105 protein-coding genes, 6 tRNA genes and 2 pseudogenes (2 of these 113 cut by a window edge) are annotated in these 113702 nt (G+C 66.1%); 45 read left to right on the top strand and 68 right to left on the bottom strand.

Annotation, left to right across the window (positions count from 1 at the left end):
- From E3227_RS06665 to E3227_RS06565, 22 genes are all read right to left on the bottom strand, one after another.
- A protein-coding gene (locus tag E3227_RS06665; RefSeq protein ID WP_170228643.1) for a cellulase family glycosylhydrolase crosses the window boundary here: on the bottom strand, positions 1–571 show its 5' portion. It extends 566 nt beyond the left edge of the window; the window shows 571 of its 1137 coding nt (coding positions 1–571); it begins with the start codon at positions 569–571; its stop codon lies beyond the left edge, outside the window.
- A complete protein-coding gene (locus E3227_RS06660; protein WP_170228642.1) occupies positions 555–1649 on the bottom strand; it encodes a glycosyltransferase family 4 protein in 1095 nt (364 codons plus the stop codon). The genes E3227_RS06665 and E3227_RS06660 overlap by 17 nt, the downstream gene beginning before the upstream one ends.
- A gap of 194 nt (positions 1650–1843) precedes the next feature.
- Positions 1844–2239 carry an ankyrin repeat domain-containing protein gene (locus tag E3227_RS06655; RefSeq protein ID WP_144317965.1) on the bottom strand — a complete coding sequence of 132 codons (396 nt, stop codon included), beginning with the start codon at positions 2237–2239 and terminating at the stop codon, positions 1844–1846.
- Positions 2240–2249: 10 nt separating this feature from the next.
- Positions 2250–3194 carry a DNA polymerase III subunit delta gene (holA, locus tag E3227_RS06650; protein WP_006839790.1) on the bottom strand — a complete coding sequence of 315 codons (945 nt, stop codon included), beginning with the start codon at positions 3192–3194 and terminating at the stop codon, positions 2250–2252.
- Position 3195: 1 nt separating this feature from the next.
- Positions 3196–4830 carry a ComEC/Rec2 family competence protein gene (locus E3227_RS06645; RefSeq protein ID WP_144317964.1) on the bottom strand — a complete coding sequence of 545 codons (1635 nt, stop codon included), beginning with the start codon at positions 4828–4830 and terminating at the stop codon, positions 3196–3198.
- Positions 4831–5475 (bottom strand): ComEA family DNA-binding protein, encoded by a 645-nt coding sequence (locus tag E3227_RS06640; protein WP_144317963.1) that lies wholly within the window; start codon positions 5473–5475, stop codon positions 4831–4833.
- A gap of 79 nt (positions 5476–5554) precedes the next feature.
- A complete protein-coding gene (locus E3227_RS06635; protein WP_136652823.1) occupies positions 5555–6364 on the bottom strand; it encodes a DegV family protein in 810 nt (269 codons plus the stop codon).
- Complete coding sequence (locus tag E3227_RS06630; RefSeq protein WP_144317962.1) at positions 6364–7032, bottom strand: histidine phosphatase family protein; 669 nt, start codon at positions 7030–7032, stop codon at positions 6364–6366. The genes E3227_RS06635 and E3227_RS06630 overlap by 1 nt, the downstream gene beginning before the upstream one ends.
- Before the next feature lie 12 nt (positions 7033–7044).
- On the bottom strand, positions 7045–7536 hold the full coding sequence (gene rsfS, locus E3227_RS06625; protein ID WP_144317961.1) for a ribosome silencing factor: 492 nt from the start codon (positions 7534–7536) through the stop codon (positions 7045–7047).
- Between the two features lie 78 nt (positions 7537–7614).
- Positions 7615–8199 carry a nicotinate-nucleotide adenylyltransferase gene (gene nadD / locus E3227_RS06620; protein ID WP_246062903.1) on the bottom strand — a complete coding sequence of 195 codons (585 nt, stop codon included), beginning with the start codon at positions 8197–8199 and terminating at the stop codon, positions 7615–7617.
- A 63-nt stretch (positions 8200–8262) separates the two neighbouring features.
- Positions 8263–9219 carry a PE-PPE domain-containing protein gene (locus E3227_RS06615; protein ID WP_144317959.1) on the bottom strand — a complete coding sequence of 319 codons (957 nt, stop codon included), beginning with the start codon at positions 9217–9219 and terminating at the stop codon, positions 8263–8265.
- Between the two features lie 115 nt (positions 9220–9334).
- On the bottom strand, positions 9335–10639 hold the full coding sequence (locus E3227_RS06610) for a glutamate-5-semialdehyde dehydrogenase (protein WP_186366473.1): 1305 nt from the start codon (positions 10637–10639) through the stop codon (positions 9335–9337).
- Between the two features lie 12 nt (positions 10640–10651).
- The gene (gene proB / locus E3227_RS06605; protein ID WP_246062635.1) at positions 10652–11827 is read right to left on the bottom strand and encodes a glutamate 5-kinase; all 1176 of its coding nucleotides are present in this window, start codon (positions 11825–11827) and stop codon (positions 10652–10654) included.
- A 23-nt stretch (positions 11828–11850) separates the two neighbouring features.
- Positions 11851–13353 (bottom strand): GTPase ObgE, encoded by a 1503-nt coding sequence (gene obgE / locus E3227_RS06600; protein ID WP_136652829.1) that lies wholly within the window; start codon positions 13351–13353, stop codon positions 11851–11853.
- Positions 13354–13452: 99 nt separating this feature from the next.
- Positions 13453–13629 (bottom strand): hypothetical protein, encoded by a 177-nt coding sequence (locus tag E3227_RS11465; RefSeq protein ID WP_153257538.1) that lies wholly within the window; start codon positions 13627–13629, stop codon positions 13453–13455.
- The gene (locus tag E3227_RS06595) at positions 13629–14126 is read right to left on the bottom strand and encodes a hypothetical protein (RefSeq protein ID WP_144317957.1); all 498 of its coding nucleotides are present in this window, start codon (positions 14124–14126) and stop codon (positions 13629–13631) included. The genes E3227_RS11465 and E3227_RS06595 overlap by 1 nt, the downstream gene beginning before the upstream one ends.
- A 200-nt stretch (positions 14127–14326) precedes the next feature.
- A complete protein-coding gene (gene rpmA, locus E3227_RS06590; RefSeq protein ID WP_144317956.1) occupies positions 14327–14671 on the bottom strand; it encodes a 50S ribosomal protein L27 in 345 nt (114 codons plus the stop codon).
- A gap of 25 nt (positions 14672–14696) precedes the next feature.
- A complete protein-coding gene (gene rplU, locus E3227_RS06585) occupies positions 14697–15002 on the bottom strand; it encodes a 50S ribosomal protein L21 (RefSeq protein ID WP_136652832.1) in 306 nt (101 codons plus the stop codon).
- A gap of 213 nt (positions 15003–15215) precedes the next feature.
- On the bottom strand, positions 15216–17966 hold the full coding sequence (locus tag E3227_RS06580) for a translation initiation factor IF-2 N-terminal domain-containing protein (protein WP_144317955.1): 2751 nt from the start codon (positions 17964–17966) through the stop codon (positions 15216–15218).
- Positions 17967–18151: 185 nt separating this feature from the next.
- Complete coding sequence (locus E3227_RS06575; protein ID WP_144317954.1) at positions 18152–19855, bottom strand: alkaline phosphatase D family protein; 1704 nt, start codon at positions 19853–19855, stop codon at positions 18152–18154.
- Positions 19856–20026: 171 nt separating this feature from the next.
- Positions 20027–20437 carry a nucleoside-diphosphate kinase gene (gene ndk, locus E3227_RS06570; protein ID WP_144317953.1) on the bottom strand — a complete coding sequence of 137 codons (411 nt, stop codon included), beginning with the start codon at positions 20435–20437 and terminating at the stop codon, positions 20027–20029.
- Positions 20438–20461: 24 nt separating this feature from the next.
- Positions 20462–20767: a hypothetical protein gene (locus E3227_RS06565; protein ID WP_144317952.1), complete on the bottom strand. Its 306-nt coding sequence runs from the start codon at positions 20765–20767 to the stop codon at positions 20462–20464.
- Positions 20768–20925: 158 nt separating this feature from the next.
- Between E3227_RS06565 and E3227_RS06560 the strand changes: the two genes are divergently transcribed.
- From E3227_RS06560 to E3227_RS06545, 4 genes are all read left to right on the top strand, one after another.
- The gene (locus E3227_RS06560) at positions 20926–22131 is read left to right on the top strand and encodes an acyl-CoA dehydrogenase family protein (protein WP_152035103.1); all 1206 of its coding nucleotides are present in this window, start codon (positions 20926–20928) and stop codon (positions 22129–22131) included.
- 76 nt (positions 22132–22207) lie between these two features.
- Positions 22208–23398 carry an acyl-CoA dehydrogenase family protein gene (locus E3227_RS06555; protein WP_144317950.1) on the top strand — a complete coding sequence of 397 codons (1191 nt, stop codon included), beginning with the start codon at positions 22208–22210 and terminating at the stop codon, positions 23396–23398.
- Positions 23399–23762: 364 nt separating this feature from the next.
- A complete protein-coding gene (locus tag E3227_RS06550) occupies positions 23763–25292 on the top strand; it encodes an AMP-binding protein (protein WP_144317949.1) in 1530 nt (509 codons plus the stop codon).
- Positions 25293–25305: 13 nt separating this feature from the next.
- The gene (locus tag E3227_RS06545) at positions 25306–26490 is read left to right on the top strand and encodes an acyl-CoA dehydrogenase family protein (protein ID WP_144317948.1); all 1185 of its coding nucleotides are present in this window, start codon (positions 25306–25308) and stop codon (positions 26488–26490) included.
- A 266-nt stretch (positions 26491–26756) separates the two neighbouring features.
- On the opposite strand, the gene E3227_RS06540 is transcribed toward E3227_RS06545, so the two are convergent.
- From E3227_RS06540 to E3227_RS06515, 6 genes are all read right to left on the bottom strand, one after another.
- A complete protein-coding gene (locus E3227_RS06540) occupies positions 26757–28946 on the bottom strand; it encodes a 3-hydroxyacyl-CoA dehydrogenase/enoyl-CoA hydratase family protein (protein WP_144317947.1) in 2190 nt (729 codons plus the stop codon).
- A 6-nt stretch (positions 28947–28952) separates the two neighbouring features.
- Positions 28953–30104, bottom strand: coding sequence for a thiolase family protein (locus E3227_RS06535; RefSeq protein WP_144317946.1), 1152 nt, complete (start codon positions 30102–30104; stop codon positions 28953–28955).
- Between the two features lie 98 nt (positions 30105–30202).
- Entirely contained in the window at positions 30203–30649 is a 447-nt protein-coding gene (locus tag E3227_RS06530; RefSeq protein WP_144317945.1) for a DUF4233 domain-containing protein, read from the bottom strand.
- Positions 30650–32152 (bottom strand): bifunctional tetrahydrofolate synthase/dihydrofolate synthase, encoded by a 1503-nt coding sequence (gene folC / locus E3227_RS06525; RefSeq protein ID WP_144317944.1) that lies wholly within the window; start codon positions 32150–32152, stop codon positions 30650–30652. It abuts the gene before it with no gap.
- The gene (locus E3227_RS06520) at positions 32153–34876 is read right to left on the bottom strand and encodes a valine--tRNA ligase (protein ID WP_144317943.1); all 2724 of its coding nucleotides are present in this window, start codon (positions 34874–34876) and stop codon (positions 32153–32155) included. It abuts the gene before it with no gap.
- Between the two features lie 10 nt (positions 34877–34886).
- Positions 34887–35897: a malate dehydrogenase gene (locus tag E3227_RS06515; RefSeq protein WP_144317942.1), complete on the bottom strand. Its 1011-nt coding sequence runs from the start codon at positions 35895–35897 to the stop codon at positions 34887–34889.
- 206 nt (positions 35898–36103) lie between these two features.
- Between E3227_RS06515 and E3227_RS06510 the strand changes: the two genes are divergently transcribed.
- Positions 36104–36895, top strand: a complete 792-nt coding sequence (locus tag E3227_RS06510) for a TetR/AcrR family transcriptional regulator (protein WP_144317941.1) — start codon at positions 36104–36106, stop codon at positions 36893–36895.
- 3 nt (positions 36896–36898) lie between these two features.
- Here the strand turns inward: E3227_RS06510 and clpX are convergent, their stop codons facing one another.
- The 6 genes from clpX to E3227_RS06480 all read right to left on the bottom strand — a co-directional run bounded on the left by clpX (position 36899) and on the right by E3227_RS06480 (position 42387).
- Entirely contained in the window at positions 36899–38185 is a 1287-nt protein-coding gene (gene clpX, locus E3227_RS06505) for an ATP-dependent Clp protease ATP-binding subunit ClpX (RefSeq protein WP_144317940.1), read from the bottom strand.
- Positions 38186–38281: 96 nt separating this feature from the next.
- Positions 38282–39394, bottom strand: coding sequence for a ribonuclease HI (locus E3227_RS06500; protein WP_144317939.1), 1113 nt, complete (start codon positions 39392–39394; stop codon positions 38282–38284).
- A gap of 29 nt (positions 39395–39423) precedes the next feature.
- Complete coding sequence (locus E3227_RS06495) at positions 39424–40044, bottom strand: ATP-dependent Clp protease proteolytic subunit (RefSeq protein WP_144317938.1); 621 nt, start codon at positions 40042–40044, stop codon at positions 39424–39426.
- A 22-nt stretch (positions 40045–40066) separates the two neighbouring features.
- The gene (locus E3227_RS06490) at positions 40067–40660 is read right to left on the bottom strand and encodes an ATP-dependent Clp protease proteolytic subunit (protein ID WP_040422464.1); all 594 of its coding nucleotides are present in this window, start codon (positions 40658–40660) and stop codon (positions 40067–40069) included.
- Positions 40661–40835: 175 nt separating this feature from the next.
- Positions 40836–42224: a trigger factor gene (tig, locus tag E3227_RS06485; RefSeq protein WP_144317937.1), complete on the bottom strand. Its 1389-nt coding sequence runs from the start codon at positions 42222–42224 to the stop codon at positions 40836–40838.
- An 89-nt stretch (positions 42225–42313) separates the two neighbouring features.
- Positions 42314–42387 (bottom strand) — tRNA-Pro (locus E3227_RS06480).
- A gap of 441 nt (positions 42388–42828) precedes the next feature.
- Here E3227_RS06480 and E3227_RS06475 point away from each other — a divergent pair.
- Positions 42829–44895, top strand: coding sequence for a neutral/alkaline non-lysosomal ceramidase N-terminal domain-containing protein (locus E3227_RS06475; protein ID WP_144317936.1), 2067 nt, complete (start codon positions 42829–42831; stop codon positions 44893–44895).
- Positions 44896–44935: 40 nt separating this feature from the next.
- Here E3227_RS06475 and E3227_RS06470 read toward each other — a convergent pair.
- Positions 44936–45010 (bottom strand) — tRNA-Gly (locus E3227_RS06470).
- A gap of 119 nt (positions 45011–45129) precedes the next feature.
- On the opposite strand from E3227_RS06470, the gene E3227_RS06465 reads away from it, so the two are divergent.
- The 4 genes from E3227_RS06465 to E3227_RS06450 all read left to right on the top strand — a co-directional run bounded on the left by E3227_RS06465 (position 45130) and on the right by E3227_RS06450 (position 49053).
- Complete coding sequence (locus tag E3227_RS06465; protein ID WP_144317935.1) at positions 45130–45939, top strand: DUF1542 domain-containing protein; 810 nt, start codon at positions 45130–45132, stop codon at positions 45937–45939.
- Positions 45940–46066: 127 nt separating this feature from the next.
- On the top strand, positions 46067–46858 hold the full coding sequence (locus tag E3227_RS06460; RefSeq protein WP_006839748.1) for an electron transfer flavoprotein subunit beta/FixA family protein: 792 nt from the start codon (positions 46067–46069) through the stop codon (positions 46856–46858).
- A complete protein-coding gene (locus E3227_RS06455; protein ID WP_144317934.1) occupies positions 46855–47787 on the top strand; it encodes an electron transfer flavoprotein subunit alpha/FixB family protein in 933 nt (310 codons plus the stop codon). Before E3227_RS06460 ends, E3227_RS06455 begins: the two co-directional genes overlap by 4 nt.
- Before the next feature lie 6 nt (positions 47788–47793).
- Complete coding sequence (locus E3227_RS06450; protein ID WP_144317933.1) at positions 47794–49053, top strand: cytochrome b/b6 domain-containing protein; 1260 nt, start codon at positions 47794–47796, stop codon at positions 49051–49053.
- Here E3227_RS06450 and E3227_RS06445 read toward each other — a convergent pair.
- From E3227_RS06445 to E3227_RS06435, 3 genes are read right to left on the bottom strand one after another with little or no spacing between them, the layout of a single operon-like run.
- A complete protein-coding gene (locus tag E3227_RS06445) occupies positions 49050–50807 on the bottom strand; it encodes a glycosyltransferase (RefSeq protein WP_144317932.1) in 1758 nt (585 codons plus the stop codon). The two genes, E3227_RS06450 and E3227_RS06445, sit on opposite strands and share 4 nt — an antisense overlap.
- A complete protein-coding gene (locus E3227_RS06440; RefSeq protein ID WP_144317931.1) occupies positions 50804–51907 on the bottom strand; it encodes a glycosyltransferase in 1104 nt (367 codons plus the stop codon). The genes E3227_RS06445 and E3227_RS06440 overlap by 4 nt, the downstream gene beginning before the upstream one ends.
- Positions 51904–52911 carry a glycosyltransferase family protein gene (locus tag E3227_RS06435; protein ID WP_144317930.1) on the bottom strand — a complete coding sequence of 336 codons (1008 nt, stop codon included), beginning with the start codon at positions 52909–52911 and terminating at the stop codon, positions 51904–51906. The genes E3227_RS06440 and E3227_RS06435 overlap by 4 nt, the downstream gene beginning before the upstream one ends.
- A gap of 88 nt (positions 52912–52999) precedes the next feature.
- Between E3227_RS06435 and E3227_RS06430 the strand changes: the two genes are divergently transcribed.
- From E3227_RS06430 to E3227_RS06420, 3 genes are read left to right on the top strand one after another with little or no spacing between them, the layout of a single operon-like run.
- Positions 53000–53845, top strand: coding sequence for a WcbI family polysaccharide biosynthesis putative acetyltransferase (locus E3227_RS06430; protein ID WP_144317929.1), 846 nt, complete (start codon positions 53000–53002; stop codon positions 53843–53845).
- Positions 53842–54753 carry a glycosyltransferase family protein gene (locus E3227_RS06425; RefSeq protein WP_144317928.1) on the top strand — a complete coding sequence of 304 codons (912 nt, stop codon included), beginning with the start codon at positions 53842–53844 and terminating at the stop codon, positions 54751–54753. Before E3227_RS06430 ends, E3227_RS06425 begins: the two co-directional genes overlap by 4 nt.
- Positions 54738–55871 carry a glycosyltransferase family 2 protein gene (locus E3227_RS06420; protein WP_144317927.1) on the top strand — a complete coding sequence of 378 codons (1134 nt, stop codon included), beginning with the start codon at positions 54738–54740 and terminating at the stop codon, positions 55869–55871. The genes E3227_RS06425 and E3227_RS06420 overlap by 16 nt, the downstream gene beginning before the upstream one ends.
- 3 nt (positions 55872–55874) lie before the next feature.
- On the opposite strand, the gene E3227_RS06415 is transcribed toward E3227_RS06420, so the two are convergent.
- The 3 genes and pseudogenes from E3227_RS06415 to E3227_RS06405 form a co-directional block, all read right to left on the bottom strand.
- Positions 55875–56348, bottom strand: a complete 474-nt coding sequence (locus E3227_RS06415; protein ID WP_144317926.1) for a ribose-5-phosphate isomerase — start codon at positions 56346–56348, stop codon at positions 55875–55877.
- A gap of 10 nt (positions 56349–56358) precedes the next feature.
- Positions 56359–57201: pseudogene (locus E3227_RS06410) on the bottom strand (oxidoreductase).
- A 23-nt stretch (positions 57202–57224) separates the two neighbouring features.
- A complete protein-coding gene (locus tag E3227_RS06405) occupies positions 57225–57839 on the bottom strand; it encodes a DsbA family protein (protein WP_144317925.1) in 615 nt (204 codons plus the stop codon).
- Positions 57840–57885: 46 nt separating this feature from the next.
- Here E3227_RS06405 and pepN point away from each other — a divergent pair, with 46 nt between their 5' ends.
- Complete coding sequence (gene pepN / locus E3227_RS06400; RefSeq protein ID WP_144317924.1) at positions 57886–60282, top strand: aminopeptidase N; 2397 nt, start codon at positions 57886–57888, stop codon at positions 60280–60282.
- Here the strand turns inward: pepN and E3227_RS06395 are convergent.
- Together E3227_RS06395 and E3227_RS06390 are read right to left on the bottom strand one after the other, a co-directional pair.
- Positions 60279–60974: a GntR family transcriptional regulator gene (locus E3227_RS06395; protein ID WP_136652856.1), complete on the bottom strand. Its 696-nt coding sequence runs from the start codon at positions 60972–60974 to the stop codon at positions 60279–60281. The two genes, pepN and E3227_RS06395, sit on opposite strands and share 4 nt — an antisense overlap.
- Before the next feature lie 76 nt (positions 60975–61050).
- Entirely contained in the window at positions 61051–62187 is a 1137-nt protein-coding gene (locus tag E3227_RS06390; protein ID WP_144317923.1) for a cystathionine gamma-synthase, read from the bottom strand.
- A 108-nt stretch (positions 62188–62295) separates the two neighbouring features.
- On the opposite strand from E3227_RS06390, the gene E3227_RS06385 reads away from it, so the two are divergent.
- Genes E3227_RS06385 through E3227_RS06370 form a run of 4 tightly spaced genes read left to right on the top strand, consistent with a single transcriptional unit; the run spans position 62296 to position 66330 of the window.
- Positions 62296–63363: a mechanosensitive ion channel family protein gene (locus E3227_RS06385; protein ID WP_144317922.1), complete on the top strand. Its 1068-nt coding sequence runs from the start codon at positions 62296–62298 to the stop codon at positions 63361–63363.
- The gene (locus E3227_RS06380; RefSeq protein WP_136652859.1) at positions 63329–63733 is read left to right on the top strand and encodes a globin; all 405 of its coding nucleotides are present in this window, start codon (positions 63329–63331) and stop codon (positions 63731–63733) included. The genes E3227_RS06385 and E3227_RS06380 overlap by 35 nt, the downstream gene beginning before the upstream one ends.
- 57 nt (positions 63734–63790) lie before the next feature.
- On the top strand, positions 63791–65005 hold the full coding sequence (locus tag E3227_RS06375; RefSeq protein ID WP_144317921.1) for an alanine racemase: 1215 nt from the start codon (positions 63791–63793) through the stop codon (positions 65003–65005).
- The gene (locus tag E3227_RS06370; protein ID WP_246062634.1) at positions 65002–66330 is read left to right on the top strand and encodes a D-arabinono-1,4-lactone oxidase; all 1329 of its coding nucleotides are present in this window, start codon (positions 65002–65004) and stop codon (positions 66328–66330) included. The genes E3227_RS06375 and E3227_RS06370 overlap by 4 nt, the downstream gene beginning before the upstream one ends.
- Here the strand turns inward: E3227_RS06370 and E3227_RS06365 are convergent.
- The 5 genes from E3227_RS06365 to E3227_RS06345 all read right to left on the bottom strand — a co-directional run bounded on the left by E3227_RS06365 (position 66327) and on the right by E3227_RS06345 (position 71937).
- Complete coding sequence (locus E3227_RS06365; RefSeq protein ID WP_136652862.1) at positions 66327–66959, bottom strand: DUF8185 domain-containing protein; 633 nt, start codon at positions 66957–66959, stop codon at positions 66327–66329. The two genes, E3227_RS06370 and E3227_RS06365, sit on opposite strands and share 4 nt — an antisense overlap.
- The gene (locus E3227_RS06360; protein ID WP_144317919.1) at positions 66956–67384 is read right to left on the bottom strand and encodes an acyl-CoA thioesterase; all 429 of its coding nucleotides are present in this window, start codon (positions 67382–67384) and stop codon (positions 66956–66958) included. The genes E3227_RS06365 and E3227_RS06360 overlap by 4 nt, the downstream gene beginning before the upstream one ends.
- A gap of 45 nt (positions 67385–67429) precedes the next feature.
- Positions 67430–69100, bottom strand: a complete 1671-nt coding sequence (ettA, locus tag E3227_RS06355; protein WP_144317918.1) for an energy-dependent translational throttle protein EttA — start codon at positions 69098–69100, stop codon at positions 67430–67432.
- 78 nt (positions 69101–69178) lie between these two features.
- Positions 69179–69751, bottom strand: coding sequence for a single-stranded DNA-binding protein (locus E3227_RS06350; protein WP_246062895.1), 573 nt, complete (start codon positions 69749–69751; stop codon positions 69179–69181).
- 173 nt (positions 69752–69924) lie between these two features.
- Positions 69925–71937: a bifunctional copper resistance protein CopD/cytochrome c oxidase assembly protein gene (locus E3227_RS06345; RefSeq protein ID WP_144317917.1), complete on the bottom strand. Its 2013-nt coding sequence runs from the start codon at positions 71935–71937 to the stop codon at positions 69925–69927.
- Positions 71938–72050: 113 nt separating this feature from the next.
- On the opposite strand from E3227_RS06345, the gene E3227_RS06340 reads away from it, so the two are divergent.
- The 4 genes from E3227_RS06340 (at position 72051) to E3227_RS06325 (ending at position 74447) form a co-directional block, all read left to right on the top strand.
- Positions 72051–72124 (top strand) — tRNA-Arg (locus E3227_RS06340).
- A 186-nt stretch (positions 72125–72310) separates the two neighbouring features.
- Entirely contained in the window at positions 72311–73681 is a 1371-nt protein-coding gene (locus tag E3227_RS06335) for an MFS transporter (RefSeq protein WP_375543043.1), read from the top strand.
- 39 nt (positions 73682–73720) lie between these two features.
- Positions 73721–74149 (top strand): hypothetical protein, encoded by a 429-nt coding sequence (locus tag E3227_RS06330; RefSeq protein WP_136652867.1) that lies wholly within the window; start codon positions 73721–73723, stop codon positions 74147–74149.
- On the top strand, positions 74139–74447 hold the full coding sequence (locus E3227_RS06325) for a transcriptional regulator (protein ID WP_375543044.1): 309 nt from the start codon (positions 74139–74141) through the stop codon (positions 74445–74447). The genes E3227_RS06330 and E3227_RS06325 overlap by 11 nt, the downstream gene beginning before the upstream one ends.
- A gap of 8 nt (positions 74448–74455) precedes the next feature.
- On the opposite strand, the gene E3227_RS06320 is transcribed toward E3227_RS06325, so the two are convergent.
- Entirely contained in the window at positions 74456–75211 is a 756-nt protein-coding gene (locus E3227_RS06320) for an enoyl-CoA hydratase/isomerase family protein (RefSeq protein WP_136652869.1), read from the bottom strand.
- A 240-nt stretch (positions 75212–75451) separates the two neighbouring features.
- Between E3227_RS06320 and E3227_RS06315 the strand changes: the two are divergent.
- The 11 genes and pseudogenes from E3227_RS06315 to E3227_RS06265 all read left to right on the top strand — a co-directional run.
- Positions 75452–76573: pseudogene (locus tag E3227_RS06315) on the top strand (IS256 family transposase); the annotation flags it as partial.
- A gap of 237 nt (positions 76574–76810) precedes the next feature.
- Complete coding sequence (locus E3227_RS06310; protein ID WP_136652870.1) at positions 76811–78844, top strand: NADPH-dependent 2,4-dienoyl-CoA reductase; 2034 nt, start codon at positions 76811–76813, stop codon at positions 78842–78844.
- 170 nt (positions 78845–79014) lie between these two features.
- Complete coding sequence (locus E3227_RS06305; RefSeq protein WP_136652871.1) at positions 79015–79251, top strand: hypothetical protein; 237 nt, start codon at positions 79015–79017, stop codon at positions 79249–79251.
- 135 nt (positions 79252–79386) lie between these two features.
- Positions 79387–79674 carry a hypothetical protein gene (locus E3227_RS06300; RefSeq protein WP_144317915.1) on the top strand — a complete coding sequence of 96 codons (288 nt, stop codon included), beginning with the start codon at positions 79387–79389 and terminating at the stop codon, positions 79672–79674.
- Positions 79675–79737: 63 nt separating this feature from the next.
- Entirely contained in the window at positions 79738–80292 is a 555-nt protein-coding gene (locus E3227_RS06295; RefSeq protein WP_144317914.1) for a hypothetical protein, read from the top strand.
- Positions 80276–80503, top strand: a complete 228-nt coding sequence (locus E3227_RS06290; RefSeq protein ID WP_144317913.1) for a helix-turn-helix domain-containing protein — start codon at positions 80276–80278, stop codon at positions 80501–80503. Before E3227_RS06295 ends, E3227_RS06290 begins: the two co-directional genes overlap by 17 nt.
- 13 nt (positions 80504–80516) lie before the next feature.
- The gene (gene cmrA, locus E3227_RS06285; RefSeq protein WP_136652874.1) at positions 80517–81323 is read left to right on the top strand and encodes a mycolate reductase; all 807 of its coding nucleotides are present in this window, start codon (positions 80517–80519) and stop codon (positions 81321–81323) included.
- Positions 81324–81959 carry an oligoribonuclease gene (gene orn, locus E3227_RS06280; protein WP_136652875.1) on the top strand — a complete coding sequence of 212 codons (636 nt, stop codon included), beginning with the start codon at positions 81324–81326 and terminating at the stop codon, positions 81957–81959.
- Between the two features lie 47 nt (positions 81960–82006).
- A tRNA-His gene (locus E3227_RS06275) sits at positions 82007–82082 on the top strand.
- Between the two features lie 19 nt (positions 82083–82101).
- Positions 82102–82497 (top strand): hypothetical protein, encoded by a 396-nt coding sequence (locus tag E3227_RS06270; protein ID WP_144317912.1) that lies wholly within the window; start codon positions 82102–82104, stop codon positions 82495–82497.
- A gap of 310 nt (positions 82498–82807) precedes the next feature.
- On the top strand, positions 82808–84280 hold the full coding sequence (locus E3227_RS06265; protein WP_186366029.1) for a hypothetical protein: 1473 nt from the start codon (positions 82808–82810) through the stop codon (positions 84278–84280).
- Here E3227_RS06265 and E3227_RS06260 read toward each other — a convergent pair.
- A complete protein-coding gene (locus E3227_RS06260) occupies positions 84238–85416 on the bottom strand; it encodes a L,D-transpeptidase (RefSeq protein ID WP_311197000.1) in 1179 nt (392 codons plus the stop codon). The two genes, E3227_RS06265 and E3227_RS06260, sit on opposite strands and share 43 nt — an antisense overlap.
- A gap of 229 nt (positions 85417–85645) precedes the next feature.
- On the opposite strand from E3227_RS06260, the gene E3227_RS06255 reads away from it, so the two are divergent.
- Positions 85646–85718, top strand: a tRNA-Lys gene (locus E3227_RS06255).
- Between the two features lie 65 nt (positions 85719–85783).
- On the top strand, positions 85784–86344 hold the full coding sequence (locus E3227_RS06250; protein WP_136652877.1) for a nicotinamidase: 561 nt from the start codon (positions 85784–85786) through the stop codon (positions 86342–86344).
- Positions 86345–86346: 2 nt separating this feature from the next.
- Here E3227_RS06250 and E3227_RS06245 read toward each other — a convergent pair whose 3' ends face one another.
- Complete coding sequence (locus tag E3227_RS06245) at positions 86347–86622, bottom strand: DUF3618 domain-containing protein (RefSeq protein ID WP_006839710.1); 276 nt, start codon at positions 86620–86622, stop codon at positions 86347–86349.
- Positions 86623–86695: 73 nt separating this feature from the next.
- Between E3227_RS06245 and bcp the strand changes: the two genes are divergently transcribed.
- Positions 86696–87169: a thioredoxin-dependent thiol peroxidase gene (bcp, locus tag E3227_RS06240; RefSeq protein WP_136652878.1), complete on the top strand. Its 474-nt coding sequence runs from the start codon at positions 86696–86698 to the stop codon at positions 87167–87169.
- 96 nt (positions 87170–87265) lie between these two features.
- On the opposite strand, the gene E3227_RS11460 is transcribed toward bcp, so the two are convergent.
- Positions 87266–87406, bottom strand: coding sequence for a hypothetical protein (locus E3227_RS11460; protein WP_153257537.1), 141 nt, complete (start codon positions 87404–87406; stop codon positions 87266–87268).
- A 98-nt stretch (positions 87407–87504) separates the two neighbouring features.
- On the opposite strand from E3227_RS11460, the gene E3227_RS06235 reads away from it, so the two are divergent.
- Genes E3227_RS06235 through E3227_RS06225 form a run of 3 tightly spaced genes read left to right on the top strand, consistent with a single transcriptional unit; the run spans position 87505 to position 89919 of the window.
- Positions 87505–88668 (top strand): alpha/beta hydrolase, encoded by a 1164-nt coding sequence (locus E3227_RS06235; RefSeq protein WP_136652879.1) that lies wholly within the window; start codon positions 87505–87507, stop codon positions 88666–88668.
- A 39-nt stretch (positions 88669–88707) separates the two neighbouring features.
- On the top strand, positions 88708–89064 hold the full coding sequence (locus E3227_RS06230) for a hypothetical protein (RefSeq protein ID WP_136652880.1): 357 nt from the start codon (positions 88708–88710) through the stop codon (positions 89062–89064).
- Between the two features lie 3 nt (positions 89065–89067).
- Positions 89068–89919: a hypothetical protein gene (locus E3227_RS06225; protein ID WP_144317911.1), complete on the top strand. Its 852-nt coding sequence runs from the start codon at positions 89068–89070 to the stop codon at positions 89917–89919.
- Here the strand turns inward: E3227_RS06225 and E3227_RS06220 are convergent.
- The 3 genes from E3227_RS06220 to E3227_RS06210 form a co-directional block, all read right to left on the bottom strand.
- Positions 89901–89982, bottom strand: a tRNA-Leu gene (locus tag E3227_RS06220). The two genes, E3227_RS06225 and E3227_RS06220, sit on opposite strands and share 19 nt — an antisense overlap.
- A gap of 28 nt (positions 89983–90010) precedes the next feature.
- Positions 90011–91804: a S9 family peptidase gene (locus E3227_RS06215; RefSeq protein ID WP_144317910.1), complete on the bottom strand. Its 1794-nt coding sequence runs from the start codon at positions 91802–91804 to the stop codon at positions 90011–90013.
- A complete protein-coding gene (locus E3227_RS06210) occupies positions 91804–94383 on the bottom strand; it encodes a carboxylate--amine ligase/circularly permuted type 2 ATP-grasp protein (protein ID WP_144317909.1) in 2580 nt (859 codons plus the stop codon). The genes E3227_RS06215 and E3227_RS06210 overlap by 1 nt, the downstream gene beginning before the upstream one ends.
- 40 nt (positions 94384–94423) lie before the next feature.
- Here E3227_RS06210 and E3227_RS06205 point away from each other — a divergent pair, with 40 nt between their 5' ends.
- Together E3227_RS06205 and E3227_RS06200 are read left to right on the top strand one after the other, a co-directional pair.
- Positions 94424–94867, top strand: coding sequence for a hypothetical protein (locus tag E3227_RS06205; protein ID WP_136652884.1), 444 nt, complete (start codon positions 94424–94426; stop codon positions 94865–94867).
- Between the two features lie 3 nt (positions 94868–94870).
- Positions 94871–95236 (top strand): DUF3817 domain-containing protein, encoded by a 366-nt coding sequence (locus E3227_RS06200; protein WP_136652885.1) that lies wholly within the window; start codon positions 94871–94873, stop codon positions 95234–95236.
- 15 nt (positions 95237–95251) lie between these two features.
- On the opposite strand, the gene E3227_RS06195 is transcribed toward E3227_RS06200, so the two are convergent.
- Genes E3227_RS06195 through E3227_RS06160 form a run of 8 tightly spaced genes read right to left on the bottom strand, consistent with a single transcriptional unit; the run spans position 95252 to position 101394 of the window.
- Positions 95252–95632, bottom strand: a complete 381-nt coding sequence (locus E3227_RS06195; RefSeq protein ID WP_246062633.1) for a hypothetical protein — start codon at positions 95630–95632, stop codon at positions 95252–95254.
- Positions 95629–96246 (bottom strand): RdgB/HAM1 family non-canonical purine NTP pyrophosphatase, encoded by a 618-nt coding sequence (gene rdgB, locus E3227_RS06190; protein ID WP_144317908.1) that lies wholly within the window; start codon positions 96244–96246, stop codon positions 95629–95631. The genes E3227_RS06195 and rdgB overlap by 4 nt, the downstream gene beginning before the upstream one ends.
- Complete coding sequence (gene rph, locus E3227_RS06185; RefSeq protein ID WP_006839698.1) at positions 96240–96980, bottom strand: ribonuclease PH; 741 nt, start codon at positions 96978–96980, stop codon at positions 96240–96242. The genes rdgB and rph overlap by 7 nt, the downstream gene beginning before the upstream one ends.
- A gap of 13 nt (positions 96981–96993) precedes the next feature.
- The gene (locus tag E3227_RS06180) at positions 96994–97764 is read right to left on the bottom strand and encodes an MBL fold metallo-hydrolase (RefSeq protein WP_144317907.1); all 771 of its coding nucleotides are present in this window, start codon (positions 97762–97764) and stop codon (positions 96994–96996) included.
- 52 nt (positions 97765–97816) lie between these two features.
- Positions 97817–98617: a glutamate racemase gene (gene murI, locus E3227_RS06175; RefSeq protein WP_144317906.1), complete on the bottom strand. Its 801-nt coding sequence runs from the start codon at positions 98615–98617 to the stop codon at positions 97817–97819.
- The gene (locus E3227_RS06170; protein ID WP_144317905.1) at positions 98610–99347 is read right to left on the bottom strand and encodes a rhomboid family intramembrane serine protease; all 738 of its coding nucleotides are present in this window, start codon (positions 99345–99347) and stop codon (positions 98610–98612) included. Before E3227_RS06170 ends, murI begins: the two co-directional genes overlap by 8 nt.
- 21 nt (positions 99348–99368) lie before the next feature.
- A complete protein-coding gene (locus E3227_RS06165; RefSeq protein ID WP_144317904.1) occupies positions 99369–100346 on the bottom strand; it encodes a P1 family peptidase in 978 nt (325 codons plus the stop codon).
- Between the two features lie 40 nt (positions 100347–100386).
- Positions 100387–101394: an NAD(P)H-dependent flavin oxidoreductase gene (locus tag E3227_RS06160; RefSeq protein ID WP_246062891.1), complete on the bottom strand. Its 1008-nt coding sequence runs from the start codon at positions 101392–101394 to the stop codon at positions 100387–100389.
- 114 nt (positions 101395–101508) lie between these two features.
- Between E3227_RS06160 and E3227_RS06155 the strand changes: the two genes are divergently transcribed.
- Positions 101509–104004 carry an excinuclease ABC subunit UvrA gene (locus E3227_RS06155; RefSeq protein WP_144317903.1) on the top strand — a complete coding sequence of 832 codons (2496 nt, stop codon included), beginning with the start codon at positions 101509–101511 and terminating at the stop codon, positions 104002–104004.
- A gap of 3 nt (positions 104005–104007) precedes the next feature.
- Here the strand turns inward: E3227_RS06155 and E3227_RS06150 are convergent, their stop codons facing one another.
- Positions 104008–104547, bottom strand: coding sequence for a DUF2017 domain-containing protein (locus tag E3227_RS06150; protein WP_144317902.1), 540 nt, complete (start codon positions 104545–104547; stop codon positions 104008–104010).
- Between the two features lie 20 nt (positions 104548–104567).
- On the bottom strand, positions 104568–104867 hold the full coding sequence (gene clpS, locus E3227_RS06145) for an ATP-dependent Clp protease adapter ClpS (RefSeq protein ID WP_246062632.1): 300 nt from the start codon (positions 104865–104867) through the stop codon (positions 104568–104570).
- Between the two features lie 93 nt (positions 104868–104960).
- Between clpS and E3227_RS06140 the strand changes: the two genes are divergently transcribed.
- Positions 104961–106298: a nicotinate phosphoribosyltransferase gene (locus E3227_RS06140; RefSeq protein ID WP_144317901.1), complete on the top strand. Its 1338-nt coding sequence runs from the start codon at positions 104961–104963 to the stop codon at positions 106296–106298.
- A 33-nt stretch (positions 106299–106331) separates the two neighbouring features.
- Positions 106332–108296 carry an ATP-dependent DNA helicase gene (locus E3227_RS06135; protein ID WP_144317900.1) on the top strand — a complete coding sequence of 655 codons (1965 nt, stop codon included), beginning with the start codon at positions 106332–106334 and terminating at the stop codon, positions 108294–108296.
- 77 nt (positions 108297–108373) lie between these two features.
- Here the strand turns inward: E3227_RS06135 and serB are convergent, their stop codons facing one another.
- The 3 genes from serB to nrdF form a co-directional block, all read right to left on the bottom strand.
- The gene (gene serB / locus E3227_RS06130) at positions 108374–109627 is read right to left on the bottom strand and encodes a phosphoserine phosphatase SerB (protein ID WP_136652896.1); all 1254 of its coding nucleotides are present in this window, start codon (positions 109625–109627) and stop codon (positions 108374–108376) included.
- Between the two features lie 132 nt (positions 109628–109759).
- On the bottom strand, positions 109760–111553 hold the full coding sequence (gene ctaD, locus E3227_RS06125; RefSeq protein ID WP_144317899.1) for an aa3-type cytochrome oxidase subunit I: 1794 nt from the start codon (positions 111551–111553) through the stop codon (positions 109760–109762).
- A 304-nt stretch (positions 111554–111857) separates the two neighbouring features.
- Positions 111858–112856 carry a class 1b ribonucleoside-diphosphate reductase subunit beta gene (nrdF, locus tag E3227_RS06120; RefSeq protein ID WP_220184738.1) on the bottom strand — a complete coding sequence of 333 codons (999 nt, stop codon included), beginning with the start codon at positions 112854–112856 and terminating at the stop codon, positions 111858–111860.
- 145 nt (positions 112857–113001) lie between these two features.
- Here nrdF and E3227_RS06115 point away from each other — a divergent pair, with 145 nt between their 5' ends.
- Positions 113002–113702, top strand: partial view of a FadR/GntR family transcriptional regulator gene (locus E3227_RS06115; RefSeq protein ID WP_136652899.1) — the 5' portion only. It continues 1 nt past the right edge of the window; only the first 701 of its 702 coding nucleotides appear in the window; it begins with the start codon at positions 113002–113004; only part of the stop codon is in view: it crosses the right edge, with 2 bases visible at positions 113701–113702.

Raw genomic sequence — 113702 nt, 5'->3', positions numbered from 1 at the left:
CGTTCCACACCTCGTACGCGTAGACGGAGTCCTTGTAGCGCGCGGCCACCGCGGCAGCGAACTCGCTGTACATCCGCCCAATCTCGTGCCTGTCGCTTTCCGACGCCGCTAGCGTCACCGCGCCCGAGGACGACAGCGACGACGCGCCCTGTTGGGTTATCGCCTGCTGAACCCCGGCCTCCTGCACCCAACCGGGAATTGCGTAAAGGACCAGCATCGGTTCAATCCCCGCGGCCGTCGCGCCGTGGACCATCATGTCCAGCTCGGACCAGTCGTAGTAGCCCGGGGCCGTTTCCACGTCACCCCAGGGCACGCTGATCCGGATCTGGCACGCGCCGACGTTGCGCGCCATAGCGTAGGATGCCTGGAGCTCCTCGGGGCTCTTCCACCCCCAATCCGCGGAAACGGCGACCCCGTAGTCCCCGCACGGCACGTCCGCCGCGTGCGCGGCGCTAGTGGCGATTCGAGGCGTAAGCCCCGCCGTGATCGCAACCGTGGCGGCGACACCTGCCACAGCGAAAACGGCGGTGACCCACCATGACGCAGCGCGCCCCTCAGCGCGCGGCGCCACGGAGCACCTCCAGCATGTTCGGAATCGTGCGGGAGAGATCGTGCTCGCGCATGACGGCCTCGTACCCGGTCTCGCTCATCCGTTGAGCCGTCGACGGGTCCGCGAAGAACTGCTGCAGCGCCTGGGCAAGAGCCTCGGCGTCATCCGGCGGGATGAGAAGCCCGCGCCCGTCGCGCAGGTAATCCGCGCTGCCTCCGAGGTTGGTCGCGATCACGGGTACTTTGTGAGCCATCGCCTCCAAGACCCCGAGCGGGCCCGCTTCTGGCAGCCGAGACGGCGAGACGAGCAGGTCCCAGCGGGCGAACACATCGTCCGGATTGACGTGCCCGAGGAACCGCACCCGGTTGGCAACCCCGCGGGCGTCGACACGGTCGTGCAGCGAGTCGGCGTAGACCTGCGAGCCGGGGAAGACGGCGCCCGCGAGCTCGACCTCGATGTCGAGCACCGCCGGATCGATGAGGCTGACGGCATCGATGAGCACGTCCTGGGCCTTCCAATCCGTGATGGCGGCGAGCATGCCCACCACGGGGCGGCCCTGGTCATGGCCCTGCGCGGCTCCGCGGCGCGCGAAAAACTCCGCATCGGGGAGGACGACACCGTTGGGCCGAACCACCACGTTGCGGTAGTAAGGCCGGATCCGCTCGGCGGTCGGCTCGGACACCGCGATAGCGACGTCGACGGCGCGGGCCCCGAGGCACGCGGCGATCTCTTGCTTGCGCTTGGCGATGGTGTCGTGAACCAGCCACACGACCGGCACCTTGGCGCGCTGCTTCGCCAGTGCGACCGCGGGGAGCCCGAATGTGGAGTTGAGCAAAACCACGTCCGCGGCGCGCATCGCGGGCGCGAGAACGCGCGCGGTGCGCAGCCACGTTAGCGGTACTGCTGCGTTGGACCCGGGCTTGCGGGCACGGGTGCTTCCAGGGTTTGCGTTGGGCACCTGGTGCTCGATGGCGATGTGGTCGATCCGCGGGTCGAGCCCCTCCGTGATCGCGCCAGCCGGAGACGCGAGGGTGACAGTGTCGCCCTCGGACAGTGCGTGGTCAATTAACTGAAGAAGGACCTTTTCGGCTCCCGACACTGCGGAACCCGCATTTATAGCGAGGATTTTCATCGGTCTCCAGGAGTTCACTCGGCACGAAAATTGTCAACTACATGGGTAACTAGGGGCGTGTGACACGTTGCCGCAGATGCTCGGCTAGCGAAAGCATAACAGTGATTAGGTTTTCATAATAGGTTTCGCGAGAATTGTTTTCACGCTAACAATGCCGTCGCTTATTGCATCTTGTCGGCGAGGTCCTCGCGCCCGAACATCCGTGCGGTCGCGATCGCGTCGGGGTGACCCGCCCGCGGGTCGGCGCCGGCATGGAGAAGCAGCTCGACGATATCGTCTTCCTTCTTGAAAATGACGCCGGCCAGCGGCGATTGACCGCGGGCATTGAGCTTATCGACGTTCGCCCCACGCTCAACCAAGCCCCGCGCGAGCTCGAGATGCCCCGCATACGTCGCGAGCATGAGAAACGTGTTGCCATCCTGGTTGGCAAGGTTGACGTCGACGCCGTTATCGACGTAGTCGAGCAGCACCACGTCCCCCGTGCGCGCCAACTCGAAGAGCTTGCCCGCGAACTCCTGGACATCTTCCGGCACGTGCTGGTTTTCCTGCTCGTTCATGCGTGCCAGTTTAGCGCGCAAGCTCGGCGATTCTGCGCACCGCGTGTTCGATCGCGTAGTCCGGGTCACCGCCTTGGCCCTTGACCTCGGCGTCGAGGTTCGCGATGACGATCACGGCCTCTGAGACGGCCTCGCCGGACCAGGTCCGTGCGGCCTGCATTGTTTTTTTCGCGACAAACGGATGCATTCCCAGCTCGCGGGCGATCTGGTCGGGGTTACCACGGGTGCTGTAGAGCTTGGCGATGTCGCTTACTTTCCTGGCCAGCGCCGCGGCAAGGGCGACGGGGCTAATGCCCAGCTGCAGCGCGCGCCGCGTCGAGGCCAGTGCCCGCTCTGCGCGCCCGGCTACGGCAAGGTCTGCGATGTCGAACCCGGAAATCTCAGCTACCCCGGAGTAGTAGGCATGAACGGACCTCACCGTCAGCTCCCCCTCGGTGTCTGCCACGAGTTGGCTTGCCGCGGTGGCCAGCTCGCGCAGATCGGAGCCGACGGATTCTAGCAGCGCGGCAACAACATCGGGAGTGGGGTGGGCCCCGAGGCGGCGGAACTCGTTGTTCAGCCAGGCGTGGCGGTCCCTGTCGCGCAGCGGGTCGACCGTGTGCACCTCAGCGACCTTTTTGAACTTGGCCACGTAAGACTTGTTGCGTCCGCCTCCGGTGTGCTCGATGATCAGCGTCATCCCCGGCGCTGGGTCACGTGCCGCCTGCAACAACAGCTCCGTGGGCTCCTTGCCCGCCTGCTCCGCGCCGGTGAACACCACGACCCGCTGCTCGGCAAACAGCGAGGGGCTCGTGGCCATGAGCAGCTCTGCCTCGGTGACGTCGCCGGCGCGCAAGCGGCTGACCTCGGGCGCCGCGCCGTCGGCTGCAGCGTCGATGATGGTCTTCGTCGCGCGCTCGGCGAGGAATTCGTCTTCGCCCAAGACGAGGTGGACGGGATTGAGCATGCGCCCCATCTTAAAACCTTCCGCTTTGTGCGCGCTGCGTGCCGTCGGGGTAAAGCCACACCGGCCCGTCGCGGTTGGGGTAAAGCACCGGCAGGCCGCCGGTCGTGGACACGGGCCGGTCGTGGGGTTGGCCGCCCTCAAGGACGACCACAACCTGCGTGTGCGCCGGCACCGGCTCAATGCCGCTTTCCCGCTCGACGACGTGCGCGGTGAGGCGGTTGAGCTCCACCGGTTTATGCCACTGCGCCCCCGGGCCAGCAACCGCGAGCGCCGCGGCAACGGCCGTCAGAGTGAGGCGCGGTCGCTGTGCCATGAACCCGGCGAGCACCCACCCGTAGCAAACGATGACGCCGAGCGGGCCCGCCTCAACCGTGGCACCGGGAAACGCGGCACCCGTGGTGGCGACGAGGTCAACCCACGCGGCCAGGGGCTCGATAACCCATAGAATCGGCACCTCCAACCCGCCGGGTGCGAGCGAGAGCACCACGGCAACCAGGCCGAGAACCGTCACCGGAGCAGTCACGGGCACGACTAGGATGTTCGCCAGTACCGCAACGATGGACACCTCGCCCGACATCAGAGCCACCAACGGCATCGTCACAATATCGGCGGCCACGGCGACGGCGAGGGCACGCACCACGATCTCCGGCCAGCGGGTAAACACAAGGTAGCGATACAGCAGCGGGCTCAGCGCTACGATCGACGCGGTGGCGGCAACCGACAGCGCGAAGCCGAAGCTGACGGCTAGGTTTGAATCGATCAGCACGAGCCCGATCACGGCCAAGCACAGCGTGTGCACCGGCTCGGCGGTCGACGACGCCAGCACCGCCGCCAGCCCCACAAGGCCCGTGACAGACGCGCGCAGCACACTCGGCTCGGGCCCTACCAGCCCCGCGAACAGCGCCAGCGCCGCCGCGGCGAACACGATGCGACCGCGAAGCCCGAGCCCAAGCGCGCTAGCCAGCACCACGGCCGCGGCGGTGACAATGGCGACGTTGCTTCCGGACACCGCGCTCAAGTGCGACAGCCCGGTATCCAGATAGGCCTGCTGCTGCGCCTCCGACTGCAGCGAGGTATCGCCCAACACCATGCCGGGGATGAGCCCCTGCGCCCTCGGGCCAACCGTGTGGGCCACCGAGGCGGCAAACATCTCTTTCACGTGGTTCGACCAGGCCGCCATGCCGGTCGGGGCGCTCAGAACCTCTACCTCGCCGTTGAACACGACCTGCGCCGTGCCGGCTTGCTCCGCCTCGGACGCGCGCCCGGTCACTCGCACGGCCGCTCCGTTGTCCACGCCCGGAGGCAGGTCGTCGACGAAGACGGCGATCGGGCCAGGGTGGCCGGTAACCCTGACACGCAGCAGGTAGCCGTGGCCCTCGATGGGGTGTGCGGCGCCGGAGACCCGGCCGAGGACTTCGGTGCCGAACTGCCACGCGCGGGCCGTGGCAACTCGCATCACCGCAACCAGCGCGGCCGCGGAACCCAGGCCCGCGACGAGCACGACCTGGCCCCACTGCCTGGCGCAGGCCACCGCGGTGCACACCAACACCACCGCGGCTACAGACGCCGCCGGGCCCCAGTAGATCGCCGCCAGCGTGGCCGCCCACACGGCAACGGCGGCAGGAACCAGGCGCAGCTCCGACATTTAGACGCCCACTAAGTCTTTGAGCGCCTCGAACTTGGCGGGGCCGATGCCCTTGACGTCCATCAACTTGTCTACAGAAGCGAACGGGCCGTTGGCCTCGCGGTGCGCGATGATCGCGGCGGCAGTCGCGTCACCGACGCCCGGCAGCGTGGTCAGCTCCGCCGCGGTAGCCGAGTTCAGCGACACCAGCCCCGGCGCTGGCGGCTGCGCCGCGGGGCCAGCCGGAGCAGCCCCGACCGCCTGGACGTGGATCTGTTGGCCGTCGACAAGCAACTGCGCCTGGTTGAGCGAGATGAGGTCGGCGTGCGGCAGCGGCGCGGCCTGTTCGAGCGCGTCCGCCACGCGCGCGCCCTGCTCCAAGGTGACCAGGCCGGGGTTGGCCACCTCCCCCACCACCGACACCACCACCTGCGCGGGTGGGGCCTCCACAGCGGCGGTGTCCCACTGCGGCTCGGGCGCGGCGGGGCGAAGGAACGCCCAGCCGGCTACCAGGGCAAGCACGACGGCAACGGCAACCGCGGCGTGCAACGGCTCCACGCGCACGCGTGGGGGCGGGAACTCGACCGCGAGGCGGTCTTCCTCCCCGGTCGGGCGCAGCAGTTCCGTGATGCGGTCGGTGCCAGTCGGGCGGTGTGGGCGGCTCATGCCGCAGACGCTAAGCGACGCCGCGCGGCAGGAAAAGGCTCAGCGCCTTAAGCTGTGGATAACCGTGTTGAAGCGTCACCTACTCGGGTGAGTTATCCCCAAAGCCCGAAGAAAAGACCGCCGAGAGCCCGATGGCCCCGGCACCGGTGTGCACGGCGAGGGCGTCGACAAGCGGCACGACAAGCACGCGGGAGTCCTCGGGCAGCACCTCGCTGAGCATGTCCGCCAGCGTCTCCGCGGCCTCTTCGACATCGGCGTGCTGGATGGCGATGAACACGGGCTTGCCCTCGGCCTGCTCCTGTACCAGCTCCGTGAGCTTGATAAACGCCTTCGTCTGCGTCCTCGTTTTGCCTGCCAGCTCCAGTTTGCCGGCATTGAGGTGCAGGATCGGCTTCGTGGCCAGGAGAGCGGCCGAGAGCACCGCTGTGCCCGTCGACAAGCGGCCGCTCTTGCGCAAGTCGTCAAGCTGGCTGAGGTAGACCCACGTCCCGGAGCTGGCGAGGGTGTCCTCTGCGATTTTCTCGCAGGCGTCTAAGTCCGCGCCCTCTCGCGCCAGCGACGCAGCCGCCATCGCGGCCGCCCCAACTGCCATGCCCACGGTGTTGGTGTCCACCACGCGCACCGCATCGTCGAACACCGCCGACGCCGACACGGCCGCGGACCAGGTGGAAGAAAAGCTCTTGGACAAATGCAGAGCCACGACACCGTCGTCGCCGCCGCGCTCGAGCTGGCGAGCGTAAATGGCGGCGAGCTCGACCGAGGACAAGCCACTGGTAGACCCGCCGCCCTCGACGTCCATGACGTGGAGCTCGGCGACGGTGATGCCAAGCTGCTCGGCGATGTCGCTCGGCAGCCCGGCGGAAGAATCAACAACGATGCGTACGCTCATTAGTCGCTAAACCCCTGGTTCCAGGCATCGAGGTACCACTTCACCGCACTCGGCTCCGTCGGGAACTCCGCGGGCATAGCCTCGCCCTCGCGGTAGGCGGGTTCGGCGCTCAACCGCGAGGTGTTGGTGTTTTTCAGGCTGTTGAACAGCGGGTACTGGCTCTCGCGCAAGCCCAGCAGGTTCGAGGTCAGCGCGGAGATGGTCCCGCCGTGCGCGACGAGCAGCACCGCCGAAGCGTCCCACTCGGAATACGTGCTCATCAGCTCGTCGACCACGGGGCGGGCGCGCTTGGCCACGTCCAAGCGGCTCTCCCCTGCAGGCGGCGCCCACGCGGCGTTGTTTCGCCAGTGCGCCCTGATCCTGCCGCGCTCAGAGTCCACCTCGGCGTGGGTTTTGCCCTGCCACTGCCCAAGGTGCGTCTCGCGCAGGCGCGCGTCGTGCGTCGGCTCGAGCCCCAGCGACGCCGCGATGATCTCCGCGGTATGGCGGGCACGGGTCAAATCGGAGGAGACGATCTTGGACACCCCGAGGTTCTTCATCAGCTGGGCGGCGGCGCGAGCCTGCTCCACGCCTACCTCCGACAGCTCGGTGTCCAGCTGGCCCTGCATGCGGCGGCCAGCGTTGTAGTGTGTCTGGCCGTGCCGCAGCAGAATTAGTCGTCGTCTCATCGCGTCTAGTGCCTAGAACTCGTCGTCGCCGGAAGCTGGGCCCTCACCCGCCAGGGGCAGGTCCTCGATCCTCTCGGCGCCGCGCACGCTTGCCGAATCACCTTGCTGAGCGAGATCGCCGAAGGCAACGTCGCGCTCGTAGGGCGGCATGCCCTCCACCTCGTACACTGGGCAATCGGCGTACAGGCGATCCAGGCCGTAGAAGTCCCGCTCGGCGTCGCGCTGCACGTGGATGACAATGTCGCCGTAGTCGAGCAGCACCCAGCGGTTCTCCCGGTTGCCTTCGCGGCGCTTCGGCTCGAAACCGGCGTCGGTGAGATCGCCCTCGATCTCCTCGACAATCGCCGCGGCCTGGCGCTCATTGTCGGCGGAGACGATGACGAAGATGTCCGTAATGCCCACGACGTCGGACACGTCAATCACGGCAATGTTGCGTCCAAGCTTCTCGTCCGCCGCTTTCGCGGCAATGGTGGCCTGCTCGATAGAGGTCTTCAGGGCTGTCAAATGTTTAAAATCCTTCTCGGTATGAAAAAGCGTCAACTATAGCGCCCATTGTCACACGTTTTGCGGCAGATGTGCTAGTTAAGCGCCCTCGCCCGTGCGGTACAGATTGTTCTTGGCAATGTAGCGCACCACCCCATCGGGCACGAGGTACCACACGGGCCTGCCCTGGCTGGCGCGCAGGCGGCAGTCCGTCGAGGAGATGGCCATCGCGGGGATCTCCACGAGGTGCACCCGCTCCTGGTGCTTCGCGGGCAGCATGTCCTCGCGCAGCTCGTAGCCGGGCCGGGTCACGCCGACGAACTCCGCGAGGTCGAACATCCGGTCCCAATCGTGCCAGGACATGATCGAGCTCAGCGCGTCCGCGCCGGTGATGAAGTACAGCTCCTCGGTCGGGTACACCTCGCGCAGGTCACGCAGGGTGTCGATGGTGTACGTCGGCCCGCCCCTGTCGATATCGACCCGGGAGACGGTGAACTGCGGGTTCGACGCGGTGGCGATCACCGTCATCAGATAGCGGTGCTCCGAGTCGGTGACCTCGCGATCCGCCTTCTGCCACGGGTCGCCCGTGGGCACGAAAACGACCTCGTCGAGATCAAAGCGGTCGGCGACCTCGCTGCCCGCCACGAGGTGACCGTTGTGGATCGGGTCGAAGGTCCCGCCCATGACACCGATTTTGCGTGGTTTCATACCGTGCGAGTCTAGGGCCAGCCGAGGACGAAGGGGGCGTTAACCGTAGCGGACTTGGTCGACGAAGCGACCGAGGCTATCGGAGACCTGGTCGTCCCACGGGGAGGGCTGCAGGAAGTAGCGGCCGTGGTTGCCACCGTTGCCTTCCGCGCCGCGCAGCGTGGCGATGGACAGGTCGCAGATCCCGTCGAGGGGCAGGCAGTAGTTGACACGGTTGCCGGTCCCGGCGGCCGTCTTGGAGTTAAACGGCAGGGCGCCGAGCACGCCGCCGGCGCCACCGCCGCCGACGCCAACGGTGGACCAGTCGCCCGGTGCGGTGTTGGGGTTGCCCAGGTAGACCACACCAGCGAGCTGGCCGCGCGCCGCGAGCTCTTTTTCGTGCTCGAGCAGCACCATCGCGCCCTGCGAGAAGCCGATCAGGATGTAGCCCGGGCGGCAGCCGCTGGAGGCTTCGTAGTCATTGATGGCCTGCATAACGCCCGCGCGGCCCGCGTTGACGGAGTCGAGGAACTGGGTTCCCGCCGCGCGCGCCATCTGCAGGGTGGGCACGGCGTACTGCACGGCGAGGCCGACGGCCTGGGCAATGGTGGCGGGGACCGCGATGGCCGGGGTGTCGTACGCCGGGTAGACAGCCGGGTAGTAGCGCGGCTCGAGGCCGATGACCTCGACGTCGTTCATCAGCGAGGCGCCGCCGTGGGTGGCGCGGTAGCGGCCCTCGGCGTGGCGCAGGTAGGCGCGGATGGTCTCGCCCTCCCAGCCGTTGGATGTCCACGACGCCCCGCCCGAGTAGGTGGTGGGGACAACCTGAGTGTTTTGGCCGGAGCCGCGTGCCGCGATGACCGCGACGGCCGGGCAGCGCTGCTGGGCGCTGGCCTGAGGTGCGTGCACACCAGGCAGGCCCGCGGCGGGGGCGAGGATGGCGGCGAGCGCCGCAACGAGGGCGACGCTTAAGGAAACCGCGGTGGCGCGGAGGGTGGGAGCTGGGGTGCGAGACACGTCTGATCAGCCGTTTCTATGGAGTTAATATTTGAACGGCTCACATCCTATACCCGCCCCCAATCAATGTCGCGTCGAGATCACAGCTTTCTCACGGCTGTGTCACACATTGCACTTAGTCGCGCACGTGGCCAGCACCCTCGAGGATCCACTTTGTGGTGGTCAGCTCGGGTAGCGCCATCGGTCCGCGGGCGTGCAGCTTCTGGGTAGAAATGCCGATTTCCGCTCCCATTCCGTACTGTTCGCCGTCAGTAAACGCGGTACTCGCGTTGAGCATCACGGCCGCGGCGTCCACCTCGTCGGCGAAGCGCTGCAGCGTGTGCGCGTCGCGCGACGCTATCGCCTCAGTGTGCCCCGTCGACCACTTCGCGATGTGCGCGATCGCTCCCTCAACGCCGTCGACGATCTCCACAGCGATGTCCATGGAGAGGTACTCGTCAGCCCAATCCTCCTCGGTCGCGGACACCACGTCGCGCGCCCCAAGGGCCGAAAGCTTATCGGCGTCCCCATGAACGCGCACCTCCGCCTCCTGCAGGGCGGTGATCACGCGCAGCTGATCGGCGGCGGGCAGGAGGGAATCGATCAGCGCCGTCTCCGTCGCGTTGCACACGGAGGTTCGCCGGGTCTTGCCGTTGAGCAGCATCGCGATCGCGGAGTCGAGGTCCGCCTCGGCGTCGACGTAGAAGTGGCAGTTACCGGTTCCCGTCTCGATGGCGGGCACCGTGGCGTTTTCCACCACCGCGTTGATTAAGCGCGCGGAGCCACGCGGGATGACGACGTCGACAAGCCCGCGGGCGGTGATGAGGTCCTGGACCGACTCGTGGGTCTCGCACGGCAGAAGCTGCACGATCTCGCGCGGCAGGCCGCGGCTGACGACGACGTCCTGCAGGATCTCGACGAGCTTCTCGTTCGTCGCGCGCGCGGACTTCGAGCCGCGCAAGAGCGCCACGTTGCCCGATTTCAGCGCCAGCCCGAAGGCATCCACGGTGACGTTCGGGCGGGCCTCGTAGACCATGCCCATCACGCCCAGCGGCACGCGGACCTGGCGCATGCGGATCCCGTTGGACATCGTGCGGCCTTGGATCACCTCGCCGATCGGGTCGCTCAAGCCCGCGACTTGGTGCAGGCCGTCGGCGATGGCGTCGATACGCTTCTTATCCAGCGAGAGCCTGTCAATCAGCGACTCGCTCATGCCGGCGCCGCGGCCCGCCTCGATATCCTCGGCGTTGGCGGCGAGCACCTCGTCGGCGCGGCTGACCAGCTGCTCGGCGGCATCGCGCAGCAGCGCGTCCTTGTCCGGGGTCGGCAGCGTCGCCAGAACCGGCGCGGCGGCCTTCGCGGCGCGCGCCTTGGTCAGGACTTCTTCGCGCTCGGCGGCGCGTGCTGCGGTTGCGTCGTTGATCTCAGCCATAGTGACCATCGTAGTGGCAAGCTAGAGCCGGGTGGCGTAGTTGGACAGGTAGTCCGCGTGAACCACCGGGCGGCGCAGGTGCGGCTCGAGGCCACGCGTGTTTTTGCCCACCATGTCCACGAGCTGGGCGGCGTCGTAGGCCACGACACCTCGGCCCACCGCCTCGCCTTCTGGGCCGAGGATCTCCACGATGTCGCCGGAGTGGAAATCACCCTCGACCTCGGTGATGCCGACGGCGAGCAGGCTCGTGCCGCCCCGGGTCACCGCGCGCACAGCACCAGCGTCGAGACGCAGCACGCCCTCCGCGTCGGCGGCGTAGAGCACCCAGAACTTCCAAGCGCTCAGGCTCGACTGCGGCCGCGTGTGAAACACCGTGCCGCAGTCGGCGCTGGTGAGCGCGCACTCGATGCCGCTTGCCGACGTCAGCAGCACCGGCACCCCACCGCGCGCCGCCAAGCGCGCCGCGGACACCTTCGCCGCCATGCCGCCGGTGCCCAGCGCGCCGCCATCGCCAGCCGCGACGTTGTCGAGGTCCTTGCCGGAGCGGACCTGCGTGATCAGGCGCGCCTCGGGGTCGGCAGGGTTGCGGTCGTAGAGGCCGTCGACGTCGGAAAGCAGGTACAAAGCGTCCGCCGAGACCAGCGTGGACACGATGGCGGAGAGCCTGTCGTTGTCGCCGAAGCGCATCTCGGAGGTGGCCACCGTGTCGTTTTCGTTGACGATGGGCACGGTGCCGAGCTGGCGGAGCTTGTCGATGGTGCGCTGCGCGTTGCGTGCGCGGTCGCGCCTGCCGGCGTCGGACTGGGTCAACAGGACCTGACCGATGGTGCGGCCGTAGCGGGCGAAAGAGCGACCCCAGCTTTGCGCGAGGTGGACCTGACCCACCGCCGCCGAGGCCTGCTTGGTGGCCAGGTCGCGTGGCCGGGTGCTCAAGCCCAGCGGCGCCATGCCTGCCGCGATCGCGCCCGAGGAGACGACGATGACGTCGCTGCCGGCCGCCATGCGGGCCTGCAGCGCGTCGACGATGCGGTCGATCTGCTCCTGGCTGATGGAGAAATCATCGTTCACAAGCGAACTGGTCCCGATCTTGACCACAACCCGCTTCGCAGTGGCGATGTGGTGGCGCAGCTCCTCCTCCGTTTTCAGCGTTTCTGCTGGGTGGACCGGGGCTGACGCGTGTTCGGTGTCGTTCGTCATGGATACCTAGCCTAGCGCCTGGCCTAGCCCTGCCAACGCTCGCGATCGGCCTCCTGGCCGTCGCCGTAGTCGTACTCGTCGATCAGGCCGCGGCGGGCCTGGGAGGCGCGCTTGCGCTCGGCCGCCGAGGCGCGCTCGGTGCCCGCGAGGCGGGCGTCCTGGCCGCGGCCGGCAAGCGTCGGGTCGCCGCCGATGGAGGGCTCCCAGTCGAAGGAAATCTCGCCGATGGTCACGGTGTCGCCCTCGTTGGCCCCGAGCTTGCGCAGCTGGTCCTCCACCCCGGCCTTGTTCAGGCGGTCCGACAGGTAGCCGACCGCCTCGTCGTTTTCGAAGTCGGTTTGGCGGATCCAGCGCATCGCTTTTTCGCCCGTGACAACCCACGCGCCCTCGAACTCGGGATCGGGCTCGACCACGATGCCGTCGGCGGCGTCGACCGCGCGGGGTTTAAGCACCTGCAGGGACCCCGGCTCGGCCTTGACCTTCGGGCGCGACTTTCGCGCGGCGCGCACGATGTCCCACAGCGCCCACTTGAGCTCGTCCAAGCCCTCGCGCGTGGCCGTGGAGATCGTGAAAATCGGCCAGCCGAACCGCTCCTTCAAGTCCTCTTCGAGGAAGTCCGCGAGCTCGCGGGCGTCGGGAATGTCCATCTTGTTCAGCACGATCAGGCGGGGCCGATCACGCAGATCACCAAGGCCGGAATCGGTATCCAGCTCTTCAGCGTAAGAGGCCAGCTCGGCCTCGAGCGCGTCGATATCGGACAGCGGGTCGCGGCCCGGCTCCATCGTGGCGGTGTCGACGATGTGGGCGAGAACGGCGGTGCGCTCGATGTGGCGCAGAAAGTCCAGGCCCAAGCCCTTGCCCTGGCTCGCGCCCGGGATCAGGCCCGGGACATCCGCGATGGTGAACGTGTCGGTGCCCACGTCGACGACGCCCAGGTTCGGCTGCAGGGTGGTAAACGGGTAGTCGGCGATCTTCGGCTTCGCTGCCGAGAGCACCGAAATCAGAGAAGACTTGCCCGCGGAGGGGAAACCTACGAGTCCGACGTCGGCCATGGATTTCAGCTCGAGGACGAGTTCGTGGGCTTCGCCCGGTTCGCCCTTGAGCGCAAACCCGGGGGCCTTGCGCTTCGTGCTGGCCAGCGCCGCGTTGCCCAGGCCACCGAAGCCTCCCTCGGCCGCGACGAAACGGGTGCCCGGCACAGTCAGGTCGGCGAGGATTTCGCCGTCGACGCTGCGCACGACAGTGCCGACGGGCACCTCCAGGACAAGGTCTTCCCCGCGCGCGCCGTTGCGGTGATCTCCGGCACCGTTGGCGCCGCGCTTTGCCTTCAGGTGGGGCCGGAACTGGAAGTCCAGCAGGGTGTGCACCTGCGAGGAGACCTCGAAGATGATGTCGCCGCCGTGCCCGCCGTTGCCCCCGTCGGGACCGCCGAGGGGCTTGAACTTCTCTCGGTGCACTGACACGCAACCGTGCCCGCCGTCGCCTGCCTGCAGGTGCAGGTGGGCGCGGTCAACGAACTGAGCCATGGTGCCAGCCTTTCCGTGGTGAAACTTTCGTGGCCTCCCACCTTACGTTCTCCAGCAGGCACAATCCAAAGGCGGCGAGGGCTCGTGGACCCTGTGCGGTTAGCTGCTCAGCGGAACCACGTTGCCGCCGGAGATCTTCCGGTAGATGTACACCGTTACCAGCGACGCGAGCGGGATGTAGGCCGCGAGGCCAAGGCCGAGGGTGACAATGGTGATGGCGTAGCCAATGAGCGTGAGCAGCAGCAGCGAGGCAAGAATTTTCCAGAATTCGCGCATCACGTCGCGCCGCGTCGCGTCGCCGATAGCGCATCGCCCACGCCGTAACCGTCGATGATGTAGACCTGCACGAACGACAAAATAATGGCCACGGGGATGAACGCGATGAGCGCGAGGATTCCCACCAGCGCGATGAGCCAGGGAGAAACCAAAGAGTCCAGGAAGATCACCAGCGCAAAGATCGCGTACACCACGAGCATGAGCCCCAGCACCACGATGAAGGCAAGCAGGGCGCGGCCAATGGGTACGACTTTGAAGACGTTGCCCCACGTCTGCTCCTCGCCGTGCGTTTCGCGCAGCGCGACCTTGTAGTACAGCGCCGCCAGGTAGATTCTTACGACGAAGACAATCCCGTAGAAAACGACGAGCGCGGCGATCTGCCCGCCGGTCAGGGCGGACGGGTTATCCACGTCGAGCGGGACCGACAACGTGGTGATCATGGCCACGATCAGCGCGATCAGCGCGACGATGAAGATCAGCGACAGGCCAATCCACATGTGCCAGGTGCGCGAGAAGATGCGCTTGAACCCTTAGCTGATGGGGTCGGTAACGCCCCACGGGGCAGGCTGGTGGTCGTGCGGGTACGAGAGGTTCTCGGAGTTAGTAGTCACGCGTACAGCATGCGCCTGAAAAGGTGATACCGAGATTGGAAAAGCACCCCTGGCTGGTCTCAGCCGGGGGTGCTTCGCAGCGCGTCTTAGGCGGTCGCGGTGACCTCGTCGACGGTGCCTTCCTCGACAACGCCTGCTGCCTCAGCGGCCTCGAGGACCTCGGAGGCAACGCCCTGGCCGTCGGCCGGGACGATGTTGACGATGCGACGGTTGCGCTTGATGCCGAACTGGACTGCGCCAGCGGTGAGAGCGAACAGCGTGTCGTCGCCGCCGCGGCCGACGTTGTCGCCCGGGTGGAACTTGGTGCCGCGCTGGCGGACGAGGATCTCGCCGGCCTTGACCTGCTGACCGCCGAAGCGCTTCACGCCGAGGCGCTTCGACTCAGAGTCACGACCGTTCGAGGAGCTGGATGCACCCTTCTTGTGTGCCATTGTTGTATCTCCTTTTTAAGAAGTTCTACTTGATGCCGGTGATCTTGACGGTGGTCTGCGGCTGACGGTGGCCCTGACGAACCTTGTAGCCGGTCTTATTCTTGTACTTGAGGATGTCGATCTTCTTGCCCTTACCGTGCTCGACGATCTCGGCCTCAACGTTTACCTTGGCAAGTGCATCCGGGCCGGAGGTGACGTCTGCTCCATCGACGAGAAGAACCGGGGTGAGTGCAACCTTGTCGCCTGCTTCACCCTCGAGCTTCTCGACCCGGACCAGGTCGCCCTCGGCAACCTTGTACTGCTTGCCGCCGGTCTTGACGATCGCGTACATAGAGGGTAACCCCTTATCTATAACTCGCACGGCTCCGGCATGCATCGGAACCGCTTGGAACAGTGATTTAAGTGCTTTGGGCCTGTTAACCAGGTGTGCCGTGCCTGCATGCGTAGACGGCCAGGCACATAAGCGCCTCTGAACCCAAAACACGGACTGCCAAAGCCTACTACGCCCTCGCCCGCTTCTCCAAACCGCTGGTGCGGCCGAGCGTTACTGCGAGCTGCGTCGCACGGCTCGGCGTCGGCCACGCCCGCCCGTTGCCTTCTTAACGGGCTTTGGCTTATCGACGCCCTCACCACGCGCCTCCGCTGCCGGCTTCGCGCTCTCGGTGGCAGAGCCCGCGGCGCTGGATGTGCTGCGGCGCACCGCGCGGCGGCGCCCACGCGTGGTACCAGCCTTGCGCACCGGCTGCTCGGGCTTGGTGGGCTCTGCCTTGGCGGGTTCCTTCACAGGCTCCGGCTGCTCCGGCTCCTTCTCCTGGGTCTGCGAAGCTCCCCAGAAGTCGTCCGGGTTCGGCCGGTAGTCCGAGCGCGAGTTGCCGCGCGTGCGGCGCTTGCGGCGCGGGGAGCTCTCGAACTCCTCGACAGCTTGCTCGAAGGACTTTTCGGGCTCCTTGTCTGCTGTGTCCTGAACCGAGGAATCACTGCGCTCGGGGGAAGCGTCGGCCCGGCCGCGCCCGCGGCCTCCGCCGCGTCGGCCGCGGCGCTTGCCTTTCGAGCTCGGCGAGGAGGTTGCGTGAGCGTCGTCGGAATCAGTACCAGTATCTTCCTCATCCGCCCCGGAGATCACCGATGCGGCCAACCGGTCGAGCGCGTCTTCGTCGAGTGCGATCGCACCCGAGCCCTCGCGGGCGGGCTTGTCGTTGTCCGTGTCGTTGGCGCGTCCGCGGGGCGTCGTCACGCGCTCTGCGGATTCATCGACGGGGTCCTCGGTGAGGATGAGGCCGCGGCCCTCGCAGCACTCACACGGCGTGGAGAAGGTTTCCAGCAAGCCGGTGCCGAGTCGCTTGCGGGTCATCTGCACGAGCCCCAGCGAGGTGACCTCGGAGACCTGGTGGCGGGTGCGATCGCGGCCCAGCGCCTCCTTGAGGCGACGCAGGACCAGCTCCTGGTTTTCGGGCAGGATCATGTCAATGAAGTCGACGATGATCATGCCGCCGATGTCGCGCAGCCGCATCTGACGCACGATCTCCTCGGCGGCTTCGAGGTTGTTGCGCGTGACGGTTTCTTCGAGCGACCCGCCGGAGCCGGTGAACTTGCCGGTGTTGACGTCGATGACGGTCATCGCCTCGGTGCGCTCGATGATCAAGGTGCCGCCCGAGGGCAGCCACACCGTGCGCGACAAGGCCTTCTGGATCTGCTCGTCGATGCGGTAGTGCTCGAACGCGTCCTGGCAATCGTGCTCGCGGCGCTCGTAGCGCACGAGGCGGTCGGCGAGGTCGGGAGCGACGGAGTTGACGTAGGCGTGGACGGTGTTCCAGGGCCTGTGGCCGTCGACAACTAGCTCGGAGAAGTCCTCGTTAAACAGGTCGCGCACGACCTTGACCAGCAGGTTCGGCTCCTCGTAGAGGGTAACGGGCTTAGCGCCCTTGGAGGACTTTTCGCGCTGCGCCTGCTCCTGGATCGTCTCCCACTGGTTGTGCAGCCGCGTCACATCGGCGGCGATGGCCTCCTCGGGCACGCCCTCGGCGGCGGTGCGGATGATCGCCCCACCCTTCCCGGGCACGACCTTGGCCAGGATCTCCTTCAGCCGCTTGCGCTCGGGCGCGGGCAGCTTGCGCGAGATCCCGGCGCTGCGCCCGCCGGGCACGTAGACGAGGTAGCGCCCGGCCAGGGAAATCTGCGTGGTCAGGCGCGCACCCTTGTGCCCGACCGGGTCCTTGCTCACCTGCACGACGACCTGGTCGCCGGACTTCAGTGCCTGCTCGATGCGGCGCGAGCGCCCGCCCAGCCCTGCTGCCTTCCAGTCGACCTCGCCGGCGTAGAGCACGCCGTTGCGGCCCTGGCCGATGTCGATGAAGGCCGCCTCCATGCTCGGGAGCACGTTTTGCACGCGGCCGAGGTAGATGTTGCCAATCATCGAGGCATTCTGATCGGAGGTGACAAAGTGCTCCGCCAGCACGCCGTCTTCGAGCACGCCGACCTGGGTGATGGTTCCGTGTCCGCTGCGTCGCGCGCGCTCGCGCACCACCATGGTGCGCTCGACCGACTCGCGCCGCGCGAGGAACTCGGCCTGCGAGACGATCTTCGAGCGCTTGCGCTCCTCTTCGCGTTTCTCGGTGCGGCGGCGGCGCTGCGCCTCCAGGCGTGAGGAGCCGCGGATTGCCTTCGGCTCGTCGATGACTTCGACCTGGGAGTCCTCGTCGCGATCCTCGGCCGCGGCGCTGACGGTCTCGCCCTCATCGCTTGTCGACGCCCTCTTCGCCCGGCGCCTCTCCGCACGCGAGGGCGCCTTGAAGATGGGCACGTACGCCGGAGCCTCCGTCGACTCGGGCGCGGGCGTGACCTCGGGTTCAACATCGGTCAACAACTCGTCGCTGCCCTCGATGTCCTCGGGGTCCAGCAGAGCGTCGCTGTCTGTGGGCTCTTCGCTCTCCGTCGCCACGAGCTCCTTGTCCACCTTCTCCTCGATCTGGCGGATCTCATTTTCCACATCCTTGCGCACGCGCTTGCGGATCTTTTCATCGGCCTCGGCCGCGGCGTCGTCGGAGGCGGCGTCCAGGTGGGCCGGGGCGGGCTCGCTGAGGGCGTCGAGAAGCTTCTCGCTCTCCGCGCGAGACAGCGATGATTGCGCGACCTTGACCAATCCCATCTCGGTCAGCGCGACAATGACCTCCTTCGACGGCACGCCCAGCAACTTGGCGAGCTGGAACACCCGGGTCTTGTCGCTGAGCTGGCTGCGGTCGAACTCGGCCGCCTTGCGTTGCGTGTCTGAGAGTGTGGAATTGTCATCTGTGGCCACGGAGAATCTCCATTCATTGTCCGGGCTGCGCGGGCGGGCACCGGGCGCTGGCGATCTACTTCGTCGCCGCCGCCGCACAGTGCCGCCCCGTCCCGGGATGCGGTTGTAAGCTTTTCAAGCGTCACCGCGCAGATGCGCGCGACGCTTCACCGCCTATTGTGGCACAGCGAACCGGCCAGCGCCCCTTAGACGTAGCCGACGCCGGCGCGCCAGGTGTACGTCGCTGCCACCCCGACCGGGGACTCCGGGTTTTCGTAGTCCGCCACGCGGTAGAACTCCATGCCGACCTCCGTCGGGCGGATGCGCGCGACGGCGTAGCCGTGGGCGTCAAGGTCCACGTGCTTCACAGCCGGGTTGAGCTTGCGCAGGAAATCCTCCGCGAGCAGGGAGACCGGGTTGTTTTCCGGGTGGTAAACCTTGGTGTAGGTGGTCACCGTGTCGCCGACGTTCGCCGCGCTAATCGACGACGTCACCAGCTCACAACCAATCTCCTGTCCGTTGTGCACGATCGAGTTCGCCCACTCGGTGTGAATGTCGCCGGTGAGGAAGAGCACGTTGGCGTCGTCGGCGGCGAGCTCGTCAAAAAGTCGGTTGCGGGCCCAAGCGTAGCCGTCCCACTGGTCCGGGTTCATCGGAATGCCCGCAACCAGGGTGGAGAAGTCCTCGATGAGGCGGTTGACCATGGACGCCTCGGAGCTGGTCTCCGCCATCGCGCCGAGGGTCAGCGGGGCAATCATCACCGAGTTGCCCATCACGTTCCAGGTGGTGTTGGAGTTGCGCACCACGGAAGAGAGCCAGTCGAACTGCTCCGAGCCGAGCATCTCGCGGCCCTCGGCAGTGGCGGCAAAGCGGGAGGGCTCCTCGTCGCGGTAAGTGCGCAGATCCATGATTGTCAGGTTGACCAGGCTGCCGAACTGCAGGTTGCGGTAGATGTGGCCGCCTTCGGACGGGCGCGTGGCGCGCACCGGCAGCCACTCGAAGTAAGCCTGCTGGCCCGCGTTTCGACGCTCCAACCACGGCCCCTCCGTGCCCGCCGTGTGGTTTTCCGCGCCGTCGCGCCACGAGTTGTTGGCCGTCTCGTGGTCATCCCAGATGACAATCCACGGCGCCGCCGCGTGCGCGCGCTGCAGCGCGAGATCCTGCTTGTAGCGGCCGTGACGGGCTCGGTAGTCCGTCAGCGTGATGGTCTCATTGTGCGGGGTGTGCACGCGCGAGGTGCCGCTTTTGCCGACGTAGCCGCCGGTCTCGTACTCGTAGATGTAATCGCCCAGGAACACGACTGCGTCGAACTCGTCGCGCTCGGCGCGCTCGGCCATGTCGCGGTAGGCGGCGAAGTAGCCCGCCTCCCAGTTTGCGCACGAGGCCAGCGCGAAGTTCACCTGATCCACCGTGGCCTCATACGCTGGGGCGGTCTTGGTGCGGCCGACCGCCGAGTACACACCGTTGTAGCTAAACCGGTAGAAGTACACGGTGCCCGGCTGCAAACCGTTGGGGTCGACGTGGACGGTGTGGTCGACGTCCGCCCTCGTGGTCACGCTGCCAGAGCGCACCACGGTGTCGAAATCCGGTGCAGTCGCGACCTCCCAGCCGACGGTCGCGGCCTCGCCAACGCCGGAGCCCGGGGTGGCTTCCGGGCTGACGGTCACGCGCGTCCACAGGATCACCGACACCGGCGTCGGGTCGCCCGAGGCGACACCGTGCATGAAGTGCGAGTATTCGGACTCGGGCGCGCCAGGCAGGACGCGGCCGCTGGCGATCGACGAGCCCTGGGCTGCCGAGGACAGATCCGAGGAGAGCTGCGCGGAGGCGTACGGGGCGGCGGCGACGCTTGCGGCGGCAACGCCGGAGCCGACGATGAAGGAACGGCGGGGGAAAGACTGCGAAGACATAGGCTCATCGTTCAATGGCCCCCGCGCGACCGCAACACGGGTGCGCAGTGTTGGCCAAGACTTCGCCGCGGGTTTACCGCGCGTTCACACCCCCTGCGATATGTAAGGGCGGCAAAACAAAACACGCCGCGCGCGGGTGGCGGCGGCGTGGGGGCGTCGAAAAGCGAAGTGCTACTTGTTCGGGAACCAGATGGCGATCTCGCGCTCGGCGGACTCCACCGAGTCGGAGCCGTGGACGACGTTCTCGGCGACGCTGAGAGCGAAGTCGCCGCGGATCGTGCCCGGGGTGGCCTTCTCCACCGGGTGGGTACCACCGGCGAGCTGGCGCCACGCGGCGATGGCGGACTCACCCTCGACGATGCCGGCCACAAGCGGAGCGGACGTGATGAAGTCCACGAGCTCGCCGAAGAACGGCTTATCGGAGTGCTCGGCGTAGTGCTTCTCCGCGGTCTCGCGGTCCGCGGTGCGCAGGTCGAGCTCGACGAGCTTCAGGCCCTTGCGCTCGATGCGGGTGATGATTTCGCCGACGTGCCCATTGGTAACGCCGTCCGGCTTGATAAGGATGAGAGTGCGTTCAGTCATGATTGCTTACCCTACTAAACGTGGCTACAGCTCGCGCACCGCGCGTGCAGCATCCTCGGCCGAGGCGTAGCGAAACCACATCTGTACCTGCCGGATCGCCAGCGACGTATTGCCCTCGGCCTTCATCTGGCGGATCGTCTCCTCCTGCACCTCGTCGAACGCGATGGGCTCTTCCACCCGGTTCTGGAATGTGTCGTAGAACCCGAGCAGGAGAAACACGGCCGCGAGGATGATGGCGACCACCGAAACCCACCCGGGGAGGGCGAACCAGCTGCCCGCCAGAGCGACGAGGGAGAAGACGGCGGCGAATACAAACCAGAGGGTGCGCATGGGGCAAAGTGTAACTGCGCGCTACCCGGTGTGAGCAGCGCATTAAGATAGTGACGAAGTAGACAGCGAAAAACGGTACAAATTAGTTGCGCAACATTGCGACATGAGTCACAATGAGCAGTAGTTCCGATTTAGACAACACAATGGAGGTTGTTCCAGTGTCAGACACCACCGAGTTCAAGCCGTTCCAAGGCATCCCGCTCGACCCCCGCACCGACTACTACCGCGTCTTCGAGGACATCGAGGGCGAGGACCTCGAATGGTGGAAGAAGGCTCGCGACTTCTGCGAGTTCGCCCGCCCCTTCGTCAACGACGCGTGGGAGAAGGCCGAGTACAACATCCCCGGCGCTGAGGAAGCAGCACGTCGCGGCCTGATCCGCGACGGCATCGACATCGAGGGCCAGCCCGCGATGAGCATCCGCGCAAAGCGCATAATCGGCATGGAGGCCTCGCGTCTCGACGCCTCCACCGCCACCGCATTCGGTGTCCAGGCTGGTCTGGCCATGCAGTCAATCAACTCGTTCGGCACCGACGAGCAGAAGGCCAAGTACCTCGGCCCGATGTCGCGCATGGAGATCCGCGGCGCGTTCGCCCTGACCGAGCCGGATCACGGCTCCGACTCCATCGCCCTGGAGACCACCGCCGTCCGCGACGGTGACGACTGGGTCATCAACGGCGAGAAGAAGTGGATCGGCCACGGCTCCGTCGGCCACATCACCGTGGTCTACGCCCGCATGGAAGACGGCAAGGTCGGCGCCTTCATCGTCGACCAGGACCAGGAGGGCTACGAGGCCACCACGATCACCGGCAAGGGTTCCCTGCGCGGTATCCCCCAGGCTGAGATCAAGCTCAACAACGTGCGCGTTTCCGACGACCGCCGCCTGCCGGGCTGCAAGTCCTTCCGCGACACCGCACAGGTGCTCATGAGCACCCGCATCGGCGTGGCCTGGAGCGCCCTCGGCCTGGCCATCGACTGCTACGAGAAGGCCCTGAAGTACGCCTCCGAGCGCCACCAGTTCGGCCGCCCGCTGATCAAGAACCAGATCATCCAGCAGCGCCTCGCTGACATGCTGATGGATGTCACCGGCATGGCTCTGTACTGCAAGCGCCTGCTTGAGCTGGAGGAGTCCGGCGAGGTCACCGAGCAGCAGGCCGCCCTGGCCAAGGTGCACAACACGCGCGCCGCTCGCCGCGTTGCCGCCAACGCGCGCGACATGTTCGGCGGCGTGGGCATCCTGCTCGAAAACGACGTGATCCGCCACTTCACCGACATTGAGACCCTGCACACCTACGAGGGCACGGACACCATGCAGTCGCTTATCGTGGGCAAGTCCATCACCGGCGTCGGCGCGTTCACCAGCTAACCCCGCCTGACGCTTCAACGACAGCCCCAATGGACATCGATCCGTTGGGGCTTTTCCACACGAAAGGTAAAAAGACATGACTGAATCCGCAGCTAAGCACCATCTTCTCGACGCCCGCGCCGACTACTACCAGGTATTCGCCGACGTCGACGGCGACGACCTCGAGTGGTGGCGCGCAGCCCGCGACTACGCGCAGTGGGTTTACCCGCAGGTCAACGAGGCTTGGGAGAAAGCCGAGTACAACATCCCCGCCATCGAGGAGGCGGCGCGACGCGGTCTGATCCGCGACGGCATTGACATCGAGGGCGAGCGCCCCATGTCGATCCGCGCGAACCGCCTCGTGGCGTTGGAGCTGGCCCGGTGTGACGCGTCGACGGCGACGGCAGTGATCGTCCAGGCTGGCCTGGCGATGCAGTCGATCAACAGCCTCGGCTCTGAGGAGCAGAAGAAGAAGTACCTCGGCCCGATGGCGCGCATGGAGATCCGCGGCGCGTTCGCGTTGACTGAGCCGGATCACGGCTCCGACTCTGTGGCTCTGGAGACGACTGCGAAGCGCGACGGCGACGACTGGGTCATCAACGGCGAAAAGAAGTGGATCGGCCACGGCTCCGTCGGACACATCGCGATCGTCTGGGCGCGTAAGGACGACGGCGAGGTCGGCGGCTTCATAGTCGACCAGGACGCCCCCGGCTACCACGCAAAAACGATCGAGGGCAAGGCGTCGCTGCGCGGAATCCCCCAGGCACACATCACGCTTAACGACGTCCGCGTGCCCGACGACCGCCGCCTCCCCGGCGCCCGCACGTTCCGCGACACCGCCGCGGTGCTGGGTGGAACGCGTTTGGGCGTGGCCTGGAGCGCCCTTGGCATGGCGATCGACTGCTACGAGAAGGCGTTAAAGTACGCCTCCGAGCGTCACCAGTTCGGCCGGCCGCTGATCAAAAACCAGATCATCCAGCAGCGCCTGGCAGACATGCTCATGGATGTCACCGGCATGGCCCTGTACTGCAAGCGCCTGCTCGATCTCGAAGAAGCCGGCACGCTTAACGAAAAGCAAGCTGCGCTCGCGAAGGTGCACAACACGCGTGGTGCGCGACGCGTAGCCGCCAACGCGCGCGACATGTTCGGCGGCGTCGGCATCCTGCTCGAAAACGACGTGATCAGGCACTTCGCCGATATCGAAGCACTGCACACCTACGAAGGCACCGACACGATCCAGTCTCTGATCGTTGGCAAGACGATCACCGGGGTTAGTGCTTACCGGTAGGTTTTTGCTGGAAGATGTCAGCATGGGTTTGGGGCGTTGCAGGCATCAAAAAAGCGTTGACATCTTCACCGGGAAGATCTCAGCCTAAATTTGGGGCGCTGCAGGCATCAAAAATGCGCTGATATCTTCGACTCGAAGATCTCAGCGTGAATTCGGGACGTTTCCGGCATCAAAAACGCCCTGAGCTCTTCCTTAAAAAGACCCCAACACAAACCCGGCGCATCACAAACAGAAAAACGCCCAGGCATCTCCCCCACACCCAAGCTCCTTCACCTGATTTTTTCAGGCCAACAGGCTACGCACGAGCAGTTTCTCTGATAGAACTAACAACTGGTGCGTTACCCGTCACACAGAGGAGCCCATTATGGCCCAAGCCACATACGCTGATGGCATTATCAGCAGCCCGTTCCCCGACCTCGAGATTCCCAACAAGGACATCTACTCGCTCATCTTCGATGATCTGAGCGAGGAAGACGCAGCCCTTCCTGCGATGACCGAGGTCACCACCGGCGCCAGCGTCACCTACGGCGAGCTGAAGCAGCGTTCCGACGCCATCGCCGGCGACCTGCACGCCCGCGGCATCGGCGTCGGTGACACCGTGACACTGCAGGTCCCGAACTCGATCAACTTCGCAATCGCACTGCTCGGTGCGGCGAAGGTAGGCGCCTGCGTCAGCCCGGTCGGGATGCTGATGAACCAGTCGGATGTCGCGCACATCATTGAGGCGTCGAACTCTTCCCTGTTCATTGGCCCGACGAACATGGAGTCCATCCCGCAGATCTTCTCGATGGAGCTCGCAGACGTCGTCGCACGCGGGCAGGAAGCACCCGAGGTCGACGTCGATCCGGAGTCCCTCGCCGCGCTGCCCTTCTCGTCCGGCACAACGGGCTTTCCCAAGGGCGTGATGCTCACGCACCGCAACTTGGCCGCGAACATCGTGCAATCGAACTTCATGCTCGCCGAAAACGGCATCACCCACGGCGTGAAGATCCTGGCTGTGCTGCCGTTCTCCCACATCTACGGGTTCACGATCATTCTGCTTGGCCCGCTGCTTGACCGGATGCACCTGTTCACCATGCCGAAGTTCGACCAGCAGCAGTTCCTCAGCGCGCACGAGGAGCACGGTATCCAGCTGACGTTCATCGCCCCGCCGATGGCGGTGATGCTGGCCAAGGAGCCGTCGATACGCGTTGAAGGCTTCAGCTCCCTCGAACTCGTCATGTGCGGCGCCGCGCCGCTGAGCGAGGCGACCCTCAGCGAGGTGGAAAAGCGCCTAGACACGCGCGTCATTCAGGGCTGGGGCATGACCGAGGCCTCGCCGCTCGTGACATCGTGCAAGCACGGGGTCAGCGCGGGTGCGAGCGTCGGCATGCCGATTCCGAACACCGAGCTTCGCCTTGTCGACGCCGACACGCTTGCCGACGTCGCCCCCACCGAGCGCGGCGAAGTCCTCGTCCGCGGCCCCCAGGTGATGAAGGGCTACATCAACAACCCCAAGGCAAACGCCGAAACGCTTATCGACGGCGGCTGGTTGCGCACCGGAGACATCGCCTACTTCAACGAGCAGATGGACCTGATCATCGTCGACCGCGCCAAGGAAGTGATCAAGTACAAGGGCTACCAGGTTGCCCCGGCCGAGCTCGAAGCCGTGCTGCTGACCCACCCCGGCATCAAGGACGTCGGCGTCGTCGGCGTTGAGCGTGATGGGCTGGAAATCCCGCGCGCGTTCGTCGTCAAGCAAGCGGACGCGGAACTGACCGCCGAGGAAATCATGGACTGGGTCGCCGAGCGCGTCACCCCTTACAAGAAGGTGCGCGCCGTCGACTTCATCGACGAGATCCCGAAGAACCCCTCCGGCAAAATCCTGCGCCGTGCGCTGCGCGAAATCGACTAGAAGAAGGAACCACGTGGCACTCTCACCCCAAGAACTCATCCTCCCCCGCGCCGACTACTACCAGGTCTTCGCGGACATCGACGGCGACGACCTCGAGTGGTGGCGCGCAGCCCGCGACTACGCTCAGTGGGTTTACCCGCAGGTCAACGAGGCTTGGGAGAAAGCCGAGTACAACATCCCCGCCATCGATGAGGCAGCACGGCGCGGGCTCGTGCGCGACGGCATCGACATCGAGGGCGAGCGCCCCATGTCGATCCGCGCCAACCGGTTGATCACCATGGAGCTTTCGCGTTGCGACGCCTCCACCGCCACCGCTCCCCTCGTCCAAGCGGGCCTGGCGATGCAGTCGATCAACAGCCTCGGCTCTGAGGAGCAGAAAAAGAAGTACCTCGGCCCCATGTCTCGTATGGAGATCCGTGGCGCGTTTGCGCTGACGGAGCCCAACCACGGCTCCGACTCTGTGGCGCTGGAAACCACCGCCACGCGCGACGGCGACGACTGGGTCATCAACGGCGAAAAGAAGTGGATCGGCCACGGCTCCGTCGGACACATCGCGATCGTCTGGGCGCGTAAGGACGACGGCGAGGTCGGCGGCTTCATAGTCGACCAGGACGCCCCCGGGTACAGCGCTGAAACCATCACGGGCAAGGCGTCCTTCCGTGGGCTGCCGCAGGCGCACATCAAGCTCAACGACGTTCGGGTCTCCGAGGATCGGCGCCTGCCGGGTGCGAACTCGTTTAGGGACACCGCGGGCATCCTCACCGGCACGCGCCTCGGCGTGGCGTGGAGTGCGCTCGGGCTTGCGATTGACTGCTATGAGAAAGCGCTCGACTACGCCTCCGAGCGTCACCAGTTCGGCCGGCCGCTGATCAAAAACCAGATCATCCAGCAGCGCCTGGCAGACATGCTCATGGATGTCACCGGCATGGCCCTGTACTGCAAGCGCCTGCTCGATCTCGAAGAAGCCGGCACGCTTAACGAAAAGCAAGCTGCGCTCGCGAAGGTGCACAACACGCGTGGTGCGCGACGCGTAGCCGCCAACGCGCGCGACATGTTCGGCGGCGTCGGCATCCTGCTCGAAAACGACGTGATCAGGCACTTCGCCGATATCGAAGCACTGCACACCTACGAAGGCACCGACACGATCCAGTCTCTGATCGTTGGCAAGACGATCACCGGGGTTAGTGCTTACCGGTAGGTTTTTGCTGGAAGATGTCAGCATGGGTTTGGGGCGTTGCAGGCATCAAAAATACGTTGACATCTTCACCGGGAAGATCTCAGCCTAAATTTGGGGCGCTGCAGGCATCAACAGTGCGCTGAGCTCTTCCCCCCGAAGATCTCAGCGCAAAACTGGAGCACCACACGCACTAAAACACGCTGACATCTTCACCCCAAGACAAAATAACAGCGCCCGCCCCCGGCACAACAGATCCGGGGGCGGGCGCTAAGTGCACCTCACGTGCGCTAGTTGTTCAGCGGCTTGCGGGTCTTCGCCATGTGCTCAGCGCGATCAGCGTTTTCCTGTCGCGCGAGAACGTCCGATGCTGCCGTAACCTGGCGGTCAGCCAGCTCCGCCTCGGTGGCCTTGCCCTCACCAGCGAAGACCGAGGCCAGAGCCTCGCCGATCGCACGGTCGGTCTCGGAGCCGTCCGTGTACTCGAGCGTCTCCGAGGTCAGGGGCAGTTCCGCGTCGGCGGGGGCGGTGTAGCCGTCGACAAGCGAGCGAGCGAGATCAAGCGCCTGCTCGACAACGTGGTCGGGGCTCATGATTACGCGGTCGTTCTTGCGCCAGAAGTCGACGTTGAACGCGGGCACTGGGCGCACGTTGAGCAGCGCGTCGTAGGCGACCTTGTGCGCGTTCGGAACGCCGAGCTCCAGAAGGCGCTCAAGCAGTCGGACCGGGCCGGACCATGCCGGGAACAGGCCGACGTTGCGCTCCGGGAAGCCAACGCGGGTCTCGCCGTGGATGACGGAGGCGTCGGTGTGCAGCAGCAGCTCCATGCCGCCGCCGAGAGCGACGCCGCGGACAGCGCCGACGACGGGGTACGGGGCGCGTCGCAAAGCGTGCAACCCGTCGATGCCCTGGCGGATGGTGGCCTTGCGAGCCTCCGGGTCGCCGTTGGGGCCGGAGATCTCGGCCAGGCGCGGCAGGTTAGCGCCCGCGGAGAACGCGCGCTCCTCGTCGTTGGCGATCACGAGGGCCTTGAGGTCCCACTCGCCCGCCTTGGTGAACAGCTCGGTGACGTCGTCCGTGGAGGAGTTCAGCGGCGTCTTGTACACGAACACGCCGATGCCGTCGTCAAGCTTGTACACCGTCGCGCCCGCGTTCTCGGCAACGACTTGCGCACCCTCAACGAGTTCGGAGATGCGCACGACGCCCTCGCGGTCGGCGCGCTGGGTCAGCTCGCCGCTGGTGCTCAGCACCTGGCCGTCGACGTAGAACCCGCCGGCAGCCTGTGCCGCGGCGAGCAGCGCCGGCGGCGTGTCGTACAGCGACGCGACGTAGTCGAGGCCGATGGAGTCGGCAAGCGCGAACGGGCCCTTCTTCCAGCCGTAGCCGAGCTCCATGGTCACGTCGATCTGCTCAACCGTGGAGGCGATCTCCTCGGCTGTGTCGCAGCAGTACTTCAAGGTCAGGCGGAACAGTTCGCGGGCGTAGTGGCCCTCGGGCGTATCCGATTCCATGAGCTCGCGAGCGCTCTTGGGCACCTCGTAGGACTTCTTCGGGCGGTAGTCGTGCGCCTCGAAGTCGTAGACCTCGTCGCGGCCGCGGTAGAAACCGGACTCAGCGGTGCGGCCGGTGTAGCCCTTCTCCAGCAGCTCCTTGAACTGCGGGGAGTCGGTTACGCCGAAGTCCTGCATCGCGTCGTCGGCAGGCAGGGCCTTGAGCAGCGTGCCCCAAATGTGGGGAGCGACCTGCAGGCCGACGTAGTCGAACAGGCCGAACACGCCGGTGCGCGGGATACCGAAGGGCTTGCCGAAGGCGGTGTCAGCCTGCTCCGGGGCGATGCCCTGCTCGAATGCGACCTGCGCGCCGGCACCCATCCAGAAAGTACCAATGCGGTTGGCGATGAAGCCTGGGGTGTCGCGGCAGTCGACGACGACCTTGCCCAAGTCACGCTCGAGGACCTGGCGCAGGGCGTCGGCGATCTCCGGGCGGGTGTCGGGGCCCTGGACCAGCTCAACCAGGCGCATCACGCGCGGCGGGTTGAAGAAGTGGGTGATGGCGAAGTCGCCCTTGAACTCATCGCTGGACTCCGCCAGCAGGGTCTCAAGCGGGATGGTCGAGGTGTTCGACGTCACCGGGGTGCCCGGGGTGCGGTGCTTGTCCACCTTGGCAAAGGTGTCGCGCTTGACGTCGATGTCCTCGAAGACAGCCTCGACGATCCACTCGGCCTCAGCAAGGCGGTCGAGGTGATCCTCCGTGTTGCCCGGGACGACGCGCTCGGCGTACTCGGGGCGGGTGAAACCGTGGCGCTTGACCTGGGTTTCAATTCCTTTGCGGGCGCGCTCGTCGCGGTCCTCACCGTCGGCGGGCAGGTCCAGCAGGTGGACCTTAATGCCGCCGCTGGCAAGAAGCGCGGCGATGCCGGCACCCATGGAGCCAGCGCCGAGGACTGCTGCGGTTTTAATCTTTTGCAACTCGCGTGTCATGTGTGATTAAACCTCCAGAATGAGAGCGATTCCCTGGCCGCCACCGATGCAGGCGGTGACAAGGCCGAGTCCGCCGCCGGCGTCCTTCAGGGAGTGGATGAGCTTGGTGATCAGGATGACGCCGGTTGCACCAATCGGGTGGCCCAGTGCGATGGCGCCGCCGTTGATGTTGGTCTTGTCGTTGTCGAAGCCGAGCTCGTCGGACACCGCGATCGCCTGGGCGGCGAACGCCTCGTTCGACTCGATGAGCTTGATGTCGGACAACTTCAGGCCAGCCTTGTCCAGCGCACGCGGCACGGCGACGGTCGGGCCCAGGCCCATGTACTTCGGGTCGCAGCCAGCAACGCCCCAGGAAACGATCTTGGCCAGCGGGTTCAGGCCGAAGTCCTTCAGGCCGGACTCGCCGGTGAGCACGAGCGCTGCGGCGGCGTCGTTGATGCCGGAGGAGTTACCCGGGGTAACCGTGCCCTCCTTGGCAAAGGACGGGCGCAGGCCAGCGAGCTTCTCTGCGGACGTCTGGCGCGGGTGCTCGTCGGTGGTGAAATCGCCGACGGGGATGATCTGCTCCTCGAAGCGCCCGTTAGCGATGGCATCGGCGGCGCGGGTCTGCGACTGCAGAGCGAACTCGTCTTGGCGCTCGCGGGAGATGCCGTACTTCGCTGCGACGTTCTCCGCGGTGATGCCCATGATGCCGTTGCCCATCGGGTCGGTCAGGGCGCCGGTCAGCCAGTCAACCAGCTTGCCGTCGCCCATCTTGCGGCCCTGGCGCATGCCCTCGACGGAGTAGGGCGCCTGGCTCATGACCTCGACGCCACCAACGAGGGTGAGACGGGAATCGTCGCTGTGGATCTGCTGAGCCGCGCTGATCGCGGCCTGCACGCCGGAGCCGCAGAGGCGGTTGACGCCGTAGGCATGCGAGCCCTGCGGAAGCCCAGCCTCAAGTGCGACGGAGCGCGAGGTGAACAGGTCGCGCGGCGCGGAGGTGACCACATTGGCCCACACGGCGGAATCGAACTGATCCGCCGGCACGCCGGAGTCGTCGATGACGGCCTTGGCGGCAAACGCACCGAGCTCGGTGGTGTGGAACTTCGACAGGGATCCGCCGAACGTACCGATAGGGGTGCGCTTGGCGTTAGTGATGTAAATAGATTCGGACATGCCGCTCCTTCGGAGTTTTAGGCTACTGCGTTACATGTCCTTCCCAGTCTAACGGAAGTCACACCGCCGGGTAGCGGCGGTGCACCTAATACACCCGGCTAGGAATCGTCTGCCGTTCCCAGGTGCTGGGTGACCAGAAAGCCGCGCTCCATGCGGGCGATAATGTCCGCGCGCAGACGGATGATGAAGAACCACACCACGGCGAACATCACGCCGACGGCCGTGACGGACCAATGCACGAAAAACCCGAAGACCAGCGGAATCTGCAGCGCCAGGTTAATCCACAGCGCACCGGGCAGCCGCTGCAAGAACGCCATGACCACGTGCGCGAGCCCGATAACGGTGATGTAGACCCAGTTGAACGTGGTCCAGTGCGCGCCACCGTCAACCTTGAGCACAACGAGCAGGATCAGAAAGACAGTGAGCGCCTCCATGATCAGCGTGCCCGAGAGCACGCCGTTAAGCCCCTTTAAGGGGTCTTTGACCGGCGCGTGACCGGGGCCCAGCGGGCTCGTCTGCGGCCGGGACGTCCTTTTGGAGCTCATTTAGGGTTCCTTTCCAAACATGGTGCGGGCCTCGCCCGCCGTGACGACGGACCCGGTAATCACAACACCGGATCCTGATTGCACGCCCACCTCGGCGAGCGCGTCCTCGGCAAGCTCCACGGCGAGCTCGTAGGCATCGGCAAGGCGGGTAACCACGTGCACCCGCTCGTCGCCGTAAATCTCGCGCGCCAGCTCCGCCAGCTCGTAGGCGTCTATCGCGCGCGGCGAGGTATTTTGCGTGATTACCACCTCGGTGAACACGGGCTCAAGGGCGGCGAGGATGCCTGTGGCGTCCTTGTCGCCGAGCACGCCGAGGACACCGATGAGGCGTGTGAAATCGAAGTCGTTGGCAAGGGCGTCGGCAAGCGCGCGGGCCCCATGCGGGTTGTGGGTGGCGTCGATGAACGTCGTCGGCGTGGCGCGCACGCGCTCCAGACGGCCCGGTGACTCCACGCTGGCGAAGCCGCGACGCACGGTGTCAGCGTCGAGGGGACGCTCGGAGCTCGCGCCGTGGAACGCCTCCACCGCGGCGAGCGCGACGGCCGCGTTGCGGGCCTGGTGCGGACCGGACAGCGGCAGGAAGATGTTGGTGTACTCCCCGCCGAGCCCCTTCAACGTGAGGTTCTGACCACCCACGGCGACCGTCGCCTCGGCCACCGTGAACTCGCTGCCCAGGCGCGCGACGGCCGAGCCGGTCTCCACGGCGGCCTCGAGCACCACGCGCATCGCCTCCGGTTCCTGGTCGGCGATAATCGTGACTGAGTCCGGGTTGGTGATAATCCCGGCCTTCTCCCCCGCGATCTCGGTCAGCGTCTCGCCGAGGTAGTCGGTGTGGTCGAGGCCGATCGGCATGATCACGTTGACGTCGGCCTCGATGACGTTGGTGGCGTCCCAGCGCCCGCCCATGCCGACTTCAACCACGGCGACCTCCACGGGGGCGTCGGCGAACGCGGCGTAGGCCAGGCAGATCAGCGCCTCGAAGTAGCTCAGGCGCTGGCCGCTGTGCTGATCCGCCAGCTCCATGTACGGCGCGACCTGGTCGTAGATGGCAACGAACTGCGCCGGGTGGATGGGGGCGCCGTCGATGCCGATGCGCTCGGTGATCAGCTGCAGGTGGGGGCTCGTCGTGCGGCCGACCCGGTGGCCGAAGGCGCGCAGCAGAGACTCGATCATCCGCGTCGTCGACGTTTTGCCGTTCGTGCCCGCGACGTGGATGGAGCGGAAAGACGTCTGCGGCTCGCCCAGGTAGTCCATCACGAGGCGGACGCGATCGAGCGTCGGGTCAATCTCCGTTTCACCCCACCTTTTGAGCAGCTCGGCCTCCACGCGTCGCAGCTCGGCGATGTCGTGCTCGGTCACCGGGCGGGGTTTCGCCTCCTCGTCGGTGGGTTCGTCGCCTAGGCCACCGAGGTTGAGCTTCAGGCCCGTGTCCTCCAGCGAAATGTCGTAGTCCTGCGGCAGGTCACCCAGATCGGCGAAGTCGCCGGTAGCGTCGTTGACCATTTAGGCCTCCGGCAGGGACTCGAGGCGAGCGCTGATGCGTTCGAACTCTTCCTGCGCGATCTGGCGGCGGGCCTTGATCTTCTCCACGACCTCGGCCGGTGCCTTGGCCAAGAAAGACTCGATGCCCAGCTTCTTGCCGGTGGTCTCGAGCTCCTTTTCGGCCTCAGCGAGCTCTTTGCTCAGCCGCTTGCGCTCGGCGGCGATGTCGACGGTGCCCGAGGTATCCAGCGCCACGTCAAGCGTCGCCTGGCTTAGGCGCACTTCAACGCTTGCCGACGCCTCAAACTCACGCTCAGGAGTCTCCACCTTCGCGATCGAGCGCACCAAATCCTCCTGGCCGGCGAGGTCGGCGCGGGCAAAGTCGAGGCGGGCCGGCACCTTCTGCGAGGGCTTGACCCCCTGGTCGGAGCGGAAGCGGCGCAGCTCGGTGATCAGCTTGACCGCGTCCTGGATGCGGCGGCGAGACTGCGTGTCCCTCTCCGCGCCTCCGTTGGTGTCCTCGGCGGTGGGCCACGGCGCGAGGGAGAGCGACTCCTGCTCGGTCAGCGCGGTCCACAGCACCTCGGTGACAAACGGCATCGTCGGATGCAGCAGGCGCAGCACGACGTCGATCACGCGGCCAAGCACGATCTGTGTGCTGCGACCGCGGGCTCGCTCGGCATCGCTCGCTGACTCTGCGTCGCGCGGGATCTGGGTCTTGGCAATCTCCAGGTACCAGTCGCACAGCTCGTCCCACGCGAAGTGATACAGCTCCTCGTTGGCCTTGGCGAACTGGTAGTCATCCAGGTAGGCGTCGACGGAGGCGCGCACCTCCTCGGCGCGGTCGAGGATCCACCGGTCGGCGTCGGTAAGCTCCGCGCGCGCCGGCAGCGGGCCCACCGCGGCGCCGTTGAGTAGCGCGAACTTGGTGGCGTTGTAGAGCTTGGTGGCGAAGTTGCGGGCCGACTGTGCGTTGTCCTCGCCGATCGGCAGGTCGATGCCGGGGTTCGCGCCGCGCGCCAGGGCGAAGCGCAGGGCGTCGGCGCCGAAGCGCTCCACCCAGTCCATCGGGTCGATGCCGTTGCCCAGCGACTTCGACATCTTGCGACCCTTTTCGTCGCGCACCAGCCCGTGGAGGTAGAGGTCGGTGAACGGAACCTGGGGGCGCCCGTCGTTGCCCGCCGGGAACAGCTCCGGGGTTTGGGTGGCGGCGAACGTGCCGAACATCATCATGCGCGCGACCCAGAAGAACAGGATGTCGTAGGCAGTGACCAGCACGGATGTCGGGTAGAACGCCTCGAGCTCGGGCGTCTTTTCCGGCCAGCCCATGGTGGAAAACGGCCACAGCGCCGAGGAGAACCAGGTGTCCAGCACGTCCGGGTCCTGGGTGTAGCCCGCCGGCGGCTCCTCGTCCGGGCCGACGCACACGATCTCGTCGTTCGGTCCGTAGAAAATCGGGATGCGGTGGCCCCACCACAGCTGGCGCGAGATGGTCCAGTCGTGCATGTTGTCGACCCAGTCGAAGTAGCGCTTCTGCATCGACTCCGGGTGGATCACGGTGTCGCCGGAGCGCACCGCCTCGCCGGCCATGGCGGCAAGCTTGTCCACCTTGACAAACCACTGCAGCGACAGGCGCGGCTCGATCGCCTCGCCGGATCGCTCGGAGTGGCCCACCGAGTGGACGTAGGGGCGGACCTCCTTGACAATGCGGCCCTGGGCGGCCAGCGCCTCGCGCACCGCAACGCGAGCCTCCTCACGGCTCATGCCGTCGAACTCGGTGCCGGTATCGGCGATGCGCCCGGCGGTGTCCATGATGATCGGCATGTCCAGGTCGTGGCGCAGGCCCATTTCGTAGTCGTTCGGGTCGTGCGCCGGGGTGATTTTCACCGCGCCGGTGCCGAGCTCCATATCGACGTAGTCGTCCGCGATCACGGTCAGGGTGAGGTCGTCGCGAAGCGGGTGCTCAAACGTCTGGCCCACGAGGTGCGCGTAGCGCTCGTCGACGGGGTGGACGGCGATGGCGACGTCGCCAAGCATCGTTTCGACGCGGGTGGTGGCCACGACGAGGTGCGGCTCGTCGTCGTTAAGCGAGCCGTAGCGGATGGAGACGAACTCGCCCTCGACGTCCTTGTAGATGACCTCGATGTCGGACACCGCGGTCTCCAGCACCGGGGACCAGTTGACCAGGCGGTAGTCGCGGTAGATCAGGCCGGCGTCGAATAGCTGTTTGAAAATTGTCTGCACCGCGCGCGACAGCCCCTCGTCGAGGGTGAAGCGCTCGCGCGACCAGTCGACGCTGTCGCCGATCGCGCGCATCTGCGACGCAATGGTTCCGCCGTAGTTTTCCTTCCACTCCCAGACGCGGTCGACGAACGCCTCGCGGCCTAGGGAGTAGCGGTCCTTGCCCTCGTCCTCCTTGAGCTGGGCCTCGACCTTGGTCTGGGTGGCAATCCCGGCGTGGTCCATGCCCGGCAGCCACAGGACCTCGAAGCCCTGCATGCGCTTGCGGCGCACGAGCGCGTCCATCAGCGTGTGGTCCAAGGCGTGGCCCATGTGGAGCTGGCCGGTGACGTTCGGCGGCGGCAGAACGATGGAGTAGGTCGGCTTGCCGGAAGCCGGGTCGGCGGTGAAGTAGCCCTTGTCTACCCAGCCGTCGTAAAGAGCCTGCTCGTGCTCGCGCGGCTCCCACGCTTTGGGCAGCGCGTCGGCGCGGTTTTTGCCTACCAAGTCATCTCGTTCAGTCACGGGCCTTAGTCTAGCCGTGCGTTGCGACGCCCTGAAACAGGCTATCGGCCACGGCGGCCTCGTCGCGCAGCGCGGCGATGTTGCGCTCAATGCGCTCGCGCTGGAACTCGCTCAGCTCAAGGCCCTCGACGACGCTGAAGCGCCCGTTGAGGCCCACGGTGGGAAAGCCGAACACCAAGCCCTCGTCGACGCCGTACTCGCCTGTCGACGGCTGCGCCACCGTGGTCCACTTCCCGCCGGTGCCAGCGACCCAATCGTGCATGTGGTCAACGGCAGCCGACGCCGCCGAGGCCGCCGACGACGAGCCGCGCACCTCAATAATCTCCGCCCCACGCTTGGCGACGCGCCCGATGAACTCGTCGAGGTACCACTGCCGGTCGACGCGGTCGCTGAGACTGTCTCCCCCGGCGCGCAGGTACTCGATGTCGGCGAACTGCGTATCGGAATGGTTCCCCCACACCACCAGGCCATCGAGGTCGCCGACGGGGACATTGAGCTTGGCCGCAAGCTGCGAGGCCGCCCGGTTGTGGTCCAGCCGCATCATCGCGTTGAAGTGCTCGCCGGGGATATCGGGCGCGGCCTTGGAGGCGATGTAGGCGTTGGTGTTCGCGGGGTTGCCGACGACGAGCACGCGAACGTCGCTGGCAGCGCCGCTGTTGAGGGCGCGGCCCTGCTCCGTGAAGATGCGCCCGTTCGCCTCCAGCAGGTCTTCGCGGGACTCACCCTTGCCGCGCGGCTTGGCGCCGACCAGGAAGGCGGCGTTGACCCCGTCGAAGGCCTGCTCGGCGGAATCGGTGACGTTGATTGAGCTCAGCAGCGGAAACGCGGAATCGGCCAGCTCCATGGCCACGCCCTCGGCGACGTGCACGGCGTCCGGGATCTCCAGCAGGGTCAGGTTGATCGCGCGCTCGGGCCCCCAGACATCGCCGGAGGCGATTCTCCACAGTAGCGAGTAGGCGATGTTGCCTCCCGCTCCCGAGACGGCGACGTTGACGGGTTGTGTCGTGCTGTTGTGGCTCATGGCGCGTCCTGCCTGATCGTGGTGGTGACTTCCGCGTCCAGTATAGGCTGCTTTTCGACGCCCTCCTCCCCCCCATAAAGGTGGCAACGCGGGCGTTTTTGCGTCGTATTCGCCGGGGCTTTTGCACATAGGCAGTCGGTTTCGGGCACCATAGGGGGTGCATTGCAACGATCGCTTGCCCGAAACGCACTTTCAAAGGAGCACCCTTGGCCCACACGCCACGCGCGGATCTCTCCTCGGACCCTGCCGCGGAGCTCGGCGGATTCGCCTCCCGCGCGCCCGGCGGCGAAACCCGAGAGAGCCTCGACCGCGTTGTTGACGTTGCGCTGACGATGTTCGCGAAGGAGGGGTTCGCGAACACGAAGCTTGACGACATCTCCCGCCAATCCGGGATGTCCAAGCGCATGATCCACTACCACTTCGTGGATAAGAAGGCCCTCTACCGGCGCGCTCTGACTCACGCGATGCAGCGCATCACCCCGCCCGCCGACGTGCTCAACCGCTCCCACGCCGTACCCGTGGAGGGGATGCGCAGGTTCATCGACGCGATTTTCTACCGCTTCCAGGACAACACCGATGCCGTGGCACTGATGCTGCGCGAAAACCTCGACCCGGTGCTTGACCAGAGCGAAACGGCCGCGCTCAACGGCCACTCCGACGTTGTCCTGCACATGGAGCGCCTGCTTTTACTCGGGCAGGATTCGGGCGCGTTTCGCCCCGGCATCTCCGCCGAGGACGTGCTGCTGCTCGTCTCCTCGGTCTGTGTGTTTCGGATCAGCAGCCACAAGGCGTCGCTCGCACTCGGCCACATAAAGCTGACCAACCAACGCAACACCGAAGGGCTGCGCCGCATGACCATCGACATGGTGCTCGGGTTTTTGACCTCGAACATCCCCGACTCGGGCTACGCCAGCTATCTGGAGGCCGCCGCCACCCCGGCGCAGCCGAGCACGGCGCCCTCGGATTCCTACGGCATCGAGGAACCCGAGCTGTACTAGCCGCTAGGCGGTTTTTCCTTCTGACTTCGCCTCGGTGACGTACTCCGGGTCCGCCTCCCCGCGCACGACCGCCGCGTTAATGACCACCCGGGTGACGTCCTCGCGATCGGGCAGGTCGAACATGACCGGGACGAGCAGCTCTTCCATGATGGCGCGCAGGCCTCGCGCGCCGGTCTTGCGCTCCGCCGCCCGGTCCGCGATCTCGCCGAGCGCGTCGTCGGTGATCTCCAGCTCCGCGCCGTCGAGAGTAAACAGGCGGGCGTACTGCTTGACCAGCGAGTTCTTCGGCTCCTTGAGCACGCGAACGAGCGCGTCGCGGTCGAGGTCCTCGACGTTGGCGAGGATGGGAAGGCGCCCAATGAACTCGGGGATGAGCCCGAACTTCACAAGGTCTCCGGGCATGACCTTGCCCAGCAGGTTGGCGTCGTCACGCTCGCTCTTTGAGTCGATCTCCGCGCCGAAGCCGATGCCGCGCTTGCCGACGCGCTCGGCAATCACCTTGTCCAACCCAGCGAACGCGCCGGCGACGATGAACAAGATGTTGGTGGTGTCGATCTGGATGAACTCTTGGTTCGGGTGCTTGCGGCCGCCCTGCGGCGGGACGGAGGCGACGGTGCCCTCAAGGATCTTCAACAGGGCTTGCTGGACGCCCTCGCCCGACACATCACGCGTGATCGACGGGTTTTCGGACTTGCGCGAGATCTTGTCGACCTCATCGACGTAGATAATGCCGTGCTGGGCGCGATCGACGTCGAAATCGGCGGCTTGGAGCAGCTTGAGCAGGATGTTTTCCACGTCCTCGCCCACGTAACCGGCCTCGGTCAGGCTGGTGGCGTCCGCGATAGCGAACGGCACGTCGAGCATCCGCGCCAGCGTCTGCGCGAGGTAAGTCTTGCCCGAACCCGTCGGCCCGAGAAGCAAGATGTTCGACTTGGCGATCTCGACGTCGTCGTCACGCTTGCGGCTGCTCAGCGAGGCCGGGGACTGCGAGCGGATGCGCTTGTAGTGGTTGTACACGGCGACGGCGAGGGTGCGCTTGGCCGTGTCCTGGCCAATGACGTACTGGTCGAGGAAACCCACGATCTCGGAGGGCTTGGGCAGCTTCTCCGCGTCCGCGTCGTTGGCCCCCTGCGAGCCGGCGAGCTCTTCCTCGATGATTTCGTTGCACAGCTCGATGCACTCGTCACAGATGTAAACACCGCCGCCGGCGATGAGCTTCTTCACCTGCTTCTGACTCTTTCCGCAGAAGGAGCACTTGAGCAGGTCAGCGCTTTCTTGCATGTGTGCCATTCGGGTTTTGCTCTCGCTTCGTCTCGGGTATGTGTCCCTTCACTCTAGTAAAGGGGTCAAGTTGGCCGTGCCCAGCCGCGCTTAAGGCCGTGGTAATTACGTGGTTTTCGGCGCTTGGCCGCGCCCTCTGCGCCCCCGGCGGCGTCTCTTGCGTCGCCGCGGCGCCCCGCCCTCCGTTGCCTCCGCCAGCGAGGACGCGATCCCCTTCTTCAACGCGGCTTCGGAGGCCTCCTGGGGGTGCACTGAGGCGCGCATCGCCAGGTACGCGATCTGGTCCGCGGCCTTGTTCAGCGGGTCGCCAGAGTGACCGAGGACCCGCTTGAGGGTGAGGTCCAGCGACTCAGACGCCTCGCGCCACGCTTCGTAGTAGTCGCGGCGCACGTTGCCGCGAATGCCACCACGGCGGCGCCCGTCGGTTCCCCGCTTGTGCATCTCGTGGGCCGCGGCTAGCGCTCCGGCGGAGTCGCTCTCGATCGTCGCGCTTCGCGCACCGACGCGCACGGCGTAGCGCAGCGCCTTGGTCAGCGCCACCAGCTCGAGGTCGTCGATGCTCGCGGTGGTGGATTTCGTCTCCACCTCGTAATCGCCCGTCGACGCGACGAAGCAGACGCTACCCGTGGAGTGCGTGTCCGACGACGCGTCGCACGAGATAGTGACCGCATCGACGTCGCGCGCCTCGGTGCGCGAGTAGCTTGGCAACCACTGGGTCTCCGGCGCTGCTTCGCGGGCCGCTTTACGACGCCTGCGCCGCTCGCCCTCAGGCACGCGTATCGACGTCGCCTTGCGCCGGCGCTGCATCAAACTCGTCGCGCGCCGGACCGCCCGGTTCTGCGGGGAGAACGACCCCGACACATCGAACCCGGCCTTTTGCAGCAGCGAGCGCAGCGCGATCTGACGCTTGCCCGTGACCACCCACACGTCGCGCGCTGAGACGTTCAGTTTTGCCAGCTCGGCCTCGAGCGCCTCGACCGCCAACGGGTCGGGGTCGCGCTCGGCAACCCCGTCCTCGCAGACGCTGCGCCGGTTCTTGCCACCGTCGATCGCGATGATCCAACCCTTGCGCTCCGCGTCGTTGCCGGACTTCCACGGCTCCTCCCACATGGCGATGGCCACGTGCACGCGGCGCGACACCTGTTCTGCGGTTACTTCACGGGTGGCGTAGGTGCGCGAGGATGACCCGCCCAGGGTTCCTAGCGATATTTTCTCCATGTTCCCCACGTCAGCGGGCCCTCGTACTCCTAACGGTTGAGCTTGCGGTAGTCGAAGACCTGGTCGATGATGCCGTACTCCGCGGCTTCGTCGGCGGTGAGGATCTTGTCGCGGTCGGTGTCTTTGCGGATCTGCTCGGCACTGCGCCCGGTGTGCTCAGCCAAGGTCGACTCCATCAATCGACGCATGCGCTCGATCTCCGCGGCCTGGATTTCCAGATCCGAAACCTGGCCTTGCGTGCCCTGGGTCGCGGGCTGGTGGATGAGCACGCGCGAGTTGGGAAGGGCTGCGCGCTTGCCGGGGGCGCCGGCGGCGAGGATCACGGCGGCGGCCGATGCCGCCTGACCCAGGCAGACAGTCTGCACGTCGGGGCGCACGTACTGCATGGTGTCGTAGATAGCCATCAGCGCGGTGAAGGATCCACCCGGAGAGTTGATGTACATGGTGATGTCGCGATCCGGGTCCTGCGATTCGAGCACGAGCAGCTGCGCCATCACATCGTTGGCGGAGGTGTCGTCTACCTGGGTGCCGAGAAACACGATGCGCTCTTCGAAGAGCTTGCCGTAAGGGTCGATCTGCTTCGTGCCGAAGGAGGTTTCCTCCAAAAACTGCGGCAGAACGTAGCGGGAGGTGGGCATCTGGAAATTCATGGTAAAAGTCTCCTTGTTCTGCTTAGTTGCCGACGGTTCCGTCGGTGGCCTGGCGTGCGTCCGAAATAACGTGGTCGACGATGCCGTATTCCTTGGCTTCCTGAGCGGTGAACCAGCGGTCTCGGTCGGAGTCCTTGGTGATCTGCTCAAACGTCTGGCCGGTGTGCTCGGCGATGAGCTCGGCCATCTCGCGCTTCGTCGCTGCGAACTGCTCGGCCTGGATCGCGATGTCCGCGGCCGTGCCGCCGACGCCCGCCGAGGGCTGGTGCATCATGATGCGCGCGTGCGGCAGGGCGTAGCGCTTGCCCTTGGTGCCTCCCGAAAGCAGGAACTGGCCCATGGAAGCCGCCAGGCCCATCCCGTAGGTCGCAATGTCGCAGGGCGAGTACTTCATGGTGTCGTAAATGGCCATGCCTGCGGTGACGGATCCGCCCGGGGAATTGATGTAGAGGGAGATGTCGCGGGTCGGATCCTCGGCGGACAGAAGCAGGATCTGGGCGCAAAGCTTGTTGGCGATCTCGTCGTCGACCTGCTGGCCGAGAAAAATAATGCGCTCGCGCAGCAGGCGCTCGTAGACGGAGTCGCCGAGGTTCATTCCGGGTTGCGGAGAAGTCATTTTGGCTCCTTAGGCGTAAAAAGTGTTCAGCGGTCAATGCCACCACACTACTAGCCGGTTTCGGCTTGTGAAGCGGTGTTCGCTACGGGCGTACGCAGTGCTTGTTGAGCGCTTTCGCTGACAAGGAAACCCCCCGCCAGGAAGCGGAGGGTCTCACACGGTTGCGTGCGGCGGCTTAGGACTCGGAGGACTCAGTGGACTCGTTGGCCTCGGACGCGGTGCTTTCCTCAGCGGACTCGTCCTCGATCTCGCCGAAGTACTCGTTCGGGTCGACAGAGTTGCCCTCGGAGTCGGTCACGGTCGTACGCGAGATCGCGGCGGCAAGCGCCTTGCCGCGACGCACGTCGGAGAAGAGGTTGGCAATCTGGCCGGACTGCTGCAGCTGGGCGACGAACTGGTTCGGGTCCATGCCGTAGGACTGCGCGGTGAACAGGATGTGGTCGGTCAGCTCCTGCTGGGAGACCTCCGGTTGCTCCTGCTCTGCAAGGGCATCGAGGAAGAGCTGGGTGCGGACGGACTCTTCGGCCTGCTCGCGGGTCTTGGCGTCGAACTCCTCGCGGGTCGTGCCCTGGGCCTCAAGAAGCTGGGCGAGCGCGTTCTCGTCGTGCGCCATCTGGCCCAGGAGCTGGTGCAGCTGGTTGTGCGCCTGCTCCTCCACAATGGACTCCGGCAGGGCGAACTCGGACTGCGCCAGGGCCGCCTTGAGCACCTCGTCGCGGATCTCCGCGGCCTGCTCGGCCTTCTTCGTCTCCTCGAGCTGGGTCTTGGTGGACTCGCGCAACTCCTCGACGGTGTCAAACTCGGAAGCCATCTGCGCGAACTCGTCGTCAAGCTCCGGCAGGATGCGCTCCTTGGTCTGCTGCACGTGGACCTTGACGGCTGCTTCCTCGCCCTTGTGCTCGCCGTACTCGATGGTTGCGGTGAACTCGGCATCCTCGCCGGCCTTCAGGCCCTTGACTGCCTTGTCGAGGCCCTCGATGAGGTCGTCGGAGCCAACCTCGTAGGACAGGCCCTCGGTGGAGGCCTCGTCGATGGTCTCGCCGTCGATCTCGGCGGTCAGGTCGATGACGGCGAAGTCACCCTTCTTCAGCTTGCGGGTGGTGTCCTTCAGCTCACCGAAGCGGGCGCGCAGGTTGTCGAGCTCCGCGTCCACGGCGTCGTCGTCAACGCTGAGCGCCTCGACGTTGACGGAGATGGCGGAGAAGTCGGGCACCGTGATCTCGGGGCGGATGTCGACCTCGGCGGTGAACTGCACCTCCTCGTTGTCCTCGATCTTGGTGATGTCGATCTGCGGCTGGCCGAGCGGGTTGAGCTCGTTTTCCGTGATCGCGCGCTCGTAGCGGGTCGGCAGCATGTCGTTGACAACCTGCTCGAGCACCGGGCCGCGGCCGAAGCGAGCGTCGATAAGCTGGCGCGGTGCCTTGCCACGGCGGAAACCGGGGATGGTGACCTGCTGGGCGATCGCTTGGTAGGCCTGGTCAATCTCGGCACCGAGCTCGTCGAACGGCACGTTCACGGTCAGCTTGACGCGGGTGTCGCTGAGCTTATCGACGGTTGTTTTCACGGATGTCTCCTGTAGTGGTTCTAAGTTACGTAGTCTTTTGAAAATACCTGCCACGGCCAGTCATCTGCCCGGCGGCTGATTGGCCATTGTCGGGGCGACAGGATTTGAACCTGCGACCCCCTGCTCCCAAAGCAGGTGCGCTACCAAGCTGCGCCACGCCCCGTATCCGACTACTGCAAGCCGTCTGGCCCACGGTTTCACGATTGTAGCGTGAGCGATTTCCCGCGCTCGCCATTGGGCCGGTTTTGGGCTCTGCCGCCGGCTCAGGTTGGGATCACGGAGCCGCTGGAGTCGCGATGGTCCGCGCCTGTGCACTCGTCGCAAGGGCCGAACCGAGCCGCCGAGAAGCTTCGTCCGAAGCGCCTTGCCCGAAATCGGGATTCTTCCGTTTGGCCCTAAAAATGTTTTGCAAACCTACGTGGCCGAACCGAGAGTTTGCAAAGATCTTTGTAGACCTTCGTCAGCTTGGGAAAACGGTGCACATCCTCCTCTCAGGGTGTGGGCACTACCCAACCGCGTAGGCGTTCGCCACTGGATCTATGTTGATCGGTTCGTCGGAGTCAACCGCATAACTCAAGGTAACCGGCAGGAAAGGATTGTCACCATGAGCACCGAGAAACCCGTAGCGCGAACGGTGAGTCGCCGCACCTTCCTTGGTTCAGCGGCAGCAACCGTCGCGTTCGCCGCTGCGACGTCGGGCCCTGCCCACCCCGCCGCCAACGCTTCCGCGCCCAACGCGGCAGATGGGACGGGCGCCGCCGGGGTCGCCATGAACGTGGGCCGGGGCATGGCGGACATCACCGGCGAACCCCTCGGCGCCGGGATGAACGGCTACGCGGTGCCGAAGCAGATCTCGTCTGGTCTCCACCAGCGCCAGTTCGCCCGCGCGTTCGTCTTCGACGACGGAAACGGGGGCCGCGTGGCCCACGTGACCGTCGATATGGGGCTGATGTTCCAGGCAATTCATCTGGAAGTAATCCGCCGCTTGCAGGCGCGATTCGGGAACCGCTACCACGACGGCAACGTGCTCATCGCGGCGACACACACTCACGTCGCGCCCGGAGGCAGCTCGGGGCACCTTTTGGTGGACATCACCACGTTCGGGTTCCGGCCGGTCACGTTCGAGGCCTACGTCGCCGGCATCGTTTCGGCCGTCGAGCGCGCCGACGCGGACGTCCAGCCAAGCACCGTCTCGCTAACGCGAGGCCAGGTTCACGATGCGGGAGTGAACAGGTCCAAGGCCGCATTCGACCGCAACCCCGAGGAAGACAAGGCCGTGAACCCGGACGGCGTCGACCGGGAGTCGGCGACGTTGCACGTGCTTCGCGACGGCCGGTCGGTTGGTTTCATCAACTGGTACGGAATTCACCCCACCACGTTCGGCCCGGAGCACACCCTCATTTCGGGCGATAACAAGGGCTACGCCGCCTGGCTCGCAGAGCACCGCGCGGGCGTCGATCACTGCGACCCGGCCAGCGCGCCGTTCGTCGCCGCCTTCGCAACCTCCACCCCAGGCGACGTCACGCCCAACCACGGGCTGCACCCGCACAGCGGGCCGGGGGGCGAGGACGAGTACGCGTCGGCGAGGATTCTGGGGCTGCGCCAGCTCGATGGGGTTAGTGGTCGTCCGATCGAGCTTGCAGGGGGTGGGATTGATTCGCGGCACCGCTGGGTGAACATGCGCAACGTTTCGGTCGACGGAAGGTGGACCACCGACGGCCGCCCAGGAAAAACCGGGCCCGCCATCTTGGGGGCGGCGTTTGCCGCATCCTCGCAGGAAGACGGCGGTGGCGAACCCCTGCTCGGGTTCAACGAGGGTGAGCGCGGCGGCACCCCGTGGGTGCAACAAGTGAACAAGGTTGTCGTGCCACCCTCGGTAGCTGAAGTTCATGCGCCGAAAGAGATGCTCCTGCCCGTGGGCTACATCGACGGGCTCGTGCAGCAGACCGACCTTTTCCTTGTCCACCGCATCGGCGGCGTCGTCATCGCGTCGTTGCCCTTCGAACCGACGGTGACCGCCGGTCTGCGCATCCGCCGGGCTGTGGCGGAAGCCCTCGACGTGCCCTTCGACGCGGTGATCGCGCAAGGCTACGTCAACGGCTACTCCCACTACTTGACTACTCCCGAGGAGTACGAAACCCAGAACTACGAGGGTGGCGCGACGCTCTTCGGGCGGCACGGGCTGCCCGCGGTCGTCCAGACATTCGACCATTTGTCGTCCGCGATGGCCCACGGCATCCCCGTCGATCCCGGAGCCCCAGAGAAGGACCTCATGGGACTGATTCCTCACTCCCCGACGGGTAACCCCTTGGTTGATCTCGCGCCACTCGGCACGACGTTCGGTGACGTCATCTCCGGCCCCACGGGCCCGGTTGCGGCTGGGTCAACGGTCTCCGTCACGTTCGTCGGCGCCAATCCAAACTCCGACCTGCGCCATGAGCGTGGCTTCTTCTTCGTCGAAACGGCAGACGGTCGACGGGTTGCTGACGATTCGCACGAAGACACCGTTATTGAATGGGCCAGCAACTTCGGCCAGGTGAACACGACGATTACGTGGCACACTGCCGCGGCGGGTCCGGGCGAGTACGTGATCAGGTACTTCGGGTCGTCGCGCAGCCTGACTGGAAACTTGACTCCCTTTGAGGGAACAGCGCAGGTGACGGTGCAGTAGCAGTATCACGCGGGCCCGGCCCGTGGTGCTGTTGTGAAAGTGGAGGGAATGACGGGAATCGAACCCGCGTCTTCAGCTTGGAAGGCTGAGGTATTAGCCACTATACGACATTCCCATGCGGTAACGCGGGTCATAGTGTAACGCACTGCACGGCCGGTGACCAAAAGGGGAACTAATTTCACGCTGCGCCCGTTTGACTTGGGTGAAAGCTACCTTCTAAAGAGAGGCTAACCCGTGGAACTGCTACTCCTGCTCGCCGTCGTCGGCGGCGCCGTCTACCTGATCAGCACTCGCGCGCGTGGTGGATCGCGCAAGCAGCTTGAGCAAGAGCAGCTTGACGACGCCCTCGCTGACGCCAAGCGCTGGACCGACCGGCTCGGCTCCCAAGTGCTTAACCTAGCCGGCACTGACACCGCATCCACCCAGGCCATGGCGGACGCCTCCGAGCGTTTCACCGCAGCTTCCGCCGCGCTTGCCGACGCCCGCACTGTCAAGCAGGCACACCTGGCACGCGAATCCGCCCTCGAGGGTCTGCACTACGTCAACGCCGCCCGTGAGATCATGGGCATGCCCCCTGGCCCGCCGCTGCCGGAGCTCGAAGGTCAGCGCCGCGCGGGCCGCGTCACGGAGCAGCGCACAGTGACCCAGGAAGACGGCACGGAGATTACTGCATCTCCCACCGCCTCCGAGCAGACCCCGCACTATTACCCCGGTGGTTCTGTGGCGGGTCGCCCTGTGCCCGCCGGGTGGTACTCGTCCGCGTGGTGGGCTCCCGCAATGATGACGGGCATGTGGGCCGCGAGCTCGATGATGTTCTACTCGGCCATGTTCGCCGGTATGGCCGGCACTCCGTCCGCGACCGAGTTCGAAGCCGGTGACGCTGGTGCCGATGCGGGCGCCGATATGGGCGACGCCGGTGATGCGGGCGCAGACGCGGGTGATGCCGGAGGCGATTTCGGCGGGGACGCCGGCGGCGACGGCGGCTTCTTCGGTGGCGATTTCGGCGGCGACGGCGGCTTCGATTTCGGCGGTTTCGACTTCTAAGCCCGCAACGGCACCGCTGCCCCACCGCTACTGTGAAGGCAGCACTGCCCAATGGGGGCGCGGCCGCGGCGGCGCGCTAGACTCTCCGGAAGCATTGCTTTGACCATCTAGCTGGTAAGGAGCCGCGATGCGCATTGCCGTATTGCTGAAAGAAGTTCCGGATACGTACAGCGACCGCACCATGAACCTCGAGACGGGCCTGACGGACCGCACGGGTGACGTCGTCGCCGACGAGGTAGGCGAGCGCGCCGTCGAGGCCGCCCTGCGGATCGCGGAGGCCGCCGGCGACAGTTCGGTCGACATTTTAAGCGTCGGCCCGGAAAGTGCGGTCGGCTCGATCCGCAAAGGGATCGCGATGGGTGCGGCGGAGGCCTACCTCGTCTCGGACGAGAAACTGATCGGAGCCGATCTGACGCTGACGGCTGAGGTGCTTGCGGCGCTGGTGAAGAAGAACGGCTACGACCTCGTTGTCACCGGTGCGGCTTCGTCCGACGGCGCCAGCGGTGTCATCGCCGCGATGGTTGGCGAGCTGCTTTCCATCCCCGCCCTGACCAACCTCATCGATCTCAGCGTCGAGGGCACCACGGTCACCGCCAGCCAAGCCAGCGATGGCGCGGTGGTCCAGCTGACCTGCGAGCTGCCCGCCGTTGCTGCGGTGTCGGACGAGTTCCCGGACGCACGCTTCCCCAACTTCAAGGGCCTGATGGCGGCGAAGAAGAAGGAGATCAACGCGGTCACCCTCGACGAGCTCGGAGTCGATCCGGAGGATTGGACTCACCCGCGCGCCATTGTGGTCGACATCGCGCAGCGCCCCGCCCGCGAACGCGGAGAGATCATCAACGGCAACTCCGAGGCCGCAGCCAAGCTGGTCGACTTCCTCGAATCCAAAAACCTCACCACCCGGGAGGCACGCGCATGACGGACATCCTCGTCGTCATCAACCCCACGCACGACGACTCGCTCGACCTCGCGGCGGCGGAGCTGATCGGCGCAACCAGCGAGATCGGCACGCCGGTGGCGCTGACGGTCACCGCCGATCACGCCGACGAGCTGGCGTCGCTGGGAGCCAGCCGCGTGCTTGTCGCGCCGGGAGCCTCGCTTGTCGACGCCACCGTCGCCGCGTTCGACCTGCTCTACCCGGCTGCAGTCGTGTTTGGCCATTCCGTGCGCGGGCGCGAAACCGCCGCCCGTTTCGCCGCGCGCACCCGCAAGGCCCTGCTCACCGATGTCGTCGGTCTGCGCCGCGACCCCGAGGGCGTTGTGGCAGATCACTCCAACTTCGGTGGGGCCTACACCGCCGTGGGTGCGGCGACGCATTCGGCGCCGGTGGTGACGCTGCGACCTGGGTCCGTCGACAAGCGGGCGCAGCCTTCGACGCCCGCGGTGGAAACCCTCGAAGTCGCCGCCAGTGATGCGCGCAGCGCCACGGTGGTCAAGGTCACCCCCGTCGTGCGCTCAAGCCCGCGGCCCGACCTGGTCACCGCCGACAAAGTCGTCGCCGGTGGCGTCTCGCTCGGCTCGGAGGAGTCCTTCGAGCAGCTCGTCGGCGGGCTTGCCGACGCCCTCGGCGCCGCCGTCGGCGCGACCCGCTCCGCCGTCGACGAGGGCCAGGTGCCGTACGAAGCGCAGATCGGCCAGACGGGCGTGCTCGTGTCCCCGAAACTGTACATCGGCGTCGGCATCTCGGGGGCGATCCAGCATCTCGTGGGCATGCAGACCTCCGACACGATCGTCGCCATCAACAACGATCCAGACGCGCCGATTTTCGAGGTCGCGGATTTCGGCATCGTCGGCGACATCTTCGACATCGTCCCCAAGATCATCTCCGAGCTCGACTCCAGGAAGTAGAAACCGATGCAGACACCACTGCGCCGTGGCCTCCCCCGGGTGGCAGGTGGCGAGCCCTGGCCGCCCGCCGGTGCGGTCGTTGACCTCGACGTACCCGAAACCCCCGCACCCGAAACCCCCGCACCCGCCCAGCCCGAGCCCGCAGACGGCCTCAGCGCTGTCGCGGTGCGCCGCGGTTTACCCCGCACCACTGGTGGCGAGGCGTACCCGCCGGTCAGCGAAACCTACATCGCGCTGCCTGCGGCGGCTTTGCGCGAGCCGGAACCAGCTCCAGAGCCCGCCTCCGAACCGGCGCCGGCAGCGGAAGCGACGCAGCAGCCCGCTCCCGTGAAGCCCGTGGCGCCGAAACCGGCCACCGCGAGCGCGGACACACCCTCGCGCAACTGGGCCCGGTGGCTTTCCCCCGCGATTGCGTTCGGTTTCGCCCTCGCGCTTGCCGTGCTGCTAGCGCGCTACATTGCGGGCACCGACGCAGGTGGGCAGTTCATCCAACGCTTCGACGGCCGCCAGCCGCTGCCCGCAGGCACCCCGGTGGGCATCCCCGCCTGGCTGAACTGGGCCCACTTTTTCAACATGCTCCTCATGGTGCTCATCATCAAGACGGGACTGTCCGTGCGCAGCGAGCGCAAACCCGAAGCCTACTGGGCTCCGAAGAACAACCCGCGGGCCAAGATTTCGCTGACGCTGTGGCTCCACCTGGCGCTCGACATCGCCTGGGTGGCCCTCGGCGCAGTGTTTTACGTACTGCTCTTCTCCACCGGCCAGTGGGCGCGGATCGTGCCCACGAGCTGGGACACCTTCCCCAATGCGCTCTCGGCGGGCCTGCAGTACCTCACCCTGAACTGGCCCGAGGAAAACGGCTGGGTGCATTACAACGCCCTCCAGGAGCTGACCTACTTCGCGGTCGTGTTCATCGCCGCGCCCCTGGCGATTGTCTCGGGCGCGCGGATGAGCCCGTGGTGGCCGAAGGGTTGGTCGCTGGTGTCGATGAAGGCAGCGCGCTCGATCCACTTCCCCACCATGATTTTCTTCGTGGTGTTCATCATCACCCACGTGGGGCTTGTGTTCCTGACCGGCATGCGCCGCAACCTGAACGCGATGTTCGCCGCGCGTGGCGACGTCGACCCGGCCACCTACGCCACCGACTGGACCGGCACCCTGGTCTTCCTCGGGGCGTTGGTTGTTATCGCGGCGGCGTGGTTCGCCGCGCGCCCGCTGGTGGTCGCGCCGGCTGCCCGGCTGACGGGAACCGTCTCGCAGCGCTAGGGGGTGGCGGTGCGCTGCCAGGTGCCGTCGACAAGCTCGATGGCACCTTCGGCCGCGAACTGATCCAGCCAGCCCTGCATCGGGAACTCGCCCCACTTGGAGTGGAAGTAAGCGGCGTTGGCCAGGATGTCGTCGAGGTGCTCCCACGGCGGCGAGGACACCGGGTGGTGCTGGTGGTAGGCGTGGGCGCCGCCGCCCCAGTACAGCTCGATGCCGCTGCGCTCTAAGTTGCGGGCGAAATCCGTGTCCTCCCCGCCGTAGCCGGAGAAGCCCGGGTCGAACCCGCCGAACGTTTCCTCGATGCGCTGCCACGTCTCGGCGCGCAGAGCGAACGACAGCGACCAAAACAGGTTGTAGTCGCTGGCCTTGACCACCTCCCCCGGCGCGGGGTTCGGCCTCGCCGGGTGCGGGTCGGGGTTGATGGTGCGCAGCTCGCCGGGCGCCATATACGTCACCGGGCCAGCCACCACCGCGCCCGGGTGGGTGGCAAGCGCCTCGACGTAGCCGCCCACCAGATCCCCGGAGGCGACGCAGTCCGCGTCAAGGAAGATCAGGATCTCCGCGCCGCGCTCGATCGCGGTGCGGGCGGCCAAGTTGCGCGCGGCGGCGAGGTTGCGCTGCCCGGCAACCACCGTTGACTTCGGCACCGCCTTGCGCAACGCGTGCGCGTCGGCGAGCGCGACGGTAATGTGCTCGGTGCCCTCGGGGGTGAGGTTGACCTGGTGGGTCAGGTGCGCGGCGCGGTTGGCGTCGGCAAGCGAGACAATCGCGATGCGTTGCGACGCTTGCCCGGCCACCCGCGCGATCACCTCTGCCGCCCGGCGCGCCGCGCCCTCGGTCTCCCAGCGCGACCAGTCGGGCTTAAGCGCGGCGGCGCGGCGCAGCAGCTCCGGCCACGTATCGGGGGCGGGGAAGGTTTCGGCGACGAGGGCTAGCCCGGCGCGCTGGACCTGGCGGGCGTTGAGCTTCTGCTCGATAAACGGTCGCGGTTGGGGCAGCAAAATCGCCGGAGTGTGCGTCACCGCGAGGTCCGCAATCGAGTTCTGGCCCCCGGCGCTGACCACGACGCCGGCGGCGCTGAGGATCTCCGTGGGGTCGTCGACGCGGTTGTCGCCCTCCAGATAGGTGAAGCGGTATCCCTCGCACGCCGCCTCCACGCCCGCCCAATCACTAGGCTCCCACGTCGCGCCGCCCTTGCCCGCCATGACCACCACGTGGGTGGAGTCGCGGTGCACTTGCTCGCGCATGTGCAGCCGCGAGATCCCGCCGACGGCGTGCACGCGACTTGCGTGGGCGTGTAAATGATCCGGCAGCTCCACCCACGACGGCCACGCCGCGATGATCGCGTCGGCTTGGGTATAGGCGATCTGGTGCGGGGCGTCGTCGCGAAGCCCGGGCATGGCCAGGGTGATCACGGGAACGCCCAGAAGCCGCACGAGCGCCCCGACCTCGACGGAGACGTCCACGTAGAAGGCCTTGGGGTTGTTGTCCGCGATCCACTGCGCGATCTGCGCCATGCGGCTTTGCAGGTCGCGGTTGCCGTACGGCGCGTAGTGCAGCGTCCCTCCGGCCGTCATCGCACGGCCGTGGGGGCGCTTGCGGTTGTCCATTGCGTCGTCGGCAAGCACGACGTCGGCGCTGTCGGCGGTGGACAGGATCACCGCGCGTTCGCCGAGCAGCGCCAACTGTTTCTGGATCTCCCTGCAGCGCTGCAGGTGACCGGAGCCGTGGTGGTGGGCGTAGATCCCGATCACTTCACCATCACCTCCCGGTAGAGATCCGTGTAGCGGCGCGCCGTTTGGATCAGGGAGTGGTTGTCCACCACCCATTCGCGCACCGTGGGCCGCTTGATGTGCAGCGCCGAGTGGATCGCCTTGGCCAGTGACACCACGTCGTCCGGCTGCGCCAGTGCCGCGGGCGCCTTGGCAAGCAGCTCACCGAGCCCACCGCGGGCGAACGCGGCGACGGGCGTGCCGCACGCCATCGACTCGAAAGCGACCAGGCCGAACGGCTCCTCCCAGCGTGGGGTGACCACGGTGACCGCGCAGCTTCCCACCAACGAGCGCAACCCGGCGTGGGACAGCTCTCCGAGCCAACGGATGGAATCGCCGTTGAGCCGCGGCGCGATCTCCTCCTGGAAGTAGCGGTGGTCGCCCTTGCGCCCCGCGAGCAGCAGGGGCAGACCCAGCAACCGGCAGGCGTCGATAGCTAAATGCGGGCCCTTTTCCGGCACCAGGCGGCCGAACCAGACCGCCGCTGCCCCGCCGGGTCCCGGCGTCCACTCGGAGACGTTGACCCCGTTCGGGATCACGGTAATCGGCGAGGGCGTGCGCCAGTTGCTCGCGGTCGCGTGGCTGACGGCCGCGAACTCACCCGCGTCGGCGCCCGCGCGGTCGATCACATCCTGCAGCTCGTCGAGCACCGGGGTGTGCAGCGTGGTCACCATGGGCAGGGCCTCGGGCGAAGCGGGCGAGGGGAACATCCACGGGCTCAGCGAGTTGTTGTGCACCACGTCGTAACCGCACCGCACCAGCAGCTTGCGCAGCCCGATGAACGCGCGGTCCTCCCGCTCACGCTCACCCGCGGGGTAGCCCGTATCCGTCGCCAGCTCCGGGCTCGCGCCCCAGTCCACGCCGGGCAGCTCGAACTCGGGGCAGTTGCCGTCGGAGCCGCGCGCGGCGAAGAAGTGGACCTCGTGGCCCTCCATGCGCAGCGCCTTGACCATCGTGTGGCAAAATGCCTCGAGCCCACCCGCGTAGGGCTCGCGGATGGGGTATCGCGCGGGCGCGACGAACGCGATCTTCAACCCCGGCGCGCGGCTCACCGTCGCTTCACTCGGCATCACGATCGTCATCGGCGCTGCACCTCCTCTCCTGCACTTTTCGTGGTGTTAACACTATCCAGAACGCTTCGGTATATCTCGGCGTGCGTGGCGCGCACCCGGCGCAATTGATCCACCCTATCGCCCAAATACGGCACAGTGCCACGGGCGAGGAGGCGGGTGGCTGCCTGAGCCGCGCTGGCCCCGTCCGCGCTGCGGTAGACCTCCACCGCCTCGGTCCGGTCCACCTGGTCGGCGTAGCAGCCCGTATCGGGCACGACCACGCCCGTGCCGACATCGCGGCACATCTCCAACCAGCCGGAATGCGTGCCGCGGGTGTACGGCAGCACGCAGGCGGTCAACGCCGCTACCTCGCGGTGCAGCGCCGCGTCATCGAAAGGCCCGTGCACCACCAGATCGACCTTGCCCGCCAGCTCCGCGCGCAGCTGCGCGGTGGCGGGCTCGTCGTGGACAAACACGCGCAGCGCAACGTCGCGGCTCAGATCCAGGTAAAACTGCGGGTCGCGCACGACGTTGGAGCGCAGGGACTTGAGAAACACGCCAACAACAGGTTCACGGCGCACTGTGGGTGGCTCGGCCACAATGGCGGGGTGGGGCGCGACGGTGACGTTGCGCGCGCGGAAGGCGTCGTCAAGCGTGCGCGCCGCGCACTCGGTGAGCGTGATCACCGCGCTCGCCGCACCGACGAGGGTGCGCAGCCGCTGGTGGTGCTCGGTTTGGTCCGCAAGGTGCGGGTTGTCGATGTCGTGGGCCGTGACGACGAGCGGGATGGGCAGCGTCTCAACCAACTGCTCAATCTGCTCGGGCGAGCGGTGCTCAAAGCCGAAGTGGATGTGCACCAGGTCCGCGGCGGGCGGGGTGCGCCAAAACTCGGCCTCGAGCGCCGGGTGCGGCCACCAGTTGCCGTCGATGTCCGGATCAGGCAAGTACTCAACACCGGCAGGGCGAATTGCCTGCGTGTAGGGATGTTGGGCGGGAATGGACAAAACCCGCACGGTGCGTACGTGCTTGCTCACTCCATCAATATAAACAACCGTGCATCTAAACGCTCGGATGCGTCCAGCTAAAAATTTCACCCGCCCCGCGGTTGGTATCTTAGGGGCCATGCCCACCCTCACCGTCGTCGGAAACTGCCAAGCGGAATCGACCCGCAAGCTGCTCATGAGCTGCGGAAAGTTCGACTCCGAGCGCATCGCACCCGTGCACGAGCTCGAAGCCAACGACATGGGGTGGTTCGGCGATCTCATCGCGCGTACCGACGTCCTTGTCACCCAGCCGATCCGGGACAACTACCGCGGCCTCCCCGTCGGCACGTCCGAGCTTGTCCGCCAGCTTCCCGCGCGCGCTCGCCACGTGGTGGTGCCCGTGCTGCGTTTCGACGCCCTCATGCCCTACCAGGCGATTATCCGCGACCCCGACCACCCCTCGCTGAACCCGCCGGTGGTGCCTTATCACGACCTGCGCATCCTCGCCGCCGCCGCGCGCGGGCTGGACAGCCCCGTGGACGCCTCTCCCCCGCCGCCGGCGCTGCGCCGCGCGGCCGCGATGTCGATTGCGGAGATCCGCTCGCGCGAGCAGCGCCACGGCTCGGTGGTGATCTCGGACTATTTGGAGACGACCCCGGTGTGGCACACCGTCAACCACCCGAGCAACGCCACGCTCGTCTCCCTCGCCGAGCGCATCCTCGCCGCACTCGGCATCAGCGGCGGTATTAACGCCCCCGACTACGAAATGCTCGGCGAGCTCGACGCGCCCGTCGCACCCGAGGCGGCCACAGCCCTGGGCGTGAGCGTCACCGGCCGCGCGCAGTGGACCCGGCGCGGCGGCGAGGTCATCGACGATTCAGAGATCGCAGCGCAGCAGCTGGAGTTCTACCGCGCCCGCCCGGCGCTCGTCGCCCACGGGATGACGCGCCACGCGCAGCGGATCAGCAACCTGGGGCTAGCATGAAGCACCTCATCGTCGGACCGGATGGTCACGGCGTTACCGCCTACGCGCTGCAGCTCGCCGCCGCGCTCGGCGTCGACGAGCGAGACATCATCCGCGAGAACACGTTTGACTGCGCCCCTCTTCCCGACGCCCCCATCCACGTCACCTTCACCGACCACCTCTTCGGCACCCAGCCGCTCGCGGCGGTCGAGGCGCTGCTGGGCCGCGTGGGCGAGCGCGCCCTGTCGGTGTCCTTCCACGACATCCCGCAGCCCGAGGAGGGCGCGGAGCGTTTCTCCCGCCGCGCCGAGGCGTACCGGCGCCTGCGCGACGCCGCCACGGTCAGCGTGGTCAACTCCCAGCACGAGGCGCAGTTTTTCGAGCATGCCCCCGCGGTGATCCGCCTGCCCATCCCGCAGGTTGCCTCCCACTTCGACCCCGTCCCGAACACCGTGGGCATCCTCGGTTTCCTCTACCCCGGCAAGGGCCACGAGGACCTCATCGCCGCCCTCGCGGGCACCGATTACCACCTGCGCTTCCTCGGGGCGGTGTCGCAGGGCCACGAGCAGTGGGCGCGTGGCTTGCGCACGGCCTATCCCCACGTGGAGATCACGGGCTGGCTCAGCGCGGACGAGCTCGCCGCCGAGATGGGCCGGGTTGCGGTGCCCGTGTGCGCGCACCGGCACTTCTCCGCCTCCGGGTCTCTCATGACCTGGCTGGGCGCGGGCCGCAACGTGCTGGCCAGCGACTCACCCTACACGCGCGAGATCGACGCCTGGCTGCCCGGGCGCATCACTTTGGTGCGCGACGGCGCGTGGCGCGAGGCGGTGGAGCGGTTCACCCCGCGCGTGATGGATCCACCGAGCTACGACTGGGGCGACGTCGCCTTGGTATGGGAAAGGCAGTGGGCGGCATGTGGCCTGACGTAAGCGTCATCATCCCCTACTACGACAACCCAGCTGGCCTGCGCGCCGTGCTCGCAGCTCTTCGCGCGCAGGACTACCCGGCGCGGGTGGAGATCATCGTCGCCGACGACGGCTCGCCAACCCCGCCCGAGCAGGAGCCCTCGCTTGTCGACGCCCTGACCGACGTCATCACCTTGCGCCAGGACGACCTGGGCTTCCGCGCCGCCGCCGCGCGCAACCTGGGCGCGTCCGTGGCAACCGGCGAGGTCTACGCGTTTCTCGACGGCGACACCATTCCCCAGCCCGGTTACCTCACCGCAGCGGTGGCCCACGTGCAGCGCAACCGCCGGGCAGTGGTCGTGGGCACGCGGCTGACCGGCCCAGATCTCGCCGAACCGGGCTGGCTGACCCAGGCCTGGGCTGATACCGACGACCTGGCGCGGGCCGACTCCACGAGCTGGCGCTACATCATCTCGGCCGTGCTGACCTGCTCGGCGAACTTCTTCCACCACATCGGCGGGTTTGACGCGGGATTTGTCGGCTACGGCGGCGAGGACTGGGAGTTCGGCTGGCGCGCCTGGAACGCTGGCGCCGAGTTCGTGCACGAGCCAGGCGCGCTCGCGCACCACCCCGAGGCCGATTTCGGCGCCCGGCACTGCGACGAAGATGAGGAGGTGCGGGTGAAAAACGCGGAGACACTCGCCCTCGCCGGGCGCATCACCCACCCCATCGCCCGGCCGGCGGGTGTCGTCTTCGGCACCGCGGACGTGGCGGTGGTGGTCCCCGATTTTGCCGACCCCGGCGCGCTTGAGGTGGTGATTTCCTCCTGGCTGCGTGTCGACGCCCGCGTCTACGCCCCGGCGCGCCCCGCGCTGTTCCGCGCGGATCCCCGGGTGCACACGGGCCGCCCCGCGGGCGAGCGGCTGCGCGTCACGCTCGCCTCCCCGTGGGCGCTGGCGGACGCGGAGGCGTTTTACCGCCGCGCGACGGACAGGTTCTTCGTCCTGCCCGACGGCACCGAGGTCGCCTCCGCCCGGGCGCTGAGCCTCACCTCTCCGCGCACTCGAACCTCCGGGGCGTGGCTGGGGCTGAGCCCGGTTGAGGGCCCGCAGCGCCTCGAGCGGATCTTCGCGGGCTGGTAGGGCCTACTCCTGCGGCAGGGCCGGGGCGACGCCGGTGTCCTCGTACTCGGCGAGGATGTCAATGCGGCGCTGGTGTCGCTGTTCGTTCGACCACTCCTGGCCGATGAAGGCGTCGACAATCGCGAGCGCCTCCTCCTCGGTGTGCATGCGCCCGCCGATGCCGATGAGCTGGGCGTTGTTGTGCTCGCGAGCCAGGCGCGCGGTCTCCGTGGACCACGCCAGGGCGCAGCGCGCGCCCTTGACCTTGTTCGCGGCGATCTGCTCGCCGTTGCCGGAGCCGCCGAGCACGATGCCCAGCGAACCCGGGTCCGCGACCGTGCGCTCGGCGGCGGCGATGCAGAACGCGGGATAGTCGTCGGCGGCGTCGTAGACGTGCGCGCCGCAGTCGATTACCTCGTGGCCCGCGGCCTCGAGGTGCTCCTTGATCTGGTTCTTGCGCTCGAAACCGGCGTGGTCTGCTCCAAGATAAATACGCATGGCACCTACCTTAGGCCCCCGGCTCACCCAGCGCGAAGCGCACTCCGGTGAGCTCTTCGGAGACCCCCCACAGGCGGCGGGCGGTCGCTTCATCCTAGGCGGCCTGCGACCTGCTCACGAGCGTCGGGTACCCCCTCATCTGCGAGAACCCGTCCGGGCCGACGAAGCTGTCGCCGGGAATGTCCTCCACCGCGGCATACAGCGCGTTTGCAGCGCGCCCATCTCGGCGGACTGAGCGACCGTGCGGTTGGCAAACCGCATCACGGCGTCCATGAGCCGCTTCTCCGAGTGGCCCTGCAGGTTGGTGTCGCTGTAGCCGGGGTGGGCGGCGACGGCGACCACGCGGGAGCCGGCGTCGTCCAGCTTGCGGTTGAGCTCCGAGGTAAACAGTAGGTTCGCCAGCCTCGACGTCCAAGTCTGCCTGGCGGTGAGCCATGGATGAGAGCGTGACCACCTTGCCGGTAATCGAGGGCAGCAGAAGGTTGGTCAGCGCGAAATGGCCGAGGTGGTTGGTGCCAATCTTAAGCTCAAAGCCGTCGGCCGTGGTGGCGAACGGCACGTACATGATGCCGGCATTGTTGATCAGGACGTAGATAGGCCCGCGCTCGGCCGTGGATTCAGCAAAGCGGCGCACGGAGGAGAGATCCGCCAAGTCGAGGTGCTCGACGTCAACGGAGCCACTAATACGGGCGGCGGCCTCGCGGCCCTTGTCCTCGTTACGAACCGCGAGGGTGACGTCCGCACCCGCGCGGGCGAGCTCGCGGGCCGTGACAAAACCGAGACCGCTGTTGGCCCCGGTGATCACGAAGCGCTGCCCGGAAACCCCGGCGATGCGCTGGGCGTCCCAGCGCATCGGATGCCCGTTGCGGCACGGGCTTAGACCTGCGGGCTTTCGGTGCGGGAGCGCTTGAGCTCGAAGAAGTACGGGAACGCCGAGAGCGTGACGGAGGCATCGAAAAGCTTGCCTGCCTCCTCGCCCGTGGGCACGCGGGTGATCACGGGGCCGAAGAAAGCAGTGTCGCCGAGCTTGAGCACCGGGGTGCCCACGTCGTCGCCGACGGCGTCCATCGCCGAGGCGTGGTAGCCGCGCAGCAGGTCGTCGGCGTCGGTGGTATCAGCCACCTCGGCGCAGGTGCCGGGCACGCCGACCTCGTCCAGAGCCGCGGCGATAATGTCGTTGTAGGCGCCGTCGCCCTGCTTGCCGCCCTGGCCTTCGGTGTGGATCTTCGTGCCCATTGCGGTGTAGAGCTCGTCGATCTTCTCCGGGTGCTCCTGCTTCACCTTGGCGAAGACGCGCGCCGGACCCCAGGCTGCCTCCATCGCGGCGAGGTAGTCCTCGGGGAGGTCGCGGCCGTCGTTAAGCACGGCGAGCGACATGGGGACCCACTCGACCTCGATGTCGCGGACCTTTTCCACCTCCTTAATCCAGCGGGAGGTTTGCCAGCAGAACGGGCAGGTTGTGTCGAACCAGAAAGTTACGTGCTCAGTCATGGCCCCCAGCGTAGCGAAACTACAGATATGGGTAGCGTGGATCTCTATGAAGACCAATCTTTCGCGTATCGACGCCCAGGCCCGCGCCGCGCTCATCGCGGACGTGCACTACGACATCCACCTCGACATCACGGGCGAGGACATCTTCACCTCCACCACCACGGTGAGATTTACCTCCACGCAGGGTGAGACGTTCTTTGATCTCGTCGCCGACTCGTTTTCCGCCAGCCTCGACGGCGCGGAGCTTAACGGGCGAGACATGGTCCTTGAGGCCGGCTCCCACGAGCTGGTGGTCACCGCCACCTCCGCCTACAGCCGCACGGGCGAGGGCCTGCACAAGTTCACCGACCCGGCCGACGGCAAGGACTACCTCTACACCCAGTTCGAGCCGGCCTACGCGATGAAGGTGTTCGCGTGCTTTGACCAGCCCGACATCAAGGCCACATACGCCATTTCGGTGACCGCGCCCGAGCGCTACGTCGTGGTGCTCAACGAAAAGGCCACCCGCAGTGGCAACACCTGGTCGTGCGAGATCACCTACCCGCTGTCGACCTACCTGGTGGCCGTGTGCGCCGGCGAGTACGAGTCCGTCCACGACACCTTCTCCGACGAGCACAAGAACATCGAGCTGGGCCTTTACGCGCGCGCCAGCCTGATTGAGCACCTCGACGCCGAGCGCCTGTTCCGCCAGACAAAAGACGGGTTTAGCTACTTCCACGAGAACTTCGCGGTGCCCTACCCCTTTGGCAAGTACGACCAGATCTTCTGCCCCGAGTACAACATGGGCGCGATGGAAAACGCCGGTGCGGTGACCTTCCGCGACGAGTACATCTTCACTTCCGAGCCGACCCCGCACAAGGTCGAGCGCCGCAACGACACGATCTTGCACGAGATGGCGCACATGTGGTTCGGCGACCTGGTGACCATGCAGTGGTGGGACGACCTGTGGCTCAACGAGTCGTTCGCCACCTGGGCCTCGGCGATTGCGCAGACGGAGATCGGCGAGTACCCGAACGCGTGGGTCACCTTCGCCGCCATCGAGAAGGCCTGGGCGTACTCCCAGGACCAGCTGCCGTCCACGCACCCGATCGCCGCGGACGCGCCTGACATTGAGACCGCCGAGCAGAACTTCGACGGCATCACCTACGCCAAGGGCGCCTCCGTGCTCAAGCAGCTGCAGGCCTACGTCGGCCGCGACGAGTTCTTCGCCGGGGTGCGCGAACACTTCCGCAACCACGCGTTCGACAACGCGACTTTCGCTGACCTGCTCGGTGCCCTCGAGGCGGCCAGCGGGCGCGACCTGTCTCAGTGGTCGCAGCAGTGGCTGCGCACCACCGGCGTGTCGCGGCTCTACCCGGAGATCACCGACGATTCCTTTACGGTGGTGCAGGAATCCGACGTGCAGCGCAGCCACCGCATTGGCGTCGGCCTGTACTCGCTTATCGACGGCCGCGTCACCCGCACCCACGACACCGAGATCTTCATCGAGGGCGAGCGCACTGAGGTCCCCGAGTTTGCCGGCGTGAAGCACGACCTGGCGCTGGTCAACGACCGCGACCTCACCTACTGCCTGATGGGCTTGACCGAGGAGCACATGAGCTTCGTGCTCGAGCACCTCGGCGCGATCGAGGATCCGATGGCGCGCACGCTGTGCTGGTCGGCGGCGTGGGAGGCGACGCGCGACGGGCGCCTGCCGGCGCGTGAGTTTATCAAGCTCGTGGCCTCCCACGTTGCCACGGAGGACCAGCCGACCGTGCAGGAGCGCCTGCTGGGCCAGGCCGTGACCGCGGCCACACTCTACGTTGCGCCCGACTACCGCGACGAGGCCACCGCGCAGCTGAACGACGCCCTGCGCGGCACCGAGCCGGCCCTGATCTTCGACCGCGCCCTTGCTCGCCTCCCGCTTGACGACGCCTCCGCCACGCACCTCTCCCAACTGCTCGACAACTCCGACAACAAGGAGCTGCGCTGGCTGGCGCTGACAGCCCTCATCGCCCACGGCACCCGCAGCGTCGACGACGCCGAGGCGGTCAACGATCCCTCGTCCGAGGGCGCGGTGTCGAAGCTGCGCGCGCGGGCGGTCGCTAACAAGCGCTGGGCGTGGGAGGAAATCACCCGCTCCGATCGCTCCAACCTGGAGATCCGCTACCTCATCGACGGTTTGACGTTCAACGACGAGGGCCTGGAGGGACTTAGCGACAAGTATTTCCGCATCGCGCCTGAGCTGTGGGATCGCCTCTCGAACGAGATGGCGCAGCGCACGTTGGAGGGCATCTACCCGATGTGGGACATTTCCGAGGACGCGGTCGCCAAGGCCGACGCACTGCTGGCCCGCGAGGACCTCACCGCGGGGCTGCGCCGCGTGCTCTCCGAGGGCCGCGACCGCGCGGCGCGCGCTCTGCGCGTGCAGGCCGTGGACGCCGCCGCGGCCACCCGCAGCTAGGCCGACGCTGGCGCCGAGGCGACGCGCAGCAGCGCCGCGTCGGGGCGCAGCAGGATGGTGACGTACGCCGCGAGCTCGCCGTCGACGTGGACGCGGCGGGCGATGCGCTGCAGCGGCGCGCTGTGGCTGAGCTTGAGCTGCTCGCATTCCTTTTCGGATGCGACGGAGGGGGTGATCACGTCCTCGAAGCTGACGCCGCGCGGCGCCGAGGTGCGCAGGCTGCTGTCGCTAACGTGCGCCTCGCAGCCTGGGCGAACGCACACCGACTCTAAGATGGCGGGGGTTTCGTTCGTGAGGTGTAGAAATTCTCGGGTCTGGATGGGGCCGAGATCTTCCTCGCCGAAGGCGCGCACCGCGGCGCGCGGCGGGGCCTTTTCCCCGGCGAACAGGGTCTCGGTCTGGACCTCGACCCCGGCTTGCTCGAGCTGGGCGATGAAGCCGCGGTCTGCGCACAGGTCAATCATTGGCGGTAAAGCCCGAGCGAAAGTGCCTCCAGTGCGACCGCGGCGGCGCGCGATGATCCCCTCTGCTTGGAGCAAGTCAAGCGAGTGGCGCACCGTCATGCGCGCCACGCCGAACTCCTCGACGAGCTCGCGTTCCGACGGCAGCTTGTCGCCGGGGTTAAGCTCCCGGGCTTCAATGCGGCGGCGGAGTTCCTCCGCGATAATGATGTACATGGGCCTTCGCGCCATCAGACCTCCCTCAACTCAGAGCACGCGATACGCATAAATTCTAATGCATAAAACGTGTGTACGAAGCCTTTGTGGCTTAAAGGTTCGCAAGCGCCTGCTCGATGTCGGCGAGAAGATCCGCCTCGTCTTCAATGCCGACGGAGATGCGCACGAGCTCGCGCGGGACGGCTAGCGCCGAGCCTTCGACAGCCAGGTGCGTCATCGTCGCCGGGTGCTCAACCAGGCTCTCCACCCCGCCGAGGGATTCCGCGAGGCAGAACAGCTTGGTGGAGCGGCAGAACGTATGGGCCTGCTGCTCGGTATGGAAAATCACCGATACCATGCCGCCGAAGCGCTTCATCTGGCGCACCGCGGTGTCGTGGTTGGGGTGCGATTCAAGCCCCGGGTAACACACGCGCGCGACCGTGTCGTGGCCCTCGAGGAAGCCCGCCACCGCCTCAGCGTTGTCGCAGTGCCGGTCCATGCGCACCGCGAGAGTCTTCAAGCCGCGGGCGGTGAGGTAGGTGTCAAAGGGAGACGGGATAGCGCCGACCCAGCCGAAGAAGAAGCGCAGCTGCTCCTCCATCTCGGCGCCGTTGGCGCAAACCACGCCGCCGATCACGTCGGAGTGCCCGCCGATGTACTTGGTGGTGGAGTGGACCACGATGTCCGCGCCGAGCTCGAAGGGCTTCTGCAGGTAGGGCGACGCGAAGGTGTTGTCCACCACGAGAGCAGCGTCACCCTTGATCTGCGCAATCGCGCGGATATCGGCGATATCGAGCAGCGGGTTGGTGGGGCTTTCCACCCAGATCGCCTTCGTGTTGTCCTGGACCGCCGCCGCCACCGCCTGGGCGTCAGTCATGTTCACCACGGAGTTGGACACGCCCCACAGCGTGAACACCTGCTGGATCAGGCGGTAGGTGCCGCCGTAGGCGTCGCTGCCGATGATGATGTGGTCGCCGGGTTTGAGCAATACGCGCAGCACGCTGTCAATCGCGGCCATGCCGGAAGCAAAAGCGACGGCGAACTCGGAGCCCTCGAGCGCCGCGACCGTGTCCTCCAGCGCGCTGATCGTCGGGTTTCCCACTCGCGTGTACTCGTACCCATTGCGCGTCACCGCCAGGTCGTCCTGGGCGAACGTGGTCGAGGCGTAGATCGGGGTGTTGATCGGCCCGTACAGGGAGTCGGGGTCGTAACCCGCATGGATAGCATCGGTAGAAAAACCGGAGGGCACTGGGATTGTCCTTTCCTCGGCGAAGCAAAGTCCTGACCGAGTCTAGCCCACCTCTAGACCAAGCTGTCCATTTCCGGCGATTAATATGCAGGTACAATCGCAAAACGCATGACTGTTTACGAAAAATTTTCTAATTCCGCATCCTTCATCCTCGCCAGCGGCGCCGAAAACCCCGCCGTGTCCGAGGCCGTTGACTCCGTAAGCAACTGGTGGCAAGACCCCACCACGCGCGAAAACCTCATCGAGCGCCCGCTCAAAATCGCACTCATTCTGGCCATCGCGTTCGTCGTCCACTTCGTGGTCGCCAGGCTGATCACCCGCGCCGCTGACCGCGGTATCCACCGCCCCGGCGGCACGCTCGGCCTGCGCCGCAGCGTTACCGAACAGGACACACCGCAGGCCAGGGCGCAGGAAGAGCGTCGACAAGCACGCATCCGCACACTGTCCAACGTCGGCCGCTCAGCGGCGGCAATCGTGATCTGGGTGTGGGCGGCGCTGGCGGTTCTCAGCGAGATCGGCGTGAATGTCGCCCCGCTGATCGCCTCCGCCGGTGTCCTCGGTGTTGCGATCGGTTTCGGTGCCCAGTCGCTGGTCAAGGACTTCCTCTCCGGCATCTTCATGCTGCTGGAAAACCAGTACGGCGTCGGCGACACGATAAGCGTCAACGGTGTTGAGGGCACGGTTGAAGAGATGACCTTGCGCGTAACCACGCTGCGCGACATTGATGGCGTGTTGTGGTACATCCGCAACGGCGACATCAACCAGATCGGCAACCAGTCCGACACCTACTCGGTGGCCCGCCTCGAGATCCCCGTCTCACTCACCGCCGAGCCGAAACGCGCAGCAGAGGTAATCGAAGAGTCGTCGCGCGAGGCCGCCAACGCCTCCGCGATTCGCGCGAGCGTGATCTCCGAACCCGAGCTGCTTGGTGTGAGCAACTTCGCCACCGACCACATGACCTACCGCGTCACCGTCAACACCATGCCAGGCGACCAGTGGAGCGTCGCGCGGTCCATGTACGAAGACATCCTCCAGGCGCTCCAGGATGCCGGCATCATGCTGCCAGGCACGCAGCCCGTCGTGATCAAGTACCATCCGGACAACCGCAGAACCGACAACGGTGACAAGGAGTTAGCCAACCATGGACATTTCCCGTCCGGGTCTACACAGCGATAAAACGCTCTACGAGCTTTTGGGCGAGGACTTCTTCCGCAGACTCGTCCATGGCTTCTACACCCGCGTCAAAAGCGACGACCTCATCGGCCCGATGTACCCCGACGACGACTGGGACGGCGCCGAGGACCGCCTGCGCTGGTTCCTCGTGCAGTACTGGGGCGGGCCGCACACATTCAACGAGCGGCGCGGGCGCCCCATGCTGCGCAAGCGCCACTTCCCCTTCCCCATCGGCCAGGCGGAGGCCGAGCGCTGGCTCGAGCTAATGGAAGGCAGCCTCAACGAGTTCGGCCCAGATGAGCTGAGTGACGAGCACCGCGAGATGCTGTGGAACCACATGCAGCGCGTCGCGTACATGATGATTAACCGCTAGTCGTACTTTTTTGCCAAACCTCTAGTGGGCGGGCGCCGCGCTTTCTACGATGTGCGTATGCCAACCGCATCGACGAGCCCCGCTTCTCACCTCATCGAGCTTCTACCGCGCCTGATCAGCTCCGGCGAGATAGCCGCCCCCTGCGCGGTGGTCGACACCCGCGCGTTCGACCACAACGCCGCGCGGATGCGCGAGCGCGCCGCCGGCCTGCCGATTCGCGTCGCCTCGAAGTCGCTGCGCAGCGTCGCCGCGTTACGACGAGCCCTGAACCACGAAGGCTACCGCGGCATCCTCGCCTACACCCTGCCCGAGGCAATCAACCTCGTGCGCGAAGGTTTCACAGACATTGTCGTCGCCTACCCCAGCGTGCACACCGCGGCGCTGGCGCAGCTCGCCGCCGATGAGGCGCTGCGCCGCGAGATCACCATCATGGTCGACTCCGTCGACCACCTCGACCTCGCGGTGGCTGCCGCCGCCGGCGCCGGGCCCGTGCGCGTGTGCATGGACATCGACTGCACCCTGCGCGTCCCCGGCATCCCCGGCTTCGCGCTTGGCCCGCGCCGCTCCCCGATCCGCACCCCCGAGCAGGCCCGCGACCTCGCCGCCGAGGTGCTGCACCGGCCCGCCCTCAGACTCGTAGGCGTGATGGGGTACGAAGGCCAGGTCGCCTCCGTCGCCGACGCCGAATCGGGTGCGGCCGGCGCGGTCAAGCGCCTGCTCCGCACCACCTCGATGGCGCAGCTCGTGCCGCGGCGCGCGGACTGCGTCGCCGCCGTGCGCGAGCTCGCCGACTTAGAGTTCGTCAACGGCGGGGGCACCGGCTCGCTCGATGTCAGTGCCGTCGACGACTCGCTGACGGAGCTCGCTGCCGGCTCCGGGTTTTACACCCCGGTTATTTTCGACAACTTCTCCGACATCGACCACGTCCCGGCGGCGTTTTTCGTCTGCCAGGTCTCTCGCCTGCCCGCGCCGGGCTGGGCCACCGTCAATTCCGGCGGCTGGATCGCCTCCGGCCCGCCCGGCGCCGACCGGGTGCCCGTGCCCGTCTACCCGCCGGGGCTGGGCTACTCCGCTACCGAGGGCGCGGGCGAGGTGCAGACCCCGCTGCACGGCAGCGCGGCGCGCGAGCTGCGCATCGGCGATCCGGTCTGGTTCCGCCACGCGAAGGCCGGCGAGATGACAGAGCACGTCGACCGCATGATCGCGGTTGATGCGGATGGCACCCACCACGAGTGGGACACCTACAGAAGACAAGGATGGACCCTGCGATGAGCCGAACACTAAAGAATGGGAAGTTCCGAAACTGGGCTGGGTCGGTGACCACGCACCCCGATCGCGTCCACTACCCCGCCACGATCGATGAGGTCGCGGCCATCGTAAGCAGCCTGCCCGCGGGCCGCAGCATCCGGCCCGTCGGCGGCGGCCACTCCTTTACCCCCGTCGCCGCCGGCGAGCAGGACATGATGAGCCTGGACAACCTCTCCGGCGTCGTGAAAGTCGACCGCGCCCGCAAGCGCGTGCGCTTCCTCGCCGGCACCCGCCTGCACCACGTCCCGCAGCTCCTCGCCCCCTTCGGCCTCGCACTGGCCAACCAGGGAGACATCGACACCCAATCGATCGCGGGCGCGATCTCCACCTCGACCCACGGCACCGGCATCGGTTACACAGGTTTCGCCGGCACGGTCACCGCATTATCGCTTATCGACGCCTCAGGCAACCTCCACTCCTTTGCCTTCGACGACGACCCCGATGCGCTTCGCCTGGTCACGGTGTCGCTGGGCGCGCTCGGCATAATCGTGGAGGTGGAGATGCAGTGCGTGGACTCCTTTGACCTGCTCGCCGTCGAGGGCGCCGAGGACTTCACCGAGGTCCTCGACACCTGGGAGGAGCGCACCCGCGCCGTCGACCACTACGAGGCCTTCTGGTTCCCGCACACCGACCGCGCGATGGTCAAGAGCAACACCAGCCTCGAGCCAACGGCCCCCGCACCGGACGGTGAGCCCCGCCCGCGCACCTGGCTGACCCGCGCCTTTGAGGAGGAGGTCATCGGCAACGGCGTGTTCGCCGCCTCGCTGGCGTTCACCCGCCGCGTGCCCGCGGCCATCCCGCGGCTCAACGCGATCTCCGTCGCCGCGATGGGCGCGACCACCTACCGCTCGCGCGCCCACGAGGTTTTCGCCTCGCCGCGGCGCGTGCGCTTCCACGAGATGGAGTTCGCCGTGCCGCTTGCCGACGGCCCCGGGATCGTGCGCGAGCTGCAACGAGAAATCGATGACCGCGGCTGGCTGATCCCCTTCCCCTTCGAGCTGCGCTCCACCGCCGCCGACGAGGTCGCCCTGTCGAGCTCGACGGGCCGGGAGTCGATGTACATCGCGATCCACGTGCCCAAGGCGATGAACCCGGCGAACTATTTCCCGCGCTTCGAGGAGATCCTGCGCGCCGCCGGCGGGCGCCCGCACTGGGGCAAGATGCACACGATGGGGCGGGCGGACTTCTCCGAGATCTACCCGCGCTTCGATGAGTTCTGCGCCCTGCGCGAAGCGATGGACCCGAACTGGGTGTTTGGCTCCGCGCACCTGCGCCACCTCTTCGGCTAGACGAACAGTCCCAGCGAGGCGGAGTGGTAGACGGTGCCGAAGGGGGCGTCGACACGCACCCAGCGCCCCGCCGTGGAGATCCGCAGGTGACGGGGAACCTCGACGGGTGCGGCGAAGCCGGGGATGAGCCCGAGAGCGGTACACGTGAATATCATGCGCATCGGGATTTCCACCGGGGACCCGGAGTCGGCGTCGGCGGTGAGCACGGTCTGGTTCAGCAGTGAGGCGGGAGGGCCGAGCGGGCCGGAGAACTGCCGCGCGAGCGCGCGGCCTTCGTCCGCGAGGTGGCGCACAACGGTGACGGGGACGACATCGCGCTCGCTGAAACCTTCGCGCGGGGGCAGGGCTCCTGGCCAATTGGGGTCGCGCGCTGTGCCCACGCGGGCCACCTCCGCCTGCAGGGCGTTGAGCAGGTCGCTCGCGGCCACGGCCGCGCCGTCGCGGGACGCCACACCGACGATGCGCCGGGAGGCGACGCAGTCGAACGGGGTGGTGACGAAGACGTCGACGTGGTCGTCGTCACGCTGGGCAAACCGCGCTGTCGCTGAGGCGTCGAGCCCCACGGCCCGGCCGACCAGCGAGATCAAGCCCGGGCGGCCGTCGGTGACAGTGAGCGACTCGACGCTCACTCGCCTTCCTTGGCGGCGCCGGAGGTCAGAATCCCCATCTCCTTCTCGGTGATCGCGCGGGGGGTTGCGGTCTTCACGTCGACCACAACGAGGACGCTGGTGACGGAGCAGCACACGTTGCCGTGCCGGTCGATGATGTCCTGGCGCGTGGTAAACGAGGTGTTACCCACCTTGATCACCTCGGTGCGCACGAGGATCTCCGTGGTGTCCGGCATGACGGGGCGGGTGAAGTCGGCCTCAATGTGGCGCACGAACACCTGGAACGAGCCCGAGGTGCCGAAGAACTCCGTCGCAAACGCCAGGCGCGCCTCCTGGGCGTACTCGATGTAGACGGCGTTGTTGACGTGGCCGTAGCGGTCGAAGTCGCCCCAGCGAACCGGCAGGCGGAACTCGTGGGTCTTGGTCGTGGAAGTGGTCTCAGTCATACGTCCTCCTCGTCTCGCGGCTCTTTTTTGAAGAGCCGGTGGTTCTTAGCGGGTCAGCCTGCGGTGGGTGACGCGCGAAGGCTTCGCGGCCTCCTCACCGAGGCGCTCGACCTTGTTCTTCTCATAGTCGCCGAAGTTGCCCTCGAACCAGAACCACTTGCCTTCCTCGATGTTGCCCTCCCACGCGAGGATGTGGGTGCAGGTACGGTCCAGGAACCAGCGGTCGTGCGAGATGACCACTGCGCAGCCCGGGAACTTCTGCAGCGCGTTCTCCAGCGAGCTGAGGGTTTCCACGTCGAGGTCGTTGGTCGGCTCATCGAGCAGGATCAGGTTGCCGCCCTGCTTCAGCGTCAGCGCCAGGTTGAGGCGGTTGCGCTCACCACCCGAGAGCACCTTCGACGGCTTCTGCTGATCCGGGCCCTTGAACCCGAATGCGGACAGGTAGGCGCGCGAGGGCATCTCGTTTTGGCCGACGTGGATGTAATCCAGGCCATCGGAGACAACCTCCCACACCGTCTTTTCCGGGTCGATGTTAGCGCGGTTCTGGTCCACGTAGGACAGCTGGACCGTCTCGCCCACCTGGACCTGGCCGGCGTCCGGCTGCTCGAGCCCGACGATGGTCTTGAACAGCGTGGTCTTGCCCACGCCGTTCGGGCCGATCACGCCGACGATGCCGTTGCGCGGCAAGGTAAAAGACAGGTCGTCGATGAGGATGCGCCCATCGAAGCCCTTCTCCAGGTTGGTGACCTCGACGACCTTGTTGCCCAGTCGCGGCGGGGTCGGAATCTGGATTTCTTCGAAGTCGAGCTTGCGATACTGCTCGGCCTCGGCAGCCATCTCCTCGTAGCGCTCCAGGCGAGCCTTGTTCTTCGCCTGGCGGGCCTTCGGCGAGGAGCGCACCCAGTCCAGCTCGTTCTTCAGGCGCTTCTGCAGCTTCTGGTCCTTCTTGCCGCTGACCTCGAGGCGCTCCGCCTTCTTCTCCAGGTAGGTGGAGTAGTTGCCCTCGTAGGGGTAGAGCTTGCCGCGGTCGACCTCGCAGATCCACTCGGCGACGTTATCCAGGAAGTAGCGGTCGTGTGTGATCGCCAAGACGGCACCCTTGTAGTCCTGCAGGTGGCGCTCCAGCCACAACACGCTCTCGGCGTCGAGGTGGTTGGTGGGCTCGTCGAGAAGCAGCAGGTCCGGCTCGGAGAGCAGCAGCTTGGCCAGGGCGACGCGGCGGCGCTCGCCACCGGAGAGGTGGGTCACGGGCGCGTCGGACGGCGGGCAGCGCAGAGCCTCCATGGCCTGCTCAATCTTGGAGTCGACCTCCCACGCGTCGGCGGCGTCGAGGGCTTCCTGTAGCTTGCCCATTTCCTCCATCAACTCGTCGGTGTAGTTGGTGGCCATCTCCTCGGCGATTTCCTCGAAGCGCTGCTTCTTCTCGAAGATGTCGCCGAGGCCCTCCTCGACGTTTTCGCGCACCGTCTTGTCCTCATTCAGGGGCGGCTCCTGCAGCAGGATGCCCACGGTTGCGCCCGGGTCGAGGAAGGCCTCGCCGTTGTTCGGCTGGTCCATGCCGGCCATGATCTTGAGCAGCGACGACTTACCGGCGCCGTTGGGCCCGACGACACCAATTTTTGCGCCGGGGTAGAAGGCCATGGTGACGTTGTCGAGAATGACCTTGTCACCGATGGCCCTGCGAACGTTCTTCATCGTGTAGATGAACTCAGCCACTTAGTTTTTCCCCTTATGTGCCCTGTTGATGGAAACAATTCTCCACTTAGGGTACATCACGGGGCGGAATCGGCCCCGCTAGAAGGGAGCCTCCTCGCCGTCGACAGCCGCGTCGGCGAAGCTCAGCCCGGAGTCGCTGCGCACCGGGCTGCCCTGGCCAACGAGGTCCTCGGCGCTGCTGCGCGTCGGCGTCGTCTCCGGGGCGAGGTCCTCGCCGGTCTTCAGCGCCACCGGTGCCATGCCCTCCGGCGTGTTCGACTGGTTGGTCGTCTTCTGCGAGGACACCTGGTAGTTGCCCAGATCGAAAGCAACCTTGGAGGCCTTGAGCAAAATCTTCTGCCGCGTGGCCGGTTTGCCGTCCTCGTCGAACTGCGTGGGATCGGTCCAGGAGTCCGTGATCAGGGACCCGATTAGAAGCACGGGCGCGCCCTTGAATAGAGAGGCCTTGGCGTTGATGGCGAGCTGTCCCCAGCACTCCACGTCGAGGTAGAGCGTGTCGGTCTCTTGCCAGATCGGGCGCTGGTTCTTGTCGAGCTCATCGGTGCGGAAGCGCCGGGACGAGGCGACGCGGAATTTGGTCAGGTACTTGTTGCTGTCGAAGTGCAGCATCTCTGGTTCGAAGATCAGGTTCCCGGAAACGGTAATGTGCATCTGGCTCACGAGAGAGCCCCCTTTTTTTTCTCGTTGGTGGCGTGTGCTGACGCGCGGCGTTTAACCCCGCGGTAGGTGCATGCTTGCACGCTGGGGCGACGCGGTGGTGGGGTCGTCGACAAGCCTGTGGATAACCCGGGGGTTATCCACAGATTTCGCGGCGTGTTCGCCGTTTACTTGCGCCCACCGCTTTTTTGGGTATATTGCGCGAGCATCTCGTTGTAGCGGCGCCATTCCTCGTCATCCGTCTCCTCGGCGCGCCGGTCCAGCTCGCGGGTCTCGGTCTTATCCTCGCGCCACCACAGGTAAAACAGAACGGCGAACACGACGGTCAGCGGGAACGACCCCGACGCCCAGGCGATGCCGCCGCCGGCCTTCTGGTCCGCGAGCAGGTCCGGATCCCACGGCAGGTTCAGCGAGTTGTAGAAGTCTTCGCCCATGATCACGCCCAGCTGCATGAGGTAAACACCCATGAACAGGTGGATCGGCATGGACACCCACAGCCACGCAAGCCGCACCTTCGCGCTGGCGCGCCCCTCAATGTGGTCGGGCCCGATGAGCTCCCAGAAGTAGAAGTACCCGGAGAGCAGGAACACCCCGTTCATGATCACGTGGCCCGCGTGCTCGGAGATCATCAGCTCATAGAGCGGGATGGAGATGTAAAGGATGTAGAAGAAGAAGACGAACTGCGCCAGCGACACCGGCGGCCACGTAATCACGCGCAGAAACCGCGAGCGCTGGAAGGATTCCACCCACATGCGCGGGTTGAACTCTCCGGCCGGGTACGCGGCCGCAACCAGGGTCAGCGGCGCGCCGAGCACGAGCAGAACGGGCACGGCCATGGACAGGATCATGTGCACGATCATGTGCGCGGAGTACGACGCCGGCATGTGCATGCCCACGCCCGAGGACAGGGTGACCACGATCGTGGCGCAGCCGAGGAGCCACCACGCGGTGCGCGTGTGGCGCCAGCCGTCCACGCGGCGGACAAGGTGCAGGTAGTAGAGCGCGAGCAGCAGCGCGATGACGCTGTAGAGCAGCTCGAAGCGCCACTGGCCCAACCAGTTAGTCACGGTCAGCGGCTCGTTGAGGTTGTAGCCCATCTGCAGCTCCATCTCGCTTAGATCGATGGTGCGCGGCGGGGGCGGCGGCGTGCGCCCGAGGGTGACGGCGACGCCGGTCACGGCGGCCATGACGAGCACCTCCACTGCGGCGAGGCGCGTGAACGCGCCACGGTCTGTGCCCAGGCGCGGGATGGTGATCGAGCGGTGCGCGTAGCCGAGCAGCCCCAGCACCAACAGTGCGACTGTCTTGGCGATGAGCACAAGCCCGTAGTTGTACTGCAGCAGGTCCTCGGGCCGCACGCGTATCGACGCATTAATCAAGCCCGAGATCAGCATGACCAAGAAGGAAAACAGCGTCACCTGCGAGTAGCGGCGCGCGGCGCTTTCCAGGTGCGGCCCCAGCCGACGCCCGTAGGCGACGAGCGCCATGAGCGCGCCGATCCACAGCAGCATGAACACCAGGTGCCAGAGGAAGGAGTTCGTGCCGTAGTCGTGGTCGCCGCCGGTGGCGGAGTGGCCCGTCAAACCCAGCGGCATAATCGTGACCAGAGAGCCGATCAGCAGCGCAACCTGCGCCCACCAGGAGTGGGCGGTTAGGGCGACGACGCCGACGACACCGGCGATGGCGGCCACGCCGAGCCACACCTGCGCATCGGCGACCTGCTCGAGCGCAGTCGCCCACGCCGACGGCGCGAACAGGACCTGGCTCAGCGGGGTGCCGGAGACGTCGGAAAGCACGAGCGGAATCATGAGCAGCGCAATCAAGCACACGCTTAACGACGCCCACCCCGCCGTGCGCGCCGCAATCACCCCGTCGACGCTGAGCCGGGCGCCGTTGAGGTCCTCGCCAGTGCGCCGCGGCGGGATGAGAAATGCCGAGAAGAGGAACGACCCCGCGGCCAGGGCGGCGCACATCCACGCCGTGGCGCGCAGGGCGGGTAGGCCGAAGATGGTCACGATTCCGGGGTCCGGGATGCCGAGCGCGGCGAGCGAGTCGTTGGAAAATAAAGTCGCCACCGTTCCAGCCACGAGCGCAGCGACAAGCAGCGCCGCCCCGTAGAAGGGCCACGCGACCTTGACCGCCGCCGTTGACTGCCTCGTGTGCGACCCGTTGTGTGACATACCTTCACACCATACTTTCGATGGAGGTCGCGGCATAACCGGAAGCGGGACACACCGGCGCGCTGCGCTATACTCTTTAACTCGCACGCTGGGGCACACCCGGGCCGTGCGCTGCCCCCATAGCTCAGTGGATTAGAGCATCCGGTTTCTACCCGGCTGGTCGCGGGTTCGAGTCCTGCTGGGGGCGCTTTTGTCCTCAGTCGCGACATGCTTGACCAACCGGCGCTTGGAAATTATTTTCGTGGGCCGGTTTTTGCTTGTCGAAGAGCTGCCCCGCCGCACCCCAACCCCCCAAACGCGCGATACGTATTCCACGGAGTAAAATCCACATCCCATAAAACGAGAAGAACCGAATAGTGAAGGGATTGGGATTGTGAGTTCAACCGTCGGCACGCACGCGTCCACACCCGCGGTGCCCCAGCAGGCAAGCGCGGCGGAGCGCGCGAAAGTGCGCCTGGCCTCGACCATTGGCACCACCATTGAGTTCTACGACTTCTACGCCTACGCCACCGCAGCCGTTGCCGTATTTCCCTTTTTGTTCTTCCCCAAAGCCGAAAGCGACACCGTCGCACTACTGCAGTCCTTCGCCACCTTCGGCCTCGCGTTCATCGCCCGGCCCCTCGGCTCGATCGTCTTCGGCCACTTCGGCGACCGCGTCGGGCGTAAAGCAACCCTCGTCTTTGCACTTCTCACCATGGGCATCGCAACCTTCATCATCGGCCTTCTGCCCACGTACGCACAAGTGGGCATCTGGGCCCCGGCGCTGCTCGCGCTGATGCGCTTCTGCCAAGGCCTCGGGCTCGGCGGCGAGTGGTCGGGGGCGGCGCTCCTGTCCACCGAAACCGCCGCGAAGGGTCGCCGCGCCTGGGCCGCGATGTGGCCGCAGCTGGGTGCACCGTTCGGATTCCTGCTCGCCAACGGGTTCTTCCTCGTGCTGGTCACCTGGCTGGGCCACACCAGCGGGGACCTTGAAGGCGCGTTCATGTCGTGGGGCTGGCGCATTCCCTTCCTCATGTCCGCGGTCATGGTCGCCGTGGGGCTGTGGGTTCGCCTGAGCATCGAGGAAACCCCGGTGTTCCAGCACGCACTGGCTAATGACAAGAAGGTCTCCTCCCCCATCGCCGAGGTGTTCTCCACCGCGTGGCGCCCGCTGATCCAGGGCACGCTCGTGATGGTGGGGTGCTACACCCTGTTCTACCTCGTGACCACGTGGTTTCTGTCCTACGGCATTGGCTCGGCCGCCGAAGGGGTTGGCCTGGGTATCCCCTACGTCGACTTCCTCAAGCTCCAGCTCGTCTGCATCTTCGGCTTCATGCTCGGCATCCCGGTTGCCTGCCGCCTGGCAGACACCTACGGCCGGCGCCCCGTGCTTGGCCTGACCTCCGTGGCCATCATCATCTACGGCCTGAGCTTTGGCTGGCTGCTCAACCCGGAGAGCTTCACCATGGTCTCCCTCGAGGTGTTCCTGTTTCTCGGAATGGTCCTGATGGGGATGATTTTCGGGCCGATGTCCGCCATCCTGCCGGAGCTCTTCCCGTCCAACGTTCGCTACACGGGATCGGGCGTTTCCTATAACGTCTCGTCCATCCTCGGCGCTGCCATCGCTCCCTTTATCGCCACTGCGCTCAACGCCTCCTATGGCCCACAGGCCGTGGGTATCTACCTCGCCGTGGTGACCGTGATTTCGCTCGCCGCCATCGTGTGGGCGCCCGAAACGGTGAACAAGGAAATGCACGAGATTTAGGCCTTTACCCGAAGCGCCACCCGTCCTATACTTTCCACTATGGAAAGTAACGATGTGAAAGAGGCGCTTCAGGCCGTCGAGGAGGTAGAACGCTCGGTCGAGCGCCGTTCGGGCCAGCGCCGGGTGCCCCTGTGGGTGGGCTTCGCGGTCTCCCTCCTGCTGGGCGCTTCCATGGGTCTGGTGGTCTACGGCAGCCTCTGGGGGTATGCGCTCTTTGTGGCCTGGGCAGTCCTGCTGATCGCCATCGCGTACACCGACAGCAGGAATCGCGGGGTTCGCCCGACGCTGAAGCAGGAGGTCAAGCCCGAACCTCAGGTTTCCCGCAGCGCTTTGGTTGGCCCTTTTCTATTCTTCGCCCTCATCTTGCTGCCCAAGGGGTCAGTGACCTGGGCGATCGTCGCAGGGGTGGTTTCCACCGCAGCGTTTTCCGTTTTGTACTGGTGGGAGTGGAGTGGCCGTGCAGCTTGATCCCGTCATCCACCCCGTGGGCCGGCTGAAAGTCTGCGCCGCGCTATCCGCCGCCGGAGCCACCGAAGGCGACGTGCGCTACGAGATGCGTTTCGCCCACCTGCGCGAGGTCACCGGGCTTTCCGATACCACCTTGTCCAAGCAGCTTTCCGCCCTCGAAGAACACGGGTACATCACCCGCTTCCGCGAATACGGCTCCACCCGCGCCAAGGACACCGTGTGGGTCACGCTCACGCGCAAGGGCAAGGAGGCCTTCGACGGCCATGTCGCGGCGCTGCGCGAGATCGCGGCGCATTAAAAGGCGCTTTACCTGCCAGTGCTGTTTTTGGACAGTGCTGCCTGCAGGTTGTCCACGCTGACATGCTGGGCGTTCCACAACACCGCGTTTTTCATGCTCTGGTTGTGGTCAAGGCCGTCGACAAGCGTGCGCTTCGTGCCTGCAAGCGCCTTCGGCGGTAGCGCCGCGAGCGCCTCGCCCAGCTCTTCGGCGCGCGCCAAGAGCGCATCTGGGCTGTCCAGCACCTCAGTGACAAGCCCCCAGGATTCGGCGGTGCGGGCGTCGATAGGCTCGCCGGTGAGCGCCAAATGGGCTGCGCGGCCGCGGCCAATGATGTGCGGGAGCCGCTGCAGCCCGCCGAGGTCCGCGGTGATTCCAAGCTTGACTTCCGGCAGGCTGAAGCGGGCATCGGAGCTGCACAGGCGGATGTCCGCGGCCGCGATGAGCTCGAGGCCCGCGCCGATGCACCACCCGTTGACGGCGGCGATCACGGGGATGGGCAGCGCGGCCACCCCTTCCGTCACGGCGTGCATCCGGTCGACAACAGCGGCGAACTTTTCGGGGTTGCCCAGCGCCGGCACAATCTGCTCGGCACTTTCTTTGATGTCGAGGCCGGCGCTGAACACGGCTTCACCGCGCAGCACGAGCACACGGGCATCGCTCAGGCTGGCCAGCACCTGCGGGACTTCCTCCCAAAACGCCTGGCCCATCGCGCCCATTTTGGAGGTGATGGTCAGCGTCGCCACAGCTGCGTTGCGCTCGAGCTTTACCGTCGTTGTATCCACGCCCCTACCCTACAGTTTCTGGCACCTAACTACGTCGCTTTTCAGGCGCACGGCGTCCGGCGTGCGGGTTCACTCTGAAACGGGCTTGGCCACCCCCGCCGACGGTTGCGATGCTCCCATTATCAGTGTCCGTTAGCGTGGTGTATCTGTAGCTGCCGGTGACGACCTCATGAATGCACGAGGCGACCACCGCAGTACCTTTCGAATCCGTAACCACACTTCCTCGAAAGGGAAACCACGATGGCCGCTGGCCCCCATTCTATCGACCCGACCACCTACCTCGACGAACTCCTCGCCCAAGCCTCCCCGGACCTGATGCGCGAGATGCTCCAGCGCTTCATCAACCAGATCCTCTCCACCCAGGCCGACCAGATTTGTGGCGCCGGCTACGCCACCGTCAGTGACAACCGCACCAACGTCCGCAACGGCTACCGCCACCGCGACCTCGACACCAGAGTCGGCACCATCGACGTCGCCGTGCCGAAACTACGCACCGGTTCCTTCTTCCCGGACTGGCTGCCGCAACGACGCACCCGAGCAGAACGGGCCCTGACCACCGTGATCGCCACCTGCTACCTCAAGGGTGTCTCCACCCGCAGGATGAACGACCTCGTCGCCACCCTGGGGATCAACAACCTCTCAAAATCGCAGGTCTCAGACATGGCCAAAGATCTCGATCAGATGGTGGAAGATTTCCGCACCCGACCCCTGGATACCGGCCCCTACCTCTATGTTTCCTGCGACGCGTTGACCATGAAGGTCCGTGAAGGCGGCCGCGTGGTCAAGACTTCCGTCCTGCTGGCCACCGGCGTCAATGCCGAAGGGTATCGGGAGTTGTTGGGCATGCAGGTCGCCACATCCGAGTCCGTGGCCTCCTGGACGGGTTTCTTTCGCGACCTCAAGGCCCGGGGCCTAAACGACGTCTACCTGGTCACCAGCGACGCACACTTGGGCATCCAGCACGCGATCGGCGAGGTGCTGCCGAACGCGTCCTGGCAGCGGTGCCGGACGCACTTCGCGAAGAACCTCTCCGGTCTAGTGCCGAAAACGCAGTGGCCAACATTGTCGGCGATGTTCCAGACGATCTTCCAGCAACCCGATGCCCGGGCTGTATGGGATCAGGCCCGGGAGGTGGTGGCGTTTTGTGAGCAGAAGTTCCCGCACGTGGCCGACTACCTGGAAGAAGCCCTGGATGAGCTACTCGCGTTCACCCACGCCCCGAAAGCAGTGTGGACAAAGGTCTGGTCGAACAACCCCACCGAGCGGTTGAACCGGGAGATCCGCCGGCGCACCGACGTCGTGGGGATCTTCCCCAACCGCGACGCGGTGATCCGCCTGGTTGGTGCCGTGTTGGCGGAGCAGCATGAGTGAGAAGGATCCAGCAGAAGCGCTACATGTCGTTGACGAACCTGGAGCAGACGAAGGCAATGATGGCTGCCGCCGTCATCGATGCCGGCGACACCGTTCAGGAGGTCACATGAGCCAGTCTCAACACCGGGCTCGTGCCGGTCCCTGACACCGTCATGCTGCCTGTTTTATCGAAAGGCAGATACACCACTCCCGTGGACTTGACCCCCGCCGACTGTTAAACTGCCCACCATGACAAGCCCCTACCCCCACCTGTTTGAGCCCCTTGACCTCGGATTTACCACCCTGAAAAACAGGGTGATCATGGGATCGATGCACACCGGCCTCGAAGAGGTGGAGCACGGTTTCGATCGCCTCGCAGCCTTCTACGCCGAGCGCGCACGCGGCGGCGCGGGCCTCATTGTCACCGGCGGCATCGCGCCTAACGACGCCGGGCGCACCGTCCACCACGGCGCGCGGATGGCCACAGAGGAAGAGGCGCAGCAACATCGCCGGATCACGGACGCCGTGCACGCCGAGGGCGGCAGGATTGCAATGCAGATTCTGCACGTCGGGCGCTACGCCTACCACGACAAGATGGTCGGCCCGAGCCCAATCCAGGCGCCGATCGCGCCGTTCGTCCCGCACGAGCTGAGCGACGCGGAGGTCGAGCAGACCATCGAGGACTTCGTCCGCGCCGCCACCCTGGCCCGCTCCGCAGGCTACGACGGCGTGGAGATCATGGGCTCCGAGGGCTACCTGATCAACCAGTTCATCGCGCGTCACACCAACAAGCGCACGGATCGCTGGGGCGGGTCTTACGAAAACCGCGTCCGCTTCGCCCGCGAGATCGTGCGCCGCGTCCGCGAGGCCGTGGGGGCCGAGTTCATCATCATCTACCGGCTTTCCATGCTGGACCTGGTGCCGGACGGGTCGACGCTGGACGAGGTCATCCAGCTCGCGGCGTGGATCGAGGAAGACGGCGCCGATATTTTGAACACCGGCATCGGCTGGCACGAGGCGCGCGTGCCCACGATCGCCACCTCGGTGCCGCGCGGTGCGTGGGCGTGGGTGACGCGGGAGCTGATGAAGGCCCGCAAGCAAGGCGCTTTCCACCTCCCCCTGGTGACCTCGAACCGAATCAACACCCCCGGCAAGGCGGAGGAGCTGCTCGCACAGGGCTACGCCGACATGGTCTCCATGGCTCGGCCGTTCCTCGCGGACGCGGAGTTTGTGAGCAAGGCCGCCGCCGGCAAGGCCGACATGATCAACACCTGCATCGCCTGCAACCAGGCGTGCCTAGACCACACCTTCTCCATGAAGGTGGCGACGTGCCTGGTTAACCCGCGTGCGGGCCACGAGACCGAGCTGGTGATCGCCCCGACCGAGTCGCCAAAGCGCATCGCGGTCGTAGGCGCTGGACCAGCCGGGCTGTCGTGCGCCGTCACCGCCGCGCAGAGAGGCCACGCCGTCACGCTTTTCGACGCCTCCCCCAATGTCGGCGGCCAGCTCAACGTCGCCAGGCGGATTCCCGGCAAGCAGGAGTTCGACGAGACCGTCCGCTACTTCACCAACATGCTTGCAGCCGAGGGCGTGGACGTGCGCCTGAATACCCGCGTGAGCGCCGACGACCTTGAGGGCTACGACGAGGTCGTCGTCGCAACCGGCGTGACCCCGCGGGTACCGGACATCGAGGGCCTTGATCACCCAAAGGTGTTGAGCTATCTAGAGGTCCTGCGAGAGCGCGCGGAGGTGGGCGAGACGGTCGCGATTTTGGGCGCGGGCGGCATCGGCTTCGACGTCGCGAGCTTCCTCACTGAGCCCGAGCGCGACACTAGCCGGGACCCGGAGGCCTTCTTCGACGCGTGGGGCGTGGACACGGACTACACCACCCCCGGCGGGCTGAAGGCGCCCGAACGCACCCGCCCGGCACGGCGTGTGGCGCTCATGCAGCGCAAGACCTCCAAGGTCGGCGAGAACCTGGGCCGCACAACCGGCTGGATTCACCGCGCCGAGTTAATGCACCGCGGGGTGGAGATGCTACCCGGCGTGACGTATCACCGCATTGACGACGCCGGCCTGCACATCACCGTCGACGGCGAGGAGCGCACGCTGGATGTGGACAACGTCGTGATCTGTACTGGCCAGGAGTCGCTTCGCGAGCCCTACGACGAGCTGCTCGCCCGCGGCGTCAAGGCCCACCTGATTGGTGGCGCGGACGTCGCCGCAGAGCTGGATGCCAAGCGCGCGATCGACCAGGGCACCCGGTTGGCTGCGTCGCTGTGACGGCGGCGTGGGCGAGGCGTCGCTAAGCTTGAAGCTCATAACCCATTGAAGGAGGCTTGGACATGACCGAGAAGAACACCCCGAATAACGAAGACAGCATCAACGACCTCATCGATCCGGACGCCGACGAGCAGTTCCAGGAGGAAGTCTCCACTGAGGAGGAGAAGTAGATGGCTCAGGATTCTGACCGCAGCCAGTCGTCGGAGAAGGAGAAGCTTCTCGACGCCGCCGTGACGCGCATCGGCAACTCCCCGACGAACTTCAACTCCGTCGACGACTTCGAGAACGCGGAGAACGAGACCGCGACCACTGACGAGGGCCACCTCGACGAGCACCCCAACACGGAAGCGCGCACCGGGCAGGTTGAGGAAGGCCTCGACGACGGTAACAACCGCTCGCAGTTGTAACTGAGCGGCCCGCAGGTTGATGCAGCTCGCGAGCGTGAAGCGCTCGACGCCTTAGAGAGCATTCGCCGCCGGGCCACCCGCCGCCCCTCATCGTGGGCATGGGTGGTGCCGGCGGCGCTGTGTTTCGGTCTGGCCGTGTTCCTGGCTATGCAGCGCAGCGTGTGGGCCCTAGTGCCCGCCCTCCTGGCGCTGGCGCTGGCTATTGGCCTCGAGGTGACCCGGCGTCGCAGGCCGGTGCGGGCGGCTTTAAAGCAGCCGGTCCGGCCGGATCCGCCCTTTAGTTGGCGCCTCGTGGCGTTGTACTTGGCGGCTTATGCACTTGTCCTCGCTGTGCCTAAGGGCAACGTGCTGGTCTTGGCGGTGGTGGGCTGTGTGGCGACGGCGGCCACGCTGGCGGCGGGCTGGACGTCGAGGCCGCGCTGAATTTTCCTTCTCCCCCTTGCACGCATATCGATTGTCGATACACTCTTTCTGTCAAGAGGCATCATGGCCCAAACCGCCCACCCCGCAACCCCAGCCACCAAGAGCTTTAAAGAAGCGCTCATCGCCGTCGCCTTCGTCGTCATCCTCTGGTGCATCCCGGAGATCTACCAGATGTTTTCTAACGGGATTGTCATCACCCGCCTCTCTCCCGCGCTGTCCGACGGGTTAGCCGTGGCGGCACTTCCGCGCGCTATTGTCATCGCCTACGTCGTTGCCTTCGCGCTCAAATACGCCTCGCTCATCGCCATCGCCGCATTCCTCACCAGGGCGTTTGCCTCAATGCTTCGTGGCACGCTGTTTTCCACCACCGTGACCAAGTCGCTGCGCTTCGCCAGCTACGGGATTGTCGTCTGGATCATCGCGCGCCTCGGCATCGAAGGCCTGGCCAACAACCACGCGGCCTTCGTCCTCGGAGTCGATTCGTGGTGGAACACCGGATCGGGCACACCCCTGTCTGACCTCAGCCCCGCGATCATCCTCATGGCTACGCTCATCGCATTCGAAGCTGTTCTCCAGCGTGGCAAGGCTCTCGAAGAGGAGGTTGACGGCCTTGTCTAAGACACCCCGCGTCGTCTGCCGCCTCGACGCCCTCATCGAGGCCAAAGGAATCACGGGTGCCGCGCTCGCCGAACAGGTCGGCATCACCCCGGTCAACCTCTCCGTGCTGCGCAACAACCGGGCGAAGGCGGTTCGCTTCACCACCCTCAGCGCCCTGTGCGAAGCCCTCGACTGCCAGCCCGGCGACATCTTCGAGGTCGTCTACGACTAGTACTGTGGGCAGCATGACTTTCCCTGCCCCTTCCATCGACTCCTATGCGCTGGTCACCGGCGCGTCGCAAGGCATCGGCGAAGCCATCGCCCGCTACCTTGCCTCCGCCGGCTACAACCTCATCCTTGTCGCGCGCCGTGAGGACGTGCTCATGCAGCTTGCCGACGCCCTCTCGGCCCGCCACGGCGTCAACTGCGACGTCTTCGCCGCCGACCTCTCAAAGGAACGCGACGTCACGGCCCTTATCGAGCACATCCATAACCGCACGGTAACCATCTGCGTCAACTCCGCCGGCATCGCCTCCTTCGGCCCGTTCATGAAGGCCGATTGGGACTACGAGGTCAACCAGTACAACCTCAACGCCACCGCGGTGTTCCGCATCACCAAGGCTGTCCTGGACCAGATGGTGCCGCGCGGCGAGGGCGCGCTGTGCAACGTCGGCTCGGCTGCTGGAAACATGCCTATCCCCAACAACTCCACCTACGTCTTTACCAAGGCGGGCGTGAACACGTTCACCGAGTCCCTGCACTACGAGCTCAAAAGCACCGGCGTGCACTGCACCCTTTTGGCCCCCGGCCCCGTTCGCGAGGCCGTAGTTCCGGACGAGGAAAAGACAATTGTTGACAAGGTTGTGCCCGATTTCCTTTGGACCACCTACGAGTCTTGCGCGAAAGACACCCTGGCCGCCATGCGCCGCAACAAGCGCCGCGTCGTGCCCGGACCACTGTCGAAGGCGATGGACGTCGTGTCCACCTACACCCCGCGCGGCTGGCTCTCTCCGCTGATGGGACGCTTCTACGAGCAGATGGGAGAGGCATAAATGTCACACGAGATCGCCAATAAAAACGATCGCATTGTCTGGATCGACCTTGAGATGACCGGGCTCGACCCCGACAAGCACGTCATCGTGGAGGTCGCCGCGCTTGTCACCGACGCCGAGCTCAACATCCTGGGCGAGGGTATCGATATCGTCGTCCACGCCACGCAGGCGCAGCTCGCCGAGATGGACGAGGTCGTCGTCGCCATGCACACCGACAACGGGCTGCTCCCCGAGATCACCGCATCGACGGTCAGCCTCGCAGACGCCGAAGATGCGGTGCTGGGGCTCGTCGCTAAGCACTGCGATCCCGCCCACCCCGCGCCGCTTGCCGGCAACTCGATCGCCACCGACCGCTCGTTCATCCGCGCGCACATGCCGCGTCTCGACGCCGCCCTGCACTACCGCATGATCGACGTCTCCACCGTCAAGGAGCTCGCCCGGCGCTGGTTCCCCAAGGCATACTTCAACCAGCCCGACAAGGGCATGTCGCACCGCGCGCTGGCGGATATTGTCGAATCGATCCGCGAATTGGACTACTACCGGCGTAGCGTTTTCGTTGAGGCGCCGGGGCCCGACTCGCAGGAAGCAACCGAGGCGTCCACCGCCGCGCGCGACGCCTACCAGCGGTTTTTGTAATAACCGGGGCGCATACTAATGTAGAACCCGCTGCAAAAACAGCGATGGTGGCTGTAGTTCAGCTGGTAGAGCACCAGGTTGTGATCCTGGGTGTCGCGGGTTCGAGTCCCGTCAGCCACCCCAAAAATTTATACACCGCGCGGTGCATCGATGCGCGCCAGCGCCACCCCGCCACCGCGAGGACGAGCGGGACCCCGAGAATCACCCAGAGGTCCAGTATTGGCATGGCCCAAAAGACGTCCTGGGTTTCACTGCCCACAGCACGCGCGAAGACGGCCACGTGGGCACCGACCACGACAGCGGCGCCGCCCGCAACCGGCGCCCGATAAGCCACGCGGGTAGCAGCGAGCAGCAGGGCGATCACAACACCAACGATCACCAGCGCGATGAGCAGCGGGTGCTGCGCCAAAGGCCCGAGGATGAGCAGGCCGAGGCAGAAACCACCGGCAAGGCCCGCTGTTGCGGGGAGCCACGGGCGCGAGGGGGCGGCGTCGATACGCGAGCCCAAGAACCAAAGGGCGCCGAAGATAAGCGCTGACGGCAGCCACGACAGAGCGGCCAGCAGCACGACGTTACCCACCCAGACCATGTCCGCTCCTTTTCCCCTGCGCTTAGAGGGGTTAATTGTGCCTGCAAGGCTAGGGCGCAAAGGTGCCCTCCGCCGCGCGCGGGAAGAAACTCGGTACTTTCGTAGATTCTCCAGCGGCACACAGAACGGTTTGCGCTGTTCACGCCCACCTACCTCACTTGCTGGCAAGTGCCGCTCGGCCCGAATCCTGAGTCGATGCACACGCTCGCGCTAAATATAAAGGCATGCGCGAGCCAACCTGCCTGTTAGCATCCACACCATGCACAAACACCTTTTGCGCGCCACTGCCAGCCTGTGCGCTGCCGCCGCCTTAAGCCTCGCCACGCTGGCTCCCGCCCACGCCGCCGCCCCGACCGGCACGCGCCTGATGCACCGCGACATCTCCTCCACCGACTCGGTGCCGTGGGCCGGGCCGCGCGACCCTCGCCTGTCGGCGTGGTCCGTGCCGGGGGCGTCATGCTCGACGCTGTTCCAGGGCTCCGACGGCATGGTCGTCGGCTTGTGCACCAAGTACGTCGGTGTCCAAAACGGGCTCAACGTCATCGTCCCCTCGGTCGCGCTGTTCGACCCCCATTCCGCCCAACTGCTCGCCTCCCACGAGCTGCACAAAGACGGCCTCCTCGGGGGCGTCTACGGCTACCTCGACGAGGCTGACCGCGTCGTCATCGCCGAGGGCCACGACATCGTGCGCATCGGCTACAACCACACCGATCGTGGCTGGGCGCTGACGGAAGATTCGCGCACCTCCCTGCCCGACTTGGGCACGGACGCCGCACTGGCCGGGGTGACCCCCGACGGGCAGGGCCGCGTGTGGTTTGCCACGAAAGACTCCGTCGTGGGTGTCGTCGAGCTTGACGGTGGCGTGAAAGTGGCGTCGTTAAGCGGGCAAGGCGAAGCCCGCGAGCTCATCGCCAACGGGCTGACCGGCCGGCCGAACGGGGCGAGCGTGCTCACCGACCACGCGCTCTACGAGGTCAGCCTCGGCGCCGACGGCGAAATCACCACCGCGTGGCGGCACCCCTACGACCGGGGCTCGGGCCGCAAACCCGGCCAGCTGTCCTGGGGCTCGGGAACCACGCCGACGGTGTTTGGCGATCACGGCGAGTGGATCGCCATCGTCGATAACGCGGACAACTCCCCCAACCTGCTCGTCCTCGACGCCGCGACCGGCGAGAACGTGTGTACGTTGCCCGCGTTCGCCACCAGCGGCCCCGGCACCGAAAACAGCATCATGGCGCGCGGCACCACCCTGTGGATCCCCTCGACCTACGGCTTTGACTACCCGCCCTTCGCCGTCGACGGGCCGAGCGTGCCTAACGACGCCCCTTACACCGGCGGCCTGACCAAGGTCGACGTCGTCGCCAACCCGGCAGACGGATTCGACTGTGTCCGCGCCTGGGAAACCAACGCGCGCATCGCCACGCTTCCCGTGCTCACCACCGCCGACTCCACCATCTGGGCGCTGACCACAGCGCGTGCCGACGGTAGCGCGGAGCACGAGGTCAGCGTGCTGGGCATCGACGCCGACACCGGCGCCGAAACGCACCGCGTCCCCATCGGGGTGCAGCCCTTCGACGCGCCGCTGCAACTCACCGGCATGGTCACCCCGCAGGGCGAGCTGTGGCAGGCCACCGCCACGCGACTTTTGCGCATCGGCGCGGATACAAGCGCGGGCGACGCTGCGAGCTCCTACCCGTCGGGATTAAGCTCGTCCCAGCTCAAGTTCCAGTAGCCGAGTCCGTCCCAGCCAGCCAGCGTGTCCCCGCCGGTGTTAACCACCTTGACGGGGTCGCCTCGCTTGACGGTGGCCTGGTACCACTGCGCGTCCTCCGGGCTGGCGTTGATGCAGCCGTGGGACTGGTTGTACGAGCCGAGCGCACCGAGGGCCCAGGGCGCGGAGTGCACGTAGATCCCGGAATACGACAACTGGGTCGCGTACTTGACCGGGGTCTTGTACCCGCCGGCGTCAAGGCTTAAGCCGTAGGTGGTGGAATCCATCACCATGGATTCGTTCTTGTCGCCGACGACGTACGTGCCGTTGGGGGTCTCCCAGCGGCCCGGGCGGCCCAGCGAGACCGGGAAGGAACGCACGACCTCGCCGTTGCGCGTCACGGTCAGGGTCTTGGTGGCGTTATCTACCGTGGTCAGCACCTCGTCGCCGACGGTAAACGACATCTCCGACTTATCGGCGCCGTACACCCCGCCGCCGAGGTCGACACCGTAGATGTCCGCCGTGACGGTGACCTGCGTGCCCGGCTCCCAGAAGTCCTTCGGGCGCCAGATGGCCACGTTGTCGCTCTGCCAGTAGAACCCACCCTCGGTGTCGTTGGAGGTGGTGACCTTGATCGCCTCTTGGGCCTTCTCCTTGTCCCCCGGGGCGTAGCTGAAGTGAATCGGGATGGCCTGGCCCACGCCCACCTCCGCACCCTCCTGCAGCGCGAAGTACACCGACGACTGGGCGGCAGGCGCGACGGTGGTGAACGTGCGCTCGAAGCTTGTCCCGTCGCGGTCGGTGCCCTTGAGTGTGTAGGTGCGCCCGTAGCCCAGCGGCTCCGCGGTGGACCACTGCGTCATGTCGGAGTTGAACTCGTACTTGACCACCTTGCCCGACTCGTTAGTCATCTGCGCGGAGCGGATGCCCGCCTCCGCCTCCACGGTCACCGGCTCAACCGGCGAAACCTTCGTCGCACCGTCCCCAACGGACACCACGGGCGGCGCAAACGATTCCGTGGTCTCCGTGGCTGTCTGCTCGCTGGAATCACTGGCGGATTCCACCTCGCCGATGGTGCAGGCGCTCACGGTCACACCCAGGGCAAGGGCCAATCCGATAGCGGTGGTGCTTTTCAGGGCTCGTGGCAAAGTCTTCAATGCTCGTTCCTACTTTCCCGCCCGACTCACGTCATGCACGTCGTGATGCGTCAATCTTTTCGCCCCTTAGCCTATCCCCATTAGGCACCGGGGCGAAACCAAACACACCCGGCAGGCCAAACCGCGCCTGACCTGCCGATTTCACCCCATATAACCCTAGATGCTATATTTTTCTTCGTTGCAATAACGGCAGCCGCGCTAAGAACCAGGTTCTTCGCAGGCCAAGTTTGCGCCATTAGCTCAATTGGTAGAGCAACTGACTCTTAATCAGTGGGTTCGGGGTTCGATTCCCTGATGGCGCACAACATCACCCCCGCCGGGAGGAAATCCGCGCGGGGGTTTTCCGCACGCGGTGTATCGTTGCGTTATGAAAACAGCACTGCTCATCGTCGATGTTCAGAACGATTTTTGCCCCGGCGGCAGCCTCGCCACCGCGCGTGGCGACGACGTCGCTACCGCGATCGCGCAGCTTATCTCCGGCGACCACGGCTACGCCCACGTCGTGGCGACCCAAGACTGGCACATTGATCCAGGCGCGCACTTCTCCTCCGAGCCGGACTTTGTGGATTCATGGCCGGTGCACTGCGTCGCGGGCTCCGACGGCGCGGCGCTGCGCGCGCCCCTGGATCCGGCACACATTGAGGCCTTCTTCCGCAAGGGTCAGTACCGCGCCGCGTACTCGGGTTTCGAAGGCGCCACCGAGGACGGCACCGCGCTTGGCGAATGGCTCAACCGCGCCGGAATCAGCGCGGTTGATGTGTGCGGCATTGCCACGGACCACTGCGTCAGGGCGACAGTCCTAGACGCTTTACGGGAGGGCTTCGACGTTCGAGTCTCGAAAGAGCTGTGCTCGCCTGTCGACGAGGCCCGCGCCACACGGGCCCTCGATGAGATGCGCGCTGCGGGCGCGCAGGTTAAAGCTGGTTAGCGCTAGCGACGAGCCAGCAGGCGCTGCAGCTCCTTGAGCTCCTTCTTGCGCTTGCGGCCGTTGAGGGCCTTAATGCCGATCAGCACAGCAACACCGACGCCGATGCCGACGAGGACCTTCTGCACGGTCTCATCCTGGAAGAAGTTCTTAGCCTGATCCTTCGCGTTGTCAGCGAGCGTCGACGGGTTCGCGCGGTGCGCAATCTCGTCGAGGGTGCTTGCGAGCTGGTCGCGGGTGCGCTCGATGTCGCGCTCGATGTCATCAATATCTCGTGCCACGGTGATGTACTCCTCAGGTCTGCGAACTCTTAGTAAAGGTTTCCAAACCTACATTAGTGTAAAACCGTAAGGCATGACCGAAAATACCCGCTTACACGTTGGAGATCCCGCCCCCGCTTTCAGCCTGACCAACGACCGTGGCCAGACTGTCGCCCTGTCGGATTACGCCGGCCGCAAGGTTTTGGTGTACTTCTACCCTCGCGCGAACACGCCGGGCTGTACGGCAGAGGCGTGTGACTTCTCCGAAAAGCTCAGCGACTTCGAAAACGCCGGCGTCGACGTCATCGGAATCAGCCCGGATGCGCCCGAGGCCTTGGCAAAGTTCCGTGCCGACCATGACCTGACCATCGAGCTGCTCTCCGATCCCGAGAAGACGGTGATGAGCGAGTGGGGCGCGTACGGGGAGAAGCAGAATTACGGCAAAACGGTCGTGGGCGTCATCCGCTCGACCTTCCTCGTCGGCGCCGACGGCACGATCGAGCAGCTGCAGTACAACGTTCGCGCCTCGGGCCACGTCGAGCGGATTCTGCGCGATTGGCCGGTGTAGCCACAACACTGGCGTCGCAAAAACGAAATCAACGCACGTCCCGCTTGCGCTGGCGTGCGTTGTTTTCGTGCCACCCCACGCAGCAGGGTTGACGCGCTACAGCAGGCCGAACGTCGATGAGGCCAGAGCGGAAATCGGTGCGCTGAGCTGTGCGAGCGGGCCGAAGACGCTTGTGACGGCATCGATAATCGGATCCCAGATCTCGGGGTCAAAGGGTGTAGCGATCCGTGAGGACATGTAACACCACTCCTTTCTTTTGTGAAATAGTTTCAAGTCTCAACTATGCTATCTAACCCATAAACCATTTGTTACAAAAGTTAGTCGATAGGAAAACCGTGACACCGACATCAGCCGCTTCCCGCCGAGCCCGCTTCACGGCCCGCTTCACGGCCGCTGTGTGCACCGCCGCGCTCGGCGCAACGCTGCCCGCGGTGGCATCTGCGCAAATGCCCAACCCGCTGTCCTCCATGTCGTCGACAGGCTCGTCGACGGGCGGCTCGTCGGGCGAGGATGCGCCCCTGGTTACCCGCGAGCAGCCGACCGTGCAGCCAGCGCAGATCTTCACCGAGCCGTCCCGCGAGCTCACCGCTGAAGAGCTGTGGGCGATTGGTAACCGCGGTGTCGAGTACGCCGAGGCCTACTCGCCGGTGATGGGACGCCGGGAGAGCATGCTGATTGCGCGGCCAAAAGATCCCGCTCTGCGCGACAACGCACCGACGATCTACCTGCTCAACGGCCTTGACGCTGGCACCGGCTGGTTCGCCTACACGGACGCGGCGGAGTTCTACACCTCCCGCGGCGTCAACGTCGTCATGATTACCTCCGGCGCGTTTTCCTACTACACCAACTGGATCCAGGGCCCTGACCAGTGGGACACTTTCCTCGCCCGCGAGCTCCCGGCCGGGGTGGAGCAGTACCTCGGTGCGAACGGCAAGCGCGCTGTGATGGGCGTGTCCATGTCCGCTACCTCGGCACTGTCCCTCGCCCAGAACAACCCGGGCGTCTACGACGGCGTGGCCTCGATCTCCGGCTGCGCCTCGACGACCAGCCCACTGGGCAAGATCGCCGCCGACGCCGTGTTCGCCTCGGCCCACATCCCGCTGACCTTCGAGGATGTGTGGGGCGACCCGAATGGCGAGTACGCGCGCTCCTACGATCCGATGCTGAACCTGAGGAAGCTCTCGCCTGAGTTCCAGGGCAAGGATTTGGACCTCTTCATCTCCTCGCCGAGTGGCCTGGCGGGAATGGAGTCGCTGACCACGGGCAACATCGTGGACCCGGGCAACAAGGATCTCGCCTTCAACTTCGTCACCATCGGCGGGCGCATCGACCTGGCCTCCAACATCTGCACCCACGTGCTGCACCAGCGCCTGAACGCGCGTGGCATCGATCACGACGCGCGCTTCTACCCGCAGGGCACCCACAACTGGAACTCCTTCCACTGGGCCGTGGCCGATTCCTGGCCCACCCTCAGCCGCGGTTTGGGTAAGCAGGCGTAGCGTTAGCCACTGCCTGCCATAGCCCCTAAGGTGGGCGCTATGGCAGACACTGAGACGACCAATCCCGAGCGTTCTGGCTGGCAGTATTCCAGCTTCGCCTTGGCGTTCGCCGCTCTGATCGTCGTGCCCGCGCTGCTCGCGCTGAGCCTTCAGGCTCGCGCCACCACAACGACGCTTCTGGTCTACCTCCCAGTGGCGTCGTTCGCGCTTGGGCTTATCGACGCCACGTGGTTCCGCTTCACCTGGTCCTTCCCGTTCACCGCCGCCGCGATGTTCTGGGTGTCCACCTTGTTGATGTACAACCCCGGCACGTGGATCTACGCCGTCGGCGTGCTCCTGGTCTGCGCCCTCGGGGGAGCCCTCGGCGGCGCGCTGACCGCCAAGGGTGAGCGCTAAGCCATGGAAGTGTGGACACTGAACCACCCGGAACGCGGCCCGATCACCCTGGAGCGCGGCTACGACGCCGAGTTCGCCGAGCTCTACCCCGACTGGCCCGCCACGCCTGAGGACGCGGCGCGGGAGTTTCGGACCACTTCAGCTACGGCGTCGATACGCGAGCGGCTCGGGGATCTGCGCGCCAACCCGCCGGCGCGACTACAGGTGTGGGTGGGCTCGCGCGTTGTGGCGCGCTACTCCACGATCTCCTCGGGGCGCATCCCGCTGGCGTCGCCAAGCATGAAAATGCGCTCGAGCTTCGGCGTTGCGGATCGCTCGAAACCCCATCTGTCGATTGAGGCGAACTTCTTCGACGACGTGCTCAGCGTCGATTACCGCGAGGGCCCGACTGTGGTTGAGTTCGACCCGCCGGAGGGAAGCCGCGGGCACAAACGCCGCACCCAGATGGAGTCCAGCGCGGTCAAACGGGTCGCGTATCCCCTGGCACAGGGCCTGGGCAAAGGCGGCTGGGCGCTGGCCGTGATCATCCTTGGCCCGCTCGTGGGCCGAATCCTCCAATGGCTGCTGCAGTTCCTGCCCGACGTCGAGATCACCCTGCCCTCGATCTACCTACCGGTGCCGACCCTGCCGCAGATCTACCTGCCCACCCCCACCATCGAGTGGCCAGAGATCAACCTGCCCGAGGCACCCGCGTGGCTGGTTTTCCTCATGGAGTACTCCAGGATCTGGATCCCCATCGTGATTGGCCTAGTCATCGGCATTGTCGCCGTGCGCAACCACAGGAAGTCCGAGCGCGAAAAGCAGCACTGGCACAGCGCCCACCCCGAGGCCGAAAGTGCGCCCGGGGAGACTTGAACTCCCACGTCCGAAGACACTGGAACCTAAATCCAGCGCGTCTGCCAATTCCGCCACGGGCGCGTGCAAACCATCATGTTACATGGCCCGACTAGCTCGACGGAATCATGCCGTGGGTGCCAAGGAAGTCGAGCATCTCCTCCGCGATCCGGGCTCGGTTCTGGCGTTTGAGGAACTCGTGGCCCTCGTCGTCAAACATCAGCAGGCGCGTCGGGATCCCCCGGGCGTCGAGAGCCTCCTTCATTTGGTGCGACTCGCTCGGCGGGACGTTGTTGTCGTGGGCGCCGTGGATGAACATCACTGGGGCGGCGACGTTGTCGGCGTCGTTAAGCGGCGAGAAGCACTTGAGAAGCTGCGCGTCGTGGAACGGGTAGCCGTACTTCGGGTACGCGGCGCTAGCGATCCACGGCTCGGTATCGCGGTAAAAGGTTTGGATGTCGCTCATGCCGCAGGCGGCGATCCCGCAGCGAAACAACTCCGGAAACGCCGTCATGCCCTGCAGCGTGAGGAACCCGCCGTAGGAACGACCCGCGACCGCCACGCGCTCGGGGTCCGCCAAACCCGCGGCGACGAGGAAGCGCACCGTGTCGGCCAGGTCGCTAATACCACGGAAGCGGCCGTAGCGGTTGTCCGCGTTGACGTAGCTGCGCCCGTAGCCGGAGGAGCCGCGCACGTTCGGGGTAAACACGCTGATCCCGGCGCGGATAACCGCCGTGAGCACGTCATGGTACTCCGGGCGCGACTGGCCCTCCGGCCCGCCGTGCAGGTGGATGAGCATGGGCCTCTTCTCATCCGGGTCATCGCTGCGGTACAGCCAACCGGAAAGCTCGAGGCCATCGCGCGCGGTGTAGCTGACGTGGTCGGGCGTGTTCTCGCTGATCTGCGCCCCGCGCATAGACTCGCCGAGCGCATCCTTCGGGGAAAAAACCTTCACCTGGGGACTGACGTCGGGGCCCTGCACCGTCAGCGCCAACAGTGAGCCGTCCTCGGTCAGCGACGGCGACGAGGCCACCATGCCCGGAAGCTGGATTGAGCGCCGCGCCGACACACGAAGGCTGCGCGACAACGCCATGACCTCAAGCTGGGAAACGCCGTTGCGGCACCACAACACGGCCGCGACGCGCTTGTTGCGGCTGAACACGAGTTGTTCCACGTCGGCGTCGCCGTACTCGGCGATCACCGTCATCTCCGGCTGGCGGTCGCGGAAATCAATGCGCATGACCCGGCGCCGGTTGGCACCCCAGTCGCCGTGGATCACCAGCGACGGCGGCCCTTCGTCGCCCTCGCCCAGTGGGAGCACCACGCCCTCGTCGACGGTGGAGCCCGGGTCCGGCGGTAGAATGGGCTGCCACGTCCCGTCGGGGTGGATCAGCAGCAGCTCCCGGTTACCGCGGGGGCCGACGCACATCAGCGAGTAGCCCCCCTCACAATCCACAAGCATCGCGTCGGCGCGGCGATCGAGCAACTTGGTCGTGCCGCTAAAGGGGTCCACCAGTCGCGCTTCAGTGATGCCGTCGTCCTGCAACGCGGCCACCGCGAGGTACTCGTTGTCCCATTCAACGATGCGAACCCGCAGGTCGCTCGGGGTGTTCACACCCTTGGCGGAGGAGTCGGAAGGGTCGGTCGTGACCAGCCAGATCTCGGAGTACTCCGATCCTTTCGGCGCGGCCTCGCAGGCCAGCCACTTGCCATCGGGCGAGTGCAGGACGCGTGTGACGGGGCCGTCGACTGGGATGTTGACGGGGCGCTCTTTGCCCACGCTGCCATCGGGCAGGATGGTGGCCTGGACCGCGTAGGGGTAGGCGTCGTCACGCGCGATGAACGCGATTTCCGAGCCGTCCGGGCTAAGCGATGGCCCGTAGGTAAAGCGAACGTCTTCGCGCACTATGTTTGCCCTTCCGTCACAATCCAGGTGTCCTTGCCGCCGCCGCCGCGCGAGGAGTTGACCACCAGCGAGCCCGCCGGGGCGACACGCGTGAGCCCCGCCGGCGCCGTATGCACGGTAACACCTGAACCGCTGGCGCGCAGGTGAGTAAACACACGCAGGTCCACGTGCCGCGGCTGCATCGCCGCCCCGTCGAAGGTGGGCAGGGTGGACAGGCCCACGACCTCCTGGGCCACGAACTGTTCGGGCTTGACCAGGAGCTCTTGACGACGCTCCTGGAGCTCCTCGTCGCCCGCCTCCGGGCCGATCGTGATGCCGGCGCCACCGTAGCCGTCGATCGGCTTGACCACGAGCTGGTCAAGGCGCTCCAGCACGCGGTCGCGGTGCTCGCGGATCGCACACAGGTAGGTCGGCACCGACGCCAGGATCGGCTTCTCGCCGAGGTAGTACTCGATCATCTGCGGAACATAGGCGTAGACGGCTTTGTCGTCGCCGACGCCGTTACCCAGCGCGTTAGCCACGGTGACGTTGCCCGCGGTGATCGCGCGCAGGATCTTGTAGCGCAGCTCTGCGCCGTCGGCCCCGCGCGAGGATAAGAACATATCCTCGTCCATGCGCAGGTACATTACGTCGATGCGGCGGCGCCCGCGGGGGCCGACCTCCCACGCCACATTGTCCTCGATCAGCAGGTTCTGCGGCAAGACAAGGTCAATGCCGGAAACCTCCGCGATCTTGACCTGCTCGAAGTAGCTCGGGTCATCCTTGCCGCGGGTAACCACGACGATGCGAGGGTCGTCCTGGGGGTGCGGCGGCAGCGCCGCGGCAAGCGTCTCGCCCATCATCGCGTAGCCCTCGGTGGGATCGTTCAGCGGCTGCGGCGCGGTGGCGAACAGCTCCGGGTAGTTGCGCTCCATCATCTTCCTCGCCTCCACCCCGAAAGCGATGCCGGAGGGCTGGCGCACGTTGTCTTCCAGGATCTGCCAGCCGGCCTCCGAGAAGATCAGGTCCGAACCCGACACGTGGTTGCGCACGGTGTCGCGCCACGCGGCGCGCCCCGTTGAGCGGTAGCCGGGGGACTTTTCCAAAATGTCGAGCCCGACGATCCCGTCACGGACGATGTCCTGGTCGCAGTAGATGTCGTTGAGGAATAAGTTGAGCGCCTTGGCGCGCTGCTCCACGCCGGCGGTGAGGTGGTCCCACTCGCGCGCAGTGATGATGCGCGGGACCATGTCCATCGGAAACGCCTGTTGGGTGTCCATACCCGTTGCCCGGAACGTCACACCCGCGGCGCTTAGGTCGCGATCCGCCATGGTTTGCTGCTTGCGCAGCTCCACCGCGCCGAGCTCGCGGGCGGTGGTGAGCACGCCTGCGTAAACGTCTCGGTCGGCGCCACTGGGCTCGACGGCCTCGTCGATGTAGCCGCTTTGGACCCACGTCGTCGGGCGGTACGCCCCAAACAGCGAGCCCTCCGTGCCCTTGTACTCGGTGAGCCAGCCGACGGTTTCGGACATGAGCTGATCCACCACGTCGTCAAGACGCCCGCGGCTACGGTAGGCGCGGCGCTGGCGGTACGCGCTGGTGCCGGTGCGGATGATGCCCTCGACGAAGCGCGTGACCATCTCGAGGTCGCCGCTGGCGCGCAGCTCGTCGGTAAGCAGCTCGACCGTGGAGCGCAGCACCTCGGCCGCAGGTCGCGGCGTGTACGTCTCGGGGCAGATCAGGCTGCCTTCGAGCCCGGAGCGCGAGGCACGCCACATCATCGAGCGGTGCAGGGTCGGATTCAGCGGCGGCGTCGGCGTGGAGGCGTCGACAAGCGCTGCCTCGCGAACAACCATCGCGCGAAACAGCGCCGCGATGGTGGAAATCGCGTCCACCGAGGGGCAGGAATCGCACACGCGCAGCTCGAGCAGGGGCTTGCTTATCGACGGCGCCAGGCTGTAGTACATCATCGCCTCATCCGCGATCACGCCCGCCTTGATGAGGGTGTCCACCAGCTCGTCGTACTCTTTCGCGTTGCTCACCGGGGCAAACGGCCCGCTCGTCGGCCAGCGCTGCCCGGTGAGATCGCGCGAGCTGGCGTAGCCGGTGTCGCTGCCCTCGACGCTAAACGGCGACGACGCCGACAGCGCCAGCAGCAAAGGAAGGTGCCGGCTCACGCCCGGCGACACCGCCACAGCCTGGTCGCGGTCACGCACCTCGACGTGGATCTGCGCGCTACAAATAAGCTGCTCGTGGGCCAAGAGCGCGTAGTCGGCGCTCATCTCCATGTAGCGGCTGCGCGGGGTAATCGCCAGGCTCGCGCGGTGCGCCAGGGGCATCGTGCCGGCCGCGGCGATCCCCAGCCCCAGCGGCTCCGCGACCGAGCTCACCTTCGCGCGCCCTTGGAGGAGTTCATCGCGTAACGACGTCACGTCGCCGTGCGACCCACTCGCGACCTGGATCATCGAATTTTGAAGCGACGGTGTGAAGGCCTCCCCCTCCAGCTGACTTAACAGGACGTCCGCTTTCGGCGCGAGCCGTCGCGTTTCCTTGTCTACGAGCTGGAGTTCCTCGAGAACCCTCATTTTTCGCGTTTCCATGAACACATAGTACGGCAACAGTCGATTGTCGAACTTTCGGATGATGTTGGTAGACTCGCGTGGTGTGAGTGAACCAGCCGAGCCCCGCCAGCGCTCCCGTATTCGGGTCCGCGCGTGGCACATCGTGCTGCTCATCGTCGCGGTGATCACGTCACTGCTGCTCGCCTACTGGCAGTGGACGCGCTACCAATCCGGCACCGGAACCTTCCAGAACCTGGGCTACGCCCTGCAGTGGCCGTTCTTCGGCGCGTTTTTTGTCTACGCCTACCGCGTGGGCCTGCGCATGGAAAACGAGAAGATTGACGCCGTGAACGAAGGCCGCAGCCTCGACGAGCTGTACCAGGCGGACCTGGCCCGCTACGGCGACGACGAACAAACGGAGATTGACCACACCTTCCTGCCGCCCCGCCCGGAACTCGACGTCGAAGAGTTCAACGCCTTAAACCAGCCCCGCCGCGGGCAGTACACCAACGAAGAAAGCTAGGACATGACGCACACCCCCGATGCCACTCCCAAGGTTCACCCCGAGCGCCAGCGCCGCGTGAAAACCGCGCTGCAGCTGTTCTCCGCCACCGCGTGGATTACCGGTGTGCTCCTGCTCCTGCTGGTGGTGCGCATGGTGATGCAGTACCTGCTCAACTTAGACGTCAGCGCGCTGGACTGGGTCGCGCGCGTGCACGGGCTGGCCTTCATCGCGTTCCTCATGGCCTCGCTCAACCTAGGCACAAAAGCGCGGTGGTCCGCCGCTGAATGGCTGACCACCGCGTTGTCTGGCGTTGTGCCGTTGATGTCGTTCTTCGTGGAGGCGAAGCGCCGCCGTGAGGTGCAGCGCACCTTCCAGCTCACGGGCTAGTTCTTTACTTGGTTTCTACCTGGTCGCTGCACGGGTGAGCACAATCGTGCCGAAGCCCTCTGCCTGGCCATTGTCCGGGTTCAGCGTCAGGGTGTCGCCGTTGAGCTGGGCGTTGTAGTTCAGGTCGCGGCCCGTCTTCGGGTCGACGAACTGGAACTCGTCGCCGTCGCGCTCGCACTCGGCGTCGTTGGTCTCGCCGGTTGCCTCGGTCACGGTCCACTCGCAGTCACCACCGTTGACGGTGATCTGCGCCTGGGTCTCGCCCTTGGTGGCATCCGCCGGGGTGGCCGTGCCCGACCATGCCCCGTCGTAGTCGCTGGAAGAGCCGCAGGCGGCGAGAAGCGCGCCGGAGGCGAGGATGGTAGCTGCTGCAGCAATGCTCTTGTTTTTCATCATTCTCTTACTGTAGCGCTAACCAGGTCCGCGATGTGCGGGGTTAAGGCCCGAAGCGCGCGGGAGCGGTGCGAGCGTGCGTTCTTCTCCGCGGCGCTGAGCTGCGCCGCGGAGCGGCCGTCGGCGTCGTTCGGCTGGAAAATCGGGTCGTAGCCGAAGCCGTTGTCACCCCGGGGCTCGCGCAGCAGCTGGCCCTCCCAGCGCCCCTCGGCGGTGAACTCGTCCCCCGCCGGCCCGACCAGCGCGCAGCAGGACACGAACGCGGCGTCGCGCAGCGCGATGTCCGTCATCTGGGCCAAAAGGAGCGCGTTGTTGGCAGCGTCGTCACCGTGCGTGCCCGACCAGCGCGCAGAGAGCACGCCGGGCATGCCCTTGAGCGCGGTGACGGCTAGGCCGGAATCATCCGCCACGCAGGCCAGCCCCGTCGCGGCCGCTCCCGCGCGGGCCTTGATCAGGGCGTTGTCCTCGAACGTCAGCCCGTCTTCGACGGGCTCCGGGTAGGCGTCGACGTCGCGCATTGAGACCAGCTCCACGCCCGCAATCCCGAGCTCGGCGAGGACTGCCTCGAGCTCCGCGAGCTTCTTCTGGTTTCCGGAGGCGACGAGAACCTTTACCACCCGAGCGCCGCCTTCTGCGCCTCGATGAGCTCACGGCAGCCCTTCTCCGCGACGGTGAGCATCGCGTCTAGCTCCGCGCGCCCGAATAGGCCGTGCTCGCCGGTGCCCTGGATTTCTACGAAGTTTCCGCTGTCGTTCATCACCACGTTCAGGTCCACCTCGGCGCGCGAGTCCTCCTCGTACGGCAAGTCGAGGGCCACGTGGCCGTCGACAAGCCCGGCGGAGACAGCGGCGACCGGCGCGAGCAGCGGCTCGCCGGGGACCAGACCGCGCTCGCTTAGAAACGCTATCGCGTCAGCGAGGGCGACGTACGCGCCGGTGATCGAGGCGGTGCGGGTGCCACCGTCAGCCTGGAGGACATCGCAGTCGAGCTGGATGGTGTTCTCGCCGAGCTGCGCCAGGTCCACCGCGGCGCGCAAGGAGCGGCCAACGAGCCGGGAGATCTCGTGCGTGCGGCCCTTGACCTTGCCCTTCATCGACTCGCGTGGCATGCGCTCGTGCGTCGCCGACGGCAGCATCGCGTACTCCGCGGTGAGCCAGCCCTCGCCCGAGTCCTTCTTGAAGCGCGGCACGCCGACCTCCACCGAGGCGGTGCACATCACGCGGGTTGCGCCGAACTCCACGAGCACGCTGCCCGCGGGGTTGGTGGTAAATCCGCGCGTGATGCGCACGGGCCGCATCTCGTCGAACGCGCGGCCATCTAAACGGGTGAACTCAGTCTTCGGGTCAGTCATGACCGCCAGGGTACTAGAGGTCGAACACATCTCCCGCAGCGCCGAGGAGGATCTCGCCGTCGAACTCACCGCGCGCGGCCTCCAATGTGACCTGCTTGTCGGCCCACGGCTGGATGTGAACCAGGACCAGGGTCTTCACCCCGGCGCGGCGCGCGATCTCCCCCGCTTGGGCGCCCGAGAGGTGCATTCCCCCGGGCTTGCCCTCAGCAGACGGGCCCCAGGCGGCCTCACAGAGGAAGATGTCGGCATCGCGGGCGGCGTCGACAAGCGTGGGCGTCATGCCGGAGTCGCCGGAAAACGCCAGGACCTTGCCCGTGGAGCGTTCGGCGACGCGCAGCGCGTGCGACTCGAGCGCGGTGTGCTCCACCGGCACTGGGGTGACGGTGATGTCGTCAATCTCCACCGCTTTGTTCGCTACCCAGGTGGACACGTCGAAGGTGTCGGTGATGTCATCGACCTCGTCAGGGCCGTCGGCTCCCATCCGCCCGATGTGCAGCTTCGTGTACGACGGCCCGAACATCATGTGGCGCTGGCGCGCCGGCGCCGTCGGGTGAAAGCGACGCCAGATCGCCAGCGAAGCGGTGTCCGAGCAGTGATCGGCGTGAAGGTGGCTAAACAACACATGCACGTCGGCCGGGTCGTGGACCTCCTGCAGGGCCGCGAGCGCCCCTGGACCACAATCCATCAAAATGCCGGAGCGGCCCGGCACCGTGATGAGGTAGGAAGATCCTGGGTTGCCCGGCGCGGCGAGACTGCCGGAACACCCGAGAATGGTCAATTTCATGGGAACACCATGCCACGAAACCGCTGCGGAATCTAACCGAACGCGCGGCGCGTCAGTCGCGGCCAACCGCGCGGATCTGCGGCCCGAGGAAACGCTCGGCGAGCCGGTTGAACGTCTCTGGGTCCCCGGTCGACTCGAACACACGCGTCGGCGCGGGCGCATCGGGGCCTTCGGGGGCGAGCAGGTCGCGCTCCGTGAGCACGCGCAGGACATCCTTGGCCGTCTCCTCAGCTGAGGACACCAACGTGACGTTGTCACCCATGGCAAGCTGAATAATGCCCGAGAGCAGCGGATAGTGGGTGCAGCCGAGCACAAGAGTGTCCACCCCGGCTGCCTGCAGAGGTTCGAGGTAGCCCTGCGCCACGCCGAGAATCTGCCGGCCTGAGGTCACGCCGCGCTCGACGAACTCAACGAACGCGGGGCACGCTGCCGCGGTCACCTCGAGTCCGGGTTGCAGGGAGAACAAATCTTGATACGCGCCGGAGTTAATTGTTCCTATGGTTCCGATCACACCAACGCGGTGGTTGCGCGTGGTGGCGATCGCACGGCGCACAGCGGGGCGGATGACCTCGACCACCGGGACGTCGTAACGCTCGCGCGCATCGTGCAAGAACGCCGCCGAGGCCGTGTTGCACGCGATCACCAACATCTTCACGCCCCGCTCGACAAGCTCGTCGGCGATGTTCTGCGCGTGGATACGCACGTCGGCAATCGGCTGCGGGCCGTAGGGGCCGTTAGCGGAGTCGCCGATGTAAATGAGCGACTCGTTGTGCAGCTGGTCCATCATCGCGCGCGCGACTGTCAGCCCGCCGAGCCCGGAGTCGAAAACTCCGATTGGTCGAGTATCAGGCACGGCGCTGCCCCTTGGCCGCGCGGCGCTGCTCGCGCTTAGCCTGCAGCTCGGGCGGGTCATCGGAGGTGATCAACATGCCCGCAACGATTCCACCGATCGCACCGAAGAGGTGGCCCTGCCAGCTCACGCCCTGGCTGCCTGGCACAACGCCCCAGATCAGGCCGGAGTAGAGGAACCCGAGCAGCACACCCAGGGAGATCTGCTGGATCGAGCGGTTGAAAAAGCCGCGCACCACTAGGTACGCGAGCCAACCGTAGACCAGCCCGGAGGCACCGATATGGTTCGTGCCGATCCCACCGGTAAACCACGTACCCAGTCCGCCGATGACGCATGCGATGAGTGTGACCTCCCAAAACACCCGCGAGCCCGAATATCCGATGAGGAAGCAGAAAACCGCGCCCGGGATAGAATTCGAGACAATGTGGCTGAGCCCGGCGTGAAGCAATGGTGAGGTAAAAATGTGCGGCAGAGCCGCCGGGTCAAGTGGATGGATGCCGAAGTAGTTCAGGTTCCCGCCGAAAATCACCGTGTTGACAATGAACACGGTCCAGATCACCGCGAGGTAGCCGAAGGCGTAGGCGAAGCCGGTGGCGCGCTTCTGCTTCGGGCTCTTGGCGTACTGCCGCTGCGAGGGCGCGAGCGGGCCTCCCATGGGCTGGTATCCGGGGGCGCCGAAACCGCCGCTGGGCTGCGAGGCGCTCGGCGGGTTGAAAGGATAGTTCTGAGTCATCGCCCCACAGCTTAGTGCTGCTTAGCCGTCGGTGGTGACAATATCGCACCACGCTGGGATGTCGTAAGCCCCCGTCGCGTGGGCGACCGCGTCGACGATCGCAGCCTGGACCGCGTCCGCGGCGGCGGCAGTCAGAGCAGCGAGCTTATCGACGCCCACCTCCAACGCCCCGACCCCCGCGGGCACGGACACGGCGAACAAGGTGTCCCCGTCCAGCGGGGAGTGCGCGGGGCGCACGGCGCGGGCCAGCCCGTCGTGGCCCGCGATGGCGAGGCGCTGCAGCTGCGCCGGGCGAAGCGGGGCGTTGGTGGCGATCACCCCGATGGTGGTGTTGAGCTTCGGGCCTGGGCGCTCCAGCGCGTTGAAGGTGTCGAGCTCGACGGCGGGCTGCGTGGGGTCGCCGTAGAGCAGCCCCGTGGCGGGGTCGATGACCGAGCCCATGGGGTTGGCCACCACAGCGGCCGCGACGAGCGCGCCCTCTACCTCAATCGACGCGATGCCGAAGCCGCCGCGCAGAACACCCGCCGTCGCCCCGCAGCCGGCGCCGACGCTGCCGGTGGTGGCCGGGGCGGCGTCGTCAAGCGCCGCCGCGACGGCAGCCGCGCCGTCGGCGGCTCGTGGGCGGTGGGCGCTGTCGCCGACGACGAGGTCGAAGATCACGGCAGCGGGGACGATAGGCACCCTCGGGCCGTCCACTCCCTCGCCGAACACCTCGAAGCCGATGCCGCGGGCCTCGAGCTCGCCCATCGCGCCGTCGGCGGCGGCGAGCCCGAAGGCGGAGCCCCCGGCGAGCACGATCGCGTGGACACGCTCGACCGTGTTGTGGGGTGCCAGCAGGTCCGTCTCGCGCGTGCCCGGTCCCCCGCCGCGCACGTCAACGGCTCCGATCATGCCTTGCGGATCCCGCGAGACCAGCGCCGTGACGCCGGTGTCGCCGAGCGAGACGTGGCCGATGCCGACGCCGAGCGCAGTGAATATTTCCGTGTGCAAGTGACCCACGAGCCTAGTGTAAGCGGGCTCACCTCCCCCGGCGCGCCGTTCAGGCCGAACCGAGCTCGTTGACAATCTCCGCGGCGCTCGCCTCGCTGCACTGAGCGAAACCGGTGCCGGCCCACAGGTTGAGGTACTCCGCGTCGCCCGCGTCGTTCGCCTCGCCGCGCAACGGGGAGGTCAGGTAGTGGATCTCCGGGTACATCGCCGGGGCCAGCTCGGTGAAGCGATCGGTAAAGGCGTTGCGGATTGCCCGCGCCGGCCTGCCGGAAAACGCCCTGGTCACGACCGTGTCGCGGACCGTGAGCTCGAGCAGCGCGCGCCGGTGGGTCGCTTTGGTGCCCGCCTCCTCGGCGGTGAGGAAGCGCGTGCCGACGACCACCGCGGTGGCGTGGGCGTCGAGAAGCGTGGCGACGTCCTCGCGCGTGCCGACGCCGCCCGCCGCGAAGATCGGGCGACTCGTTCGCGCCGCGGCGATCTCGGTGAGCTCTTCTGCGCTGAACGCCACGCCGCGCTCCTCGGTGCTCAGCACCGTCGCGCGGTGCCCGCCGGCGCCGCTGCCCTGCACGAGGACGATGTCCGCGCCGAGCTCCACGATGTGGTCGATCTCCTCGGGAGTCGTCGCGTTGAGCACGACGAGTTTGCCCGCACGCGAGACCGCGGCGATGTCGGCGGCGCTGGGGTAGCCGAACGTGAACGAGATCAGCGCGGCGCGCGAGGCGAGCGCCACCTCGAGCTTGGGCGCGTAGTGGTCGTCGGACCAGCGCGGCTGCTCGGGCAGGTCCGCGCTAAACGGGAGATGCTCGGCGAGGTGCTCCCGGTAGTCCCGGTACGCCTCGCGCTCGTCGGCGTGGGGCGCCGACGGGACGAAGAGGTTGATGCCGTAGGGCCGTGATGTTGCCTGCTCGATCTGCTCCACTTGCCGCGCGAGGTCATCGGGTCTCAGATACCCGGCGGCGAGAAACCCCAGTCCCCCGGCCTCCGACACAGCCGCGGCGAGCTGCGGCGTCGAGGGGCCTCCCGCCATTGGGGCGAGCACAATCGGCTTACTCAACATGATCACGTCTTTGCCTCCTTGCTGTGCGCTGAGTCGAGCGGTTAAGCGCTGCTGCGACGGTGATGCACTCCATGGTAGGCACGGCCCGCGACCACGGGCATATGCTTTTTCTCTATGGATGCGAACTCGATTGCCGTACACGACGCGCACCTGAACAACCTGCGACACGTTGACGTGTCGCTCCCACGCAACACGGTTGTCGCGGTAACGGGAGTGTCGGGCTCTGGTAAGTCCTCGCTGGCATTCGGCACGATTCACGCCGAGGCGCAGCGACGCTACCTGGAGTCGGTCGCCCCGTTTGCCCGGCGCCTGATTGCGGGCGCGGTGGACCCGAAGGTGGGAAACATCGAGGGCCTGCCACCGACGGTGGCGCTTGAGCAGTCGAAGACTTCGGGCGGGGCGCGCTCGACCGTCGGCACCTTTTCCACGCTGTCAAACTCGGTGCGCCTGTTGTACTCGCGCTGCGGCGACTACGCGGAAGGGGTGCGCGAGAGAAACGGCGGGAGGTTGGACTCCGACGCGTTTTCGCCGAACACCACGGCCGGGATGTGCCCGAAGTGCCAGGGCACCGGTGTTGTCCACCGCCCGGTGGAGGACACGATGGTCCCGGACCCGTCGAAAAGCATTAACGAGGGCGCGATTGAGGCATGGCCCGGGGCGTGGGCGGGAAAGAACTTCCTCGCCATCCTCGACGCGCTCGACTTCGACCTCGACTCCCCGTGGCGCGAGCTTGAGCAAAAGGACCGCGACTGGATCCTGTTCACCGACGAGCGCCCGGTGGTGACCATCTACCCGGTGCGCGGCGCGGATCAGGTGCAGAAGACCTACAAGGGCACGTGGAAGTCGGTTGCGAACTACCTGACCGACACCCTGCACGAGACGGATTCCGACGCGCTGCGCCGCCGCGTGCTCAGCTACATGGAGCACAGCGTCTGCGACATGTGCAACGGCCGGCGCCTCACCCCCGACGCCCTTTTAGTCACTTACGCTTCTTTGCCCATCGACGCCCTCACCGCGCTGCCGATGGACGAGCTGCTGCGCATCCTCGACGAGCGCTTCGACCCGGAGCCGAAGGAGCGCGAGGACGCCCGCGACGAGGCGGAGCAGCGGCTTTTGGCCCAGCTCGTGCCCACGCTGCGCACGGCGGTGGAGCTCGGCATCGGGCACTTGAGCCTCGACCGGCCCGCGCCAACGTTGTCGGCGGGCGAGTTGCAGCGACTGCGCTTGGCGTCGCAGCTGCGCAGTGGCCTGTTCGGCGTGGCCTACGTGCTTGACGAGCCCTCGGCGGGCCTGCACCCGGAGGAACGCACCGCGGTGTCGGACCTGGTGGAGAAGTTCGTCTCGCTGGGTAACTCCGTTCTGCTCGTGGAGCATGACATGAACCTGGTCGCGGGCGCGGACTGGGTCGTCGACGTCGGACCCTTTGCCGGCGAGGGCGGCGGCGAGGTGCTCTACAGCGGCAGCGTCGACGGCCTACGCGCCTGGGGCGAAAAGCCGGACTGCCCCTCGGCGACCGCGCGTGCGCTGGCCGCGCCCGCCCCGCAGCTCAACGACACCTCGCGCACCCCGACCGGCGAGCTGGTTGTCTCCGACATCCACGCCCGCTCGATCCAGGGCGTCGACTTCCGCCTCGGGCTCGGCACGTTCACCGCAGTGACGGGCGTGTCCGGGTCGGGCAAGTCGACGCTAATCACCCAGGCGCTGCCCACCGCGCTGCAGGAGATCAGCGTGGCCACTAAGGGCAGCGCCGCGGCGCAGGAATCGGCCGAGGACGTCGACGACCCCGCCGCCATCAGGATCAGATCAGTGACCGGCGCCGAAAACGTCGACCGCATGGTGCGTATCACGCAAAAGCCCATTGGACGCACGCCGCGCTCGACGCTGGCCACCTACACCGGACTGTTCGACCGGGTGCGCAAGCTCTTCGCCGGCACCGACGAGGCGAAGCGGCGCGGGTGGGGTGTGACCCAGTTCTCCTACAACATGAAGCCGGGGCGCTGCCCCACCTGCAACGGCGCCGGAACCATCGAGGTGGAGCTGGTGTTTCTGCCCGGCAGCTACACCGCGTGCCCGGATTGCTCCGGCGCGCGCTACAACGACGAAACCCTCGAGGTGACTTGGAACGGCTACACCATCGCGGACGTGCTGGGGTTGACCGTCGACGACGCCTTGGACGTGTTTGCCGAGGAGGCCACCATCCGCCACGCCGTGGAGTCCCTGCGGGCGGTCGGGCTGGGCTACCTGCGCCTCGGACAGGGCGCGCCCGAGCTCTCCGGCGGCGAGGCGCAGCGCATCAAGTTGGCCACCGAGCTGCAGCGCGCCCGGCAAAGCTCGAAGCAGCACACGCTCTACGTCCTCGACGAGCCGACGACCGGTCTGCACCCCCATGACGTCGATAAGCTTGTCACAGAGCTCAACAGGCTTGTCGACGCCGGCAACACCGTCGTCGTCGCGGAGCACAACCTCAGCGTGATCGCCCAAGCTGACCGCGTCGTGGAGATGGGGCCCGGCGCGGGTGCCAAGGGCGGCGAGATCTGCGCCGACGGCACGCCTGCGGACATCGCCCAGCGCGACGACATCGCGACGGGGCGGGTGCTGGCAGCCTTTTAGGGCCTAGTCCATCATCGCCTGCAGCAGCGAGTCCTGGCAGAACGCCAGCCACTCGAGCAGCATCTCGCGGTCCTGGGCGTTCGCCTCGCCGCCGCGGTCGTCCTCGGAGACGTAGAGGCGCATGTCGTTGAGCGCGGCGAGGAAGGCGTGCGCCTCGGCCTCGTCGATAGTGACCTCGACCCCGCCCGTCGGCCCGAGCGCCGAGTTGATCACCTGCAGATTCATCAGCTTCGCCTTGATGATGTCGTTTTCGTGCAGGCTGCGCAGCAGTCCGTTGTCGCCGTCGAACTCCTCGTCGCCCTCCATCTCAAAGTCGGGCAGAAGGCGTCGCATCCGCGGGTCCGCGGGCGCCTCGGAGTGGCTGGCGGACAGGCCCATCATTTCCGAGAACTCGTCTTTCGGCGCGGACTGGGCGCGCGCGATTAGCGCCTCCGACACGGTTGCCGTGAGATCGCCGATGACCTCGCGCTCCAGCGGGTCGAACCGGGTGGTGAACTTCACGCCCGAGCGCATGAGACCTTTCTTGCGCTTCCAGTGCTCCATGAAAAGTGCGCTCCCCTCTTTTACCCGGCCTGCTGCATGGTGGCCCACAGCCCGGCGGTGTGTAGCTTCTTCACATCGCCCTCGACTTTGTCCTTCTCGCCCGAGGAGACAACGGCTTTGCCCTCGGTGTGGACCTGCATCATCAGCTCGTTGGCGCGCTTGCGGTCGTAGCCCAGCACGGTTTGGAACACGTAGCTGACGTAGCTCATGAGGTTGACGGGGTCGTCCCACACAATGCACATCCACGGCAGGTTCTCGCTGACAACCACGTCCACGTCGAGTTGCTCGTCGAGCTCCGGCATCGCCATGGGAGAACCCATTGCGTGCAACTGAGACGAACCTGAACACATCATGCGCACAACTTTACCCGCAACCCGGCGCGCACGCGCAGCCGGCGAGTACGCTGTGGACGCATGAACAACCTTCAGGCTCAGACGCACGAATCGACGGCGTTTCTGACCGACATGTACGAATTGACTATGCTCGATGCCGCGTTCAAGGACGGCACCGCGCACCGCCGGTGCACCTTCGAGGTGTTTGCTCGCAAGCTTTCCGACGGCCGTCGTTACGGCGTCCTCGCCGGCATCGCCCGGGTGCTCGACGCGATCTGCCAGTTCCGGTTCACCCCGGAGCAGCTCGCCTCGGCTGACTTCCTTTCCGAGGAGGCGAAGGAGTACCTGCGCAATTACCGCTTCTCGGGCCAGGTCGACGGCTACCGCGAGGGCGAGATCTACTTCCCGTATTCGCCGCTGCTGACGGTGCGCGGAACGTTTGCCGAGTGCGTGATCCTGGAGACGGTGATCCTGTCGATCCTCAACTCGGATTCCGCCGTAGCCTCCGCCGCCTCGCGCATGGTTACCGCTGCGGAGGGCCGCCCGTTGATTGAGATGGGGTCGCGCCGCACCAACGAGCGCGCCGCCATCGCGGCCGCACGTGCCGCCTACATCGCGGGCTTTTCGTCGACCTCAAACTTGGAAGCCGCGATGCGCTACGGCATCCCCAAGGCCGGCACTGCCGCGCACGCCTGGATGCTGCTGCACGTCGACGACAACGGCGTGCCCGACGAAAAGGCCGCCTTCGCCTCCCAGGTGGAGAGCTTGGGCCCGGAAACCACGCTCTTGGTGGACACATTCGACATTACGAAGGGTGTGGAGAACGCCCTCGAGGTCGCGGGCACGAAGCTCGGGGCGGTGCGCATCGACTCCGGCGACCTCGGCATCGTTTCCCGCCAGGTGCGCAAGCAGCTGGACGACGCCGGCGCCGTCGATACAAAAATCATCGTCTCCTCCGACCTCGACGAGTTTGTCATCGCCGGTCTGCGCAGCGACCCGGTCGACGGCTTCGGTGTGGGCACCTCGGTGGTCACCGGCTCCGGCGCCCCGACAGCCGGGATGGTGTACAAGCTGGTCGAGGTCGAGGGCCACCCGGTGGCGAAGCGCTCCCGCGGCAAGGTCACCTACGGCGGCACCAAGTCGGCGCTGCGTGCCTACCGCGCCTCCGGCGTCGCCGTCGCCGAGCTCGTCCACCCCGCCGACCAGGAGATCACCCGCAAGAAGGCCCTGACCTACCGCGAGATGGTCATCCCCTTGATCCGCGACGGCCACATTGTGGAGCACCAGAGCGACCTCGAGCAAGCCCGCGACTACCTTGATGCCGCCCGCACGACGCTCCCCTGGGAGGGCCTGGCGCTGTCGCGCGATGAACCCGCGATTCCGACGCACTTTGTCGGGTTCCCGGAGCCCGCGGAATAGTTAGTGTCCGCCCCGGCTCTAGACTGGTTCCCCGTGAGTGACCAGCCTCTAGCCCAACCGACCACCGATCTTCTCGCCGCAGCCGTCGATGCGCTCGGCGGGGCGGAGCGCCCGGGCCAGGTCGCCATGGCCAAGGCCGTGACTCGGGCGCTGGAAGAGGAGCGCCACCTGGCCGTGCAGGCTGGCACGGGCACCGGAAAGTCGCTGGCCTACCTCGTGCCGGCGATCCGCCACGCCCACGCGACCGGCGGCACCGTTGTGGTGTCCACCGCGACGATCGCGCTGCAGCGCCAGCTGGTCGAGCGCGACTTGCCGCGGCTTGCCGACGCCCTCGAGCCGCTGCTGGAACGCCGCCCCACCTTCGCCATCCAGAAGGGCCGCAACAACTACGTGTGCCGCCACAAGCTGTCGCTGCCTGGCGACGTCCCCGAGGCGCTGATTGAGGAGGACGACATCTCGTGGCTGGGCCGCCACGTCAAGCGCGTCAACGAGTGGGCGCAGGAGACGGAGACGGGCGACCGCGACGATCTTGAGCCCGGCGTTCCCGACCTCGCGTGGCGTCAGGTTTCCGTGACCTCGTCGGAGTGCTTGGGCGCGGCGCGCTGCCCGCACGGCGAGGAATGCTTCGCCGAGCTGGCGCGCGAGCGCACCCGCAACGTGGACCTCGTGGTCACCAACCACGCGCTGCTCGCCATTGACGCGCTGGCCGATACCGATGTGCTGCCGGAACACGACGTGGTCATCATCGACGAGGCCCACGAGCTCGACGGGCGCATCACTTCGGTGGCCACTAATGAGATTTCGGCGAGGGCGTTGACGATGTCGTCGAGACGCGCGGACAAGCTTGGAGCTGAGAAGGGCGAGCTGGAAACGGTCGTCGACGACTTTGCCGCCGCGATGAACGTGGAGACGCCCGGAAGGTGGGAGAACATCTCGGAGGCGGCGCGCGGCGGGTTCGTCGCGGTGCGCGACGCGCTGTGGCACACGCGAGAGGCAATCGCGAAGGGCCCCGAGGGCGAGGCCGACAACGAGCCGGAAACCTTCGCGGAGCGCGAGAACTTGAAGAACCACCTCGGCGATCTTCACGACGCCATCGTGCGCATCCTCGGCGTCTTCGACGAGGACGACCCGGCGAAGCACACGGACGTGGTGTGGCTGACGCGTTCGGAGCGCGTCGGCGATTCCGTATCGGTCGCGCCGCTGTCCGTGGCCTCGCTGCTGCGCGAGCGCCTTTTCGGGGAGCACACGGTGGTGTTGACCTCGGCAACCCTGACGATTGGCGGCAACTTCAACGCGGTCGCCGCCGCGTGGGGCCTGCCCGACGGGACGTGGGACGGGATGGACGCGGGCACCCCCTTCAACCCGTGTTCTTCCGGGATTCTGTACACGGCCGCGCACCTGCCCGCGCCCGGGCGCGACGGCCTGGCGGCGGAGACGCTCGATGAGGTCGCCGAGCTCATCACCGCGGCCGGCGGGCGCACCTTGGGCCTTTTTTCCTCCCGCCGCGCTGCCGAGCAGGCCGCGGAGGCGATGCGCGCGCGGTTGCCCTTCGACATCCTGCTCCAGGGCGAGGACTCGACGGGCGCGTTGGTCAGCGCGTTCTCTGCCAGCGAGAACTCGTGTCTCTTCGGCACCTTGTCGTTGTGGCAGGGCGTGGATGTGCCCGGCTCGTCGCTCTCGCTCGTCATCATCGACCGCATCCCCTTCCCCCGCCCCGACGACCCGCTGCTGCAGGCGCGCGCCAAAGCCGCCAACGCCGCGGGCCGCTCCGGGTTCATGGAGGTCTCCGCCACGCACGCCGCGCTGCTCATGGCCCAGGGCGCGGGGCGGCTTCTGCGCTCGGTGGACGACAAGGGCGTCGTCGCGGTGCTGGACAACCGGCTGACCACCAAGCGCTACGGGTCGTTCCTGCGCAAGAGCCTGCCGGCTTTCTGGGAGACGACCGACCCCGCAACGGTGCGCGCTGCTTTACGACGCCTCGTCGCAGCATCGCACTAAAGCCCCGCGGCGCTGGGGGCTTCGGTTTCGGTCTAGTAGCTATACCTCAACCACACAACGTCCCCACCAAAACCGGCCTAGTCCAGCGCAACGCGCCCGACGATGCCCGCAGCCTCGTTGGCGTAATCGATCTCCTCGCGCGGAATCCCAAGAATGTAGAGCACCTCATCCAGGAACGGGTGGTTCACGCTGGCGTCCGCGACCTCCTTCAGCGCCGGCTTGGCGTTGAACGCGATACCCAGCCCCGCCACGCCGAGCATGTCAATATCGTTCGCACCGTCACCGACCGCGACCGTCTGCGACATCTGCAGCCCCGAGTCCTGCGCGAAGTCCGCGAGCAGCCGTGCCTTGGCTTGCCTATCGACGATCTCCCCAACCACGCGCCCGGTCAGCTTCCCGTCAACGATTTCGAGCGTGTTGGCGCGCACGTAGTCCAGATCGAGCTCCTCGGCGAGACCCTCGAGGACCTGAATGAACCCGCCGGAGACCACTGCCGTGCGGTAACCCATGGAGTTCAGTGTGCGGATAGTGGTCCGCGCCCCCGGGGTCAGCTCAATGTCGGCGGCAACCGAATCGATCACAGAGGCATCCAGCCCCGCGAGCGTCGCCACCCGTTCGCGCAGAGATTCTTCGAAGTCAAGCTCTCCCCGCATGGCCCGCTCGGTCACCTCGGCGACCTCGGCTTCCTTGCCGGCGTGGGCCGCCAGCATCTCAATGACCTCGCCGGTAATCAGGGTGGAGTCGCAGTCGAAACATACCAGGCGCTTCGCGCGGCGGTGAAGACCAGCGTTTTCCATGGCCAGGTCGACGCCTAGCTCGTTGGACAGCTCCGCGAGCGCCTCACGCACCTGCCGCCCGCTACCGGGGCTGTAGTCGGGCAGCGTCACGCGGAACTCGAGGCCCGTCACTGGGTAGTTGGAAATGCCGTTGATGCGGTCGATGTTCGCCCCGAACCCGGCAAGGGTTGCGCCCAGGCGGGAGACCTGCTCGGCCTGGACGGGATTTCCCAGCATGACAATCACGTGGGTCGAGCGGGGCCGGGAGACGGACCTCGCTTCCCCGCCCGTCTCGATGGTGACCCGTTGCCCGAACTCCCACAGACCCGCGCGCAGTTCGCGCTCCAAGTCGGTGAGTTTGAGCGGGTCCATTCCCACGAAGGTGGACAGCATCAGTCGTCCTCGGAAGTCGACCTGGGAGACGTCGAGAAGCTGCACGCCGTGGTTGGCGAGCACCGTGAAGAACGCGGCGGATACACCGGGGCGATCCGGGCCGGAGGTGGTGATCACTGCGTGTTTGAGTCCTTGCTGGAGCTCGACCTCGAAAGTGGGCATACGTAGTCCTTGTAGCGGTATTGGCCAATCGTTGATTCGCTCATGCTACCTGGCGGTAGTGGTGGGCAGACGAGCAAGGCCCCCGCGCGAACGCGGGGGCCTCTACTTACGTGTCAGTCAGAATGCAATGCACTAGTTGCCGTTGACGTGGCTCGTTGCTTCCTGAGCCTCGCCTTCGTTACCAGCGGAGTCGAACTCGTGGTTCGCTCCCTTGTAGGTTGCCGGGCTGTCATCGCTGTGACCGGTGTGGGCCTCGCGGCGCAGGCGGCCAACCATATGCGGGTAGTGCAGCTCGAACGCGGGGCGCTCGGAGCGGATGCGCGGCAGCGCCGTGAAGTTGTGGCGCGGCGGCGGGCAGGAGGTAGCCCACTCGAGAGAGTTGCCGTAGCCCCACGGGTCGTCGACGGTGACGATCTCACCGTAGCGCCAAGACTTGAACACGTTCCAGATGAACGGCAGCATACCGACACCCAGGATGAACGCACCCACCGTGGACACCTGGTTGAGCAGGGTGAAGCCGTCGGTGTCCAGGTAGTCGGCGTAGCGGCGCGGCATGCCCATGTTGCCCAGCCAGTGCTGGACCAGGAACGTCATGTTGAAGCCGATGACGGTGAACCAGAAGTGGATCTTGCCCAGGCGCTCGTCCAGCATGCGACCCGTCATCTTCGGGAACCAGAAGTACACGCCCGCGGTGGAGGCGAACACGACGGTGCCGAACAGGGTGTAGTGGAAGTGCGCAACCACGAAGTAGGAGTCGTGCAGGTGGAAGTCCAGCGGCGGCGCAGCGAGCATGACGCCGGTCAGGCCACCGAAGAGGAAGGTGAACAGGAAGCCCACTGCCCACAGCATCGGGGTTTCAAACGTGATGTGCCCGTTCCACATCGTGCCCAGCCAGTTGAAGAACTTCACGCCGGTCGGCACGGAGATCAGGAAGGTCATGAAGGAGAAGAACGGCAGCAGGACCGCGCCGGTGGCGAACATGTGGTGTGCCCACACAGCCATGGACAGGCCGGCGATGGCGAGGGTGGCGAAGACCAGGCCGATGTACCCGAAGATCGGCTTGCGGGAGAACACCGGGATGACCTCGGAGATCACGCCGAAGAATGGCAGTGCGAGGACGTACACCTCGGGGTGGCCGAAGAACCAGAACAGGTGCTGCCACAGGATGGCGCCGCCGTTGGCGGTGTCGAAGATGTGGCCGCCGAGGAGGCGGTCGTACAGCACGCCCAATGCTGCGGCGAGCAGCAGCGGGAAGACCATCAGGGCGATGATCGAGGTCACGAAGATGGTCCAGGTGAACACCGGCAGGCGGAACATGGTCATGCCCGGCGCACGCAGGGTGAGCACGGTGGTGAGCATGTTCACGGCCGAAGCGACGGTGCCGATACCGGTCGCGCCAACGCCGATGATCCACAGGTTTGCGGACACGGACGGCGTGTGGGTGGCGTCGGCAAGCGGCATGTACATGGTCCAGCCGAAGTCAGCCGCTCCGCCCGGGGTGAGGAAGCCGGCGAGCATGGCCAGCACGCCAACCTGGGTGATCCAGAAGCCGAAGGCGTTCAGGCGGGGGAAGGACACGTCCGGCGCGCCGATCTGCAGGGGCAGGACGTAGTTGGCGAAGCCCCAGACAATGGGGGTGCCAAAGGCTAGCAGCATCACCGTGCCGTGGAGGGTGAACAGCTGGTTGAACTGCTCGTTGGAGAGGAACTGCAGGCCCGGGCTGAATAGCTCAGCGCGGATCAGCAGCGCCATCAGGCCACCGACGAAAAACCACAGGAACGACATCATAATGTAGAGAATGCCGAGTTCTTTGTGGTCGGTGGTGGTCAGCAACTTGTAGAACTTCGAACCCTTGCGGGGGTTACCCGTGGGCTCAGGCCGAGCGGGCGGGACGTACGTGTCCACCCTTGGCGCCACTGCGGTCATGCGATCCTCCTGACTGACGGCACCCGCGCGCTACTGCCGCCCGAGTTCTTCGGGCGAGCAGCGAGCACGGATGCCACAACTGATACCGGCTAATCATAAGCCACTGACGTATCGTTTTGCCAGCCCTCACAGCTTCAGCGAAGGCGGATGCCCCCAAATGGGCTGGCTTATCGACGCCCCCACGCCCACAAGCCACTTTTTGCCTGTTTGCAGCTAAAGCGGCGGCCTACCCCATTCGCGGTAGTCCGGGGCGAAAGGAAAGGGGCCCGCGTCGCCGCGAGGCCCCTTAGCTAAACAGTCAGGATCAAAAATCCCAGTCGTCGTCCTGGGTGTCTTCGGCCTTGCCGATGACGTAGGAAGAACCCGATCCGGAGAAGAAGTCGTGGTTCTCGTCAGCGTTGGGCGACAGCGATGCCAGAATCGCCGGGGAGACCCGTGTCTCATCCTGCGGGAAGAGACCCTCGTAACCGAGGTTGTTGAGCGCCTTGTTGGCGTTGTAGCGCAGGAAGCGCTTCACGTCTTCGGTCCAACCCAGCGGGTCGTAGACGTCCTCGGTGTACTGCGTTTCGTTCTCGTAGAGGTCGTAGAGCAGGTTAAAGGTGTAATCCTTCAGCTCTTCGCGCTCGGTCTGGCTCAGGCCGGCCTGGCCGCGCTGGTACTTGTAGCCGATGTAGTAGCCGTGGACGGCCTCGTCGCGGATGATAAGACGGATCACGTCCGCGGTGTTGGTCAGCTTGGAGTGCGCCGACCAGTACATCGGCAGGTAGAAGCCGGAGTAGAAGAGGAACGACTCAAGCAGCGTGGAGGCGACCTTCTTCTTATGCGGGTTGTCGCCCTCGTAGTAGCTCAGGATGATCTTCGCCTTGCGCTGCAGGCTCGCGTTCTCCTCGGACCAGCGAAACGCGTCGTTGATCGCCGGGGTGTCCGCCAGCGTCATAAAGATGTTGGAGTAGCTCTTCGCGTGAACCGACTCCATGAAGGCGATGTTGGTGTAGACGGCCTCCTCGTGCATCGTTTGCGCATCAGGCAGCAACGATACGGCGCCGACGGTGCCCTGAATCGTGTCCAGCAGGGTCAGGCCCGTGAACACGCGCATGGTTGCGGTCTTCTCGTCGTCGGTGAGGGTGCGCCACGACGGGATGTCGTTGGACACCGGCACCTTCTCGGGTAGCCAGAAGTTGCCCGTGAGGCGGTCCCAAACTTCTAGGTCCTTGTCGTCCGGAATCGTGTTCCAGTTAATCGCCTTCACAGGCTTGTCGTGGGCGTTCAGGTAGCTCTCGTACTCTTCAGTCACGCACCCCATACTAGCCACGCCACGACGGCGCGGGAGCCGGATGGTGCAACCTAGCCCCGAAGGGGTGTTAACACAAAGGCACCGAAGTCGGATAAGGAAAAGTGTTATGTAAAAAGCTATAGTTGACCTGTCCACTTCCCCAAGGTTGCAACTGATGACTCTCGCGTCCAAGACCCCCGCCGAACCGCTTTTGAACAACATCCTCGACACCCTCGGGACGGAAATCGTCTCCGGTATCATCCCCGAGGGCGACACGTTCACCCTCAACGATTTGTCCACGCGCTTCAAAATCTCGCGCACCGTCGCGCGAGAGGTGATGAGGGCGCTCGAGCAGCTCGGGCTCGTCTTGTCGTCACGCCGCGTCGGCATCAAGGTGCTGCCCGCCAGCCAGTGGGATGTGTTTGATCAGGCCGTCATCGGGTGGCGCTGGAAAGCGGACGCGCAGCGCCAGCTCAAGGAGCTCAGCGAGCTGCGTTTTTCGGTCGAGCCGGTCGCGGCGGTCATCGCAGCGCGCCACGCCGAAAAGTCGGAGGCCGAGGAGCTGATCGCGATGGCCGAGGCCATGGTCAAGCTCGCCGATGAGGGCAACAGCGAGGAGTTCCTCGCGACCGACCTGAAGTTTCACACCCTGATTCTCAAGGCCTCGCGCAACGAGATGTTCCACGCACTAGCTCCGTCGATCCTCCACGCGCTGGAGGGCCGCACGCTCTACGGCGAGAAGGGGTCGATCCCGGGGCCGGACGCCGTCGAGGCGCACTTCGCGCTCGCTGAAGCTATCGCTGCCGGCGACCCAGACGGCGCCGAGCGCGCGTCAAAGGTCGTCATGGCCGACATCTCCCCCTGCCACAGCTGCTA

Source organism: Corynebacterium sanguinis, assembly GCF_007641235.1.
GTDB classification, from domain to species: domain Bacteria; phylum Actinomycetota; class Actinomycetes; order Mycobacteriales; family Mycobacteriaceae; genus Corynebacterium; species Corynebacterium sanguinis.
Note: the sequence above shows the minus strand (reverse complement) of the source record. Positions and strands in the feature narration are given on the sequence as shown.

Bases quoted from the DNA above. Each gene is read 5' to 3' on its own strand.
- E3227_RS06655 (WP_144317965.1), bottom strand. From the start codon at position 2,239: ATGAACGAGCAGGAAAACCAGCACGTGCCGGAAGATGTCCAGGAGTTC.
- holA (WP_006839790.1), bottom strand. From the start codon at position 3,194: ATGGGGCGCATGCTCAATCCCGTCCACCTCGTCTTGGGCGAAGACGAA.
- E3227_RS06645 (WP_144317964.1), bottom strand. From the start codon at position 4,830: ATGTCGGAGCTGCGCCTGGTTCCTGCCGCCGTTGCCGTGTGGGCGGCC.
- E3227_RS06640 (WP_144317963.1), bottom strand. From the start codon at position 5,475: ATGAGCCGCCCACACCGCCCGACTGGCACCGACCGCATCACGGAACTG.
- E3227_RS06635 (WP_136652823.1), bottom strand. From the start codon at position 6,364: ATGAGCGTACGCATCGTTGTTGATTCTTCCGCCGGGCTGCCGAGCGAC.
- E3227_RS06630 (WP_144317962.1), bottom strand. From the start codon at position 7,032: ATGAGACGACGACTAATTCTGCTGCGGCACGGCCAGACACACTACAAC.
- nadD (WP_246062903.1), bottom strand. From the start codon at position 8,199: ATGGGCGGGACCTTCGACCCGATCCACAACGGTCACCTCGTGGCGGGC.
- E3227_RS06610 (WP_186366473.1), bottom strand. From the start codon at position 10,639: ATGGTCACTATGGCTGAGATCAACGACGCAACCGCAGCACGCGCCGCC.
- proB (WP_246062635.1), bottom strand. From the start codon at position 11,827: ATGACGAACGACACCGAACACGCGTCAGCCCCGGTCCACCCAGCAGAA.
- obgE (WP_136652829.1), bottom strand. From the start codon at position 13,353: ATGGCTCAGTTCGTTGACCGCGCCCACCTGCACCTGCAGGCAGGCGAC.
- E3227_RS11465 (WP_153257538.1), bottom strand. From the start codon at position 13,629: ATGCGCGAATTCTGGAAAATTCTTGCCTCGCTGCTGCTGCTCACGCTC.
- E3227_RS06595 (WP_144317957.1), bottom strand. From the start codon at position 14,126: ATGTGGATTGGCCTGTCGCTGATCTTCATCGTCGCGCTGATCGCGCTG.
- rpmA (WP_144317956.1), bottom strand. From the start codon at position 14,671: ATGGCACACAAGAAGGGTGCATCCAGCTCCTCGAACGGTCGTGACTCT.
- rplU (WP_136652832.1), bottom strand. From the start codon at position 15,002: ATGTACGCGATCGTCAAGACCGGCGGCAAGCAGTACAAGGTTGCCGAG.
- E3227_RS06575 (WP_144317954.1), bottom strand. From the start codon at position 19,855: ATGTCTTCGCAGTCTTTCCCCCGCCGTTCCTTCATCGTCGGCTCCGGC.
- ndk (WP_144317953.1), bottom strand. From the start codon at position 20,437: ATGACTGAACGCACTCTCATCCTTATCAAGCCGGACGGCGTTACCAAT.
- E3227_RS06565 (WP_144317952.1), bottom strand. From the start codon at position 20,767: ATGCGCACCCTCTGGTTTGTATTCGCCGCCGTCTTCTCCCTCGTCGCT.
- E3227_RS06555 (WP_144317950.1), top strand. From the start codon at position 22,208: ATGACTGAATCCGCAGCTAAGCACCATCTTCTCGACGCCCGCGCCGAC.
- E3227_RS06550 (WP_144317949.1), top strand. From the start codon at position 23,763: ATGGCCCAAGCCACATACGCTGATGGCATTATCAGCAGCCCGTTCCCC.
- E3227_RS06540 (WP_144317947.1), bottom strand. From the start codon at position 28,946: ATGACACGCGAGTTGCAAAAGATTAAAACCGCAGCAGTCCTCGGCGCT.
- E3227_RS06535 (WP_144317946.1), bottom strand. From the start codon at position 30,104: ATGTCCGAATCTATTTACATCACTAACGCCAAGCGCACCCCTATCGGT.
- E3227_RS06530 (WP_144317945.1), bottom strand. From the start codon at position 30,649: ATGAGCTCCAAAAGGACGTCCCGGCCGCAGACGAGCCCGCTGGGCCCC.
- folC (WP_144317944.1), bottom strand. From the start codon at position 32,152: ATGGTCAACGACGCTACCGGCGACTTCGCCGATCTGGGTGACCTGCCG.
- E3227_RS06515 (WP_144317942.1), bottom strand. From the start codon at position 35,897: ATGAGCCACAACAGCACGACACAACCCGTCAACGTCGCCGTCTCGGGA.
- clpX (WP_144317940.1), bottom strand. From the start codon at position 38,185: ATGGCACACATGCAAGAAAGCGCTGACCTGCTCAAGTGCTCCTTCTGC.
- E3227_RS06500 (WP_144317939.1), bottom strand. From the start codon at position 39,394: ATGGAGAAAATATCGCTAGGAACCCTGGGCGGGTCATCCTCGCGCACC.
- E3227_RS06495 (WP_144317938.1), bottom strand. From the start codon at position 40,044: ATGAATTTCCAGATGCCCACCTCCCGCTACGTTCTGCCGCAGTTTTTG.
- E3227_RS06490 (WP_040422464.1), bottom strand. From the start codon at position 40,660: ATGACTTCTCCGCAACCCGGAATGAACCTCGGCGACTCCGTCTACGAG.
- E3227_RS06475 (WP_144317936.1), top strand. From the start codon at position 42,829: ATGAGCACCGAGAAACCCGTAGCGCGAACGGTGAGTCGCCGCACCTTC.
- E3227_RS06460 (WP_006839748.1), top strand. From the start codon at position 46,067: ATGCGCATTGCCGTATTGCTGAAAGAAGTTCCGGATACGTACAGCGAC.
- E3227_RS06455 (WP_144317934.1), top strand. From the start codon at position 46,855: ATGACGGACATCCTCGTCGTCATCAACCCCACGCACGACGACTCGCTC.
- E3227_RS06450 (WP_144317933.1), top strand. From the start codon at position 47,794: ATGCAGACACCACTGCGCCGTGGCCTCCCCCGGGTGGCAGGTGGCGAG.
- E3227_RS06440 (WP_144317931.1), bottom strand. From the start codon at position 51,907: ATGACGATCGTGATGCCGAGTGAAGCGACGGTGAGCCGCGCGCCGGGG.
- E3227_RS06430 (WP_144317929.1), top strand. From the start codon at position 53,000: ATGCCCACCCTCACCGTCGTCGGAAACTGCCAAGCGGAATCGACCCGC.
- E3227_RS06425 (WP_144317928.1), top strand. From the start codon at position 53,842: ATGAAGCACCTCATCGTCGGACCGGATGGTCACGGCGTTACCGCCTAC.
- E3227_RS06420 (WP_144317927.1), top strand. From the start codon at position 54,738: ATGTGGCCTGACGTAAGCGTCATCATCCCCTACTACGACAACCCAGCT.
- E3227_RS06415 (WP_144317926.1), bottom strand. From the start codon at position 56,348: ATGCGTATTTATCTTGGAGCAGACCACGCCGGTTTCGAGCGCAAGAAC.
- E3227_RS06405 (WP_144317925.1), bottom strand. From the start codon at position 57,839: ATGACTGAGCACGTAACTTTCTGGTTCGACACAACCTGCCCGTTCTGC.
- pepN (WP_144317924.1), top strand. From the start codon at position 57,886: ATGAAGACCAATCTTTCGCGTATCGACGCCCAGGCCCGCGCCGCGCTC.
- E3227_RS06395 (WP_136652856.1), bottom strand. From the start codon at position 60,974: ATGGCGCGAAGGCCCATGTACATCATTATCGCGGAGGAACTCCGCCGC.
- E3227_RS06385 (WP_144317922.1), top strand. From the start codon at position 62,296: ATGACTGTTTACGAAAAATTTTCTAATTCCGCATCCTTCATCCTCGCC.
- E3227_RS06380 (WP_136652859.1), top strand. From the start codon at position 63,329: ATGGACATTTCCCGTCCGGGTCTACACAGCGATAAAACGCTCTACGAG.
- E3227_RS06375 (WP_144317921.1), top strand. From the start codon at position 63,791: ATGCCAACCGCATCGACGAGCCCCGCTTCTCACCTCATCGAGCTTCTA.
- E3227_RS06370 (WP_246062634.1), top strand. From the start codon at position 65,002: ATGAGCCGAACACTAAAGAATGGGAAGTTCCGAAACTGGGCTGGGTCG.
- E3227_RS06360 (WP_144317919.1), bottom strand. From the start codon at position 67,384: ATGACTGAGACCACTTCCACGACCAAGACCCACGAGTTCCGCCTGCCG.
- E3227_RS06350 (WP_246062895.1), bottom strand. From the start codon at position 69,751: ATGCACATTACCGTTTCCGGGAACCTGATCTTCGAACCAGAGATGCTG.
- E3227_RS06345 (WP_144317917.1), bottom strand. From the start codon at position 71,937: ATGTCACACAACGGGTCGCACACGAGGCAGTCAACGGCGGCGGTCAAG.
- E3227_RS06330 (WP_136652867.1), top strand. From the start codon at position 73,721: ATGGAAAGTAACGATGTGAAAGAGGCGCTTCAGGCCGTCGAGGAGGTA.
- E3227_RS06310 (WP_136652870.1), top strand. From the start codon at position 76,811: ATGACAAGCCCCTACCCCCACCTGTTTGAGCCCCTTGACCTCGGATTT.
- E3227_RS06305 (WP_136652871.1), top strand. From the start codon at position 79,015: ATGGCTCAGGATTCTGACCGCAGCCAGTCGTCGGAGAAGGAGAAGCTT.
- E3227_RS06295 (WP_144317914.1), top strand. From the start codon at position 79,738: ATGGCCCAAACCGCCCACCCCGCAACCCCAGCCACCAAGAGCTTTAAA.
- cmrA (WP_136652874.1), top strand. From the start codon at position 80,517: ATGACTTTCCCTGCCCCTTCCATCGACTCCTATGCGCTGGTCACCGGC.
- orn (WP_136652875.1), top strand. From the start codon at position 81,324: ATGTCACACGAGATCGCCAATAAAAACGATCGCATTGTCTGGATCGAC.
- E3227_RS06265 (WP_186366029.1), top strand. From the start codon at position 82,808: ATGCACAAACACCTTTTGCGCGCCACTGCCAGCCTGTGCGCTGCCGCC.
- E3227_RS06250 (WP_136652877.1), top strand. From the start codon at position 85,784: ATGAAAACAGCACTGCTCATCGTCGATGTTCAGAACGATTTTTGCCCC.
- bcp (WP_136652878.1), top strand. From the start codon at position 86,696: ATGACCGAAAATACCCGCTTACACGTTGGAGATCCCGCCCCCGCTTTC.
- E3227_RS11460 (WP_153257537.1), bottom strand. From the start codon at position 87,406: ATGTCCTCACGGATCGCTACACCCTTTGACCCCGAGATCTGGGATCCG.
- E3227_RS06230 (WP_136652880.1), top strand. From the start codon at position 88,708: ATGGCAGACACTGAGACGACCAATCCCGAGCGTTCTGGCTGGCAGTAT.
- E3227_RS06225 (WP_144317911.1), top strand. From the start codon at position 89,068: ATGGAAGTGTGGACACTGAACCACCCGGAACGCGGCCCGATCACCCTG.
- E3227_RS06210 (WP_144317909.1), bottom strand. From the start codon at position 94,383: ATGGAAACGCGAAAAATGAGGGTTCTCGAGGAACTCCAGCTCGTAGAC.
- E3227_RS06205 (WP_136652884.1), top strand. From the start codon at position 94,424: ATGATGTTGGTAGACTCGCGTGGTGTGAGTGAACCAGCCGAGCCCCGC.
- E3227_RS06200 (WP_136652885.1), top strand. From the start codon at position 94,871: ATGACGCACACCCCCGATGCCACTCCCAAGGTTCACCCCGAGCGCCAG.
- E3227_RS06195 (WP_246062633.1), bottom strand. From the start codon at position 95,632: ATGATGAAAAACAAGAGCATTGCTGCAGCAGCTACCATCCTCGCCTCC.
- rph (WP_006839698.1), bottom strand. From the start codon at position 96,980: ATGACTGACCCGAAGACTGAGTTCACCCGTTTAGATGGCCGCGCGTTC.
- E3227_RS06180 (WP_144317907.1), bottom strand. From the start codon at position 97,764: ATGAAATTGACCATTCTCGGGTGTTCCGGCAGTCTCGCCGCGCCGGGC.
- E3227_RS06170 (WP_144317905.1), bottom strand. From the start codon at position 99,347: ATGACTCAGAACTATCCTTTCAACCCGCCGAGCGCCTCGCAGCCCAGC.
- E3227_RS06160 (WP_246062891.1), bottom strand. From the start codon at position 101,394: ATGTTGAGTAAGCCGATTGTGCTCGCCCCAATGGCGGGAGGCCCCTCG.
- E3227_RS06155 (WP_144317903.1), top strand. From the start codon at position 101,509: ATGGATGCGAACTCGATTGCCGTACACGACGCGCACCTGAACAACCTG.
- E3227_RS06150 (WP_144317902.1), bottom strand. From the start codon at position 104,547: ATGGAGCACTGGAAGCGCAAGAAAGGTCTCATGCGCTCGGGCGTGAAG.
- clpS (WP_246062632.1), bottom strand. From the start codon at position 104,867: ATGGGTTCTCCCATGGCGATGCCGGAGCTCGACGAGCAACTCGACGTG.
- E3227_RS06140 (WP_144317901.1), top strand. From the start codon at position 104,961: ATGAACAACCTTCAGGCTCAGACGCACGAATCGACGGCGTTTCTGACC.
- serB (WP_136652896.1), bottom strand. From the start codon at position 109,627: ATGCCCACTTTCGAGGTCGAGCTCCAGCAAGGACTCAAACACGCAGTG.
- ctaD (WP_144317899.1), bottom strand. From the start codon at position 111,553: ATGACCGCAGTGGCGCCAAGGGTGGACACGTACGTCCCGCCCGCTCGG.
- nrdF (WP_220184738.1), bottom strand. From the start codon at position 112,856: ATGGGGTGCGTGACTGAAGAGTACGAGAGCTACCTGAACGCCCACGAC.